This is a genomic window from Arcobacter sp. LA11 (genome assembly GCF_001895145.1).
In the GTDB taxonomy this organism is placed as follows: domain Bacteria; phylum Campylobacterota; class Campylobacteria; order Campylobacterales; family Arcobacteraceae; genus Halarcobacter.
On record NZ_BDIR01000007.1, the window covers coordinates 1 to 115,343 of the forward strand.

Annotated in this window: 119 protein-coding genes, 1 other RNA gene and 2 pseudogenes (1 of these 122 running past the window's edge); 48 read left to right on the forward strand and 74 right to left on the reverse strand. The window is 27.6% G+C overall.

Translation table 11 applies throughout. The features are described from left to right. From BT997_RS09080 to BT997_RS09095, 4 genes and pseudogenes are all read right to left on the reverse strand, one after another. Positions 1-239 (reverse strand): annotated as a pseudogene (locus BT997_RS09080) (F0F1 ATP synthase subunit B'); the annotation flags it as partial. Between the two features lie 104 nt (positions 240-343). Beyond that, a complete protein-coding gene (locus BT997_RS09085; RefSeq protein ID WP_072681424.1) occupies positions 344-1,207 on the reverse strand; it encodes a ParB/RepB/Spo0J family partition protein in 864 nt (287 codons plus the stop codon). 26 nt (positions 1,208-1,233) lie between these two features. Beyond that, complete coding sequence (locus BT997_RS09090) at positions 1,234-2,010, reverse strand: ParA family protein (RefSeq protein ID WP_072681426.1); 777 nt, start codon at positions 2,008-2,010, stop codon at positions 1,234-1,236. After that, positions 2,007-2,642 carry a biotin--[acetyl-CoA-carboxylase] ligase gene (locus BT997_RS09095; protein WP_072681428.1) on the reverse strand — a complete coding sequence of 212 codons (636 nt, stop codon included), beginning with the start codon at positions 2,640-2,642 and terminating at the stop codon, positions 2,007-2,009. Before BT997_RS09095 ends, BT997_RS09090 begins: the two co-directional genes overlap by 4 nt. Before the next feature lie 64 nt (positions 2,643-2,706). On the opposite strand from BT997_RS09095, the gene BT997_RS09100 reads away from it, so the two are divergent. Next, on the forward strand, positions 2,707-3,600 hold the full coding sequence (locus tag BT997_RS09100) for an AEC family transporter (RefSeq protein ID WP_072681430.1): 894 nt from the start codon (positions 2,707-2,709) through the stop codon (positions 3,598-3,600). Here the strand turns inward: BT997_RS09100 and BT997_RS09105 are convergent. From BT997_RS09105 to dnaG, 8 genes are all read right to left on the reverse strand, one after another. Continuing rightward, complete coding sequence (locus BT997_RS09105) at positions 3,585-4,970, reverse strand: GAF domain-containing sensor histidine kinase (protein WP_072681431.1); 1,386 nt, start codon at positions 4,968-4,970, stop codon at positions 3,585-3,587. The two genes, BT997_RS09100 and BT997_RS09105, sit on opposite strands and share 16 nt — an antisense overlap. A gap of 42 nt (positions 4,971-5,012) precedes the next feature. Beyond that, positions 5,013-5,933: a methionyl-tRNA formyltransferase gene (fmt, locus tag BT997_RS09110; RefSeq protein WP_072681433.1), complete on the reverse strand. Its 921-nt coding sequence runs from the start codon at positions 5,931-5,933 to the stop codon at positions 5,013-5,015. Positions 5,934-5,994: 61 nt separating this feature from the next. Continuing rightward, positions 5,995-6,759, reverse strand: a complete 765-nt coding sequence (gene proB / locus BT997_RS09115; protein ID WP_072681435.1) for a glutamate 5-kinase — start codon at positions 6,757-6,759, stop codon at positions 5,995-5,997. Next, a complete protein-coding gene (gene obgE, locus BT997_RS09120) occupies positions 6,756-7,850 on the reverse strand; it encodes a GTPase ObgE (protein WP_072681436.1) in 1,095 nt (364 codons plus the stop codon). The genes proB and obgE overlap by 4 nt, the downstream gene beginning before the upstream one ends. Positions 7,851-8,120: 270 nt before the next feature. After that, positions 8,121-8,375: a 50S ribosomal protein L27 gene (gene rpmA, locus BT997_RS09125; RefSeq protein ID WP_072681438.1), complete on the reverse strand. Its 255-nt coding sequence runs from the start codon at positions 8,373-8,375 to the stop codon at positions 8,121-8,123. Positions 8,376-8,385: 10 nt separating this feature from the next. After that, the gene (rplU, locus tag BT997_RS09130) at positions 8,386-8,703 is read right to left on the reverse strand and encodes a 50S ribosomal protein L21 (RefSeq protein ID WP_072681439.1); all 318 of its coding nucleotides are present in this window, start codon (positions 8,701-8,703) and stop codon (positions 8,386-8,388) included. Positions 8,704-8,813: 110 nt separating this feature from the next. Beyond that, positions 8,814-9,197 carry a RidA family protein gene (locus BT997_RS09135; RefSeq protein WP_072681441.1) on the reverse strand — a complete coding sequence of 128 codons (384 nt, stop codon included), beginning with the start codon at positions 9,195-9,197 and terminating at the stop codon, positions 8,814-8,816. Between the two features lie 58 nt (positions 9,198-9,255). Further along, positions 9,256-10,893 (reverse strand): DNA primase, encoded by a 1,638-nt coding sequence (dnaG, locus tag BT997_RS09140; protein ID WP_072681442.1) that lies wholly within the window; start codon positions 10,891-10,893, stop codon positions 9,256-9,258. Between the two features lie 83 nt (positions 10,894-10,976). Between dnaG and BT997_RS09145 the strand changes: the two genes are divergently transcribed. From BT997_RS09145 to aroC, 4 genes are read left to right on the forward strand one after another with little or no spacing between them, the layout of a single operon-like run. Then, positions 10,977-12,026, forward strand: a complete 1,050-nt coding sequence (locus BT997_RS09145; RefSeq protein ID WP_072681444.1) for a lipopolysaccharide assembly protein LapB — start codon at positions 10,977-10,979, stop codon at positions 12,024-12,026. Continuing rightward, positions 12,001-12,444 (forward strand): ribonuclease HI, encoded by a 444-nt coding sequence (gene rnhA / locus BT997_RS09150; protein ID WP_072681445.1) that lies wholly within the window; start codon positions 12,001-12,003, stop codon positions 12,442-12,444. The genes BT997_RS09145 and rnhA overlap by 26 nt, the downstream gene beginning before the upstream one ends. Further along, a complete protein-coding gene (gene rnc / locus BT997_RS09155) occupies positions 12,444-13,121 on the forward strand; it encodes a ribonuclease III (protein WP_072681446.1) in 678 nt (225 codons plus the stop codon). Before rnhA ends, rnc begins: the two co-directional genes overlap by 1 nt. After that, positions 13,122-14,195, forward strand: a complete 1,074-nt coding sequence (aroC, locus tag BT997_RS09160; protein WP_072681448.1) for a chorismate synthase — start codon at positions 13,122-13,124, stop codon at positions 14,193-14,195. 105 nt (positions 14,196-14,300) lie between these two features. Here the strand turns inward: aroC and BT997_RS09165 are convergent, their stop codons facing one another. Continuing rightward, positions 14,301-14,639 carry a hypothetical protein gene (locus BT997_RS09165; protein WP_072681450.1) on the reverse strand — a complete coding sequence of 113 codons (339 nt, stop codon included), beginning with the start codon at positions 14,637-14,639 and terminating at the stop codon, positions 14,301-14,303. Between the two features lie 365 nt (positions 14,640-15,004). Here BT997_RS09165 and BT997_RS09170 point away from each other — a divergent pair, with 365 nt between their 5' ends. After that, a complete protein-coding gene (locus BT997_RS09170) occupies positions 15,005-15,595 on the forward strand; it encodes a DUF134 domain-containing protein (RefSeq protein ID WP_072681451.1) in 591 nt (196 codons plus the stop codon). 12 nt (positions 15,596-15,607) lie between these two features. Here the strand turns inward: BT997_RS09170 and htpX are convergent, their stop codons facing one another. Continuing rightward, positions 15,608-16,459, reverse strand: coding sequence for a zinc metalloprotease HtpX (gene htpX / locus BT997_RS09175; protein WP_072681452.1), 852 nt, complete (start codon positions 16,457-16,459; stop codon positions 15,608-15,610). 62 nt (positions 16,460-16,521) lie between these two features. Further along, complete coding sequence (locus BT997_RS09180; RefSeq protein WP_072681454.1) at positions 16,522-17,436, reverse strand: 5'-nucleotidase; 915 nt, start codon at positions 17,434-17,436, stop codon at positions 16,522-16,524. Between the two features lie 86 nt (positions 17,437-17,522). Between BT997_RS09180 and BT997_RS09185 the strand changes: the two genes are divergently transcribed. From BT997_RS09185 to BT997_RS09195, 3 genes are all read left to right on the forward strand, one after another. Then, the gene (locus BT997_RS09185; protein WP_072681456.1) at positions 17,523-18,014 is read left to right on the forward strand and encodes a histidine phosphatase family protein; all 492 of its coding nucleotides are present in this window, start codon (positions 17,523-17,525) and stop codon (positions 18,012-18,014) included. Positions 18,015-18,096: 82 nt separating this feature from the next. Beyond that, positions 18,097-18,576 (forward strand): histidine phosphatase family protein, encoded by a 480-nt coding sequence (locus BT997_RS09190; RefSeq protein WP_072681457.1) that lies wholly within the window; start codon positions 18,097-18,099, stop codon positions 18,574-18,576. Positions 18,577-18,675: 99 nt separating this feature from the next. Then, a complete protein-coding gene (locus BT997_RS09195) occupies positions 18,676-19,653 on the forward strand; it encodes a DUF438 domain-containing protein (RefSeq protein ID WP_072681459.1) in 978 nt (325 codons plus the stop codon). A gap of 3 nt (positions 19,654-19,656) precedes the next feature. Here BT997_RS09195 and BT997_RS09200 read toward each other — a convergent pair whose 3' ends face one another. Next, positions 19,657-20,898, reverse strand: a complete 1,242-nt coding sequence (locus tag BT997_RS09200) for an NAD(P)/FAD-dependent oxidoreductase (protein WP_072681676.1) — start codon at positions 20,896-20,898, stop codon at positions 19,657-19,659. Between the two features lie 107 nt (positions 20,899-21,005). On the opposite strand from BT997_RS09200, the gene BT997_RS09205 reads away from it, so the two are divergent. After that, positions 21,006-21,956, forward strand: a complete 951-nt coding sequence (locus BT997_RS09205) for a hypothetical protein (protein WP_072681460.1) — start codon at positions 21,006-21,008, stop codon at positions 21,954-21,956. Positions 21,957-21,982: 26 nt separating this feature from the next. Beyond that, on the forward strand, positions 21,983-23,005 hold the full coding sequence (locus BT997_RS09210; RefSeq protein WP_072681462.1) for a hypothetical protein: 1,023 nt from the start codon (positions 21,983-21,985) through the stop codon (positions 23,003-23,005). Between the two features lie 7 nt (positions 23,006-23,012). Here the strand turns inward: BT997_RS09210 and mnmE are convergent, their stop codons facing one another. The 9 genes from mnmE to BT997_RS09255 form a co-directional block, all read right to left on the reverse strand. After that, positions 23,013-24,353 carry a tRNA uridine-5-carboxymethylaminomethyl(34) synthesis GTPase MnmE gene (gene mnmE / locus BT997_RS09215; RefSeq protein WP_072681463.1) on the reverse strand — a complete coding sequence of 447 codons (1,341 nt, stop codon included), beginning with the start codon at positions 24,351-24,353 and terminating at the stop codon, positions 23,013-23,015. Between the two features lie 3 nt (positions 24,354-24,356). After that, positions 24,357-25,256: a Jag N-terminal domain-containing protein gene (locus tag BT997_RS09220; protein WP_072681465.1), complete on the reverse strand. Its 900-nt coding sequence runs from the start codon at positions 25,254-25,256 to the stop codon at positions 24,357-24,359. Between the two features lie 11 nt (positions 25,257-25,267). Beyond that, a complete protein-coding gene (gene yidC, locus BT997_RS09225; RefSeq protein ID WP_072681466.1) occupies positions 25,268-26,887 on the reverse strand; it encodes a membrane protein insertase YidC in 1,620 nt (539 codons plus the stop codon). Continuing rightward, positions 26,880-27,212 (reverse strand): membrane protein insertion efficiency factor YidD, encoded by a 333-nt coding sequence (gene yidD / locus BT997_RS09230; protein ID WP_072681467.1) that lies wholly within the window; start codon positions 27,210-27,212, stop codon positions 26,880-26,882. The genes yidC and yidD overlap by 8 nt, the downstream gene beginning before the upstream one ends. After that, positions 27,213-27,548, reverse strand: coding sequence for a ribonuclease P protein component (gene rnpA, locus BT997_RS09235; RefSeq protein ID WP_072681468.1), 336 nt, complete (start codon positions 27,546-27,548; stop codon positions 27,213-27,215). It abuts the gene before it with no gap. Further along, positions 27,536-27,670 carry a 50S ribosomal protein L34 gene (gene rpmH / locus BT997_RS09240; protein WP_072681470.1) on the reverse strand — a complete coding sequence of 45 codons (135 nt, stop codon included), beginning with the start codon at positions 27,668-27,670 and terminating at the stop codon, positions 27,536-27,538. Before rpmH ends, rnpA begins: the two co-directional genes overlap by 13 nt. 99 nt (positions 27,671-27,769) lie before the next feature. Beyond that, positions 27,770-30,346, reverse strand: a complete 2,577-nt coding sequence (locus tag BT997_RS09245) for an ATP-dependent Clp protease ATP-binding subunit (RefSeq protein ID WP_072681472.1) — start codon at positions 30,344-30,346, stop codon at positions 27,770-27,772. Positions 30,347-30,411: 65 nt separating this feature from the next. Beyond that, entirely contained in the window at positions 30,412-32,565 is a 2,154-nt protein-coding gene (locus tag BT997_RS09250) for an ATP-binding protein (RefSeq protein ID WP_072681474.1), read from the reverse strand. Further along, positions 32,562-33,674, reverse strand: a complete 1,113-nt coding sequence (locus tag BT997_RS09255; protein ID WP_072681475.1) for an ABC transporter substrate-binding protein — start codon at positions 33,672-33,674, stop codon at positions 32,562-32,564. The genes BT997_RS09250 and BT997_RS09255 overlap by 4 nt, the downstream gene beginning before the upstream one ends. Positions 33,675-33,773: 99 nt before the next feature. On the opposite strand from BT997_RS09255, the gene BT997_RS09260 reads away from it, so the two are divergent. Further along, positions 33,774-34,337 (forward strand): ribonuclease HII, encoded by a 564-nt coding sequence (locus BT997_RS09260; protein WP_072681476.1) that lies wholly within the window; start codon positions 33,774-33,776, stop codon positions 34,335-34,337. Between the two features lie 3 nt (positions 34,338-34,340). On the opposite strand, the gene BT997_RS09265 is transcribed toward BT997_RS09260, so the two are convergent. Together BT997_RS09265 and BT997_RS09270 are read right to left on the reverse strand one after the other, a co-directional pair. Continuing rightward, positions 34,341-34,655, reverse strand: a complete 315-nt coding sequence (locus BT997_RS09265; protein ID WP_072681477.1) for an MTH1187 family thiamine-binding protein — start codon at positions 34,653-34,655, stop codon at positions 34,341-34,343. A 36-nt stretch (positions 34,656-34,691) separates the two neighbouring features. Then, a complete protein-coding gene (locus BT997_RS09270; RefSeq protein WP_072681479.1) occupies positions 34,692-36,482 on the reverse strand; it encodes an ATP-binding protein in 1,791 nt (596 codons plus the stop codon). A gap of 169 nt (positions 36,483-36,651) precedes the next feature. Between BT997_RS09270 and BT997_RS09275 the strand changes: the two genes are divergently transcribed. Continuing rightward, positions 36,652-36,990 (forward strand): hypothetical protein, encoded by a 339-nt coding sequence (locus BT997_RS09275; protein WP_072681480.1) that lies wholly within the window; start codon positions 36,652-36,654, stop codon positions 36,988-36,990. 37 nt (positions 36,991-37,027) lie between these two features. On the opposite strand, the gene BT997_RS09280 is transcribed toward BT997_RS09275, so the two are convergent. The 6 genes from BT997_RS09280 to BT997_RS09305 form a co-directional block, all read right to left on the reverse strand. After that, entirely contained in the window at positions 37,028-37,885 is an 858-nt protein-coding gene (locus tag BT997_RS09280; RefSeq protein WP_083568628.1) for a bifunctional methionine sulfoxide reductase B/A protein, read from the reverse strand. A 103-nt stretch (positions 37,886-37,988) separates the two neighbouring features. Beyond that, positions 37,989-39,143 carry a response regulator gene (locus BT997_RS09285; RefSeq protein WP_072681485.1) on the reverse strand — a complete coding sequence of 385 codons (1,155 nt, stop codon included), beginning with the start codon at positions 39,141-39,143 and terminating at the stop codon, positions 37,989-37,991. Between the two features lie 10 nt (positions 39,144-39,153). Beyond that, positions 39,154-39,552 (reverse strand): PleD family two-component system response regulator, encoded by a 399-nt coding sequence (locus BT997_RS09290; RefSeq protein ID WP_072681487.1) that lies wholly within the window; start codon positions 39,550-39,552, stop codon positions 39,154-39,156. Continuing rightward, positions 39,545-43,060 carry a transporter substrate-binding domain-containing protein gene (locus BT997_RS09295; protein ID WP_072681489.1) on the reverse strand — a complete coding sequence of 1,172 codons (3,516 nt, stop codon included), beginning with the start codon at positions 43,058-43,060 and terminating at the stop codon, positions 39,545-39,547. Before BT997_RS09295 ends, BT997_RS09290 begins: the two co-directional genes overlap by 8 nt. Positions 43,061-43,121: 61 nt before the next feature. Beyond that, a complete protein-coding gene (locus tag BT997_RS09300) occupies positions 43,122-43,736 on the reverse strand; it encodes a fumarylacetoacetate hydrolase family protein (RefSeq protein ID WP_072681491.1) in 615 nt (204 codons plus the stop codon). 85 nt (positions 43,737-43,821) lie between these two features. Next, positions 43,822-44,253 (reverse strand): DoxX family protein, encoded by a 432-nt coding sequence (locus tag BT997_RS09305; RefSeq protein WP_072681493.1) that lies wholly within the window; start codon positions 44,251-44,253, stop codon positions 43,822-43,824. A gap of 132 nt (positions 44,254-44,385) precedes the next feature. Here BT997_RS09305 and BT997_RS09310 point away from each other — a divergent pair, with 132 nt between their 5' ends. Further along, positions 44,386-44,730: a DsrE family protein gene (locus BT997_RS09310; RefSeq protein WP_072681497.1), complete on the forward strand. Its 345-nt coding sequence runs from the start codon at positions 44,386-44,388 to the stop codon at positions 44,728-44,730. A gap of 19 nt (positions 44,731-44,749) precedes the next feature. Here the strand turns inward: BT997_RS09310 and BT997_RS09315 are convergent, their stop codons facing one another. Then, entirely contained in the window at positions 44,750-45,403 is a 654-nt protein-coding gene (locus BT997_RS09315; RefSeq protein WP_072681499.1) for a CoA pyrophosphatase, read from the reverse strand. Between the two features lie 117 nt (positions 45,404-45,520). On the opposite strand from BT997_RS09315, the gene BT997_RS09320 reads away from it, so the two are divergent. Together BT997_RS09320 and BT997_RS09325 are read left to right on the forward strand one after the other, a co-directional pair. Beyond that, entirely contained in the window at positions 45,521-46,105 is a 585-nt protein-coding gene (locus BT997_RS09320) for a TetR/AcrR family transcriptional regulator (RefSeq protein ID WP_072681501.1), read from the forward strand. 76 nt (positions 46,106-46,181) lie between these two features. Beyond that, positions 46,182-46,604, forward strand: a complete 423-nt coding sequence (locus BT997_RS09325; RefSeq protein ID WP_072681503.1) for a cupin domain-containing protein — start codon at positions 46,182-46,184, stop codon at positions 46,602-46,604. 181 nt (positions 46,605-46,785) lie between these two features. Here BT997_RS09325 and BT997_RS09330 read toward each other — a convergent pair whose 3' ends face one another. From BT997_RS09330 to BT997_RS09360, 7 genes are all read right to left on the reverse strand, one after another. Further along, positions 46,786-47,202, reverse strand: coding sequence for a VOC family protein (locus BT997_RS09330; RefSeq protein ID WP_072681505.1), 417 nt, complete (start codon positions 47,200-47,202; stop codon positions 46,786-46,788). A gap of 57 nt (positions 47,203-47,259) precedes the next feature. Further along, positions 47,260-47,463: a hypothetical protein gene (locus BT997_RS09335; RefSeq protein ID WP_072681507.1), complete on the reverse strand. Its 204-nt coding sequence runs from the start codon at positions 47,461-47,463 to the stop codon at positions 47,260-47,262. After that, a complete protein-coding gene (locus BT997_RS09340; RefSeq protein ID WP_072681509.1) occupies positions 47,448-47,807 on the reverse strand; it encodes a hypothetical protein in 360 nt (119 codons plus the stop codon). The genes BT997_RS09335 and BT997_RS09340 overlap by 16 nt, the downstream gene beginning before the upstream one ends. Before the next feature lie 184 nt (positions 47,808-47,991). Beyond that, on the reverse strand, positions 47,992-48,384 hold the full coding sequence (locus BT997_RS09345) for a hypothetical protein (protein WP_072681511.1): 393 nt from the start codon (positions 48,382-48,384) through the stop codon (positions 47,992-47,994). Between the two features lie 240 nt (positions 48,385-48,624). Beyond that, positions 48,625-49,404 carry a hypothetical protein gene (locus tag BT997_RS09350; RefSeq protein ID WP_072681513.1) on the reverse strand — a complete coding sequence of 260 codons (780 nt, stop codon included), beginning with the start codon at positions 49,402-49,404 and terminating at the stop codon, positions 48,625-48,627. A 209-nt stretch (positions 49,405-49,613) separates the two neighbouring features. Next, positions 49,614-51,146 carry a bifunctional phosphoribosylaminoimidazolecarboxamide formyltransferase/IMP cyclohydrolase gene (gene purH / locus BT997_RS09355; protein ID WP_072681515.1) on the reverse strand — a complete coding sequence of 511 codons (1,533 nt, stop codon included), beginning with the start codon at positions 51,144-51,146 and terminating at the stop codon, positions 49,614-49,616. A gap of 146 nt (positions 51,147-51,292) precedes the next feature. Continuing rightward, entirely contained in the window at positions 51,293-51,991 is a 699-nt protein-coding gene (locus BT997_RS09360; RefSeq protein WP_072681517.1) for a nitrous oxide reductase accessory protein NosL, read from the reverse strand. A 131-nt stretch (positions 51,992-52,122) separates the two neighbouring features. Here BT997_RS09360 and BT997_RS09365 point away from each other — a divergent pair, with 131 nt between their 5' ends. The 16 genes from BT997_RS09365 to BT997_RS09440 all read left to right on the forward strand — a co-directional run bounded on the left by BT997_RS09365 (position 52,123) and on the right by BT997_RS09440 (position 66,622). After that, on the forward strand, positions 52,123-53,268 hold the full coding sequence (locus BT997_RS09365; protein WP_083568630.1) for a nitrous oxide reductase accessory protein NosL: 1,146 nt from the start codon (positions 52,123-52,125) through the stop codon (positions 53,266-53,268). Then, on the forward strand, positions 53,261-53,581 hold the full coding sequence (locus tag BT997_RS09370) for a hypothetical protein (protein WP_072681519.1): 321 nt from the start codon (positions 53,261-53,263) through the stop codon (positions 53,579-53,581). The genes BT997_RS09365 and BT997_RS09370 overlap by 8 nt, the downstream gene beginning before the upstream one ends. After that, positions 53,571-54,758, forward strand: a complete 1,188-nt coding sequence (locus BT997_RS09375) for an ABC transporter permease (RefSeq protein ID WP_072681521.1) — start codon at positions 53,571-53,573, stop codon at positions 54,756-54,758. Before BT997_RS09370 ends, BT997_RS09375 begins: the two co-directional genes overlap by 11 nt. After that, on the forward strand, positions 54,758-55,429 hold the full coding sequence (locus tag BT997_RS09380) for an ABC transporter ATP-binding protein (RefSeq protein ID WP_072681523.1): 672 nt from the start codon (positions 54,758-54,760) through the stop codon (positions 55,427-55,429). The genes BT997_RS09375 and BT997_RS09380 overlap by 1 nt, the downstream gene beginning before the upstream one ends. Then, positions 55,426-56,394 carry a hypothetical protein gene (locus BT997_RS09385; RefSeq protein WP_072681525.1) on the forward strand — a complete coding sequence of 323 codons (969 nt, stop codon included), beginning with the start codon at positions 55,426-55,428 and terminating at the stop codon, positions 56,392-56,394. Before BT997_RS09380 ends, BT997_RS09385 begins: the two co-directional genes overlap by 4 nt. A 25-nt stretch (positions 56,395-56,419) precedes the next feature. Further along, complete coding sequence (locus tag BT997_RS09390) at positions 56,420-57,247, forward strand: ABC transporter permease (protein WP_072681527.1); 828 nt, start codon at positions 56,420-56,422, stop codon at positions 57,245-57,247. 32 nt (positions 57,248-57,279) lie between these two features. Further along, positions 57,280-57,780, forward strand: a complete 501-nt coding sequence (locus tag BT997_RS09395) for a nitrous oxide reductase accessory protein NosL (RefSeq protein ID WP_083568632.1) — start codon at positions 57,280-57,282, stop codon at positions 57,778-57,780. A 206-nt stretch (positions 57,781-57,986) separates the two neighbouring features. Beyond that, positions 57,987-60,584: a Sec-dependent nitrous-oxide reductase gene (gene nosZ, locus BT997_RS09400; RefSeq protein ID WP_072681529.1), complete on the forward strand. Its 2,598-nt coding sequence runs from the start codon at positions 57,987-57,989 to the stop codon at positions 60,582-60,584. Between the two features lie 162 nt (positions 60,585-60,746). Beyond that, positions 60,747-61,532: a cytochrome C gene (locus BT997_RS09405; RefSeq protein ID WP_072681531.1), complete on the forward strand. Its 786-nt coding sequence runs from the start codon at positions 60,747-60,749 to the stop codon at positions 61,530-61,532. Positions 61,533-61,541: 9 nt separating this feature from the next. Then, positions 61,542-62,753: a nitrous oxide reductase family maturation protein NosD gene (locus BT997_RS09410; RefSeq protein WP_072681532.1), complete on the forward strand. Its 1,212-nt coding sequence runs from the start codon at positions 61,542-61,544 to the stop codon at positions 62,751-62,753. A gap of 10 nt (positions 62,754-62,763) precedes the next feature. After that, the gene (locus BT997_RS09415) at positions 62,764-63,507 is read left to right on the forward strand and encodes a 4Fe-4S dicluster domain-containing protein (RefSeq protein ID WP_072681535.1); all 744 of its coding nucleotides are present in this window, start codon (positions 62,764-62,766) and stop codon (positions 63,505-63,507) included. Continuing rightward, positions 63,504-64,106, forward strand: a complete 603-nt coding sequence (locus BT997_RS09420; RefSeq protein WP_174247225.1) for a hypothetical protein — start codon at positions 63,504-63,506, stop codon at positions 64,104-64,106. The genes BT997_RS09415 and BT997_RS09420 overlap by 4 nt, the downstream gene beginning before the upstream one ends. After that, positions 64,103-64,594, forward strand: a complete 492-nt coding sequence (locus tag BT997_RS09425; RefSeq protein WP_072681537.1) for a c-type cytochrome — start codon at positions 64,103-64,105, stop codon at positions 64,592-64,594. Before BT997_RS09420 ends, BT997_RS09425 begins: the two co-directional genes overlap by 4 nt. A gap of 24 nt (positions 64,595-64,618) precedes the next feature. Next, positions 64,619-65,524, forward strand: coding sequence for a NapH/MauN family ferredoxin-type protein (locus tag BT997_RS09430; RefSeq protein WP_072681539.1), 906 nt, complete (start codon positions 64,619-64,621; stop codon positions 65,522-65,524). Between the two features lies 1 nt (position 65,525). Continuing rightward, positions 65,526-66,164 (forward strand): ABC transporter ATP-binding protein, encoded by a 639-nt coding sequence (locus tag BT997_RS09435; protein ID WP_072681541.1) that lies wholly within the window; start codon positions 65,526-65,528, stop codon positions 66,162-66,164. A gap of 8 nt (positions 66,165-66,172) precedes the next feature. Then, positions 66,173-66,622 carry a nitrous oxide reductase accessory protein NosL gene (locus BT997_RS09440; protein WP_072681543.1) on the forward strand — a complete coding sequence of 150 codons (450 nt, stop codon included), beginning with the start codon at positions 66,173-66,175 and terminating at the stop codon, positions 66,620-66,622. 34 nt (positions 66,623-66,656) lie between these two features. Here the strand turns inward: BT997_RS09440 and purL are convergent, their stop codons facing one another. From purL to BT997_RS09470, 6 genes are all read right to left on the reverse strand, one after another. After that, on the reverse strand, positions 66,657-68,870 hold the full coding sequence (gene purL / locus BT997_RS09445) for a phosphoribosylformylglycinamidine synthase subunit PurL (protein WP_375537752.1): 2,214 nt from the start codon (positions 68,868-68,870) through the stop codon (positions 66,657-66,659). Positions 68,871-68,959: 89 nt separating this feature from the next. Further along, positions 68,960-69,364 (reverse strand): response regulator, encoded by a 405-nt coding sequence (locus tag BT997_RS09450; RefSeq protein WP_072681547.1) that lies wholly within the window; start codon positions 69,362-69,364, stop codon positions 68,960-68,962. Between the two features lies 1 nt (position 69,365). Next, a complete protein-coding gene (locus tag BT997_RS09455; protein ID WP_072681549.1) occupies positions 69,366-69,878 on the reverse strand; it encodes a chemotaxis protein CheX in 513 nt (170 codons plus the stop codon). Next, the gene (locus tag BT997_RS09460) at positions 69,871-72,714 is read right to left on the reverse strand and encodes an ATP-binding protein (protein ID WP_072681551.1); all 2,844 of its coding nucleotides are present in this window, start codon (positions 72,712-72,714) and stop codon (positions 69,871-69,873) included. Before BT997_RS09460 ends, BT997_RS09455 begins: the two co-directional genes overlap by 8 nt. A gap of 8 nt (positions 72,715-72,722) precedes the next feature. Next, positions 72,723-73,865 (reverse strand): ABC transporter substrate-binding protein, encoded by a 1,143-nt coding sequence (locus BT997_RS09465; protein ID WP_072681553.1) that lies wholly within the window; start codon positions 73,863-73,865, stop codon positions 72,723-72,725. Positions 73,866-73,933: 68 nt separating this feature from the next. Further along, positions 73,934-74,893 (reverse strand): murein L,D-transpeptidase family protein, encoded by a 960-nt coding sequence (locus tag BT997_RS09470; RefSeq protein WP_072681554.1) that lies wholly within the window; start codon positions 74,891-74,893, stop codon positions 73,934-73,936. 80 nt (positions 74,894-74,973) lie between these two features. Between BT997_RS09470 and BT997_RS09475 the strand changes: the two genes are divergently transcribed. The 4 genes from BT997_RS09475 to BT997_RS09490 all read left to right on the forward strand — a co-directional run bounded on the left by BT997_RS09475 (position 74,974) and on the right by BT997_RS09490 (position 80,460). Next, on the forward strand, positions 74,974-76,170 hold the full coding sequence (locus BT997_RS09475) for a peptidoglycan DD-metalloendopeptidase family protein (RefSeq protein WP_072681555.1): 1,197 nt from the start codon (positions 74,974-74,976) through the stop codon (positions 76,168-76,170). Continuing rightward, complete coding sequence (gene mgtE, locus BT997_RS09480; RefSeq protein ID WP_072681556.1) at positions 76,170-77,522, forward strand: magnesium transporter; 1,353 nt, start codon at positions 76,170-76,172, stop codon at positions 77,520-77,522. The genes BT997_RS09475 and mgtE overlap by 1 nt, the downstream gene beginning before the upstream one ends. 89 nt (positions 77,523-77,611) lie before the next feature. Next, on the forward strand, positions 77,612-79,102 hold the full coding sequence (locus BT997_RS09485; protein WP_072681558.1) for a DUF3365 domain-containing protein: 1,491 nt from the start codon (positions 77,612-77,614) through the stop codon (positions 79,100-79,102). Between the two features lie 56 nt (positions 79,103-79,158). After that, positions 79,159-80,460, forward strand: a complete 1,302-nt coding sequence (locus tag BT997_RS09490; RefSeq protein ID WP_072681560.1) for a PAS domain-containing sensor histidine kinase — start codon at positions 79,159-79,161, stop codon at positions 80,458-80,460. A 9-nt stretch (positions 80,461-80,469) separates the two neighbouring features. Here the strand turns inward: BT997_RS09490 and folE are convergent, their stop codons facing one another. From folE to BT997_RS09525, 7 genes are all read right to left on the reverse strand, one after another. Beyond that, positions 80,470-81,042, reverse strand: a complete 573-nt coding sequence (gene folE / locus BT997_RS09495; RefSeq protein ID WP_072681684.1) for a GTP cyclohydrolase I FolE — start codon at positions 81,040-81,042, stop codon at positions 80,470-80,472. Positions 81,043-81,053: 11 nt separating this feature from the next. Beyond that, positions 81,054-82,238 carry a type II secretion system F family protein gene (locus BT997_RS09500; RefSeq protein WP_083568640.1) on the reverse strand — a complete coding sequence of 395 codons (1,185 nt, stop codon included), beginning with the start codon at positions 82,236-82,238 and terminating at the stop codon, positions 81,054-81,056. After that, entirely contained in the window at positions 82,228-83,592 is a 1,365-nt protein-coding gene (locus tag BT997_RS09505; RefSeq protein ID WP_072681563.1) for a GspE/PulE family protein, read from the reverse strand. Before BT997_RS09505 ends, BT997_RS09500 begins: the two co-directional genes overlap by 11 nt. Further along, entirely contained in the window at positions 83,579-84,238 is a 660-nt protein-coding gene (locus BT997_RS09510; protein ID WP_143145179.1) for a hypothetical protein, read from the reverse strand. The genes BT997_RS09505 and BT997_RS09510 overlap by 14 nt, the downstream gene beginning before the upstream one ends. After that, the gene (locus tag BT997_RS09515; protein ID WP_143145180.1) at positions 84,201-84,848 is read right to left on the reverse strand and encodes a hypothetical protein; all 648 of its coding nucleotides are present in this window, start codon (positions 84,846-84,848) and stop codon (positions 84,201-84,203) included. The genes BT997_RS09510 and BT997_RS09515 overlap by 38 nt, the downstream gene beginning before the upstream one ends. Before the next feature lie 254 nt (positions 84,849-85,102). Further along, positions 85,103-85,990, reverse strand: a complete 888-nt coding sequence (gene era / locus BT997_RS09520) for a GTPase Era (protein WP_072681569.1) — start codon at positions 85,988-85,990, stop codon at positions 85,103-85,105. A gap of 87 nt (positions 85,991-86,077) precedes the next feature. Continuing rightward, entirely contained in the window at positions 86,078-86,917 is an 840-nt protein-coding gene (locus BT997_RS09525; RefSeq protein ID WP_072681571.1) for an AraC family transcriptional regulator, read from the reverse strand. A gap of 262 nt (positions 86,918-87,179) precedes the next feature. Between BT997_RS09525 and peaA the strand changes: the two genes are divergently transcribed. From peaA to BT997_RS09565, 8 genes are read left to right on the forward strand one after another with little or no spacing between them, the layout of a single operon-like run. After that, on the forward strand, positions 87,180-88,766 hold the full coding sequence (peaA, locus tag BT997_RS09530) for a quinohemoprotein amine dehydrogenase subunit alpha (RefSeq protein WP_083568642.1): 1,587 nt from the start codon (positions 87,180-87,182) through the stop codon (positions 88,764-88,766). A gap of 11 nt (positions 88,767-88,777) precedes the next feature. Next, positions 88,778-90,175: a quinohemoprotein amine dehydrogenase maturation protein gene (gene peaB, locus BT997_RS09535; protein ID WP_072681573.1), complete on the forward strand. Its 1,398-nt coding sequence runs from the start codon at positions 88,778-88,780 to the stop codon at positions 90,173-90,175. Beyond that, entirely contained in the window at positions 90,162-90,482 is a 321-nt protein-coding gene (gene qhpC, locus BT997_RS09540; protein WP_072681574.1) for a quinohemoprotein amine dehydrogenase subunit gamma, read from the forward strand. Before peaB ends, qhpC begins: the two co-directional genes overlap by 14 nt. A gap of 12 nt (positions 90,483-90,494) precedes the next feature. Continuing rightward, on the forward strand, positions 90,495-91,637 hold the full coding sequence (gene peaD, locus BT997_RS09545) for a quinohemoprotein amine dehydrogenase subunit beta (RefSeq protein WP_083568652.1): 1,143 nt from the start codon (positions 90,495-90,497) through the stop codon (positions 91,635-91,637). 2 nt (positions 91,638-91,639) lie between these two features. After that, positions 91,640-93,277: an ABC transporter ATP-binding protein gene (locus BT997_RS09550; RefSeq protein WP_072681576.1), complete on the forward strand. Its 1,638-nt coding sequence runs from the start codon at positions 91,640-91,642 to the stop codon at positions 93,275-93,277. Between the two features lie 4 nt (positions 93,278-93,281). Beyond that, positions 93,282-93,923 (forward strand): S8 family serine peptidase, encoded by a 642-nt coding sequence (locus tag BT997_RS09555; protein ID WP_072681578.1) that lies wholly within the window; start codon positions 93,282-93,284, stop codon positions 93,921-93,923. Next, entirely contained in the window at positions 93,910-95,232 is a 1,323-nt protein-coding gene (locus tag BT997_RS09560; protein WP_072681579.1) for an NAD(P)/FAD-dependent oxidoreductase, read from the forward strand. Before BT997_RS09555 ends, BT997_RS09560 begins: the two co-directional genes overlap by 14 nt. Before the next feature lie 5 nt (positions 95,233-95,237). After that, positions 95,238-96,086: a sulfurtransferase gene (locus BT997_RS09565; RefSeq protein ID WP_072681581.1), complete on the forward strand. Its 849-nt coding sequence runs from the start codon at positions 95,238-95,240 to the stop codon at positions 96,084-96,086. A 34-nt stretch (positions 96,087-96,120) separates the two neighbouring features. Here BT997_RS09565 and BT997_RS09570 read toward each other — a convergent pair whose 3' ends face one another. The 3 genes and pseudogenes from BT997_RS09570 to BT997_RS15715 form a co-directional block, all read right to left on the reverse strand. After that, positions 96,121-97,620 carry a YifB family Mg chelatase-like AAA ATPase gene (locus BT997_RS09570; protein ID WP_072681583.1) on the reverse strand — a complete coding sequence of 500 codons (1,500 nt, stop codon included), beginning with the start codon at positions 97,618-97,620 and terminating at the stop codon, positions 96,121-96,123. Positions 97,621-97,698: 78 nt separating this feature from the next. Beyond that, a pseudogene (locus BT997_RS15780) lies at positions 97,699-97,914 on the reverse strand (thioredoxin family protein); the annotation flags it as partial. Positions 97,915-97,932: 18 nt separating this feature from the next. Then, a complete protein-coding gene (locus BT997_RS15715) occupies positions 97,933-98,064 on the reverse strand; it encodes a thioredoxin (protein WP_143145181.1) in 132 nt (43 codons plus the stop codon). A 186-nt stretch (positions 98,065-98,250) separates the two neighbouring features. Between BT997_RS15715 and BT997_RS09580 the strand changes: the two genes are divergently transcribed. Continuing rightward, positions 98,251-98,739: a hypothetical protein gene (locus BT997_RS09580; protein ID WP_072681585.1), complete on the forward strand. Its 489-nt coding sequence runs from the start codon at positions 98,251-98,253 to the stop codon at positions 98,737-98,739. Here the strand turns inward: BT997_RS09580 and def are convergent. The 3 genes from def to tig are packed head-to-tail and all read right to left on the reverse strand — an operon-like array spanning position 98,722 to position 101,155. Continuing rightward, a complete protein-coding gene (def, locus tag BT997_RS09585; RefSeq protein ID WP_072681587.1) occupies positions 98,722-99,237 on the reverse strand; it encodes a peptide deformylase in 516 nt (171 codons plus the stop codon). The two genes, BT997_RS09580 and def, sit on opposite strands and share 18 nt — an antisense overlap. 8 nt (positions 99,238-99,245) lie before the next feature. Next, a complete protein-coding gene (gene clpP / locus BT997_RS09590; protein WP_072681589.1) occupies positions 99,246-99,830 on the reverse strand; it encodes an ATP-dependent Clp endopeptidase proteolytic subunit ClpP in 585 nt (194 codons plus the stop codon). A gap of 23 nt (positions 99,831-99,853) precedes the next feature. Continuing rightward, complete coding sequence (gene tig / locus BT997_RS09595) at positions 99,854-101,155, reverse strand: trigger factor (RefSeq protein WP_072681591.1); 1,302 nt, start codon at positions 101,153-101,155, stop codon at positions 99,854-99,856. A gap of 91 nt (positions 101,156-101,246) precedes the next feature. Here tig and BT997_RS15355 point away from each other — a divergent pair, with 91 nt between their 5' ends. Next, entirely contained in the window at positions 101,247-102,992 is a 1,746-nt protein-coding gene (locus tag BT997_RS15355) for a VWA domain-containing protein (protein WP_083568657.1), read from the forward strand. Positions 102,993-103,000: 8 nt separating this feature from the next. Here BT997_RS15355 and ppk2 (BT997_RS09610) read toward each other — a convergent pair whose 3' ends face one another. From ppk2 (BT997_RS09610) to BT997_RS09630, 5 genes are all read right to left on the reverse strand, one after another. Further along, the gene (ppk2, locus tag BT997_RS09610; protein ID WP_072681593.1) at positions 103,001-104,116 is read right to left on the reverse strand and encodes a polyphosphate kinase 2; all 1,116 of its coding nucleotides are present in this window, start codon (positions 104,114-104,116) and stop codon (positions 103,001-103,003) included. Between the two features lie 4 nt (positions 104,117-104,120). Beyond that, positions 104,121-105,071, reverse strand: a complete 951-nt coding sequence (gene ppk2, locus BT997_RS09615; protein ID WP_083568659.1) for a polyphosphate kinase 2 — start codon at positions 105,069-105,071, stop codon at positions 104,121-104,123. An 11-nt stretch (positions 105,072-105,082) separates the two neighbouring features. Then, positions 105,083-106,225, reverse strand: coding sequence for a carboxynorspermidine decarboxylase (nspC, locus tag BT997_RS09620; RefSeq protein WP_072681693.1), 1,143 nt, complete (start codon positions 106,223-106,225; stop codon positions 105,083-105,085). Further along, the gene (rd, locus tag BT997_RS09625) at positions 106,215-106,382 is read right to left on the reverse strand and encodes a rubredoxin (RefSeq protein ID WP_072681595.1); all 168 of its coding nucleotides are present in this window, start codon (positions 106,380-106,382) and stop codon (positions 106,215-106,217) included. The genes nspC and rd overlap by 11 nt, the downstream gene beginning before the upstream one ends. A 188-nt stretch (positions 106,383-106,570) precedes the next feature. Next, positions 106,571-107,773 carry a saccharopine dehydrogenase family protein gene (locus tag BT997_RS09630; protein WP_072681597.1) on the reverse strand — a complete coding sequence of 401 codons (1,203 nt, stop codon included), beginning with the start codon at positions 107,771-107,773 and terminating at the stop codon, positions 106,571-106,573. 263 nt (positions 107,774-108,036) lie between these two features. On the opposite strand from BT997_RS09630, the gene ssrA reads away from it, so the two are divergent. Next, positions 108,037-108,429: a transfer-messenger RNA gene (ssrA, locus tag BT997_RS09635) on the forward strand. A gap of 121 nt (positions 108,430-108,550) precedes the next feature. Here ssrA and BT997_RS09640 read toward each other — a convergent pair. From BT997_RS09640 to BT997_RS09670, 7 genes are all read right to left on the reverse strand, one after another. Continuing rightward, entirely contained in the window at positions 108,551-109,066 is a 516-nt protein-coding gene (locus tag BT997_RS09640; protein WP_072681599.1) for a hypothetical protein, read from the reverse strand. Between the two features lie 126 nt (positions 109,067-109,192). After that, entirely contained in the window at positions 109,193-110,440 is a 1,248-nt protein-coding gene (locus BT997_RS09645; RefSeq protein WP_072681601.1) for an FtsK/SpoIIIE domain-containing protein, read from the reverse strand. Beyond that, positions 110,437-110,703 carry a hypothetical protein gene (locus BT997_RS09650; protein WP_072681603.1) on the reverse strand — a complete coding sequence of 89 codons (267 nt, stop codon included), beginning with the start codon at positions 110,701-110,703 and terminating at the stop codon, positions 110,437-110,439. The genes BT997_RS09645 and BT997_RS09650 overlap by 4 nt, the downstream gene beginning before the upstream one ends. 4 nt (positions 110,704-110,707) lie before the next feature. Beyond that, positions 110,708-111,880: a replication endonuclease gene (locus BT997_RS09655; protein WP_072681605.1), complete on the reverse strand. Its 1,173-nt coding sequence runs from the start codon at positions 111,878-111,880 to the stop codon at positions 110,708-110,710. A gap of 53 nt (positions 111,881-111,933) precedes the next feature. Continuing rightward, positions 111,934-112,200 (reverse strand): hypothetical protein, encoded by a 267-nt coding sequence (locus tag BT997_RS09660; protein WP_072681606.1) that lies wholly within the window; start codon positions 112,198-112,200, stop codon positions 111,934-111,936. Continuing rightward, positions 112,200-112,433 carry a hypothetical protein gene (locus tag BT997_RS09665; protein ID WP_072681607.1) on the reverse strand — a complete coding sequence of 78 codons (234 nt, stop codon included), beginning with the start codon at positions 112,431-112,433 and terminating at the stop codon, positions 112,200-112,202. Before BT997_RS09665 ends, BT997_RS09660 begins: the two co-directional genes overlap by 1 nt. A 7-nt stretch (positions 112,434-112,440) precedes the next feature. Then, the gene (locus BT997_RS09670; protein WP_072681609.1) at positions 112,441-113,370 is read right to left on the reverse strand and encodes a hypothetical protein; all 930 of its coding nucleotides are present in this window, start codon (positions 113,368-113,370) and stop codon (positions 112,441-112,443) included. Positions 113,371-113,478: 108 nt separating this feature from the next. Between BT997_RS09670 and BT997_RS09675 the strand changes: the two genes are divergently transcribed. After that, on the forward strand, positions 113,479-113,715 hold the full coding sequence (locus BT997_RS09675) for a helix-turn-helix domain-containing protein (protein WP_072681611.1): 237 nt from the start codon (positions 113,479-113,481) through the stop codon (positions 113,713-113,715). Here BT997_RS09675 and BT997_RS09680 read toward each other — a convergent pair. After that, positions 113,712-114,722 (reverse strand): BsuBI/PstI family type II restriction endonuclease, encoded by a 1,011-nt coding sequence (locus BT997_RS09680; RefSeq protein ID WP_072681613.1) that lies wholly within the window; start codon positions 114,720-114,722, stop codon positions 113,712-113,714. The genes BT997_RS09675 and BT997_RS09680 overlap by 4 nt on opposite strands. 4 nt (positions 114,723-114,726) lie before the next feature. After that, a protein-coding gene (locus tag BT997_RS09685; RefSeq protein WP_072681615.1) for a DNA cytosine methyltransferase crosses the window boundary here: on the reverse strand, positions 114,727-115,343 show its 3' portion. Its footprint extends 406 nt past the window's final position; 617 of the gene's 1,023 nt are visible here — the last part of the coding sequence; the start codon falls outside the window, past its right edge; its stop codon occupies positions 114,727-114,729.

Sequence of the window (115,343 nt, forward strand, 5' to 3'; positions counted from 1 at the left end):
TGTTCTCTAATAGCAGCTGCTTCTTTTTTAGCTTCAGCAAGTACATGACTAGCTTCTTCTAACATACCATCTACATCAGCACTATTTGATTGAGCATTTTCTAAATCTTTTTTGATAGATTCAGATCTGTCATCCATGTGCTTTAATAGTGGTACGAATAAACGACTATTAAGGATTGCAACAACAAAAAGGAAGATAACCCCTGAGCTAAGCAATAATACAGGACTTATGTCTAACATTCATTCCTCCATATTTTTTACAGTTTAGTTTGACTAAAACTGTATACATTTTATCTAAAAGATATATAAAAATATATTAAAGGAAGAGTTTCTGGAAAAGAATTTTATAAAGTGTTACCAAAGTAATTAGAAATCTTCTCAATATCCTCTTGAGAGTTAATTTCTATCTTGAAATAGTTTTTTTCTGCTTTAACTTTTAAATTACTATTTTTTAATGTTTTTAAAGCATTATCTAAGGGTTTAAAATTGTAATCAACTTTTTTTGATTTAGAAGTTTTTTCTGTTTTTTTAGAAATAGGAGTTTTTAACTCTCTTACAAGAGCTTCTGTCTCTCTTACTGACAGTTTTTGTCCAACAATAGAATCAGCAACCTTCTTCTGATCCTCTTCAGATAGGCCAAGCATAACTTTTCCATGACCTGCAGAAATTTTATCATTTGCAAGCATTTGTTGTACATAAGAACTTAATTGTAATAATCTTAAAGTATTTGTAATAGAAGTTCTACTTTTAAAAACTTTTTTTGATAACTCATCATGAGTTATACTATGTTCATTAATTAATTGTGCATAAGAGTAAGCTAATTCTACAATATTTAAATCATCTCTTTGAATATTTTCAATTAATGCTAATTCTCTTAATTTAAAATCTTCAATTTCTACAATATTAGCTTTTATTGTCTCTAAATTTGCAAGTTTATGAGCTCTTAATCTTCTCTCACCAGCAATTAAAACATACTCATTATTTTCGTTTTCAATTACTGTAATTGGTTGAAGCAAACCATGTTCTACAATTGAATCAGATAACTCTTTTAATTTATCTTCATCAAATATTTTTCTTGGTTGATTTGGATTTGGTTGAATTTGATTAACATCTAGATCTATAGTACCACTACTTCCAGTCGCATTTGAATTGCTGTAAGCTGTTTCCACTTCACCTAAAAGTTCTCCAAGTCCTCTACCTAATGCCATATTAAAATCCTATAAATTTGAGTTTTTTATCCAGCAATTGCACGTGCTAGATTAGTATAAGCTTTTGTTCCAATAGCTGACGCATCATATAACATAATTGGTTTTCCAAAACTTGGACTTTCAGCTAATTTAATATTTCTTGGAATTACAACATATGAGCTATCATCAACTTTAAATAATTTGTTTTCAAAATGTTGTGCTAAATCCGCAAATACTTGTTTTGATAAATTATTTTGTGAACTATACATAGTAGGTAAAAAACCTCTAATTTGTAATTGTCTATTAATTGTTTGTTTTACTAATTTAATTGTATTTAATAGCTGCGCTAGACCTTCAAGAGCGAAAAACTCACACTGGATTGGAATAAGTACAGAGTTTGAAGCACTTAATGTATTTATTGTAATAGGCCCTAAGGCTGGAGGTGAATCAATAATAATATAATCATAATCTTTTTTAACAGGATCAATTTTTCTTTTTAAAACTAATTCTCTTTCTTTTGTATTTTTATAAAATTCTTTTTCTATACCAACTAATCCAATATTTGATGGGGCTACTTTTAAATTTTCAATTTCAGAATCTAAGATAATTTCATTTAATTCTTTTGTTCCTAACATCACATGGTAAATATTATATTCATAAGTATCTCTTTGAAAACCTAATGATGTAGTTGCATTTGCCTGAGGATCAGCATCAATTAATAATACTCTTTTCCCTTCTAGTGCTAAAGCGGCACTTAAATTTACAGCTGTTGTAGTTTTTCCTACTCCACCTTTTTGATTTGCTATTGCAATTACTTCTGTCATCTTAAACTAAAAACCTTTGTATTATCAATTTCTATAGAGCCATCATCATTTAATAGTGCATTTTCTAATGAAACTTTTTTATTATCTAAAGTAGCTTTGAATTTTTTACTTCTATTGAATTCTATCTTAAACTGACTAAAAATTTCCTTCCAAGAAGACTCTTTTTTTAAAGTTTCAAAATATAGTTCTAAAATTGATTTCGAATCAATTTTTATATCTAATTTACCAAAGTCTTCACTAACATCAATTAAATTTAATCCAATGCCACAATAAATCAAATCTTTAGTTGCAGTTGTAATAGTTCCACCAATTTTTTTATCTTTTATATAAAAATCATTTGGCCATTTAAGCCATAAATTCGAGCCTTTATTAGCTAAAACTTCTTTTAATATATAAGAAAAATATATTGATGCACTTTGAAGTTGTAAATCATTCGGAAGAGTTTTTTTTTCAAAAACAAAAGAAAAAAACAGATTCCCATCTTTTCCTTGCCAAGAATTTCCACGACTTCCAATTCCATCTGTCTGTAAAGAAGTCATTATACAAGTTGGATAAGTATACCCTTCCCTTTTTATAAGCTCTCTTAAATATGTGTGAGTTGAATTAACTTTATCTAATATAATAATTTTCATTCGTAATTATACATAATAACTTTACAAGAATATATTAAATATAATCCTATAAAAAAGAGAGAATATGTTAGACCCAGTATTACCTATCGCATTATATTTAGCTTTTGGATATTTATTTAAAATATTTTTTAAAGATAACTCAAAAGAACTTGTCGAATTTGTAATATATTTTTCTCTTCCTGCAATTGTTTTTGCAAAAATTTATCCACTTGAATTAACTTACGAAACATTAGAGCTTATATTTATGTTTAATACAATTATTCTGGGGAATCTTCTTTTATCATATTTTGCAGGTAAACTATTTAAACTAGATAAAAAAACACTTGCTACATTTATGATTATTACAACTTTTGGAAATACTTCATTTATTGGTTTTTCTTATATTGATAGTTTTTATGGACAAGATTATGTTGTATATGCACTTATTTATGATTTATTTGGTTCTTTTTTACTTTTAGTAAGTTTAGGGATGATAATTATAAATTGGGGAAGCGGTCAACATGTAAACTTTAAAGCAATTGGAAGAAGTGTATTGTTTTTCCCACCTATTATTATGTTCTTTATAACTGTATTAGCTAAACCATTTGATATTCCAGTTTTTATGATGAATACAATGGAAACAATTGGAGCAACCTTAGTGCCTATTGCAATGATTGCAATAGGAATGAAATTAGAATTAAAAAATCTATTTTATAAATTAAAATTAGTTACTTCCGCAATTATAATTAAAATGTTAATTATTCCTATTATTGTTCTTATTGGATTTCAGATTTTTTATAACTTAGATGATACATGGAGTAAAACTACTATTTTAGAAGCAGCAATGCCTCCTATGACAATGGCAGTTGTCCTAGCAATTAAGGGTGGATTAGATGAAAGATTAGCTATTAATGCTTTAGTATTAGGAGTATTAGTCTCTTTAGTTACGGTAACTGGATTTTATTATCTTTTAGCTTGAAATTTTAAAATAAATTCAGCACCATTACACTTTATATTTTCATAAGTATAATTTACATTTGAAACAAAAAGAGAACCTTCCATATGTTTTTCAATTATTTCCTTAGTCATATATAAACCAACTCCCGTTCCACCATTTTCTTCTTTTGTTGTAAAGTTTTGAATAAAAATATTATCCATAATATCTTCTGGTATACCAAATGCATTATCTCTTATTTTTAGAGTAACTATATTGTCTTTTATATCTGTATCAATAAATATAAATTTATCATCATCTAAAGTTAAATTTTCTAACAAAGCATCTTTTGCATTTTGAATTATATTTAGGGTAGCTTGTTTTAATTCATTTTCATAGCCATATACTATTATATCTTCTTTAAAATTGGTAATAAGACGAATATGATTTTCAGAAAGCGCTGCTTCAGTAATAGAAATACTACTTAAAACATTTGCTGTAAGGTCAAAATTCTTTTCTGTTTTATCTAATCTATAGAATTCTCTAAAATCATCTATAGTTTGAGATAAATGTTTCGTTGTATCTACAATTTGACGAAGACCTCTTATAGTTTCCTCTTCTTGATAATTTCCAAGTTCAATATTAAAACTAAGTCCGCTAGAAATTGTACTTATTGCACTTAACGGCTGTCTCCATTGATGTGCTATATTTCCAATCATTTCTCCCATAGAGGCTAATTTAGATTGGTGAAAAATAACAGCAGATTTCCTTTCACTTTCATTAATTTCTTCTTCAACTCTAACTTTAAGCTTTTCATTTGCTATTTCAAGTTCATTATTTATTTCTTTTAATTTTGCAATATTATCTTGTGCATTTGCAATTGAAAGAGATATAAACGAACTAACCATTGATAATAATTGTTTATCTTTTGTATTATAAGTAACTATTTCATCATTTTCTTTTTTATTTAAAAGTTGAACAACACCTAAAGTTTTATTACTTATAGGATGAATTAATGGAGCTGATATTATAGACCGTGTTCTATAACAAAATTTTTCATCAAACTCTTTTACACCAAGAAAGTCATATTCTTGAGCTTCATATATGTCATCAATAATTATAATTTTTTTTGTGGTAAAAGATTGGACAGCTAGATATTTTTCTTGCTCACTAAGTGGTAATTTTAAATCTTTTAAAGCATAAAATTGCTTATATATATTTTCATAAGACATAGCATCATTTTGAAAAACATTAAAGGAAAGAGCATCTTCTTCATTTATATAAATACTACCAGCTTCAGAATTTAATATCTCTCTTGATTGCTTAAGTATTTCATGAAGAAGTACATCAAGATCATTTACATTAAATAAACTCATGTCATAAATATGACATAATTCATCATCTTTTTTCATCATAATATACACACTTAATAATAAATTTTGGTATATTATAACAAGTTATTTTAAAATTTCTCCCTTTACAAGTCTCTGTCCTCTAATATAATCAATTGCATTCACTGATTTTTTAGAAGGAGCTTGTAGAAATGAAACTTTTAGACTACCTTTTGAACATCCAATAATTACTCCTTGGTCATCAAAATCAAGTATTTCACCTTCGTTATTTTTTGATATTGTGTCAATTAATGAAATATTTTTTAATTTTAAACCTGAGTTTAAAAATACTCCAGGCCAATATGAATAAGCTTTATATTTTAGATATAAATTTTTTGCTGAAGTAAAATCTACTTTACCATGTTCTTTTTTTATTTTTTTACAAAAAGAAACTTCTGATTCATTTTGTTTTTTAGGTTTAATGTTATCAAAGTTATCCAAAGTAGTGATTGTCAATTTAGCTGCAATATCTGAAAGTTTTGAAAAAGCTTCTGCAACTTCCATTGTAGGAGTAATTTTTAAATATTGTAATCCTAAAATATCTCCAGAGTCAAGTCCTTCTTCCATAAGCATAGAAGTCACACCTGTATATTCATCATCATTCAAAAGTGCTTCTTGAATAGGACTTGCACCTCTATATTTTGGAAGTAAAGAAGCATGAAGATTAATACAAGGAGCAATATCTAAAATTTCTTTGGGTAAAATTTGACCATATGCAGCAACTATAATAAAATCTGGATTTAAATTTTCTATTTGTTTTTTAACTTCTTCATTTCCTCTTAATTTTTCTGGTTGAAAAATGGGAAGATCTAAATTATTATCCATACAAAATTGTTTTATATGAGGGGGAGTAATTACTTGTTTTCTACCAACTGGTTTATCTGGTTGAGTAAAAAGACCTACTATTTCATAGCAACTTTCTAAAATCTCTTCAAATATTTTAGTTGCATAATCAGGAGTTCCCATAAAAAGTATTTTTTTTGACATTTCTATCCTTTTAAAATGTCCCATTTTAAAGGGAACTTTTTATTTATAACTTCTTTTTTAACTATTTTTTAAATAGTGTTCCACTTTTATGATTTTCATCAACTAAAAAATCATAAGCATTTGTCAAATCAAAACCTGAAGAAAGATACATCATTTTTCCTCTTCTTATTAAGAAATCTGCAGCTTTTAACTTTGTAACAATTCCACCTGTTGCAAATTCAGAATTTGGAGTATGTTTCATTTGTAACTCTGATTCATCTATATAATTTACAATTTTTCTCATCTTTGCATCTGAGTTTTCATGAGGATTAGAATCATAAAGTCCATCCACATCAGATAAAATAGCCAACATATCTGCATCAAAGAAATATGCCGCATGGGCTGCTAACTGATCATTATCACCAAAAAGTAATTCATCATTTGCTAATACATCATTTTCATTTAAAATAGGTACAATATTGTTTTTAAGTAAAATTTCCATAACTGATTTTGCATTATCAGATCTTTTTCTAGAATCAAAATCTTCTTCTACTAATAACATTTGAGCACAAGATATTCCATACTCATTGAACCTTTTTTTATAATGCTTCATTAATAAAGGTTGTCCCACAGCAGCTAAAGCTTGTCTATTTAAAATTTGAGTTCTATCTAAATCTAACTTTGTATTTCCAGCAGCAACGGCTCCTGAAGATACTAAAATTACTTCTAAGTTTTTTTCTAATTTTAATTTAGCAATTAAATCAACTAAATTATTAAGTCGTTGGACTGCTAAAAGATTATCTTCTCTTAAAACGGCACTTCCAACTTTTATAACTAATCGTTTCATTTTTTTGTTTGTCCTATTAATTCATATAAAGCAAATCTAATAGAGTTTGTATTTAGATGTGTTACTGATGAAACTGGTAAAACAAAAAATGGTTTACTTTCATCAAATCTTGAATAAGTTAAATCTTGAACATAGTAAGGTAATGATTTATCAAAACCATATTCATTTGAATCACTAAGTTCTAATCCAATCTCTTTAATAAAAGATTTTATATCAGCTTCAACATCTTCACCATAATACGCATCAGTTTTAGTTAATGCAATAGCGTAATTTCTTCCACTTAATTCAGTAGAAAACTTTTTCAATTCTTCTTTCAATACATTATATTGATCAATTGTAGTTCTATAATTAGCAATATCAATCATAAATAATAAAGTTTTTGTTCTTTCAATATGTTTTAAAAACTCTAAACCTAAACCTTTACCATCACTAGCACCATCAATAATTCCAGGAATATCTGCCATTACAAAAGAATTATAATCCCCTACTTCAACTACTCCAAGTTTAGGAGTTAAAGTAGTAAATTCATAATTTGCAATTTCAGGTGCAGCATTTGATGTTGTTGAAATAAGAGTAGATTTTCCTACATTTGGATAACCAACAAGGCCAACATCAGCAATAAGTTTAAGCTCTAATCTTATTTTTCTACTTTGTCCTGGTAATCCTGGTTGAAAATATGTAGGTCTTTGATTTCTTGAGTTTTTAAAATGAACATTACCTAATCCACCTTTTCCACCTTCAAGAAATAACTCTTTTTGACCTTCTTCTAATAAATCTAATAAGATATCTCCTGTCTCATCATCAATAATCTGAGTACCTGGAGGTACAACAATTATTAATGGTTGTGCAGATTTTCCAGTTTTAGTTCTACCTTCACCTTGTCTTCCATTGTCAGCTTTTATAACTGAACGACCTTTAAGAGACGATAGCGTATCAGTATTGTTATCTACTAAAAAGTAAACATCTCCACCTTTTCCACCATCTCCACCATCAGGTCCACCTTTTACAACGAACTTTTCTCTTCTAAATGATGCACAACCTTGTCCACCTTTTCCTGACGATACAGTAAAACTAACACTATCTACAAACACTATTATCTCCCTTTTTAATGTCCCGTTAAAAAGGGACTAATACACCTGTTTCTTCTTTTTTGCCTTCACTTCGTTTGTCACAAGACTACGCTATGAAGATCATTAGAAATAAATTCCACCTAAAAGAAGCCTGAACTTGTTCTCTCTGTGAGAAAGCCTATAGTTATCAATAATCAAATATCTATTTTGAAATTTCATTATTAGTAACTAACAAAAAAAGGGTGTAGGCAAAAGCACTACACCCTTTGAGAAATTTAATTAAATTAAAATTTACGAAGCGTAAACTGATACTTTTTTTCTATTTTTATCTTTTACTTCAAATTTAACTACACCATCAATTAGTGCAAAAATAGTGTGATCTTTTCCAATACCTACATTTTCACCAACGTGAACTTTAGTACCTCTTTGTCTGATAATGATATTACCAGCTCTAACTACTTCACCACCAAATTTTTTAACACCTAATCTTCTACCAGCTGAATCTCTATTATTCTGAGTTGATCCTTGACCTTTCTTATGTGCCATTCCGTGCTCCTTATGCTGCTATTTTAGTAATTCTAATTTTAGTGAAGCTTTTTCTGAAACCTCTTTTTAACTTAGAATCTTTTCTTCTTCTTTTTTTGTAAATGATAACTTTCTTATCTCTATTTACACCAGTTCCATCTAAAACAACCTCAGCTTCTACTTTAACAGCAGAAACAGCATCACCAGTTTTTAGCTCACCATCATTTACAGCTAAAACATCAGTAATTTCAAGAGTTTCTTTAGCAGCTTTTCCAGTATAATCAATATCTAAGATATCACCCTCAGTTACTTTGTACTGTTTACCACCACACTTAATAATTGCGTACATATTTCATTCCTCTAATTTATCAATCTTTTATTAACTTTTTCTTTTAACGGGACGAAATATTATCTAAGTTTAGTTTAAACTTTCTTTAAGCGAAACTAAACATTAATTTTTTAGCAATAATCGTATGGTAATGCAATTGCATCCATTTCCACTAAAACATTTTTAGGTAAAGTTCTAACCGCTACTGTACTACGTACTGGTTTATGGTCTCCAAAGGCTTCTGCATATAATACATTTACTACACCAAAATCATCCATATTTTCTAAAAAAATTGTAACTTTTATAACTTTATCCATAGAACTTTGTGCATCTTCAAGTAGATTTTTTAAATTTTCTAAAACCTGTCTAGTTTGTTTCTTAATATCTCTTTCAACTAATTCTCCAGCTGGAGTTAAAGGTATTTGACCAGAAGTATAAATTAATCCATTTGCTTTTACAGCTTGTGAGTAAGGTCCTATTGCAGCTGGTGCATTACTTGATTCAATGATTTCCATATATTTTCCTCTTTTAATTTTTTAGATTTTACAAAAAATAAAATAGTATTTCAATAAATTATAAATTGTAACTTACTAATTTACCTAATTTTAATTGATAGATATTATCTTTTACTTTTCGTAATAAATTTGCTTTTTCTCTAAACTCTAAATTTTGATTGTATTGAACACTTCTTAACTTATTTGTATAAAATTTCAATAATAATACTAATAGTTCTTGATTTAATCTTTCATCATCATAAACCTCTAATCTATCATTTAAAAGTATTCCATTAAAGCTTTGATGATTTATGTCAGTAAGTAAAAGTTCAAATTCATTTTTATGATGTTCAAACATAGAAGCATCAATAATATCTAGCACAGAATCTAATCTTTGCGGTTTTTCTAAAATTGCTTTTATAATACAAAGTTCAGCAATATCAATTTTGGTAAGATTTACTTGTGTTGGTCTTACAATATCAGTACTTACTTTAACAAGATTTTCTCTAATATTTAATCTTTGTGCTAAATATCTCTTATATTCATCTTGATAAATCATTCCTAAAGATTTTAGATAATCATTAGCTTCTATAAGTGCCTTTTGTTTTTGACTTGGATTATTTATATCATATTTAGCAATTATATAATCTATTGCATAAGAAATAAAAGCTGTAGGATTTGCAAAAGTATTATTAAGTTCTTCTACTTTACCATCATTTACCATATCAGCTGGATCTTTACCTTCACCAAAGATAACAACTCCACCTTCAAATTCACCTTGTGATAACATCACAGAAGCTTTAAATGCCGCATTTAAACCAGCTTTGTCTCCATCATATGCAACTATTACTTTTGGTTCACCTCGTCTTAAAAGAGGTAAATGTTCTTTAGTTAAAGCCGTACCCAATGTTGCAACTGCTGTATTAAAACCTGATTGATGAAGCATAATTACATCTAAATAACCTTCAGTTACTATAATTCTATTTTTTTTATATATATTCTCTTTTGCTAAATTATAACCATAAAGAAGTTTTGATTTATTAAATATTTTTGTTTGTGGCGAATTGACATACTTTGCGTTGTGTCCTGTAATAGTTCTTCCACCAAAGCCGACAATTTTACTACTTAAAGAATAAATAGGAAAAGTAATTCTTTCTATAAATCTAGAATATAAACCATTAGTACCAGTATCAATTATTCCTAGCTCTTTTGCATCTGCTAAATTATAATAATTGTTTTTTAAAAAATTAATTGTATCACCTGAGACTGGCGCATATCCAATTTCAAACTTCTCTATAGAAAATTCTGAAATACCTCTGCTTTTTATATACTCTTTTGCAGTATTATTATTTACAAAAAGCTTTTGATAATATTTATTTACTTCTTCTAATACTTTTACATCTTGTTTTTTTTGATTATTGTTATTATCATATTCTAAAGTTACATTATGCATGGAAGCTAGTTTTTCTAAAGTTTCTGGATAAGAAAGTTTTTCATATTCCATAACAAACTTAATAGAATCTCCACCTACTCCACATCCAAAACAATGATATATTTGTTTGGCAGGGCTTACTACAAAAGAAGGAGTATCTTCTCCATGAAAAGGACAACATGCTTTAAAATTTGCACCACTTTTCTTTAATTCAATAAATTGTGAAACAACATCTACAACATCAAGATGGTTTTTAAGATTTTCTATTGAGTCTTTTGTAATCATTTTGGGATTATATCAAAAAATTTATTATTTTGTATGTCCTTTTATGATATATTATTTTCTTAATTACACATGAAGGTTATTTTTTGGATAGTTTAGTCTTAGAATACAGAGACCCATTGTTTGGTATTATTGTATTTTTCGCTCTTATTTTTTTTATTTCATTTATTACTTACTCTTTTAGTGTCTATAAAGAAAGACGTGCAAGAAGAGATTATAGAAAACTATTAAGAAGATTTGAAATAGGTAAATTAAAAGAAGAAGATTATGTTCATTTGTATAAAACTTACAATCTTCCATTTGATTCTATAATACTTTTAGCTTCGACTTTTGTACATAAAGGAAATTACAATAAAGCAATTTCTGTATATCTTACTTTGCTAGAACATGTAACAGATAGAGTTAAAAAAGAAGAGTTATTAGAGCTTTTAGGAACTACTTATTTTAAAGGTGGTTTCATGCAAAGATCAAGGGAAATATTTTTAAGAATTTTAAAATTTTCTCCTAGAAATACAAAAGCATTAAAGCATCTACTTATTATAAATGAAAAACTAAAAGAGTATAAAAATGCGAGTGATATTATAGATTGTTTAGATGAAATTGGAATTGAAACAAAAAAAGATAAACTTTTCATGAAAACACTTACTATTATAAATGACCCTCTAGAATCTTATGAAAAGAAAAGTCAAAAACTTTATGAGATATTTAAAGAAGACCCACTTATACAAAGATTAATAGCGCAGTTTTATTTACAATTCAACAAAGATTTTTTTTGGGAACATGTAAACGAATTTGATTTCAAAAAACTTGTAGATATTATGTGGTATCTAAATTTTGATGATATAGATTTTGAAAAAGTATCAAAAAATATTTTTTTAAATGAACTATACAATGCAAAAGGATATTTAAAAACATTAGATCATAGTGATGATTTTGCCTTCGATATATTAATGTCTTTAAATAATCATGAGCATAAGATACCTGCAACAATTGATTTTGAATTTATTTGTAGCTCTTGTAAACATATACATCCAATGTTTGACACAAGATGTCCACATTGTCATAATATATTAACATTTGATGTTAAACACCATCTAGTAAAGGACTTAGTTGAAAGAAATCAATCTCTACAGTGATGGTTCATCATTGGGAAATCCAGGACCTGGCGGTTGGGGAACAATTCTAGAATACAAAGGAAAAGAAAAAGAACTATCTGGACCAGAAGAAAATACAACAAATAATAAAATGGAATTAAGAGGTGTTATAGAAGGCCTTAAAGCTTTAAAAGAACCTTGTATTGTTAATATTACTTCTGATTCAACTTATGTGGTTAAAGGTATAAATGAGTGGTTAAACTCATGGATTAAGAATAACTGGAAAACATCAACAAAAAAACCAGTTAAAAATGTCGAACTTTGGCAAGAGTATGTCGAAGTTTCAAAAAAACATAAAATTAACGCTACTTGGGTAAAGGGACATGCGGGACATACACATAATGAAAGATGTGATATACTTGCACGAACTGAAGCTGAGAACTTAAAAGGAGAACAATAATGAATGATTATACAAAACTAGAAAAGTGTTTGGATTATCAGTTTAAAAATAAAGATCTGATAATCGAAGCACTTACGCATAAAAGTTATAAGAAACCTTATAACAACGAAAGATTAGAGTTTCTAGGAGATGCTGTTTTAAACCTAATTGTAGGAGAGTATTTATTTAAAATATTCCCTGATTCAAATGAAGGTGACTTATCAAAAATAAGGGCATCGTTAGTAAATGAAACTGGTTTTACAAAACTTGCAAATGAAATAAAGTTAGGTGATTATATTTTTATTTCAAACGCTGAAGAAAGAAATAAAGGACGAAGTAAAGCTTCTATTCTTTCAGATGCATTTGAAGCAATTATGGGAGCAATATATTTAGAGTCTGGACTTGAAATTTTAAAACCAATTATATTGAATCTTTTAGAAACATCTTACGATAAAATAAATTTAGATGTATTGTTTAGTGATTATAAAACTGCTCTACAAGAGATTACGCAAGCAGAATTTGGAACTATTCCAGAATATAAAATAGAGGGTTCATATGGACCAGATCATAAAAAAGAGTTTGAAGTATCAATTTGGATTGATGGGGAAACATACGGAAAAGCTATTGGAAAAAGTAAAAAGTTAGCACAACAAGCTGTAGCAAAAATAGCGATTGATATATTAAAAGGGAAAAAATAGATGAATAGCTTTGGTCAAAGATTTAAATTTACAACTTTTGGAGAAAGCCATGGGAAAGCTTTAGGTTGTATAGTTGATGGAGTTCCAGCAGGAATAAAAATTGATGAAGATTTTATTCAAGAAGAGATGAATAGAAGAAAACCTGGGCAAAATGCCTATGCAACAGCTAGAAAAGAGGGAGACAAAGTTGAAATTCTTTCAGGAATATTTGAAGGTGTTTCTACAGGAACACCAATTTCAATGGTAATTTTCAATGAAAATCAAAAAAGTAAAGATTATACAAATGTAAAAGATCTGTTTAGACCTGGACATGCTGACTTTACATACTTTAATAAATATGGTGTTAGAGATTATAGAGGTGGAGGAAGAAGCTCTGCTAGAGAAACTGCGGCAAGAGTTGCAGCGGGTGCTATTGCAAAATTAATGCTAAATGAACTTAATATAGAAATTCAAAGTGGTATTTGTGAAATTGATGGAATAAAAGGTTCTAAAACTGATTTTGACTTTGCAAAAACATCTGAAATTTTCACTCTTGATAAAGATAAAGAAGACTTCCAAAAAGAAGCTATTTTAAATGCAAAAAGTGATCATAACTCTGTTGGTGGAGTTGCACTTGTAAATGTAAAAAATTGTCCAATAGGACTAGGTGAACCTCTATATTTTAAACTTGATTCTCAAATAGCAAATGCAATGATGAGTATTAATGCAGTAAAAGCTGTAGAGATTGGAGATGGAGTTGAGTCTGTTCATGAAAAAGGGCTAGATAACAATGATGAGATAAGAAGTTCAGGATTTAAGACAAATCATAGTGGAGGAATTCTTGGTGGAATTTCTAATGGTGATGAAATAAATATAAAAGTTTATTTTAAACCAACACCTTCAATCTTCTTAAAACAAGAAACAATAGATATCAATGATAATGAAGTAGAATGTGAACTAAAAGGAAGACATGATCCTTGTGTAGCAATTAGAGGTAGTGTTGTTGCGGAATCAATGATGGCATTAGTAATAGCTGATATGGCATTGCTTAATATGAGTAGTAAAATTGAAAATGTAAAAAAAGTTTATAATTAGTTATAGAATTTTTATTTTATTTAAAGTAAATTTTTGTAATATTCATTTGTCCTTTACTTTGGTCAAGTTGAAAGGATACAAGCGGAACCTATGTTCCGCTTTTTTTTACTTAACTTTTTTCAGTTTATCCTGAACAAAATCACTAAATGTATTTAAAACTGTCTTATTTGTGTTAGAAGTAAACACAGATACTCCACTTTTTTTTAATTCACCTACAGGTATTTTTTCATTTTCTGATAAAATCAAAACACCAAAATGGTTATCTTTACACTCTCTTATAATTTCTTCTTTAGAGTGTGGATGTGGATTTTTAATTGTTTCGACAGCTGTTATATTTTGACCACGGACATTAAGTATAGTAAGATACTTTGAATCTTCAAATGTACTCTCTACTGGGGAAATATAACTCATTTTTTGATTTGTCGGAAATACTATTCTAACCATAGTTCCTCCTTCAAGTAAGATTGCAAGAAATTTAAAACATCAGCTCAATTAGGATGAGTGAAAAAAAGTAATGACTAGGGAAAAGACAATATATATTTTAGTCCCAATATCAACTGATGTTTAAAAATATATTCCGTTAAAGCTAAAACAATATATATACTTTGTAAAATAATGGAAACCAAAAGGTTACCATGAGAGAAGATCACAAATTTTTTATTTATACAAAATATATGAAGTAGTAAATCAAGACAATAATTTACTGCTTTTGAACATATGACAGAATTGTATCAAATCTATGAACATATGTCAAGTATATTTCATTTAAAGTGTGATAAAATTTTAATATATTATTAATAAGGTTATTAATGGCTAGAGAAAAACTTGAAAGAAAACTTGAACTAAAGCCTGTATCTAAGTATTTTGGACCAAAAGATATAGAAGCTAGACAAGACGTTATTTTGTTGCATGAAGAGTTAGAAGCTATCCATTTAATGGATTCATTTTGTATGTATCAAGAAGATGCTGCAAAAAAAATGAATGTTTCTAGAGCAACTTTCGCAAGAATTATTAAAAGTGCTAGAAAAAAAATCTCTTTAGCATTAATTACTGGAAGTAATATAAAAGTACATGAAATTAAAAATGAATTTCATGTTGCAATATGTTCTAACAGTAATAAAGAGTTAGAATATGCAGATGCAAATGCAAAATATATTTGGATTTACTTTATAAAAGATTATAAACTAAAATCATCAAATTGCATTAATAATCCAATGTATCAAAATGAAGAAGAAGCTGCATGTAATGTTTTGCCAGATGTATTATATGATTTTGCTACAAACTACTTTTTAATTGAAGATATAGATTATGATTTAAAAATTTCATTAATTGCTAAAGGTATCTACCCTATCTTACAAGAAGATATAACAGAAAACTCTCTAGTAGATATATTTCAATAGAAACAAAAGTTTCTATTGGATTTCATCTTTTAACTCTTCAAGTCTTGCTATTCTATCCTCTGTAGTAGGATGAGTTCTAAATAAAGAACCAAAAGAAGACTTTAGCCCTGAAAATGGATTTATAATAAACATATGTGCTGTTTGTTCAGTTGCATTATGAACCTGATGTCCACTTCTTGCATAATTTTCTAATTTTGATAATGCACTTTGTAAACCAGCAGGATTTCCTGTCATTCTAGCGGCACCTTCATCAGCCATAAATTCTCTACTACGACTAACGGTCATTTGAATAATTGAAGCTGCAATTGGTAATAAAATTGCCATAAGTATCATTACTATTGGATTACCACCTTGTCTGTTATTTCCTCCAAACATAGCACCAAATTGCATAATATTTGCAATCATTGCAATTGCTCCTGCAAAAACAGCGGCAATTGTTCCAACTAAAATATCATAATGTTTAATATGAGATAACTCATGTGCTATAACACCTTCTAACTCTTTTTCATTTAACATTTCATATAAACCCATAGTTACTGCAACTGCTGCATTTTCATGGTTTCTTCCGGTTGCAAATGCATTTGGCGTATGATCAGGTATTAAATAAACCTTTGGCATAGGAAGACCAGCTTTTTCAACTAATCTTTGTGTAATAATATAAACAGGATGTCTTCTATCTTCAATTTGTGTTGCACTATATTGTTTTAAAACTTGTTTATCTGAATAATAGTATGCATAAAAGTTCATACCACCTGCTAATAAAAATGCAATAAGCATTCCATTTGTACCACCAAAACTAAATCCAATAAATACAAATAGTACAGTTAAAAGAGTTAATAAAAAAATTGTTTTTACTTGTTCCATATTTATCCTTTAATACTTAAATTTTACCATCAAAATATTAATAAATGTTTAACAAAAAAAAACTAAATTCTATTTAAAATTGATTCTTCATGATATAAAACTTTTGCACTAGGCGTAGTTTTTGACGTATTTTCAAGATGTACATCTTGATCATCAAAGAAAATATCTGCACCAAAGGCTTGAACTACTTCATATTTATCAACCCCACCTAAAAAGAATGATTCATCCAATCTTACACCCCATTGAGAAAGTGTTCTAATTACTCTTTCATGTGCAGGAGAATTTCTTGCCGTTATAAGTGCTGTTCTTATTGGAGTTTGTTCTTCTGGATATTTTGCTTGGATATTTGATATCACACGAATTAGTTGTGCAAAGGGTCCTGATTTCATTGCATTATTTGCATTTTCTTTTTCATATTCTAAAAATGCTTCTAGACCTTGTGTTTTATAGATTATCTCCGATTCTTCTGAAAACAAAACTGCATCACCATCAAAAGCAATTTTTACTTGCGTTGAGTGTTCATCAACATTTTCTTTATATGGTAAGATTCTAGCAGCTGCTATACCTTCATTTATTGCATTTTGTACATCTGTTTCATTTGCTGATAAAAATAGATCAACTTTAAAAGGTTTAAGATATTTTGAAATATCATTTCCTCCACTCCAAGCAGAACGGGCTATATCTAATTCATATTTTTCTATTGATTTTGTTATTCTTAAACTTGTAGCTGCGTTATTTCTTGACATAATAATAACTTCTACTTGTTTATCTTCTGGAAAATCATCATTTATTCTAAGTAAATTTTTTACAAGTCTAAAACCTGTACCTTTCTCAATAAGACTATCTTCATTTTCTATTTGATGTTTATAATATTCATCAACACCTTTATCTTCGAATATTTTATTTTCTTCTTCTAAATCAAATAAAGCTCTTGATGAAATAGCAATAACTAACTTTTTTTCTAAATCGTAACCCAATTTAAATCCTTGATTTTTATACATTTCTAAATTATGATTATTATACAAAAAAAGATATAATAAAGCATATTTAATAAAGAGGAAGTATGAAAAAACTATATTTAATTCGCCATGCCAAATCTGATTGGTCAAACCCTAGTCTTGATGATTTTGATAGACCATTAAACAAAAGAGGAAAGAAAAATGCTCCTTTTATGGGAGAAATACTGCATGAAAAAAATATTCATCCTGATTTGATAATTTCAAGTCCTGCATATAGAGCAAGAGAGACCACAAAAAAAATTGCTAAAAAAATAAATTATCAAAATGAAGTAATGTATAACGAAAATATTTATGAAGCTTCGTTAAAAACTATTTTAGAAATTGTAAACTTTATAGATGATGAATATGATACTGTTTTTATAGTTGGTCATAATCCAGGATTAAATATGCTTGCATTTTATTTAATCGAATTTAATGAAAACTTACCTACTGCTGGAATATTAGAAATAGAGTTTGATTGTGAATCATGGAGAGAAGTTAAGAAAAAAAATGCAAAATTTGTTTCATTTGAGTATCCTAAGAAAGACTATGCTTAAAATTTAAAAAAAATAGTTATTTTTTATTTACTTTCAAGTTAAATATTTTTAAAATTCTTTATAATCTAATTAATGAGTAAAAATGAAAACACTATATATAATGAGACATGCGCAAAAAGATGAATCTAAACCTGAACAATACGACTACGATGTTGAATTAACACAAAAAGGTTTAGAAGATTGTGAAAAAATTGCTCAAAAATTAAAAGATAGAAGAATTACTCCTGATTTAATTGTAGCAAGTCCTGCAATAAGAACAAGGCAAACAGCAGAAATTGTTGCCAAAACTTTAGACTATCTAAAAAACATAATGTACAATGAAGTAATTTACCAAGCATTTGTAAATGAAATTATAGAATCAATTACTTATACTTTTGATACAGTTGATTCATTAATGATAATTGGACATAATCCGGCACTAACGGCACTTGCAATAACTTTTACAGAATTTAGAGAAGAGATAAAAATGGGTTCAATTGTAAAAATAGAATTTGATTGTGACTCATGGACTGCAATTGACAAAACAAATGCTAAATTTATAGAACATTTTAAATTAGACTAATTTAATTAACTTTCACTTCTTATTTTATTATTGATAAAAATCAATGCAAAATACAATCATTTAGTTATATTTACAAAAAATTAAAGGAAATATAATCAAATGTTTGATTTAGCAAATAATATAGAAGGATTCCCCCAAGGTCATCCAGTAAGAGTATATATAGAAGAAAATTTATTAATAAAACAACTTTTTGAAGAACTTTTTAAAACAGAAGTAAAGGAAGATTTTGAAAAGTTTTTTAATATTTTCAATCAATTATGTGAAGTAGAAAAGCACTTTGCAAGAAAAGAAAATCAACTTTTCCCATACTTAGAAAAATATGGTTGGACAAGTCCAAGTCAAAATATGTGGGCATTTCATGATCAAATTAGAGAAGAAATTAAAACTGCAAGAAAATTAGTAGAAGTAAAAGCCCTTGATGATATTTTAAACGCTTGTATTACTATATATAACTCATTATCTCATATCATTCAAGTAGAAGAGCAAAGACTTCTTCCAAACGCTTTAAACATGCTTAGTGAAGATGATTGGAAAGAGATGAGAGAAGGAGATGAAGAAATTGGTTGGATGTTCTCAACTCCTCCAGTAAGATATCCTGAATTGAAAGAAGAAGAATATATTCATCCAAGCCAAGATAAGAAAAAAAGAGAGCTTCCTTTTTCACTTGAAGATAGAACACATTATGATGAAGGATACTTAACTCCTGAGCAAGTTAACTTTATATTTAAATTTTTACCAGTAGATATTACATATGTTGATGAAAATGATAAAGTTGTTTTCTATAATAGAGGAGATGATAGAGTTTTCCCTAGAAGTGCTGGAATTATTGGAAGAGAAGTTAAATTTTGTCATCCACCAAAAAGTGTTGACCAAGTATTAAAAATTCTTGAAGAATTTAAAGCTGGACGTCAAAATACAGCAGAGTTTTGGATTCAATTTAAAGGTCTATTTGTACATATTAGATATTTTGCAGTTAGAGATGATGAAGGTGTTTACAAAGGTGTAATTGAGATGTCTCAAGATGTTACAGATATACGAAAACTTGAAGGTGATAAAAGACTTTTAGACTGGGAATAGAATCTATTTATATAGATGCCCAGCTAAATTTCCACTAGAAAAAGACCACTGGAGGTTATACCCTCCACATGGTCCATCTAAGTCCATAACCTCTCCACAAAAATACAAACCATCTATAATTTTACTTTGCATAGTTTCAGGATTTATCTCTTTTAAACTCACTCCACCTCTTGTAATCATCGCTTTTTTAAAACCTACAGAATCTATTACTGTAAGAGGAGTATTTACAATTATTTTTACTAAATTATTTCTTACTTGTCCATCTTGTTCTTTAAACTTTTTGTTTATATCTGCACCAACTTCAAGACAAAGTGATTTTGAAACAGAAGCAGGTAGTAATGTTGAAACTAACTCAACAATATTATAATCAGGATTTAAAGAAGATTGTTTTTTTAAGTGTTGAAAAACTTCATCTTCATTTTTTCCTTTTACCATATTTATCAAAAGTGGCACTTCATCATATTTTTCAAGCAAAGGAGTAATCTCTCTTGAAAAATCTAAAATAACCGGACCTCTTAAACCCTTAGAAGTAAATATCAAATCCCCAATAGCTTTTAATTTTTTTGCTTTTTTTAAATCAATTCTTACAATAGCTTTTGCAATAGTATCAGCAGTGCAATCTCCCACCCAAGTCTCCTTTGTAATAAGAGGAAGCATAGCAGGATAAAGATCAGTAACTTTATGTCCAAGCTCTTTTGCAAAAGAATATCCATCTCCATTTGCACCAAGCATTGGAAAACCTAAACCACCAGTTGCTACAATTATATTTGAAGAAATAAACTCTCCTTTTGATGTATCTACACCTGTAGTTTTAATACCATCAACAAGTATTTTTTCTACTTTAACATCACAAAGAACATCTACTTCTAATCTATGTAACTCTTTTTCTAAAGCATTTATAATAGTAGATGAATTATGCGTAACAGGGAAAATTCTAAAACCATCTTTAGTATCAGTTTGAACTCCAATACTTGAAAAAAAATCTCTTAAATCATTTTTATCTAACATAGAGATTGCTTTTATCATAAACTTTCCATTTCGCCCAAATGAGTTCATAAAATCATCATTACTGAGGGTATTTGTAAGATTACACTTTCCCCCTCCTGTTGCTTTTAACTTTGAACCAAGTGTTGGAAGTTTTTCTAAAAGTAGTACTTTAAAACCAAGTTTCCTAGAAGTAATTGCAGCTATCATTCCAGCTCCACCAGAGCCTATTACTATAACATCATATTCATCTTTTTTCATTTGAGTATCATAACAAAAAGGAAGTAACAACTAGTTTTATTCTTTAAAAGAAGATTTATGTATTTTATTATACAATTCTTAATTATAGATTAATTAAAGGATTAACTATGACTCTTACTGCATACACTCAAAATTTACAATATCAAAGAACTCAGCTTCAATATGAAGCTAAAATTACGCCAATAGCTAATGCTTCTACTAAATTGGAAGAAGATATACCAGAAAAATCAAATAACAATATAATAAATGCTCCTTTTGTTTATGTAAATGAATCTAATTTATCAAGTACTGAATATTTACAAAAAATGATTATGCAAAAGATATTAGGTGCATTTGATAGTAATAATGAAGCAATGCCCCTATTTCCTAACGAAAATGCAGATATTTCAAAAGAATCATATCAAAAAGGAAATCCATATAATGAAGATGCAAATAATTTACCACAAGGTTTTATGTATAGTTCAAGTTATGAGTATTATGAAAAAACTACAATCGAATTCAATGCAGAAGCTATTATAAAAACTCCAAATGGTGAATATAAAATTGAACTAAATTTTTCTTATACTCAAGAATTTTATGAAAAAAATGAAATTCAAATTGCTATTGCAAATGAAACTTTTAAAAATCCTTTTGAAATAGAGTTAGAAGAAGATGATGATGATAGTTTAAAAGATTTAAAATCTCTTCATTTTATTTTTGATCTTTTCAAAGAAGAGGATAAAGAAGAAGAAAAAGATATCTTTGAACAAATAAAAGAAGCATTAAGACAAAGAAGAGAAATGATGCTAGATTTATTTAGTAAAGATGAAAAAGAAAATAACGTAATTGAAGAACAAACATCAAAACTAGATAATTTCCAAGTATGGCAAGAATCACAGAATTCACAATTTCAACTTGTAGCTGCCCAAAAAGATGGAATTGGAGTATTTCTTGCAAACTCTAGTCAAGAATCTAGTTATATGAATCTTAGTGTAAATTCAAATGGTTATTCATTAAGTAGTGGATATTCACATAGTGAAACATCTATCTTAGGAGTTACAACTGAAATAAAAGCATGATATAGCAACTTTTTAGGGAGTGCAACATGAAAATAGAGTCTTATAATATAAATATGCAATCAGATAATAGTTTTATTAGAAAAAACAGAACAACTGAATCGGTAACTTTTCTTTCTCAATCTATAAAAGAAACCCAAAATAGTTCTATTTTTAATAGTTTTAAACTAACACAGAAAAAAGTTGTATTTAATGAAGAAAGCAGCTTATCCATTGAAGATAGAATAAAAAAATTAATAATAGAACTTTTATTAGAAAAATTTTCAAATAAAAAATCTAATATAAAACTTTATCCCAATGATAATTTAAAAACTAAAGTAATAGAATATAATTCAATACAAAACCCCTACTCAAACAATAGCCAAACTGTATCGCAATGGGGTTTTACGTATGAGAGTAATGAAGAGTACTATCAAAAAAGTTCTATTGAATTTAGTAGTAATGCTACTATTAAAACCAATAAAGGAGAATTCAATATAGATCTTAATCTTTCATATACAGAACAATTTTATGAAGTACACAAATCAAAAATTGAAGTTGGAGCTGTAAAACTTTATGACCCACTTATCATAAACTTTGAAAAAGAAGATTCTTCTTTTGATAATATTAGCAAACACATGAATTTTGAATTTGACATAAATAGTAATACAGAAAAAGAGAATATACCTTATTTAAAAAATGGAGCTGGATTTCTTTCTTTAGACAAAAATTCAAATGGAATTATAGATAATGGAAATGAACTTTTTGGAGCAAATACGGCAGATGGATTTGAAGAACTTAAAATGTATGATGAAGATAACAATAATTGGATAGATGAAAATGATTCAATTTTTAAAGATTTAAGAGTATGGGAAAAAACAGAAAATGGTAAGAATAATTTACTTACATTAAGCCAAGCAGGAGTTGGAGCAATCTATTTATCTAGTATTACAACTGACTTTAATTATTCAAAATCAATAGAAGAAGAGAATGCAAAACTTAAAGAGACTAGTATCTTTTTAAAAGAAAATGGAAAGGCAGGATTAGTAACAAGTGTTGATTTTGTAGTTTAATCTCTTTTTATTTACCTAAACAAAAAGAGCCAAACATTACATCTAACATTTGATCATTTTCATATGGTCTAGTGATATTTGAAATATTTTCTAAAGCTTCTGTAATATGGTGTGCAAAAAACTCTAATTCACCTGTTTGTAAAGGCATTGAAGATTCATTTATATGAAAAAGTGTTTGTTCAACAGAATCTACTTGTCTTGTTGAAATTAAAGTCATATCATCACTATGAGTATTTAAATCCAGTAAAGACTCTACTTTAAATACTAAAGGATTAATAGTCTGTTTAGTGCTTAGTTCAATAAAATCATCTAGTTTTGTTTTATCAAACTTACTTTCTAAATCTGTTTTATTTAAAACTTTTATTATCTCTTTATCATCATTCTCTTTTAGAAGTTTTAAAATTTTTTCATCTTCAGCATCTAACTCTTTACTATTATCAAATAAAGAAATTACAATATCAGCTTCATTTATTGCTTCTATAGATTTTTCTATTCCTATTTGTTCTATTACATCACTAGCTTCACGTATACCTGCTGTATCAACTATTTTGATAATATGAGTACCAATTTTAACTGATTCTTCTATAGTATCTCTAGTTGTACCTGCAATATCAGAAATAATAGCCCTATCAAAATTTAACAATTTATTTAAAAGTGAAGATTTTCCAACATTAGGTTTCCCAACAATTGCAACTTTAAAACCTTCTATTAGACCTTCTCTTCTTTTACTTGCATTAAGAGTATCATTTAGTTTTATTTTTATCTTATCTAGTTTATTTTCTATTTGTTCAAATATATCATCTGGCAAATCATCTTCTGCATAATCAATACTTACTTCTGTGTATGCAAGCATAAATAATAGGTCTTCTCTAATATCATTTACAAAATCAGTTAATTCACCTTTTAATTGACGTGCGAGTAATTTAACAGCATCTTCACTTCTTGCTTCAATAATTTTGGCAATTGCTTCTGCTTTTGTTAAATCTATTTTACCATTGATAAAAGCTCTTTTTGAAAACTCACCTGGTTGAGCCACTCTTGCACCATATTTTATCACTTCACTCATGATAATATTTGATATTGCAATACCACCATGACATTGAAATTCAACTATATCTTCCCCTGTAAAAGAGAAAGGATTTTTAAAGTAAATTAATAAAGCTTCATCTATTACTTCATTTTTTGAATTATATATTGAACTAAGTGTTGCAAGTCGTGGTTGTAAGTCTTTTTTCTTTGAAAGTTTTAGAGCTATTGGTAAAGCATCTTTACCACTAACTCTAATTATTGAAATGGAACCAATTCCATTTGCTGTAGCAATCGCTACTATTGTTTCATCATCAGTCAATTTTTATTGCTCTTTACTTCTATACTCATTTACAAGTACGTATTTATCCCCTCTTACATTTGTTTTAACAGCAACGTATTTTTCAGGGAATTCTTCTCTTAATTTTTTAAGTGCAATATGAACTAATATTCCATCAAGAGGTTTTGTTTTGAAAGAACCTTTTTCTTTAATTGTTTCAATAACAGGTTCTAAATATGTATGAATTGAAGTTTCTTGATTTTTTAAGAATTCAGCAACTTCAAGTCTTAACATTAATCCATATTTTTCATTAATCCAGTTAAATAAAATATATGAAAGAGCTTTATATCTATATCCTTCTTTACCAATAAGTAAAGCTGAATCATCTCCCGTAAACTCTATGTATAAAGTTGTTTCATCAAAAAACTCTACTTTTATATTATCTATTGCATAACATGTATCTTTAAATAAAGATTCTAAACCTTCATTTACTTCGGTTAAGATTTCTTCTTTATCTTTTTTTACAACAATCTTTGCAACTTCTTTTTGTGACTTAGATTCATTATAAAAATTATCAAAAATTTTCTCTTTTGATTCTACTTTTGGAACATCATTTAACTTAGGTTGTTCTCTTCTTCTAGCTTCTTTTTTTCTTTTTTGATGAGCTCTTCTCTCATCTGCTTTATTTGAATCTTCTATCTTTTTAGATACTTCTTCAATTTTTATATCTTTCTTTCTAAACTTTTGCTCTTTAGGTCTTCTATTATCTCTTCTTTTATTTCTCTTTTCACTTGCAGAAATAATTGCATTTTTCTTACCGAATCCTAAAAAACCATTACTTGGTTGTTGAAGGATATCGATATCTAATTGTGTAATTGAACAACCAAATTCATTTGATGCTAATTCATAAACTTCTTCTAAACTTTTTGCTTCAAACTTTTTCATAATAGACTCTCCTATTTTTTTGCAGCTCTTTGTTTCTCAAATAATCGATTAATATAATATTGTTGAGAAATAGTAAATACATTATTCACAAACCAGTATAGTGTTAACCCTGCAGGGAACCATAAGAAGAAGAATGTAAATACAATTGGTAACATTTGGAAAATTTTCTTTTGCATTTCATCCTGCATTGTATTTGGAGTGATTTTTTGTTGTAACCACATTGAAGCACCCATTAATATTGGTAATACAAAATATGGATCCATCTCTGCTAAATCGTGAATCCAGAAAATCCACTCTGCACCTTTTAACTCAATTGAGTTAAGTAGTACTCTATAAATAGCAAAGAATACTGGAATTTGTAAAATTAATGGTAAACAACCACCCATTGGGTTTGCACCATGTTTCTTATAAAGTTCCATCATATGTGCAGATTGTTTCTGTTTATCATCTTTATATTTAGCTTGAATCTCTTTCATTTTTGGAGCAAGATCTTTAAGCTTTTGCATAGATACCATACCTTTGTATGATAATGGATATAAAATAAGTTTAATAATAATTGTTAAAGCAACAATTGTCCAACCCCAGTTTCCAATATATGTTTGTAAAAATGCTAAGAATGTAAACATTGGTTTTGCAATAAAAGTAAACCAACCATATTCGATAACATCTGTTAATTCTTTATTTAATGCTTTTAAATCGTTAAAGTTTTTTGGTCCCATATATCCTGAAAAAGAGATACTATTTGTTGCATGGATAAAACCTTGAGGATTATCATCTGCATCTGGCATAAGAGAAACTTGTAATGATTTTTCAAAATTGTAAATTACTGTTGCATAATATCTATCAAAACTTGATATAAATTTTACACCTTCATATGATTTAACCTTACTTAAATCTTCATCAACTGTTAAGTCCATAGTACCGTCTTGAAGTTTTAAATAAACTCCGTGATCAGCATACATATCAGCTAAGATATTTGGTCTAAATCCATTTGTAATAAAAAATTGTTCTTTTGATGTTGAGTTAACTTCTAAATCATAATGCCCATTAGGATAAACTGTAAAGTTTTTGATTAATGTAACACCAGATAAAGATTGAGTAAGTGTAAATTTTTGAATTTCTTTTGTTGCATCTACATTTGTTGCAGTAGTTGTATAATTTACTTTAAATGCTTGATTATTCACATCAGCATTTGCAAATCTAACTTCTAAAGGTCTTAATTGATTAGCTTCAAAAAGTTTAAAACTATTTCCATCTTCATCTTTATACTTTTCTTCAAGTAATGTAACTTGAGCAACTCTACCTAATTTATCAATTTGAATAATATTTCTATTTGTTTTAATTGTCGTTAAAATATTTGCAGAACCAATTGCTTTTGATGAAAGTGCAGAAATTGAGTTTTTCATTTCTTCACTACTTGCTGGTTGTCCTGAAGGAGAAGCATTTGTTGCAGTAGCTACATCAGGCGCTGCATTTGCTTGTTCTTGCTTAACAATCTCTTGCTGTTTTGCTTTTTCTTCTTGTTGAGGCTTTAATACTAAAAATTCATATGCTATAAAAAATACAAACACTATAAGTGTCATAATAAGCATTCTTTTTTGCATACCTTTATCTTGATTCGGATTATTCATTATTTTTCTTCCACTCCCGGTTTTTTACTATGAGGTATCTATTATCATTTATAGGCACTAGCCAATATTTGATTTTGATTTTTTTGAAATTAATATTATTATGCTTTGCAATTTTTACTATTGGATAGTCAAATCCACCAGGAAAAAGTTGGTTACATTTTAATATGCGTGATATTGTAAAATAAATTGCCTTAAAAAAAGTATTATTTTCTAGTTGCCATAGGGCATAATTGGAACAAGTTGGGTAATATCTACAAGATCCAAATGAGATTACTGAAAGATATCTCTGATAAAACCTTACTAAATATTTAAATAGTGTTTTCATCTATTTAAACAAATCAAGTTTTTTCATAGCATACTTGAAATCTTTTTCCAATTCTTTAGGGCTTTTCTCTAGAATATTTTCTTTTGTAACAAAAATATATTTACCAATTTTGATTTTTTTTTCGAAGATAAGAATTAAAGCTCGAAGTCTTCTTTTTGCTCTAGCTCTTTTTACTGCATTTCCTACTTTTTTTGAAGCAACAAATGCTAACTGCATGTTTTCATCATGCGAAAAAAAAGCGACAAAAGAGTGAGTATGCCACTTCTTGCCGCTTTTATAAAGTTTGTTAAAATCTTTTGAATTGTTAAGACGGTAGTCTTTGCTTAGATAGCTAATCTCTTTCTACCTTTAGCTCTTCTAGCTTTAATAACTTTTCTACCGTTTTTAGTTTTCATTCTGATTCTAAAACCGTGTGTTCTTTTTCTTGGCGTGTTATGTGGTTGATATGTTCTTTTCATATTCTTCTGTTCCTCTATTCACAAATTAAGTCGCGTATTATATTTAAAGAATACTTAAATTTTGTTTAGTTTAAGCATTTTAAGAAATTAATCTACAAATTAACTAATGTTTGCAATCACTTCACCATTTTGAACATCGAATTCTACATTAGAGCCCTCGACAATTTTATCTTCTAAAATTAAATCAGCAAGTCTATCTTCAACTATTTCATAAATTGCCCTTTTAAGTGGTCTTGCTCCATAAACAGGATCAAAACCTGCATCTGCAATATAGGCTTTTGCATTTTGTGTTAAAGAAATTCTAATATCTTTTTGTTCTACTTTTGTTTTTATATTATTAAACATAATATCTACAATATTTGTAATTGCATCTAAACCTAATTGTTCGAAAATTACTATATCATCAAGTCTATTTAAGAATTCAGGTCTAAAATGAACTTTTAAATCATTTAAAACCTCAGAGCGTCTACTCTCTTTATCTTCTATTTCAATAATTTTAGAACTTCCAATATTTGAAGTTAAGATGATAATAGTATTTTTAAAATCAACAGTAACACCTTTATTATCAGTTAATCTTCCATCATCAAGAACTTGAAGTAAAATATTAAAAACATCAGGATGTGCTTTTTCAATCTCATCAAATAATATCACAGAATAAGGTTTTCTTCTAACTGCTTCTGTTAGTTGTCCACCTTCATCATATCCTACATATCCAGGAGCTGCACCAATAAGTCTACTTACAGCGTGTTTTTCCATATACTCACTCATATCAAATCTTATAAGTGACTTCTCATCATCAAATAAAAACTTTGCAAGTGTTTTAGCAGATTCTGTTTTACCAACACCTGTTGGTCCAAGAAACATAAATGAACCTATAGGTCTAGAATCTTCAGAAAGTCCTGCTTTATTTCTTTTTATAGCTCTTGAAATTGCCTTTAAAGCTTCATCTTGTCCTATTACATCTTCTTTAAGTACTGATTCAACTCTTAAAACTTTTTGTTTTTCAGAATCCATCATTTTATTTACGGGAATTCCTGTCCATCTAGAAACAATACTTGCTATTGCTTCTTCATCAACAGAATTTCTAAGAAGTGTACCCTCTTCTTGCATTCTTTGCCATTTCTCTTCATTTTCTTTTATTTTCTCTTCTAATGCTGGAATTTCTCCATACTCAATAGATGCTGCTTCTTCAAATTTTGATTCTCTTTTTGCACGTTCTGCTTTTGTTTTCAGTTCATCAATTTTTGCTTTTAAAGAACTTGTTGCATTAAAAGTCTCTTTCTCATTTTGGAATCTTGCTTCAAGAGTCTGTTTTTCTTCATTTTTATTAGCAAGTTCTTTTTCTATCTCTTCTAATCTCTGCTTATTTTTCTTAGATTTTTCCATCTTAAGAGCTTCTTTTTCTACATTGATAGTTTGAATCTCTCTTTTTATTATTGAAAGAACTGTTGGTTCTGATTCAATCTGCATTTTAAGTTCTGCTGCTGCTTCATCTATAAGGTCAATAGCTTTATCTGGTAAAAATCTATCTGTTATGTATCTACTTGATAACTTTGCCGCACTAACAAGTGCAGAGTCATTTATAGTTACATTATGGTGTGTCTCAAGTTTCTCTTTTATACCTCTTAAAATTTGTAAAGCTTCATTTACACTTGGTTCATCTACATTAACTGGTTGAAATCTTCTTTGCATAGCTGTATCTTTTTCAAAATACTTTCTATACTCTTTTAAAGTTGTAGCTCCAATTGTATGTAGTTCACCTCTTGCTAAGCTTGGTTTTAAGATATTTGCAGCATCCATAGAGCCTTCACTTGCTCCTGCTCCAATTATTGTATGAATCTCATCAATAAATAAAATCACATTTCCAGCTTTTTTAACTTCATCAATGACCGACTTTAATCTATCTTCAAATTCACCTCTATATTTAGCACCTGCAATTAATGCACTCATATCAAGTGTTACTACTTTTTTATTTTGTAAAGATGTTGGAACATCTTTATTTACAATTCTTTGGGCAAGTCCTTCTGCTATTGCAGTTTTACCAGTTCCAGGCTCACCTAATAATATTGGATTATTTTTTGTTTTTCTAATTAATATTTGCATCATTCTATTAATTTGCTCATCTCTTCCAATTACTGGGTCAAGCTCACCATCAATAGCCATCTTATTTAGATCTATACCATATTTTCCTAAAGCTTCTAAGTTCTCGTCTGCACTAGCACTATCAATAGTACTTCCTGCTCTCATAGCTTCAAGTTCTTTAATTGCTTCTCTTAAATCAATATACTTTCCTAATACTTCTTTTAATTCTTTAGAATCAAAATTTGCAATAAGCCAAGAATCGATTGCAATAAACTTATCTCCTTGCTTTGCTGCTAATCCTTCTGCTTTTTCTAAACTTCCTACTAAATTTCTTGATAATTTTATATTCTCTTTTGTAACTGATGATACAGAAGAAAGTTTATTTGCATATGATTTTGCTTCTAATTCAATTGCTGCTTTATCAACATTCATTTTATTTAATAGTTGATTTAATACTGAGTTAGTATTTGTTAATAAAGCCCATAACAAGTGAATTACATCTACTTCTTGATTTTTATTATGTAAAGCTAAAGCAAGTGAAGAATCAATTGTTTCAGCTAATTGATTTGTTAATTTTTCAAATAATTTATTCATTTTTTAGCACTCCTATTGTTTAATTGCTAACAAAATTATAGCAACTTGAGTGTGTATTTGTCAAGTTAAATTGAATAAGTATAATTATTTACTGGATTTTTAGGTAGTTCAATAATAAAACAAGAACCTTTGTATTTTCCTGTTTTAGTCTTAAATTCAATATTTTTCACTTTTAATTTACCATTCATATGGTCAACTATAATTTGATGAGACATATAAAGACCTATCCCAGTTCCTTGGGATTTGTGTTTCGTTGTAAAATAAGGATCAAATATTTTATCAATTATGCCAGTAGGAATTCCTCCTGCATTATCTTTTATTTGTAATATATATTTATCTTTATACTCTAGTTCAGATATTTCAATACATCTTTCTTGACTATTATTAGCTAAAAATGCATCTTTTGAATTATTTATAATATTTATTAAGACTTGAATAAATTCATTTGGGTAACCTTCAAAACTAAACTCATTGTTTGAGAATCTTGTAAATAGTTCTATTTCATTATTTTTTATATTTGAGCTTAAAAGTTTTAAAGCTTTTTTAACAATATCACTTACAACAAATAATTGCAAATTTTTTTCTGATTTAAAAAAATTCCTAAAATCATCAATCGTTCGAGATAAGTATTGAGTATTTTCAACAATCATATCCATAGATTCATTTAATCTATCATCGCTTAATACTGAAAATTCTTTTTCAAATTTAACTCCACTAGCACAAGTACTAATTATACTCAAAGGCTGTCTCCACTGGTGTGCTATATTTCCAATCATCTCTCCCATTGAAGCCATTTTACTTTGTTGAAATAATAATTGGTCTTTATTTTTCAACTCTGTAATATCAATAAGTGCAGATACTCTTACTAATCTATTTTCTAATTTTAAGAACTTCCCTTGAACTAGAGCTTGTATTCTACTACCATCAATTTTTATGAGTTCTATTTCATATGGTTCACTATTAACCAAAAGATTATTTTCCACAATTCTTCTATATTCAGGAGCAACTAAATCTAAAATATTCTTACCTATCAAATCATCTTTTGATGTAGCACCAAATAAATCTAGACATACATTGTTTACATCAAAACAAATTTTATTTTCATGTAAAATTATTGATTCCATTGTGGAGTTAAAAAGAGATTTAAAACTATTTAATGAATTTTCTAAAGTATCTTCTCTTTTATCAATTTCTACTTGCATTTTATTAAAACTATTTAGTAAGTTGTTAAATTCATCATAATATAGATTTTTATTTTCTACAGTATAATTACCATTTGAGATTTTTGAAGTTATTGTTTCCATATTATCAAATGATTTAAAAATTCTATTTGAGATACCTAGAGATAAGTAAATTGATAATATTATAAAAACAATAATTGCAAATATAATCAAAAGAACAACTGAATTCAATGATTTTAAAATATAATCGTGGTTTTCTCTTACAAGAATTGTCCATCCAGTTCTCTTTATAGTTGTATAAGCACCAAATTGTTTTCCATCGTTTTTAATAGAAGAAAAGATAACTTGGGTATATGGTTCTTTCTCTTTCACTAACTTTGTAAAAACTTCAGAGGTAATAGCATTGAATCTTTGAAGAACCAATTGTTTATCATCTGGATTTATAATCATAATACCATTTTTATCAAAGATTCTTATCATATGAGAATTGTCATGATTTTTAAATCTAAGAAGAAAATTTGATAGTTCTGATAAATTAATCATTATTACACCAATTTTATCTGCCATTCTAAAACTATATGAAATTGAAGGTTCTTCATCAACAGTAGATAAAAATACATTTGTCCAATAACTATTATTTGAATTATTTAATTCTTTAAAATAATTTTTATTCGAGTAATCAAAGCCCTTATAAATATTTAGATTTGACATTGCATAAAAATCTTCAATCAAACCTTTTCTATCCAAAATCAAAATAGACGATATATTTTGATTTGTCTCGACAACATTCTTTAAAAGATTTCCAGAAAAAGAGTAGTTATTAGAAATATAGTCTGCAATATTTTCTATGTCCAAATTTAAATTTTGAACTTCTTTTGAAACTTGCTTTAATGCTACATTTTGATTATGTTTAATAATTTCAATTTTTGAATTATAAAGATTGAGTATTGAAATAGCACCAAATATAATAATAACTGAAATAGAAAAGAAAATTAAAAGCTGTAATATTTGCTTTTTTAAGCTCTTTACTTTTTTCATTTTATTCTTACGTATTTCCCATTAATTACTTTAAAACTATAAAACTCTCTAATTACATCTCCGTATTTATCAAAAATTATTGTATCTTGCAGCCCTGTAAACTCTTTTTTGTTTAACACATATTCTTTTATTTTATCTTCAGAAACATTTTCTAAAGATTCAATTATTATAGAAGATAACTCATACGCTTTTGCAGCATACATAGAAGGAAATGTTTTATACTTTTTCTTATAGTTTTTTACAAATTTTAAATAGTTAGGATTTTTTGACTCTTCATCATAATCAATATTAAAAATAACGCCTTCAGAGGATTTTCCACTATTTTCTAGAAATGACGGTGTTCTTGCCCATTCTGCCATTGCAAATTGAGTCTGTAAGCCCTTTAATCTTACATATTGAAGTACTCTTGCAGCATCAACTGAATTAGCACACATTACAATAATATCCGGTTTCTTTTCTTTTATATCTGAAATAAGTTTGTCTAAGTTATCGTTTGTTTTAGCATAAGTAAGAAACTTTTCTCCACCATTTTGAATAAAACTTTTTTCAAAATTTACAAGATAATCTTTAGAATAAGTTGCATTAAAAGGATCATAGATACCGTATACCTTTTTAAACCCATTTTCTAAAACAAAGTTAGTAAAAGAATCAAATCTTTGATTGTTGTTTGCAACATGTACTCTAAAGAACTGATCATCCTTTTTAGAAAACTCATTACTTGCAGAAGCAGCAGATATCATAAACATATCTTTGTGTTTATTTATTATTGACATAGAAACTTTGCTCATTGAACTTGTTACATTTCCAATTACAATTTTGATATCTTCTTTTATGTAGTTATTTATAATTTCTTTATTTAGTCTTTTATCTTGTTTATCATCTTGAAAAACTATTTCTATACTTTTATTTCCAACTTGATAATTCTTTTCTTCAAAAGCTAAAAGAACTCCATTTATCATAGCATTCCCCAAAACTGAATATTTACCAGTTAATGCTCCAACAAAGCCAATTGTAACTTTCTCTTTCTTATTAAATTGTATATATGCAAATATAGATACTAGTATCAAAATAAAAACTAATAAAATAGTAATTACTTTTTTATTCATCATCAAAGTTTTCCCTAAATAGTTGATTAATCTATTATACAATTTTTTATTGTAAAATTATCTTTCTTTAAGAAATACTCTAAATAAGGCTAAAAAAAAATTATGTTATGTGGAATAGATGAAGCAGGAAGAGGACCACTTGCAGGACCACTTGTTGTTGCTGGAGCAATAATCAAGAAATCAATAAAAGGATTAAATGATTCTAAAGTATTAAGCGAAAAAAAACGAGAAGCATTATTTGATGAAATAAAAAATAATTGTGAATACCACATTGTATTTACAGATGCAAAAACATTAGATGAAAAAGGCTTATCTACATGTCTTAAAAATTCAATAAAAGAGATTATGCAAACACTAAATGATAAAGCAGATGAATTTTTAATGGATGGAAACACTTCTTTTGGAATTCAAACTTTACAACATAAAATTAAAGCAGATGCAACTGTTATGGAAGTTAGTGCGGCATCTATTTTAGCAAAGGTTAGTAGAGATAGATATATGTGTAAAATTGCTGAAGATTTTCCAAATTATAATTTTGAAAAACATAAAGGATATGGAACTAAAGCCCATGTTCAAAAAATAAAAGAATTTGGTAGATGTGAAGAACACAGATATAGTTTTAAACTAAAAGCGTTGGATGAAGATAATCAACCAACACTCTTCTAAATTTTATTTAGAAACTTCACCTATTTTATTCTCTATAGATTTTACTTTTCCAGTCAATCTATTTTTATACCCTTTTCTAATATCAAATTTAATAGTAGAATAAACTCTATTACAATCTAAAGAATCTAATACATCATAACACTTTTGAACAATTTCAAGAGCCTCAGAGATTTGTTCAGTCTCAATAATTGTTGCCATAGGTGTTAACTGATATGGATAACCACAATCTCTAATTACTTTTATAACTTGCGCTACATGCTCACTTTTACTTTCACCATGGTCAGTTGGGAACATTGCCATTTCTAATAAAACGCTCATATAATTTACCTTTAATTTTTATTTATTTTAACAAAGTTATTTAGTAGGAATTCTAATTTTAAAAGAAGCCCCTTTACAGATGTCACCTTTAAAATTATATTCAATATTTTGAACTCTTATACTACCTTTTAAATGTTTTGAAACAATCTCTTCACTCATATATAATCCAATTCCTGTACCTTGAGATTGATGTTTAGTTGTAAAATATGGTTCAAAAATTCTATCAATAATTTTCTTAGGAATTCCTCCTGCATTATCATCTACTTTTAATACAATATCATCTCTTTCTAAATAAATAGAAATAAATATATATTTATTTTTTATATCTTTTTTTAGAAGTTCATCTTTAGAATTATTCAATAAATTTATTAATACTTGTAATAATTCATTTTCACAACTTTCTATTTCTAAAGAGCTTATATTCTTGATAATCTGAATATCTTTTGAAATAAACTCATTTTCAATTAAATTCATAACTTTTTCAATCAATGTTTCAGAACTAAATATAGTTATCATTTTATCTTGTGAAAAGAAATATCTAAAATCATCTATTGTATTTGATAAATATTTAGAAGTTGAAACAATGGAATCTAAAGCATCTTTCTCTTCTTCTTCACTAATTTCTACACCTAACTCTTTTTTTAGTTTGATTCCAGAGGCAGCAGTAGAAATAATAGATAAAGGCTGTCTCCATTGATGAGCAATATTTTCTATCATCTCACCCATCGCCGTTAGTTTATTTTGATGAGAGATGATTTTATTTTTTTTATCATTTTTTTCAACTTCTTTGTCAATTGTTTGTTTTAAAGATTCATTTAACTCTTTTAACTCTTTTTGATTTTTATTTAATTGCAAATATAACTTTGTTATCTCTTTTGAATAAATATAATAACTAATCACATACAATATTAAACCAAGTAAGATTATAAATAATCCTAAATATAAATACGCACTATTTTTATATTCACGAATGGAAGATTTATCAATCAATATTAAATCTTTAAAAACTATAAAATTCGCTAATCTTTCTTCTTTGAAATATATAGGATAATTTATGATTAAATATTTATCATCTACAAAATATCTTTTTGTGTTAATGATTTTTTTAACTCCAAGATTACTAAGATAATCAATAACTTTTTTGTTTGCAGAGATATTTGCTATATAATGATTATCTACAAAAAGATTTGTAAAAGGTTTTGTTAATTGTTTTGTATATTTTTCATTTACAATAATAATAGGTTCTACAGTATTTGATACTCTTAAACCTCTTGAAATGGAATTAAAATGAGTAATAGATTCAATGATTCCAATAAATTTGTCATTTTCATAAACAGGTACCATTGCTTTAAAAGTCATATCATAACGTCCAACACTAATAGTACTTTTAATTCTAGGTTGTTTTAACATTTCCCTTATATCTGCTCTAAATTTATAAACATTGTCATTTCTTTTTTCAGACCAACTTCTAAAAAGAGATTTTCCCTTATTATCAAGAACTTGAAACCAAACATTTTTAAAAGCTGTCTCTTTTCTAAGTAATAGTGATAATTTATGAAGCTTTTTATCCTCCACAAGATTACCTTTTAAAATATTTATAACTTCTATATTATTGGCTAAAGTAATTGTAAGGGCAAGTGTCGCATTTTTTTTCTTATCAATTAAAGAACTCAATTTATTTTCTAAATTGGCTGTTATATTATTATATTTTTTTTCTAATAGTTGTTCTTCTTTTTGATATACATAGTTAATAGTCATTGATATAGCTAATATCGATATAATAATATATGTAGTTATAGTTATGAGTCTGTAATTATTTTTTTTCATACAAATCTTTTTTATTTATTAAATTATTATACAAGAATAATATAAAGTAACTCTAAAAAATTATTTTTATTTATTAACTTAAAAAATGTTCTACTTTATAATGAAATTTTAAAGTCAGATTTACATTTATTTTGATATTATTTTGCTTATATCTACAAAAAGGAGCAATATGCAATTAGATATATCACCTGAAGTATTATTATCACAACTTGGCTATGCAAAAAGTGAATCTTCACTTAATCAAGCTAAAAAAGTAATGAATGAAACTAAAGAATTTGATAAATTTTCTAAACATATTATTAGTCTAAATGACCATCTTAAGAAAATGAATGCTTACGTAGCACTTTCTAACTCTACTAAACATTTAAAAATCAAATGTGATGAAAATGATGCAGATGAAATTATTGAAGAATTTCATGAAGAAGTTAACCATTGGGCAAATAAATATAATATAAACTTGCAAAAACTTGATAATAAACCAGTATATTACATACTTGGTACTATATAAAAAATAAAAAGGTATTAAATACCTTTTTATTTACTCTTTAATTAAAAATTTTTCTATATGTATGACAATATGGTGTTTTGCCTGTCTTTTGGTAATAATCTTGATGATAATCCTCTGCTTCATAAAATTTAGATACTTCATGTAAAGAAGTAGCTACTTTATAATTCATATCTTCTAATTTATCAATCAACTCTATAGTAGTCTTTTTTTGATTTTCATCCACATAGAATATTGCAGATAAATATTGACTCCCAATATCTGGACCTTGTCCATTCTCTTGTGTAAAGTCATGAATTTCAAAAAATAGTTTTGCTAATTCTTCAAAAGATATTTGGCATTCATCATAATCTATTTTTACAACTTCTAAATGTCCTGTTGTTCCAGTACATACTGCTTGATAATCTGGATTATCTATATGTCCACCCATATATCCCGAAACTGCTGAATAAACACCTTTTATATTTTGAAAGTGATATTCCACACCCCAAAAACAACCAGCTGCAAAATATGCTACTGCATGTTCTTTACAACATTTATCATCAGTTTCAAATTTTAAAGAAATAGAATTTACACAATGTCTTGTATTTTTAGAAGTAAAGCCTTCTCCTTCAAAAACATGACCTAAATGACCACCACAGTTGTTACAAACTATTTCTACTCTTCTACCATCACGATCAGGAACTCTTTTTACCGCACCTTCAATTTCATCATCAAAACTTGGCCATCCGCAACCTGATGAGAATTTATCAGTAGACTTATATAAAGGAGTATCACATTTTTTACATTTGAAAGTACCTTTTTCATGAAAGTCATTATATTTACCAGAAAAAGGTCTCTCCGTTCCTTTGTTATCAATAACATACGATTCTTCTTCAGTTAATTCATTATAATTCATTTTTACCTCAAATTGTAATATATTTGAAAGAATTGTAACACAAGAAAAAAAGTCAATGATTAAAAATAAATATAATTTATTAGTTTAATTTTTATTAAATGTTTCAATTATAAAATTTAGTACAATAACAAAGACCAAAATCACTTTTCTCAATATATATAGTTGAAAGATTTTTTTCAATTAAAGTCTTAACTAAATGTAAACCTAGATGATGTATATTTGTTCCTTCTAAATCAATATCATTATAATCAAACAAACTGTTTAATAATTCAATATCAAACTCTTGAACATTTGAAGATATATCAAGTTCTACAACATCATTTTTCTTACCAAAAAATATATTGATTTTTTTATCTTTTATATTATTGTTTTTTAAAAGATTTATAGAATTAAAAATTAATTTCATCAAAACATGTTTTAATTCACTTTTTACAAAAGAGACCTCAAGATGGATGTCTCCTTGGACATTAACTTCTATTTTATTTTGAATAAACATATCTTTAAAAAAGAGTAATACTCTATTAACCATTACATTTAGATTCATAAAATCTGCTTCTACATCTTGCTGAAAAAAACTTTTGAAATCTTCAATTGTAATATTTAAATAATTTAACTGATCATTTGTAAGATTGACAGACTCTTCAATATCTTTATTCTCTATATTGTTACTTATGAGTTTTAACTCTAAAGCTTGATTTTGAAGTTTTATAAGACCCAAAGGATAAAGCATCTGTTCTGACATCATATCAATCATCTCACTTAGTGCTAACATCTTTGACTGTTTAAATAAAACTTCATCTTTTTTTCTTATATCTTCTATTTGAGTACGTACAATATCATTTAAATTATCATTCAAAGAAGTTAACTCTTTAATTGAACTTGACAATTTTAAATGTAACTCGACTCTTTTTAAAAGTACTTCAGAATAAAAAGGTTTTACTAAATAATCAACTGCACCTAATTCAAAGCCTTCTACAATATCTTTTTCATCATCCTTTACCGTTAAGAAAATTATTGGAATATCTTTTGTTTTAGTATCTTCTTTTAAAACTTTACAAACTTCATAACCATCCATTGTTGGCATTACTATATCTAGAAGGATTAGATCAAAATCATTTTCTTTTACAAGTTCCAATGCTTTTTCTCCGCTTTGTGCATAAATTACATTATAATCTTTTAAAATATTCATTGCTACTTGTATATTCTTTGGATTATCATCCACAATTAAAATCTTATTTTGATATTTATGTAATTGCATTTTATATCCTTTAATCCATATTCTTAAATTTGTCTTCTAACTCTTTAAATCGTACATACATATTTGCTTTTGTAATTAACTCAATTGAAATAAATGGCTTAATAACATAATCAAGTCCCCCAATTTCATAAGCTAATTCAATATCAGATGTAGAATCTTTCCCTGATAAAAAAACTATAGGGATATTACTTGTTTTAGAATCAGATTTTAGTTTTTTACAAACTTCATAACCATTCATTTCAGGCATCATAACATCAAGTAGTATCAAATCAAAGTCATTTTCTTTAATTAATTCTAAAGCCTTTATCCCAGTTTGTGCATAATACATATGATGTCCTTCGTTTTTTAATATATTCATTGCCATTTGTATATTTTTAGGAACATCATCTACTATTAAAATTTTACTCATTATCTAACTTTCTTCTCATTTTTATAAGCTCTTCAATAATTTTTTCATAACTATTCATCAAATAATCAACTTTTTCAATATCAAAAGCATCTATATTGTTTTTTAATTGACTAATATAATCTGACAATATTTCAATACCTTCAGGTGCAATATCATCTAATTCTTCTACAAAAGAGTCAATAAGTAAAAAATCACCTTTGTCTTTTACTTCATTCCATTTCTCTTTTAATGTAGTAGTTAAAACTCCTAATACCTCATCTAACTTTGACTTATCAATAGTAGAGATATTAGTTTGTTTTTCTACAGTAATATTATTCAAAAAAGTAAATTTTAGATATTTACTAATCTCTTCTATTAAATCATCTAAAATTACAGGTTTTCTTAGATATCCATCAAAACCATATTCTCCAACTTTTTCCAAATCTTTTCCCATAACAGAAGCTGTAAGAGCTATCAAAGGAATATTTTTTAGTTTTTCGTCATTTTTAATTATAGTTGCTGTTTGATAACCATCCATAACAGGCATTCTTAAATCCATAAGAATCAAATCAATCTTGATATTTTTTAACCTATCTAGTGCTAATTCTCCATTTTCTGCCATAATAATTTTAAAATTAAAGTTTTTTAAACTAGCTTGTACAAGTTTCCTATTTTCTTCTATATCATCAACAACTAATATTGTTGCTTTTTCAAATTCAATATTTGAAAAATCTAACTTTTTAGCAGTAATCTGCTCTCCTAGTGAACTTACAGGAATATCATAAAGTCTAAACCTAAATATAGAACCTACTCCTTTTTTACTTTCAACCTCAATCTCACCATTCATCATACTTACTAGTTTTGAACAAATTGCTAAGCCCAAGCCTGTACCACCATACTTTGCATCATCTTGGTCACTTTGTTCAAAAGACTTAAAAACATTTTTTAAATCTTTTTTGTCTATACCAATCCCTGTATCTTCAACAGAAATAATCAAATCAATCTTACTTTTTATTTCATCTTTATAAAGATTTTCTACTTTTAATTTAATAGTTCCTTTTTCTGTAAACTTAATAGCATTTCCAATTAAGTTAAATAAAACTTGCCTAATTCTAATACTATCTATAATAATAAAATCAGGAATATTTTCATCAATCTCAATTGTAAAGGTGATATTTTTACTTATAATCTTAGAATGAAAAATTGACTCTACTTCACCTATTAAGTTTTTTGGATTTATTGATTCTTTTTTTATATCAAGTTTTCCAGCTTCAATTTTTGATAAATCTAAAATATCATTAATAATACCAAGAAGAGCATTTCCTCCTCTTTTAATAGACTGTAAATAATCTTTTTGTACAGGATTATCTATTTCTTTATCTAGAAGTTCTGTAAAACCTATAACAGAATTCATAGGAGTCCTTATCTCATGGGACATATTTGCTAAAAATTCACTTTTATGTTTTGCAGCACTAAGTGCTATATCTTTAGCCTTTACTAAATCTTTATGTAAATTCTCAACTTCTGTAATATCATGAAATACAGCCGTTTTTAAAACTGAACTATTTTTAATTTTTGAAGCAACAACTTTAAAAATATACTCTTCATCATTCATAACAATTTTTGCTTTATGAACTTTTAAAGAATCTGATAGAACCTCATCAATCCATGTTTCATCATTTCTTACAGGGATTAAGAAATTTTTCTCATCACTTGTATCAAACAAATCACAAATACATTTATGATTTTTCTTAAATTCACTAAGATTTTTTATTTTTAAAAAGTTTAAAAAAGATTGATTTACCTGTTTTATCTCTTTACCATCTGTTACAACAATAATATCCATCTGAGAATTCATGATTGCACTTACAAAATCTCTACTATCACTTAGTTTTTTTTGAGCTTCTTCTTTTTCTTCAATTTCAGATTGTAATTTTCTATTCCAATATAAAGTACCAAATAAAATAAAAAATGCAACAAGAACTATCTTCCAAATTAAATCATAATCAATCTTTTGTTCATAATCAACTTTAATCCATTTTCTATAAATCTCATCTTTTTTATCTACAGAGATATTTTTTAAAAGTTTATTTATTATTGATGTTAATTCTTTATGCTCTTTTAAAATACCAAATCCATATTCATATGTATATCCAGTAGGTCCTACTATTTTTAGATTACTTAAACTATATGCCTTACTATAATATTCAAAAGAAGGAATATCTAAAATAAAATAATCTATTTGAGAGTTAGATAACTCTTTTAATCCTTCAAGAGGACTCTCTATTTCAACTAATTTAGGAAAAGAAGGATAATCATTTAAAATTCTTTCAATAACTGAGTACCCTTTAACAGTAGCAATTTTCTTATTCTTTATACTCATTAAAGAGTTTACATATTTATCATTATTTTTATTTGCAATAATAACAATCTCAGCAGCAAAATATTTAGTAGAAAAGTTCATAAACTCTGCTCTACTTTTAGAATAAGAAATCGCATCTATCATGTCTAATTCTTTATTTTTCATTGCAGCTATTGTATCTGCCCAATTTTCTTTATTTTTATACTCAATATCTAAATTTATCTTTTTAGTTATTATAGAGACTAAATCAGGAACCATACCAACATATTTTCCATCTTTGTCAAGGAAAGAGTATGGAGGCCAAAAAGTATCTCCAGAAATTTTTATCTTTCCATGGGAAGATAACCAATCTTTTTCTTGTTTTGTCAAATTAATCTTTAAATCTTGTTTTGGAATTATTGTAGAACTGTCTAATATCCACTTATTAGCAATCTTTTGTCTTTCATTTTTAGTAATATTATCAAGGGCTTTATTTAAAATAGATAATAAAACCTCTTTTTCTTTTACTACACCTATAGATAAATTTGCTTGTTTAAAATCGGCTTTTAGTTTAACCTCTAAATTTGTTAAAAGGTTATTGTTAATTAAATAAGTTATTACAGGTAGATTTCCAATATAAATTTCAGCTTTCCCATATGAGACATATTTTAAAGCCTCTTCATTTGACTTAACAAATATAAATTTCATTTTTGGGAATCTTTTTTTTAGTTTTTCATGTACAAAATTATCTTTTGGTAAAGCTATTTTATACTTTTGTATATCGTTAAAAGATTCTAAGTCTAAATCTTTTTTTCCTACAACCACAATATCAACATCTAAATAAGAAGATGTGAAATTTAAGTACTCTCTTCTAGTATCTGTACTATCTGCACAAGCTAAAATATCTAACTTATTCTTCTTGATTTTATTCATAACTTTATTCCATTTATCAGAATAAATTTCAAAGTTTAAACCAGTGGAGGAGGCTATGAGATTTAAGTACTCAGAAGATATACCTTGATGTTTTTTATAGCTATCTACAAAATCAAAAGGAGGCCAATTTGAATCAACACCTACTTTTACAATAGGATTCTTTGATATCCATTCTTTTTCCTCTTCATTTAGAATAAGTTGAGCATTTAAGCAATTAACAAATAAGAAAATAAGAAATATACGGAATAGAGTCATTTGTCACCATTAAATAATATAATTTAACACTTTATATATTATCTAATAGCAACTTAATTTCCTAGTGTACTATGAACCTTTTTTCAACTATTACTTTTTCATTGCATAATATTTTACCAACAAAAACATCACCAATATCAAACTGCCCAACTCCTTTTGGTGTTCCAGTCATCAAAATGTCTCCATCTTCAAATGAAGAAAAAGTTAAAAGTTCATCTATAATCTCTTGAGGTTTTGTAATCATTAAAGATACTCCACCTTTTTGTTTTAGTTCATCATTTATATATAGTTCCACTTCTAAGTTTGAAGTATCTCCACTAAAGTTTACAAAATCTGAGAATACAGCAGAATTATGAAAACACTTTGCTCTCTCCCAAGGTAGCCCTTTTTTCTTTAGTTTTGATTGTACTTCTCTTAATGTTAAATCCAATCCAAAACCAACTGCACTTATCTTGTTTTCTTCAATTATAAAAGAAATTTCTGCTTCATAATGGCAACTTTCATTTCCTTTAGGAAAAATCATTTCACTACTTATTGCAGAATTTGGTTTGAAAAAAAATACTGCTTCATCGGGAGTTTCATTATTTAATTCAGCTATGTGTTCAGTATAATTTCTTCCTATACACACAACTTTTGATGGGTATATTTCTGTATTATCTAATAATATTTTATTCATTTTTTATCTTTAATATTAACTATGTATTTATTTCAAAATCTAAAATACAAGTGCAGAATTATATCCAAAAAACCTGATTGTAATTTTACTTTTTTGACACAAGATAATCTATAGAAAACTTTCCTGCACCATGAGACATAAATAATCCTAAAAATAAGAAGAAGTATAATGGAATCTCAAAACCATTGTCCCCTGCACTAAATCCATTTGCATAATGAACAGTATAAATTGCAACTAACATGATAACCATAAGTGGTACTGAAATTATTCTTGTAAGAAAACCAAAAGCTAATAAAACTACACCTAAAGTTTCAGTTGTAGCTGCCATATATGCATTTAAAGTAGGGAAAGGTATTCCCATTGAACCAAACCATTGTCCTACTGAATCTATGTTATTCCACTTATTCATTGCTGGTTCATAAAAACCATATGCGATTACTAATCTTGCTAAAAGTAGAAAAAGAGACTGGAAGTTATTTAGAATTTGCGAAATTGCATTATCTATTCTTGAAATCATTAATTATCCTTGTGTTTTTGATTGCGGTATTATAATAATTAAATATTTACTCTTTGTGTATCAAAAGATAACTTTTATAAAAAGTAAATATAATACATCAAATGATATATGCAATTTAAAAGGAATATATAAATGGCAAAAAACAACTTACTAATAGTTTGGTCAAATGCAGATATTGAAGTTGCAAAGAAATTCCCCCTACTTTACTCTTCTGTTATATTAGAAAGAGAATATTGGAAGAAAGCACATCTTATGCTTTGGGGGCCATCAATTCTCCTTGCAAAGAAAAATAAAAAAATTCAACAACAGTTATTGGAAATTCAAGCAACTGGAGTAAAAATGAGTGCTTGTATCGTATGTGTAGAAGATTATAAAGCAGTAAAAAAATTAGAAAAACTAAATATCAAAGTAGTACACACAGGTGAACTTTTAACAAAAGCACTTAAAAGTGATAAATGGGCGGTGATGACTATCTAAATATTGACTATTAAAAAGATTAGTATCTTTTTAATAAATCATTTATAATCACAGCTGTAATTCCCCAAATAACCTCGTCTTCATATTTGTAAACCCAAACTTTGTGACGTTTATGTCCCCAAGGTTTACGATATGTTTCAGGAAGACCTAGTTCTTCTACTGGAAAATGAACTTCTTTTTCTCCCTCTTCATTTATAGAAAATGGATGAACCTCATATTTTAAAGTATATTCTTCAGGCTGATGTTCTTTGAAAAATTTCATAGGAATAAGCAAAGTTTTTTCAACTTCACTTGGATCTATTATCATATTTTTAACAGCTTTTTTCTTTATAAGACCTACAAATGGCTCAATAACTGCACCAATTGGAGCTACATAAGTATCTAATTGTCCTAAAATTTTTATATCTTTTTTTTTGATTCCAAGCTCTTCTTTTGTCTCTCTAAGTGCTGTATGTTTAAAAGATTTATCACAATCTTCATATCCACCACCAGGGAAACAAATATCTCCACCCTGTCTAATATTTGCAGCTCTTTTTTGAAATAATAAATAATACTCCCCATCGATTTTAACTAAAGGAATCAAAACAGCAGAATTGAAAAATCTGTCTCTTCCCATAACGTTTACATCTAAAGGTAAGTTTTTTATAAATGTTTTAAAATGTTTTTTATTCATATTATCTTTTCTATATATTAATAATTTAGTATAACAAAATTTCAATTATAATCTATTTTTACGTGCGAACTAGATACAATATCATGTTAAATTTAAAGTATCAAAACAAGAGAAATAATGCAAAATAAACTATCCACAAAAGACAAACTTTTAGACTCAGCATATATAGAAATATATACATACGGTTTTCAAGGTTGTAATGTAGATAGAATTTTAAAACATGCAAAAGTACCAAAAGGTTCTATGTATCATCATTATAAATCAAAAAAAGAACTTGCACTTGCAGTAATAAAAGAAAGAATTACTCCAAAAATGTTAACTTTTTTTTCTTTTGAAACTGTAGAAAATGAAAATGAAATTGATACTATAAAAAACAAACTAACTCAAATTTCTAAAATAGACTATCTACTAAAATATGGTTGTCCATTAAATAAACTAGTACGTGAAATGTTTAGCCTAGATGATAGTTTCAAAATAGAACTTGAAAAAACATACGCCCAAATTATAAAAAATATTGAAAATTTATTGGAAATAGCACTAAAAAACAATCATATAAAAAAATGTAATATAAAAACACTAAGTCTTTTTATTTATACCTCTACTATAGGAAATATCTCTATTGGAGAAGATAATATCACAAAAGAGAGTTACCTAGGTTCACTTCAACATTTATTCAACTACTTAGATTCAATAAAAAACTAAATTAGACTATTTAGTCTAATTTAAGAAATATTTCTTTATACTTTTATTAGACCAAATAGTCTAGAAAGGATTTAAGATGTCAAGTTTAGAAAATTATAAGTTAATTCATACAAATGAATTTCAAAATATAAAAAACGAAACCTTTGTAATTGAAGGTACTCCACTAAAAAAAGAAGGAAAGCTTTTTTTAAAAGAAGTACTTGATTTAAGTTCAATGGAAATATCTCTAAATATACTAAAACCAGATGAAGAGATACCATTTTTTCATAAACACAAAAAAAATGAAGAAGTGTATGTAATAATCAAAGGCAAAGCACAATTTATAATAGATGAAGAGATTATTGATTTACAAGAAGGCTCTATAATAAAAATCAAACCTGATGGAGCAAGACACTATAAAAATAGTTCTAGTAAAGAAGAACTAGTAATCATGATAATTCAAGCTAAAGAAAATAGTTTAAATAGTAAGACTATCGAAGATGGCTATATTGTAGATTGAATAAAATATCATATTTAATAAAAAATATCATTTGATTGTCATATGCTCACTATATAATAAAAAATCCTATTCAATAAGGACTTTTATGTTTATAATGATTAGTTTTTTTACAGTTTGTTTACTAGTCGTTACAATAATTTAAAGCCGTAATTATCTCTCTCCTCTACGGCTTTAGATTAAGTTAACAATTCTTCATTTCTTCACAATATTCCATAATAGAAATAACTGCACCCTGTGGGTCTTGAATAACTGAAAAATCACCTACATTAGGAATATTTGTTTTAGGAACAATTATATTTCCACCCAAACTTTGAACTTTTTCTATAGTTTCATCAATACTTGTTACAGTGATATAATTACCCCAATGTGATGGAATTTCACTTGTATCAACCATAGCATCTTTTTTATCATAAACACCACCAAAAGGCATTTCTTCACCTTCTACTGTCATCATGTGATATTCCATAGGAGAATCACTCACATACTCTTCAAACTTCCAATTGAAAACTTGTGAATAGAAATCTTTAGCACCTTTTATATCAGAAGTCATTAACTCCATCCAGTTCATCGCACCATGTTTCATATATGGATTTGCCATTTTGTACTCCTTTTAAAAACTTTTTTAATTGTATCTTTTTTTAGTGACAATTTGAAGTTAGAGTAAATCTTTTGACCACTTGGTTTTTACTATTCCTAAGGCTTCATATTCTATTTGCATATTTGTTTTATCTAATAATTCTATAGTAGCTTTGAAAATAATTTTACATAAATAGTTATCATAGATAAAAGGTATATCTATTTTTGATAGTCTAAATTCTATAAAGTTTTTATCAAGTTGATAATTTATGGGAAAACCCATAAATTATCAACAATTGGAACATCTACCGCTCCACCCCAAAAATTCGTAGTACTGCAACCTGAGCCATGTATACCTATCTTCTTTCCTGAGGAAAAAGCCATAAGTGCAGAAGAGATTAAAATATCTTTTCCAGGAAGATCATTAGGAATATAAACTCTAAAGGCTGAAGTACATCCATCTGAATTTAATACAGGACCTGATATATATAATGATACTCCCCCATTTTTATGAGCAAAATATCTTGTTATTTCTACACCTGGACCATTTAATGGTGTAATATACTTTGCATTAACAGAAACAGATATAAATACAGATATTATAAAGTAAAAAAATAGCTTTTTCATATATTCTCCTAAATTTTTTTGTATTATATATAAAGCTATCTTAAATAATAAATAATATAATAAGTTTTATTTAAGTCGTATTGTTAGAATTTCAAAATAGATATCGTTTAGATATAAACAGTCTCTTTTATTTTGTATAGGAAATATCTTTCCCTCAAGAAGTATAAAGTCTCTAAATTTGAAATTAGAGTAAACCTTTTGACCACTTGGTTTTTACTATTCCTAAGGCTTCATGTTTTATTTGCATATTTGTTTTATCTAGTAATTCTATAATAGCTTTGAAAGTAATTTTACAAGAGTAGTTATCATAGATAAAAGGTATATCTTTTTTTGATAATCTAAATTCTATAAAGTTTCTATCTTCTGTATCTTCTAAAGACGGCTTTTGAACTATTTGGATATCAAAATCATGTGAACCTATTTTATCTGATTGGATACTCCAATTTATATTTTTTAGTTGTTCTATTAAAAAAGGTTTTGTATTTTCAAATATGACTATTGGATTGTAGAATAAATCCATTGATTTGTTTTTGTTTTCGTAAGATTGGATTGTTGCTGAGCTTAGGTGGATTTTCATGGCTGAGCCTTTTTATTTAATTATATCCTACTTTTGTATTGACAAAAAGTAGGCAAAAACAACTGCCAGTTATTGAAGGAAAAGCTTCCCTCAAACTTTACTTTTGAAAGCTAGCCTGCAAAACTCCTTTCTAAAGTGACATTTAGTCACTTTTTACAGTCAAACAGTTTCGGCTTTTTTCGCTTAAAAAAATAAAGTCTTCGGCTTCAATAAGAGCAGGAATAAATAAAATATAATTTTTCAATTTTTATAAATATAAAATGTATATATAACACTCATTATTAATGGAATAATAACTTTAATCAATAAAAAAAATCTTTCCATTCTTTTAAATATAGTTAATCTGTTTATAGATTTTTCTGAATAATTTGTAAAAAACCAAACTCGCCCTTTATTAAAGATAAAACCTAATATTTCATTTGAGAAAAACATTACTAAAAAAGCTCCAGGAATTGCTTTTCCTAAAAAATATTCTATTTTATCTAAACTCTCAGGATAAAAATAAATTGATATTAAAGAAAAAGTAATCGTGTAAATGATTGCATATAGTGCAATCAAGTAACGTGCTTCTTTTTTAGATGATTTTATTGCAATTTTTTTTATTGTTTCTTCATATTTACGAGGGTCATTTTGTTCCATTTCTAGTAATTTTTGGTAATTACTATTATCAACTTCAGGTAAAGGAAGTTGAATTATTGCTACTATCCAAGAAAACATTATTGAAATAAGAGCAAAACTTACTACAAATAAATTTATGAAATATGATGAAGAAGGCTTTGTAATTACATCATATATAACATTTATTTGAATTAAAAAAGAAACAATCATAAGGGTAACAAATAAAAGCAATAAAAATAAACCTAACATTAACATTAGTACTATTGCTAAACTATGCCAGTTATTCTCTTTTTTTGATGTAATATATGTCCATCCTTCAAAATACTTATTTATATATTTATAAGTATAAAACTTTCTAATTTCATCATTAGATGATATTTTTTTAATACATTCATTTATCAATGAATTAATGTAATTCTGATATGCAACAAGAACAGCAGAAACGGGGGATATTATTGCTGCAAAAAATAAAATGATTTAAATGATTATATTTCGAAAGAAATAAAGGCGGAGAGAAAAATAAATGTAGGAGCTTACAGAAAGTAAGTGAGTACATTTATTTTTCTTGACAACGCCTATTTATGAAGGAAGATGATTATTTAAATCATCTTTTAGTGTAGGAAGTGTCTTTTTCCTGAGAAGTATAGAGCCATACCAAACTCATTTGCAGCTTCTATAATCTCATCATCTCGAATAGAACCTCCTGGTTCGATTACACATTTTACACCAGCTTCTGCAGCTGCATCAATAGAGTCTCTAAATGGGAAGAATGCTTCAGATGCTAATACTGCACCAGTAACATCAAGACCCATATCATTTGCTTTTGTTAAAGCAGCTTTTGAAGCATCAACTCTTGAAGTCATACCCATACCTACAGCTACCATTGCAGAGTCTTTTACATATACAACACAGTTTGATTTTGTTAAAGAAGCAATTTTATATGCGATTTCCATATCTTTTACTTCTTGCTCAGTTGCAGCTCTTGAAGATTTTAATTCAGAGTTTCTTACTTCATCTTCTTCAACTTTATCAGCATCTTGGAATACAAATCCACCATCAACTCTTTTAAAGTCAATTTTATCTTCTGCAAGTTCTAAAAATTCTGTACCTTGCTCAAATAATTTAATTCTTTTTTTCTTAGCAAATACTTCTTGAGCTTCAGCAGTTATCTTTGCAGCAAATACAACTTCTAAGAAAATTTCATTCATCTTTTCTGCAAGTTCTTTGTCAACTGTACCATTAACTGCAACTACACCACCAAATGCCGAAACAGGGTCACATTTAAGTGCTTCAACATATGAATCAAATAAGTTATCTTTAATAGCAAATCCACAAGGGTTACCATGTTTTACAATACACACAGCTTTATCTTCTCCAAATGCAGCAGCAATTCTTGCAGCACCAGAGATGTCACCCATATTGTTAAATGATGCTTCACCTTTTAAAGTGATAAATTTGTCTGAAAATTGATTATCAAATTCATATAAAGCACCTTTTTGATGAGGGTTTTCACCATATCTAGTATCAAATACTTTTTCACCAACGATGAATTGTTTATCACCCATACCATTGTTAAATCTTTTATTCATGTAATTTGCAATCATAGAATCATATGCAGCTGTATGCTCATATGCTTTAATCATCATATCTCTTCTAAATTCTTGAGTATTTGTATCATTTTTAAGATTGTTTAATACTACATCATAATCAGCAACATCAGTTACAATAACTACAGAATCGTGGTTTTTAGCAGCAGATCTAACCATAGCAGGTCCACCAATATCAATATTTTCAATAATCTCTTCAAAATCATCAGTTTTTTCGATAGTAGCTTTAAATGGATATAAATTAACACATACTAAGTCAATACCTTCAACACCTAATTCTTTAGCTTGTTGTAAATGTGATTCTTTATCACGTCTATGTAAGATACCACCATGAATATATGGGTTTAAAGTTTTAACTCTACCTTCAAAACACTCAGGGAATTTTGTAACTTCATTTGCTTCAATTACTGCAATTCCTGCATCTTTTAACTTATTGTATGTACCACCAGTTGAAATAATTTCATAACCTAAAGATACAAGTTCTTTAGCAAAGTTTTCAACACCACTTTTGTCACTAACACTGATTAATGCTCTCATTAAGATTTACCTTTTTTGATTTGTTTGTTCGTATTTTTATGGCGGGATTATAGTTAAATTTTATTTATAGGTTGCTTTTACAAATTGTATTAGTAACATTAAGAAAAAAGATAACTAAAAAGTTCTCTTTTTATAGAAAAAGATAATTATCTTCTAGATAGGTAAATCCCTACAGCTTGTAATTTCTTACCTTTTAACTCTCCACATAGTTTATTTTTACTTATGTAAGTCTTTGCTTGCGCAGTTGAGTTAAACTTTACATGAACCTCTTTACACATTTTATTATAAACTTTTTCACCCATCATTTGCATTTTCTTTTGTCTTTTTGCAATCATGGCACTCTCTTTTTTAAGCTCACTTGATACCATGGCAAAAACATCATCAAATGTTTTTATTTCTCCACCATTTGCTTTTGCAAACTTTTGAGCATCTTCTTTTTTAGCAAAACCATATTTACTTACCATAGCCATAGTCGCAGGTTTGTTACTACCTACTACATAAAAGGCATCTTTAGCTTTGATAAATTTCAAATCACTGTTATTTACTACTTTTAACTCAGCAAGATCAGCTTTGTTTATAATCTTATCTTCTACTAAACAATGTATAGAACAATATTGTTTCATACCATCTGCAGATTTTGCAGCATGATTTGTTTTATAAAATATTGGTAATGTCATACCACAAACTGGACAGTAAGCTTTTGAATCGCCCTCTTGAACAAGTGTCGCTTGAGATGCAGGTACAGCTGTATATCTCATCTTTTTTTGTTTTTTTGCCATCTCATTTGCAGATGATGCAGAAACTAATAATAAAATAGCCAATGCAGAGAATAATAAATTCCTCATAAGTTTTCCTTTTTTTAAATAATTACAAAATCTTATACTTAAATTGTTAATTAATTGTTAAATTTAAGCTTATTTTTAACTTTAATTTAACAAACCTTTGATAATATTATCAAAAATTTTAAAGGCTATTCTTGTTAAATAAGATTCTATATTTTTTATTTATATTTATAATTTCAACAAATACTTATGCAAATAGTAACTTCTCAAAAAAAGCTATAGTTAAGCCTGTTCTTACACAAAAAGGAGAAGAAAAATATTGGTGTCCTGTATGTGGTATGAATATTAAAAAGTTTTATAAAACTTCACATACTTCAACATTACAAAATGGTACACCTAGACAGTATTGTTCTATACATTGTTTAGCAAAAGATAAAGAAGAATATGGAATAGACTCAAACAATATAAAAGTTGTAAATGCAAAAACAGAAAAATTAATAAATGCAAAAACTGCTTTCTATGTAGTTGGAAGTAAAATAACAGGAACAATGAGCAAAGTTAGTAAGATAGCCTTTGCTAAAAAAGAAGAAGCACAAGAGTTTATAAAAAAATATAAAGGAAGAATAGTTACTTTCGATGAAGCTTTAAAAGAAGCCAAAAACTCTTTAAAAAAAGATGACAAAATATTAAAAACAAAAAAGAAGAAAAAAATATATCCAAAGGGTAAAAAAATCTTTGAAAAAAGATGCCAGCAAGATATCGACCCAACTATGTATTTAGAAATAAACGAGTTAAAAGCAGATATAAAAAACAATAAACTATGTAAAAAATTAAATGAATCACAATTTCAAGCTGTATCTCTTTATCTTTGGGATGTAAAAAGATTTGGAAACTTAAGCCACATTGAGAATCCAATTGAAATAGAAGATACAGACAAATGTCCAGTATGTGGAATGTTTGTAGCAAAATACCCAAGATGGGTTGCACAAATTATTTATGTACATGGAGACCATGAACACAAGTTTTCATTTGATGGAGTAAAAGATTTATTAAAATTTTATTTTGACCCTAAAAGATGGCTAAGTAGTGAAAATAAGCACCCTATTTCAAAAGAAAAAATTAAAAATATTTTAGTAACTGATTATTATTCACAAAAGCCCATTGATGGAAGCTCTGCTTTTTATGTAATAGGTTCAGATGTTTATGGTCCAATGGGACATGAATTAATACCTTTTGAAGAAGAATCAGATGCAAAGACTTTCAAAAAAGACCACGGTGGAACAAAGATTATAAAGTTTGACAAAATAAACGAAGAAGAAGTTTATAAATTAGATGAATAAAAAAAGTAAATATCTATTTTTCACTATAGTAATAGCTCTTTTTACAATTGCAATTGAGCTTACATATCTTAATAGTTTTAAAAGCTTGACTAAAAAAGATATTGAAGAGAAAAATATTTTAGTCTCATCATTAGGACTTCCAGACTTAGCCATATCAACAGAAGCTATGTATATCAGACATAGAAGTTTAAGTGATACTTTTTCTGTCTTCAAAGAAGGACCAGAACTTAAAGAGTATTTTCCTACAACTTTTATCTATTCCCATTCACATATTTTAAATAATACCCCATCAAAGATTATAAATGAAAAATAAAATAAATATCTATTTAATAGAATATGCTATAAATTCCCTACTAAGACAAAAATATAAAAATATATTTATCCTAATAGTTTTTACATTTTTAACTTCACTTTTAACTTCAATATTTTTTATCTCAAACTCTATAAAACATGAGTTGAATTCAACACTTAAATCACTTCCAGAAATAACAGTACAAAAGTTAAAAGCAGGAAGACATCACAGTATAAATACTCAAATAGTTGATGATATTATAAATATTGCAGGAGTTGAAGATGCAATTCCAAGAGTTTGGGGATATTATTATTTTGCAAATGCAGGAGTAAATTTTTCTGTTGTAGGTATTGATGAGTTTGAGAACCAATACAAAGACTCTTTAAATAAAATTATAAAAGAGAATGATTTTTCAAAAGCAGAAGAAAACTCATCTATGATTGTAGGAACTGGGGTAAAGAAGATACTTGATGAAAATTATTATAGTGAATACTTCAACTTTATACGTCCTGATGGAACTATAAAACCAGTAAATATTGGTGGAGTTTTTAAAAGCAATCTACAACTAGAATCAAATGATATCATCCTACTTCCAAAAGAAACTGCCTTAGATATTTTTGCAATGCAAGAAGATATGGCTACTGATATTATAGTAAAAGTATCAAACCCAGAAGAGATATTTACAATTGCTTCAAAAATCAAACTTATGTATCCAGATACTAGAGTTATTACAAATAAAGAATTAGAAATAAGTTATCAAAATATTTTTGATTATAAAGGTGGTATGTTCTTAGCACTATTTATAGTCTCTATCTTTACTTTTTTTATAATCATTTACGATAAAGTAAGTGGTTTAAGCTCTGAAGAGAAAAAAGAGATTGGTATCTTAAAAGCAATTGGTTGGAAAGTTGAAGATGTTTTAAAAGAGAAGTTTTATGAAAGTTTTATTATCTCTTTTATCGCTTATACTTTTGGAATATTGATTTCATTTACTTTTGTATATATTTTCCAAGCTCCACTTTTAAGAAATATTTTTACTGGATATTCACAATTAAAGACTTCTTTTGAACTTCCATTTGTATTTGATTTTAATACTCTGTTTTTAGTGTTTTTCCTAAGTGTTCCTATTTATATTGCAGCAACTATTATTCCATCATGGAAAAGTGCGACTATTGAGACAGATAAGGTGATTAGATAATGATAGAACTAAAAAACCTAACAAAGATTTTTGAAGTAAATAAAAACAATAAAACAACAGCACTAAAAGATTTAAGTCTAAATATAAAAGAAGGTGAGTTAGTTGTTATAAAAGGTGCAAGTGGTAGTGGTAAAAGTACAGTTCTTTCACTTATTGCAAGTTTATCAAAACCAACAAATGGTGAAGTTATAGTTGACGAAAAAAGAGTTTCAAAACTTCCTGATAATTTTGCATCTTTATATAGAAGAGAACATATAGGATTCATTTTTCAAAAATACAATCTAATTCCTACAATAAGCGTAAAAGAAAATATTTTACTTCCACTTATTCCTCAAAACCCTGATGAAAAAGAAGCAACAGAACTTTTAGAAAGAGTTATGAAAAGATTTAAAATTGAACACAAAAAAGATAATATAGTAAAAAATCTTTCAGGTGGAGAGCAACAAAGAGTTGCAATAGCAAGAAGTCAAATAAACAATCCAAAAATCATAATAGCAGATGAACCAACAGCAAATTTAGATAAAGAACTCTCTTTACACTTCATCGAAATTTTAAGAGAATTAAAATCTTCAAATAAAACAATCATTGTAGCAACTCACGACCCACTATTTTTTGAACTAGATTTTGTTGATAGAGTTATTGAACTTTCAAATGGAGAACTTGTAAAATGATTTTATCTCCTGAAGTTTTAACTATAATCATATTAAATATCATATTTTTAGTATTTGGTACTATTGCATTTATTTTAAGTATTAAAATATTTTTTAACTGGAATATAGAATCAACTTCACAAAAACAATACACTTTAGAAAAACAAAGTTTTTTAACAGCAACTATTATCAAATATATTTTATCAATCAAAATACTTCTTTTTATATTTTTTGTTTTTACACTTGATAAAATTTCAAATGTATTAACAGGTGCAATGTGTGCAGCTGGAGTTGTAGATGCAACATCTTATGGGATTTATTTGTTACTATTTAAATTGATAAATATCTATCTTTTTGGATTTTGGTTAGTAATTCACAAATTTGATATGAAAACTGAAAGTCTAAAATTTACAAAACTAAAATTTGGATTCTTTTTATTTATCTATATACTATTTATTTCTGAAATTATTTTAGAGATTACTATGTTTTCTTCTATTGATGTAGATAAACTTGTAAGCTGTTGTGGAACTTTATATTCAAATAGCCAAACTTCATATCTTTCATCTATATTTATGATTAATACTTCTTACCTTCTTATATCATTTTATTCAGTTTTTGCACTTTTGATTATCTTCTATTTTATAAAAAACGACTATCTATATATCATTTTTAATTTAATTTTTCTAATCTTAGCAATTATTACATTGATTGTATTTTTTGGTACATACATTTATGAGCTACCAACTCACCACTGCCCATTTTGCATGCTTCAGAATGAATATTCATATGTAGGATATATCTTATATCTATCACTTTTTCTTGGAACTTTCTATGGATTTAACATAGGAATTAAAAATATCTTGACACAAGACAATGAAAATTCGAGTAATTATTATAAAATGTCACTTGCATTTATAATATTCTATACTTTATTGGTAAGTTATTATCCTATTGCATATTATATAAAAAACGGCGTATTTTTATAAATTATTTTTGTTTAAAAGGAAGGTTATGAAAAACCTGGCGTTAATTGCTTATTTAGATTTAAAAGAATCACTTAGAGCAAAATGGTTTCTTGTTTATTCGTTAGTTTTTGGTGGAATGATTGCACTATTTTTTATTGCAGGAGTTACACAATCACAAGTTATGGGATTTAGTGGATTAAGTAGATTATTACTTATGTATATCCAAGTTACTATTGTTATCCTACCAATATTCATACTTATTACAACTGTTCGTTCAATATCAGGAGATAGGGATACTCATATTTTAGAATATATGTTATCTTTTCCAATATCTTTAAAACAATATTATTGGGGTAAAATTTTAGGAAGATTTATTACTGTATTTTTACCTGTATTTTTTGCAATGGTTATTGCTATTGTTTATGGAGCTTCTATTGGGGCTTCTATTCCTTGGGATATTTTCTTTTTATATACAGGATTACTATTTTCACTTTCATCAGCATTTTTAGGAATTGCATTTTTTATATCATCATTTGTTAAAACAAGTGAAGTTGCACTTGGTATTTCATTTTTTATCTGGATTTTTCTTTTAGCATTTATTGATATTGCACTCATTTCTCTTATGATGCAAAATAGATTTAGTGAAGGCTTTATTATTAGTATCGCGTTATTAAACCCAATGGAAATTTTTAGAGTTGCAGCGATTTCTCTTTTTGATCCATCACTTACAGTTATGGGACCTGTTGCATATTATATTTTAGATACACTAAAACAAACTACATTTGTTTTATTCTCAATTTTATACCCACTTGTTTTAGGTTTAGCTTTTGCATTTTTAGGTTATGCAATATTCTCTAAAAAAGATTTAGTTTAATAAAAAGTTGTTATTACGAAAGGAAAAAAATTATGTTAACAAGTAAAAAATTCTCACTATTTATATTATCTACATGTCTTGCTTCAACATTGACTCTAAGTGCAAGCGAAGCTTATACTATGAATTATGATGAAAATACAAGAGGTTTAGTTAGAAAAATGCAAATACAAAAAGACCCATCATGGGCAGCAAAAATTGTAAATAAAAATTCAAAAGAGTTTTATTTTTCAAGTCCTAAATCAATGTTAGAATTTTATTATAATCCAGAAAAATGGCCATCTGCAAATACAAAAAATGCAAATGAATTAAAACATGTTATAGTTACAGATTATAAAACCTTAAAGCCTATTGATGCAAAATATGCTTTCTATGTATATGGAAGTAATAAAATTTCTCTAGCAGGAGATGACTTACCTGCTTTTGAAAATATAGCAGATGCTAAAAACTTCTCAGAAAATAATAATGGAACTAAAATATTAAGTTTCAAAGAGTTAAGTAATGGCTTAATTCAATTACTAAATGGTGATATTTAATCGCCATTTAGTCACAACTCTGTCACTTTCTACACATCAAATCTTAAATATAATTTAAATTTCAAAATTAATACTAAATTTAACACATAATTAACAAATCCTTGATACATGTCAAGATTTTGCATTTTCTAAAGTGCTAAAATTACACGATATTAGAAGTTTTCATGTATAAAAAAATCTAATAATTTCAAGAAGGAGAAGTTAAGATGAAAAAAACACATAGTAAACTTTCTTCATTAGTTCTAGGAACAGCTTTAACTGCTTCTGTTGCATCTGGTGCAACAGGAGAATTAGCTAAAGTAATGAAAGAAAGAGGCCTATCTGAGATTGATGTAATCAGAGCAGCTAAAACTTATAACCCTACTGGTGTAAAAGACAAATATGTTATATTTTCTTCTGGTGGACAATCTGGACAAGTAATTGTTTATGGTGTTCCGTCAATGAGAATTTTAAAATACATTGGTGTATTTACTCCAGAACCATGGCAAGGTTATGGTTATGATAAAGACTCTTTAGCAATCTTAAGACAAGGTAATGTAAGAGGAAAAGAGATTAACTGGGGTGATACTCACCATCCAGCTATTTCAGAAAAAGATGGTAAATATGATGGTAGATGGTTAGCGATTAATGATAAAGCTAATCCAAGAATTGCAGTAATTGATTTAGAAGATTTTGAAACAAAACAAATTGTTCCAAATCCAGTATTTAAATCAAATCACGGTGGTGCTTTCTTTACTCCAAATTCAGAGTATATTATTGAAGCATCTCAATATGCAGCACCATTTGACAATGGATATCACCCAATCGAAGAGTACAAAGAGACTTATAGAGGTGGGGTTACAATGTGGAAATTCAACCATGAAAAAGGTAGAATTCAACCTAAAGACTCTTATACAATCGAAATGCCTCCATACCACCAGGATTTATCTGATGCTGGTAAAGGTGTAAGTTATGGTTGGGGATTTACAAACTCATTTAATACAGAAATGTATACAGGTGGGATTGAAGTAGGTAATCCACCAAATGAAGCTGGTATGTCAAGAAATGATACTGACTTCTTACATGTATATAACTGGAAAAAACTTGCAGAAGTTGCAAAAGATCCAAAAAATGTAAAAGTTATTAACGGACATAACGTTATTCCAATGGATGTTGCAGTTAAAAACAATGCATTATTCTTAATTCCAGAACCAAAATCACCTCACGGTGTTGATGTTTCTCCTGATGGGAAATATATGATTGTTTGTGGTAAATTAGATACTCACGCATCTGTTTACTCTTTTGAGAAAATCAAAAAACAAATTGATAACAAAGAATTCGTTGGAAAAGATCCATACGGTATTCCAATTTTAGATATGAAAAAATCTTTACATGGACAATTAGAGTTGGGTCTTGGCCCTCTACATACTCAATATTCTCCAGTAGACGGACAAGTTTATACTTCTTTATATGTTGATTCACAAGTTGTTAAGTGGAACTACAAAGACTTAAAAGTTTTAGATAAAGAAAATGTACACTATAACATTGGTCACTTAGCTGGTATGGAAGGTAAAACTTCTGATCCTCAAGGTGAGTATATCATTGCATTAAATAAACTTGCAATTGATAGATTCCAAAATGTTGGTCCTTTACATCCACAAAATCACCAGTTAATTGATATTTCTGGTAAAACTATGGATTTATTAGTTGATATGCCTCTACCTCTAGGTGAACCTCACCAAGCTGTTGGTATTAGAGCATCTAAGTTACACCCACACGTAAGATATAAAATGGGTACAAACTCTAAAACTGGTGAAATTCATGAAGGTAAAACACTTGCAGGTCAAGAAAGAGTTGTAAGAGATGGAAACCATGTAACAGTTTATGCTACATTAGTTAGATCTCACATCAATCCAGAAAGACTTACAGTTAATAAAGGTGACTTAGTTACTTTCCATATGACAAACCTTGAGAGAGCTCAAGATGAGACTCATGGATTTACAATCGGTGGATTTGATCAACATGCATCATTAGAACCAGGTGAAACTACTACTATGGAATTTGTTGCAGATATTGAGGGTGTTTTCCCTTACTATTGTACTGAATTCTGTTCAGCTCTTCACTTAGAGATGATGGGATATATGATGGTTAAAGATCCTGAGAAAAAATATGTAAGTGCACAAAAAATGAAAATGAAAACTATGACGCCAGAGGAATTAAAAGCTGAATATGACAAAGCTGTTGCAGTAAATGCTGCTACAGATGCTGTTATCCAATCAGTTGTTAAATTCTTAAAAGCAAATGGTTTTGATAAACATAAAGTTGTTGCAGATTTAGTTACAGATGCATTTGACCAATATGGACAAATTCCAGCTGAAAAGAAAAAATCTGATGCAGCATTAAAAGCTGGAGACATTGAAAAAGCTGTTCTTCATGAAGGTATGATTTGGCAATTAATGGTTAAAACTGCTGACGTTGGAATTAGAGCAAAAGATACTTTAGTTACAAAAATCGCTACTAAACAAAGTGCATCTGCAGCAAGAGGTGCTACGGCATTTGCTGAAGGTGGTTGTAATGGTTGTCACGTAATCGGAAAAGTTTCATCAGGTCCTGATTTAACTGGTGTATTACAAAGACATGAAAATGGTGTAGATTGGGTAAGTAAATTCATTCTTGAGCCAGAAACTATGTACGATGACCCATACGTTAAAGGTATGATTGATTACTTTAAAATGAAAATGCCTAACCAAGGTATGACAAAAGAAGAAACAAAAGATATCATTGAATATCTTAAATGGATTGACGAAAACGCTAACCTTTTCTAAAATCTAATTATAAGAAGGAAGAATACTTATTCTTCCTTTTTATTGACTCGTATCAACGACTGTGATATATATTTCTGCTATTCTTATATTATAATAAATTTTAAAGTATAAATTATAACTTTAACTTATACTTTAGAACTTAAACTACGAAGGACACACAAAATGCATACAAGTTTTATAAAAGCAAAAATATTTGCTTCACTTGCATTAATTATTATGACTCTTGCTTTTACGCTACCTATGATTACTTTTCATGGGACATTAAACAAGATACATGAAGGTAAAACTGATGAGATTTCTCCTCTTGCAATAAAGACTTGGAATTTTTACAATCAAGGAAGATATAAAAGTACAACTACTCCTAAAGAAGCACACAATGATTTAGAGCAAATGATTGAAACTTCTTCAGAGATTGGTGTTGCATCACTTCCAATTTGGTCTTGTTCATTAGAAGCACCAAATTATCCAAAAAAAGCATTCCCACAAGGTATTCCAGTATTTTTCCATTTTGATGGATTCTCAGGAGAAGTACATGAAATGAATACAATTAATCACTATGTTGGAATGGATCCAATGTGGAGAGGTGGAGTTATAGAAAGAGAAATTGGTATTTATGCCTTATTAGGGCTTTCTTTATTTATGATTTTCTTTATTCTTTACAATAAAAAAATATTAACATATATAATGATAATACCAGCTTCATTACCTCTACTATTTATTGCTGATTATTCTTATTGGCTTTATTGGTTTGGGCATAACCTCCATGATTGGGGTGCATTCAAAATAAAACCATTTATGCCAACAGTATTTGGTAATGGAAAAATTGCACAATTTACTACTCACTCATACCCAACTATTGGTTTTTACCTATTATTAGCAATTGGACTATTAAGTTTATTAGCAATATTAGCTAAAAATAAAGCAATGAAAGAAACGGATACAGAATAAGGTTTTATAATGATTAAATTATTAACAGTTCTTAGTCTTTTATTTTTTAATTTCTTGCATGCAAATTTATTGCAAGATACAATTGATAAAGCACCAGAAGGATCAATTCTTAAACTTCCAAAAGGAGTTTATAAAGGCTCTATTGTAATAAATAAGCCTTTATCAATTATTGGAAAAGAAGATGGTGTTATTATTGATGGAGAAGGCACAGGAACTGTAGTTGAAATAAAAAGTCCATTTGTAACAATTAAAAATCTTACGATTACAGGAAGTGGAGATAGACACGAAAACATTGATGCAGGAATTAAAATTTCTGATTCGAAACAGTCTGAAATTTCTAATTGTATTATAAAAGATTCACTTTTTGGTATTGATGTTGCAATGACTAATAATTCTATAATATCAAATAATTACATTACCTCAAAAGACTTAGACTTAGGACTAAGAGGTGATGGACTAAGACTTTGGTACTCAAATGACAATATTGTAAAAAAGAATAAAGTAATAAAATCAAGAGATATGGTTATATGGTATTCACATGGAAATGAAATTTCAGAAAACTTTGGTGAATACAACAGATACTCTTTACACTTTATGTATGCAGGTAAAAACTTTGTTAGAGATAATACTTACCAATACAATTCTGTAGGTATATTTTTTATGTATAGTAAAGACACTATAGCAACAGGTAATACTGTAAAAAGTTCTTTAGGAGCTACAGGTATGGGTATAGGATTAAAAGATGTATCCAACTTTACACTTAAAAACAATACTGTTATTTATAATGCACAAGGAATATATATAGATAGATCACCATTTGAACCTGATACAAAAAACTGGGTTGAAGATAACCAAGTTTTATATAACTCAGAAGCTATCCATTTTCACTCATTAAGTGAAAACAATGTAATCAAAGGAAATACTATCTTAGGAAATATTGAAGATATTGTAAATGATAGTAGAGGTGCAAAAACTGATGAAAATGAAATAGAAGGTAATTATTGGGACAACTATGAAGGCTTCGATAAGAATGCTGATAATATTGGAGACACTCCACATAAAGTTTATCAATATGCAGACCAACTTTGGATGTACAATAAAGATGTAAAATTCTTTTACGGTTCACCTGTAATTTCTTTACTAAATTTTCTTGCAAAACTAGCTCCATTTAGTGAGCCAGTATTTTTAATGCAAGATGCAAAACCAAAATTAAAGATGTAAGGATTTAATTATGGCAAAAATTAAAAATGAAAGAAGAGACTTTATTAAATTCTCTACACTGGGAATACTTGCTGTAGCTCTTGGTGGCGGAGTCGTAATAAGTCCTTATGCTTTACAAGCAGAAATGAGACTAAGACCTCCTGGTGCAGTTTCTGAAAAGGAATTTTTAGCACTATGTATCAAGTGTGGGCAATGTTTACAAGTATGTCCATATCATTCAATAAAACTTGCAGATATGGCAAAAGGTCATGGTATAGGAACTCCATATATTGATGCAAGAGATAGAGGTTGCTATGCCTGTAATGCTGTTCCATGTGTACTAGCCTGTCCAAGTGGAGCATTAGATCATGATTGTGAAAAACCAGAAGATATTAAAATGGGTATTGCAGTTTTAGAATTTCCAAACAAATGTATTGCTATGACAAACACTCCTGTTCCAAAAGGACATAGTAAAAGAATTCATGACTTTACAAATGCACAAAGAAATGTAACTCAACTTGAAAGAGATGTATTGGAAAAACTTGATGCCTTTGAAGGCAAACAATGTACAATATGTGCTGATATGTGTCCTATTCCAAATCCTTTAAGTGCTATATCTATGATTAGAGATGGAAGTGGTAAAAAACCAGAAGTTTATGAAGGATGTATCGGATGTGGTGTTTGTGAAGAGTTATGTCCAGCAAACGAAGCAGCAATTGTTATAAAACCAAGATTATCGTATGAAGATTATTATGTTAAAGGAATTAAATCGTGATTAAGAAAATATTATTAAGTACAGCAGTTATCCTCTTAATTTCTGGCTGTTCAGATAAAAAAGAAGAGCAAAAAATGATGGAAAAGAAAGAAGTTGCAACTCAAGCTCCTTTAAAAATAGAAGTTGAAAAAAATGAAAATGCAAAAGAGATAAAAGTTGTTCAAAAAGAGACTAAAAAAAATGAAAATGAAACTTACTACTTTAACTATAATGGTGTAAAAACTAAATATGATCCAAATGCTGAACCTGCAAATAAAGATGCAAATATTAGAGTTGCACCAAGAAGTAAAATTGATGCAAATATGCACGTAAGAAGCCCTTATGAAAAAGTAAAGATTTCTATGCTTGTAAAACAATTAAGTAAAGAGTTCATTGTTAAATGTTCTGCTTGTCATAATGATTACGCAAATGGAATTATTGGACCATCTTTATTAAAAAAAGATTCTGATTCTATTTATAAAAGTATTATGAAATTTAAAGGAAATAAAGATGCAAATGTCCTAATGACAGGACTTGTAAATCAAATGTCTGAAGCTGAAATTAAAAAAATTGCAGATGAAATATATGAATTTAATAAACAAATCATGGAGATGAAATGAAAAATATAATAGCTATAATCTCAACAGTAATAGTAGTAGGATTGATGGCTTATACGTTTAGTAACGGAAGAGCTTTTCAAGGTGGCGAAGCAGCTAAATTTTTTGGAGATATTAAAGTAGATAATAATGCTCAAGTGAACTCTCAACCAGCAGAAAATGAAAATCTTGAAGATGATAAAATTAGAGCCTTAAGAGATAAAGCTGGAAATAACAGTTCATTCCAAGTAAGTAATGCTTACAAAAGTAAATGTGCTTCTTGTCACGGTGTAGATGGTTCAGGATTACAAAATGGTAAAAAACTTATGGGACCAGGATTAATTGGACAATCAGAAGAGAAGTTATATACAGATTTAGTTGAATTTAAAGCAGGAAGAAAAGAAAATCTAATTATGAAAGGTTTATTAATAAACTTATCTGATGAAGATTTAAAAGAGTATGCAAAAGAAATTTCACAATTCAAAGCTAGAAGAGATGCTTTAGAAAAATAGCTAGGAAGCTGTTAGGAAAATAAAATGGATAAATGGAATTCACGAGCAACAATAAAAAATACAACATTTTTCTCAACATTTTTTGATAAAACAAAAGAAGGGAAATCATATTTTTCGTATAGAATGAAAAGATGGATTGTTATTATAGCAATTCATTTATTATTCTTTTTATCATTTGCTATTGATATTCAGACATTAGAAGGAACTTTAAATGGTTCAAGATTTTTAGGTTTTCACTTAATTGACCCATTTACAACTATTCAATTGTATCTAGCAACATATCACATGCCAATTAATATTGTTATTGGTACAGCAACAATTGTAATATTTTATCTACTCATTGGAGGTAGAACTTACTGTTCTTGGGTTTGTCCTTATGGATTATTAAGTGAAATTGCAGAAAAAATTCACAATAATCTAGTTGCAAAAAAGATAATAAAAGAGAGAAAATTTGATCACAGAATAAGACATATTTTTTGGATTATGTTTGTTGTAATGGCAATCACAAGTGGCTATTTAGTTTTTGAAACATTTAATGTAGTAGGTATTTTAAGTAGATTTATTGCTTATGGTTGGAGTTTAGCTTTATCTTGGGTTTTAATAGTTTTTTTAATAGAAGTATTTTTTGCAAGACGAGCTTGGTGTACATATCTTTGTCCTATAGGAACTACCTATGGTTATATAGGAAAAGCAAGTGCACTTAGAGTACAATGGAATGATAATTGTGACCACTGTATGGTTTGTCATGATGTATGTTTTGAAAATCAAGTATTAGAACTTACAAAAGCAAAATATGATGAAGAAAGAACAGAAAAAGGTATAAAAACACAATATGTAACAGGTGCTGACTGTACTTTATGTGGAAGATGCATAGATGTGTGTCATGCAGATGCACTAAAATTTGATTTTAGATTAAAAGGTTTAGTATAAAATGATACAAGTTTCAAATTTAACAAAAAAATTTGGCGCTCACGTTTCTTTAGATGATGTAAGTGTTAAGTTTGAAAAAAACAATTATGTAGCTTTGATGGGACCAAATGGAGCAGGTAAAACAACCCTTATTAGGTCTATTATGGGATATTATCATCCAAATGAAGGTGAAGTATTAATTGATGGATTAAATCCGGTTAAAGAGAGAACAAAAGTTTTAGATAACATCTCTTTTGTACCTCAATTACCACCTCCAATTAAACTTAGTCTTAATGAACTAATGCAGTATGTTCAAACTAGTTCAAATGTTGAAAAAGATTTAATTATGCATTATGCAAATGAAATGAAACTTGATATTAAAAATAATCTGAATAAATCATTCTTCAAACTGTCTGGAGGAATGAAACAAAAAATGCTTATTGCCATTTCTTTAGCAAAAAAGAGTGAAATTATAATTTATGATGAACCAACTGCGAACTTAGATCCAAAAGCTAGAGATGATTTTTATAGACTTTTAGAAGAGAACGAAAAAGAGAAAATATCTCTATTTGTAACTCATAGATTGGACGAAGTAAAAGATATAGTAAATAGACAAATATATATGGATTTAGGAAAAATTATATCTGACGATAGAATATAAGGATTTTTATGAGAAGAAAAATATTAAAAGTACTTGCATTAGCCCCTTTTGCACTTTTATTTACTTCATGTGAAAAAAAGATTTCCCATGAACATAGAGAAGTACATTGGGATAGAGATATGTGTGAAAGATGTAAGATGGTTGTAAGTGAAAGAAACCACGCTGCACAAGTGATAAATAAAGAGACCGGAGAAGCTTATATGTTTGATGACATTGGTTGTGTTATTCTTTGGTTTAAAGAAGAAAATATAACATGGAAAGATACAGCTAGTATCTGGATAACTGATGTTAAAACTTCAAAATGGATAGATGCAAGAACTGCACACTATGATACTGTTCATCAGACACCAATGGCATATGGATTTTCTGCTAATGAAAAAAAAGAGTCTATAGTTAAAGATTCTGAAATTTTAAATTTTGAAGAGATGTCTAAAAGAGTTCTTCAAAGAGGAAGATAATAAAAAGAGGATTTACCCTCTTTTTATTTTATTATTATAAATCTTGTTCAATAACTTCTTTGAATTTATTGAAGTATACATCTTTTAAAGAGTCTAACTCTTTATAGATATCATTGATAGAAACTTTTCCACCACCAACTAATCCTAAGTTAGAATAAATTATTCCATTCTTTTCACAAAGTCTTTCAAAAGCTTGATAATTTTCAGGGCTTACTTCAACTACTGCTCTAGATAATGATTCAGAGAAAATATCTCTACTTTCTTCAAGAGAAATATTAGCTTCTACACCTCTATTTCCAACAACAGCCATTTTTGCTAAAGCTATTGCTAAACCACCAACATTTACATCTTTTGCAGCTTTTAATAAACCTTCTTTATTTGCTTCAATTACAGTATTCCAAAGATTTAATTCTTTTGAAAAATCAACTTCTGGGTGAACACCTGCAACAGTATCAAACATTTTTTTCATATATAAAGAAGCACCAAATTCTGATTTAGTATCTCCTAAAAGATAAATCATATTTCCATCTTCTTGGAAACAAGAAGGTAATGATTTATTTGCATCATCATTTACACCAACCATCGCAATTGCAGGAGTTGGGAAAACACCTACACCGTTAGTTTCATTATATAATGATACATTTCCACCAATAACTGGAGTATTTAACTCTTTACAAGCAGACTTAATACCTTCACAAGCTTGTGCAAATTGCCACATTACTTCAGGGTTTTGCGGATTACCAAAGTTAAGACAATCAGTAATTGCTTTTGGAGTTGCACCTGTCATTGCTACATTTCTTCCAGATTCCATAACTGCGGCAGCAGCACCTAGTTCTGGATTAATATAACATTGTCTAGTATTACAATCAGCACTCATAGCAAGTGCTTTTCCTGTCTCTTTGATTCTTACAACTGAACCATCAAGTTTACCAGGTCCTTTTACTGTATTAGTTTGTACCATTGAATCATATTGGTCATAAACCCAAGATTTATCAACTACTTCCATATCTGAGAAAAGTTTATCAAATACAACTTGATTTGAAAACTCTTTACTCATATCAACATCTTCAATACCATCTAAATACTCAGGACGAGCTACTGGTCTATCTAAGACTGGAGCTTGTTCAGATACGGGTTGAACAGGTACCTCAGCACATTTTTCACCTTCCCAGAACAGTTCCATATTTCCTGTATTTGTTACTTCACCAATTACAGCTACATCTAATTCCCACTTTTCAAAGATATCAATAATTTTTTGTTCACAACCTTTTTTAGCACAAATTAACATTCTTTCTTGAGATTCAGAAAGCATGAAATCATAAGGAGTCATTCCTTCTTCACGTGCAGGAACTTTATCTAAATGCATAATCATTCCAGACTCTGATCTTCCTGCCATTTCAAATGAAGAAGAAGTTAATCCAGCAGCACCCATATCTTGAATACCAATAATATAATCATGTTTAAATAGCTCTAAACAAGCTTCTAAAAGTAATTTTTCAGTAAATGGGTCACCAACTTGTACTGTTGGTCTTTTAGACTCAGAATCTTCATCAAATGCAGCAGAACTCATAACTGCTCCACCTAATCCATCTCGTCCTGTTTTAGAACCAACATACATTACTGGATTTCCAATACCTTCTGCAAGACCTAAGAAAATTTCATCAGCTTTTGCAATACCTAAGTTAAATGCATTTACTAGGTTATTTCCAGCATAACACTCTTCAAAACCAACTTGTCCACCAATTGTTGGAACACCCATACAGTTACCATATCCACCAATACCTGCAACAACACCTCTTAAAAGATATCTATGTTTTTGTGCAGTTTCACTATCACCTTCAATTCCAGCAAATTGGATTAAATTCATACTTGCAACAGGTCTAGCACCCATTGTAAATACATCTCTCATAATTCCACCAACACCAGTTGCGGCACCTTGATAAGGTTCAATAAATGAAGGATGATTATGTGATTCCATTTTAAATACAGCTGCGTAACCATCACCAATATCAATTACACCAGCATTTTCACCTGGACCTTGAATTACCCAAGGAGCTTTTGTAGGAAAACCATTTAAATATTTCTTACTAGATTTATATGAACAGTGTTCAGACCACATAGCTGAAAAGATACCTATTTCTACGTAATTAGGGTCTCTTCCTAAAATTTCTTTAATATTTTCAAGTTCTTCAAGTGTTAGAGAGTGAGCTAATGCTAACTCTTCAAGATTCATCTCTTTTTGCATGATTTGCCTTAATTGAGTATATTTTAAGCGCGATTTTATCTAAATATTAATTAATTACTTATAAAAAAGTAGTCTAAAAAAAGATGAAGATTTTACTCTTCATCTAATAATTCATCATCTTCTTCTTTTGCATATTCTGGAAATAATGCTCCAATTGTTTTTTCTAATTTTTCTTTAGTTATTGGTTTTAAAACAAAATTTTTTGCACCAGCTTTTAAAGATTGAGAGACTAATTCCTCTTGTCCATGGGAAGTTACCATTATTATAGAAACATCAGGTAATATTTCTTTTATAAGCTTTGTAGCTTCAATACCATTCATTTCTGGCATTGTTATATCCATAGTAATTAAATTAATATCTTTATTCTCTTTACAAATTTCAACTGCTTGGGCACCACTATTTGCATCTGAAATAACTTTATGTCCTAAGTCAGTTAAAAACCTAGTTATATTTTTTCTTATAACTAAAGCATCATCTACTACAAGTACATTTAACATTTTATAATTCCTTCAAATCTAATTTATCTGAAAATACATCTTTAGGGCCTATTACAGTTAACTGAATATCCCCATCGACAGTACTTATTTGTGTTTCTAATATCATAGAGTTTTTATATTTAGCTAAAGATTTAGCTTCATGGATTAATATTGGAGGTGTAATATTTATTACACTATCATCAATAGGATTTTTGATTGCATTTCCAATTACAGTGTTACTAACTTCACAAGCTACACTGTCTTGTATCTCTATTAACTCATCACCTTCATAAACTTCTCCATAACAAAACTCTTGTACTAGTTTATCTAAAACTGAATCATCAAATCCCATTGTTATGATAAGTTGAACTGAACCACCTGTACCAATCAATACTGTATTTTCTTTTAAGGTAATATGCTCAGAGTTTATCACTTTTGATTCATCATTTACAACAGATATACTCATGTCATCTTGTAAAAAACTTTTCAATCTATCTAATATAGGTATTAAAAGTTGGCTATATGTATCATACATTTCTCATTCCCTCTCTTTTATACGGTAGTTTAAAAATAAAAGTTGTACCTTCATCTATAATACTTTTTATTTCTACATTACCTTTTATTTTTACAAGTTCATTTTTTACTGCTGATAGTCCTATTCCTCGTCCTGAAATATCAGTAATTTTTTCACTCGTACTAAATGATTCATAAAAAATCAATCCAAAAACTCTTTCATCATTCATTTTATCAAACTCTTCTAAAGATAACATACCCGCTTCAATTACTTTTTCTTTAATTTTTTCTTTACTAATACCACCACCATCATCTGATACTAAAATAACTAAAGAATCATCCTCTATTTTAAAACTACAAACAATTGAACCATTTTCATTTTTATTTAACTCTAATCTTCTTTCTACATCTTCAATTCCATGATCTATTAAATTTCTAAAAACATGTATTAATGATTTTATAAATGGTTTAAAATTTGGAGGTAGGATGATTGTTTCATCTCCTAATATTTTAAAAGGATAAATTTGTTTATTCAGTTTATCAGCTAAATCTACACATAATCTAGGATAAACTTGTAATGCTTGATATAAAGTTCTTGATCTTAATTTTTGTGTCTCATTTAATAAATCTTCATAGTTATTAGCATGTTTTTTATCTATTTTACAATAATCACTAATCTTCTCTTCTAACTTAATCACTGATTTTTCATTTATTTTTATATGAGATTCTTCATCAATAAAAGTATCTCCTAAGATTGATGAAATAACTTCTAAATCATTTTCTAACCAAGAATAAAAATTGTTTCTTTCTAATAAGTTTTTTAAATTATCATTTGAAAAGTCTTTATCTTTTATATGTTCTGATATTTCACTTTCAAAAGTATGTAATTTCTTAACAATATTTGACATATAAAGTTGAGCGAACAATCCTTTAAAAGTATGAATATCTCTATATGTTTCACTTAGATTAAATAAAGAACTATTATTTAAATCAAATATTTTTAACTTATTTGCTTCAAAAGTTCTAAACTCATTTAAAACTTCGTAAAATTGTTCAGGGTCGCTAACTATTGTAACAATCATTTTTAATATTTGCTGCTCATTTTTTATTCTTCGTTCTAATTTCTTTTGTGCAGTAATATTTGTAATAATTAACATAATTTTACTATCATTTAATCTTTTATATTCAACAGTAAGTGCTCTTTTATTTAAAATAAACTCTTTTTGTAATAATGAAATATATGAATTTTGAATAACATCATTTTCTTCATTAAAGATGTCTTCCAAGGTTTGATAGAAAAACTCTTTTTTATCATTGTCACTTTTATAAAATAAATCTACAACATTTCTTCCTGCGATCTCTTTTCCTAATAATTTTTCACATTCAACTGAATACTCTGCATCTACTATTAAATTATTATCAAAAGATAAAAAACCTTGTTTTGCATTATTAAATAAATCTGCAATTTTCTGTGTTTTTTTAGATAACTCTTCGGTTCTACGTTCTACTCTTTTTTCTAAATCTTTATTTAGAAGAGAAATCTCTTTATCCCTTCTTTTTAACTTTTTGATATTTATTGAAAGAGAAGAAGCCATTTTATTAAAAGCATCTACAAGTTTTTTATATTCGTCATTAAATCTTACTTCAATATTAGTATGCAAATTATTTTTCTTAGTCGAAATTCCTTCAATAGACTTTGTAATATGAGCTAAAGGTTTATTTACTCTTGATAATAAAAGCCAACCAAAACTAAAAAGAAAAAAGGCAACTAATATAAGTATTATAATAATTAAAGAGATAGTATTTTTTGAAGTTTTTTCAAAAGAACCGATTATTTCAGTATTAATTTTCTTAGCAATATTTGATAAAACTTCTATATTTTCAATCAATTCAGTGTTTTTCTCATTTCTACTTAACATAAGATTATCAAGCTCTTTTCTTTGAATAAAAGAAAACTCTTTTAAAGTAATCAAAGAATCTTCTAATTCACCAATTCTAATAATATGTGAAGTCATTTGTAAAACTATATCTTTTAACTCTTTATCATCTAGTCTATTTATAAGATCAGAAACTTTCTTTTCTAAAAAACTTCTAGCCTGTACTATCTTGTTAGTTTTTATATCATTTAAAGTATCATAGCTAGTAGCAATATTTATCTCTCTTGCAATTACAGTTAAGCTAGTAACAGCCTTTTGAAGTTCATTTATATCCCTAGAAATTTTATCTTTATTCCCGATTAGCGCCTGAACCAAATCAGGAATAATATCTTCTAAATTAGATTGCCCATTTTTTAAAGCTTTAGCAAGTTTACGGTTATCTCTTTTATTTTCTAGTTTAATCTTCCCAGAAATTAATTCAGTTAAATTTGTAATAATTTTTAACTCTTTTTCAATTAAGACTAAACTATTTGACAAACTATGATTATAACTAATTATAGAATATGACAACTCACTCATGTTAGTTTTTATTTCAACATACTCATCTAATAATTTTTGTATATTTGATAAAGATTGATTGTAATCTTTTGTATTTATATTAGAAAGTAAATTGATTTTTTCTAATGAAGTCATCTCCTCAAATGAAATTTCATCTATAACATCAAATTCTTTCAAATCTTTTGCTGAGATAATTTTCATTTCAACTTCACTGATATTTCCCATACTATTTAAAATATATTTTGCTTGTTCTTTTAATTTTACAATATCACTTATTGTACTATTAGACTTTTCAATACTTTTGCTTATGTAAATAAAAAGACTACTTATTGAAAGAACAGAAAGCGCCATAGAAAAAAGCCCTAAATAAATGATTTTTTTTATTGAAAAGCTTGAAAATATTTTATCAATAAGTTTAAACATAACTACACCTATTTAAGTTCATTCCATTTTAATTCTACAAATTTATTATTTTTAATAATTGTAGGCCAAATAATATCACTGAACTGATATTTATTTTTATTAAAATCAGACTTCTTTCCTATTCCAATATCTAGATTTTTCATGTTTAAAATTTTATTTATAATATTTTCTGTCGAAATATTTTCTGAAGATAAATCATTTACTGCCAAAGCAAAAAGTTTTGCAACAATATATCCTTCTAAAGAGACAAAGTTAGGTTTTGCATTTGGTAAATACTCTTTTAAATCAATTAAATACTCTTTTACAATTGGTAAATCTGACTCATAAAAAGGAACTACTTGAGTAACGATTACATTGGAAGTTTCTTCTCCAAGTGCATTTTTTAAAGCTTCACTTCCAACAAAAGATACATTTAAAAAGTACGCATTTGGAAAATCTTCTTTTGCAAGCTTTATAAATTTTGCAGCAGGAGCATAAGCACCCACAATAATTACTGCTTTTATATCTTCTAAACTATCTAGAATTGTACTTAAACCATCTTCTACATTTAAAGTATTTCTAGTATATCTTCCATGTTGGATTTTTTTAATACTATGATTTAAACCTCTACTATTTAATGCCCTAACTACCCCAAAATAGCCTGCATTTCCATATCCATCATTTTGAGTAAAAAGTGCTATCTCTTTTGGTTTTATACCAATAGAAAGTAATCCATTAATCATATTTGCAGTTTCTTGTGCATAAGAAGCACGATAATTGATTATATATCTTTCTGGGGGATTTTTACGTAAAACACCTGCTCCTGTAAATGCTCCAAAAAGTAAAGTCTTTTTTTCATTTGCAATAGGAACAGTAACATTTGCAGTAGGAGTTCCTACATTTCCTAATACTGCTAAAACTTTATCTTCTTCAATAAGTTTTCGCATATTTTTTGCAGCAGCCTTTGGTTCATAACCATCATCATAGGCAATTAATTTGAATTTATGTTTAGTATTTGATTTATTGTTTTTATTAAAGTAAGTGAGAATTCCATCTCTTACATTTGTTCCTAACTTCTCAGCAGGACCAGAAAAAGCAGCACTAATTCCAACTTTTATTTCAGAAGAAAAAATAGTTGAAATGGAAAAAATAATTAAAACTAAGATTCTCATAACAAACCCTCATTTTTATATAATTTATTATATCATATAAAAATAAGATTTAAATATTATTTATTATTTTATCCCTCTGCTAGTATTTTAATCTTATTGTTTTTTAACTCAATATAAAGTTCTTTTTTCCCAACAAAAGTGTAATATTTTGTTTTATAATCCTCGTCCATTACGACTTTATACATCTGTTTCTTTAAAGAGTTTGGATAAGGAGTTATATTTATATTTGAAAATTTAATTTTCTTTTTTTCTTTTTTAGAAAAAATTCGTTTTTTATATGCTTTAAACTGATTTATTGTCATACCATCATGTCTTTTAAATGAATTAGAATAAAATTTCAGATAACTATTTATATCTGAAGCTTTCCATGCTTCTCTCCATTTAAAGATTGAAGATAAAATAATACTAATGTCTTCTCTTGAAGCTTTTCTAAAATTCTCATCTGAAATTAACAATATTGATTTATTAAACTCAATATTTTCATCTAATTCTTTTAATCTTGGATTATCTAATGCAATACAACCTTTTGTAAATTCTTCTCGTTCTTCATTTAAAGGCATTCCATGAATCCAAATTCCATGACCTTTTTTATTTAATGTTTTATCAAAAGTATTTGGATATGAAGTTACTAGAGCTAGAGGTCCATAAAATTGGTCTAATTTTGTCAGTTTTTCTGTTAAGTCATATACACCTTCTGGAGTTTTTAAATCACCTTCAACTTGTTTATCTCCATCTTTTTCACCAACTATAACACTATCTCTTAAAACTAAATTATGATTTTTTTTATCAACTTTGTATAAAGCAATTTCCTTTGCACCTTTTTGTGCTAAAATTAGAAACTTCTTTGATTCATAATATCCAAAGTCTACATTTTTATCTGATAAGTATTTTTCCCAGTAATTCTTTGTTGTTAACTCTTTTTCAAGTTGTTCTTTAACAGCATCTAAACCTTGACTTCTATATATATCTACTAAATCTGCAAGCATAATATTAGAAATTATTGTTAAAAATAGTAAAATTTTTTTCACTTAATTCCCCTAATCTTTTATATTGTCTTTAAGTTGCGCATTGTATAATAAATCCTCTAATTTTTATATAAAGAAGAATCGTGAAAAAAATCATTATACTTTTTATTTTTACAGTTACAACACTTTTTTCAGCTATGGTGCAAGAAACAAAATGGCCTAAAGGGGAAACATTTTTAACTTTTCTTGAAAAATATTCAATTCCTCAAAGTCTATATTTTGAGCTTGAGAAAGAAGATAAAGAACTTTGTTCTGAAATAACAGCAGATAGATACTACTATCTTATGGAAAATGAAGATGGTACTTTAAACCAAGTATTAATACCTGTTTCTGAAGAGATACAATTACATATCTACAAAGGCTCAGATGACAAATATAAGTTCAAAACTATGCCTATTAGTTATCAAGAATATACTGAAACTATTGCAATCCCAATTAAAACATCTGTTTCTGACGAATTACAAAAGGCCACTGGTTCAGCCGCATTAGCTGCGCACTTAAAGGCTATGTTTAAAGCTTCTGCAAACTTTAGAAGAATGCAAAAGAATGATTTTATTGCAGTAAAATATACTCAAAAATCTTTATTAGGTAAACCTTTTGGTCAACCTGATATAAAAGCTGCAATGGTAGAAATCTCAGGAAAGAAGTTTTATAGAATAAAAAATGAAAAAGATGATAAATATTATGATGAAAAAGGTAAAGCATTTACCAAAACTTACTTTTTTAAGATACCATTAACATATAAAAGAATTTCTAGTCCTTTTACAAAAAAAAGATGGCATCCTGTATTAAAAAGATATAGAGCTCATTTAGGAACAGATTTTGCTGCACCAAGAGGAAGAAAAATTTATGCAGCAGGTGACGGAAGAATAGAGTTTATTGGTAGACGAGGAGGATATGGTAAAACAATTATCATAAGACATCCAAACGGATACAAAACACTTTATGCTCATCAAAATAAATTTAGAGGTGGATTAAAAAGAGGTTCTAGAGTTAAAAGAGGTCAACATATTGGTTATGTAGGAAATACAGGACTTAGTTCAGGTCCACATTTACATTTAGGATTATATAAAAATGGTCGAGCTGTAAATCCAATGAAAGTAATTAGAAAACCTGAAACTAAAGGTTTAAAAGGAAAGAATAAAAAAACTTTCTTAGCAAATACAAAAATTATAATAAATAAACTTAACAATGAAGTAGAGAGTGAGAATAGAAAAAGTGCAACAAGACTTGATAGATTAACTTCTACAAGTGAACTAAATTCAAATAAAGATATATAATGCCAAATGAAAATGCTATAAAAGATCCTATTAAACTTCTTGGGAAGATCAATGAACTACATCCTAGTGATATAGCATATTCATTAAAAAAGATTGAACAAAAAAGCGAAGAAGATTTTTTTCATGTAATTAAACAACTTCCTGAAGATATTTTAGGAGAGGTGATTCTTGAGTTACCAGAAAACTTAAGAGAAGATGTATATGAAGAGCTTTCTATTGAAAAACTTACAGATGCTGTTGATGAGCTTGAATCAGATGATGCAACAGATATCATTCAAGAAATTGAAGAATTAGATGAAGAAAAAGCAAAAGAGATTTTTGAAGGTCTTGAAGAAGAAGACCAGCAAGAAATTGATTGGCTAAAAAGATATGAAGAAGACGAAGCTGGTTCATATATGCAAACTGAGCTTTTTTCTGCAAATTTAAATGAAACAATTCAAGAATCAATTACAAGATTAAAAAAAGGAAAAGCTGAAGATGAATTAGAAAACATTCATCAAGTTTTTATTGTAAATGAAGATAATAGATTAATTGCTTCTATTTTATTAGAAGATTTAATTATTTTTGATTTTGAAAAAACGTATGAACAAATAATAAATGCACATGAAGAAAATCGTTTTAAACCTTTTGTCGTTCAAGATAAAGATGATATTGATGATGTAGCAAAACAGTTTGAAAAATATGATCTGAGTGTTGTTGCAGTAATTGGTTATCAAGATATGCTTATGGGAAGAATTACTTCTGATGATATTTTAGATGTAATTGAAGAAAATGCAACAGAACAAATGTATCAATTAGCAGGGGTTGATGACGATTTTGAGCATGAAGATAATCTTTTTACAACTGCTAGAAAAAGGGCTTTATGGTTATTTTTAAACCTTGGAACTGCCATTTTAGCATCCCTAGTAATCGGAATTTTTGATGAAACAATTGAATCTTATGTAGCATTGGCAATTCTTATGCCTATAGTTGCTTCTATGGGTGGAAATGCAGGGACTCAGACACTAGCAGTAATGGTAAGACAGCTTGCTTTAGGAGACATTGACTTTGATAATAGTAAAGATGCTATAAAAAAAGAAGTTTTTATATCCTTATTTAATGGGCTTTTATTTGCAATTCTAATTGGGATAATAGCTTGGGTTTGGTTTAATACTGCAATGCTTGGTCTTGTAATTGCAATGTCAATGGTTATAAATTTATTTAGTGCAGGTTTTTTTGGAGCTTCTATTCCATTGGTATTAAAAAAATTTGATATTGACCCAGCTATTGGAAGTACTGTACTATTAACTACGGTTACAGATATTGTTGGATTTTTTAGTTTCTTAATGCTTGCAAAAGTAATTCTTCTTTAATTTAACAAAAAGTCTAATAATTAGCTTATACCTCTTCCAATAATAACTAAATTAAGATATAATTAAGAATCTTAATTTAAAGAGACTGTGTGCAGAAATATACAAAAATTTTTATAATCTTTGCAATATTAACTATAAATCTTATCGGCTTAAAATTTTACTTAGATATAAAAGATATAAAAGAACTTAAAAATATGGTAGTCAAAGATGAAGCAAAAGCCCTTACTGCTTTATTTCTATCATTTAGAGAAACTTACCAAAATATCTTTATAGAGAAACATATACAAATTGATGAAAAGACAATTAACTTATTACCTGTAAGGACTAATGATGCTATATCAAGTACTTTTTCAAAAATTGTAGGGGATAAAATTACTATCCGTACAGTATCTGACAGACCAAGAAATATCAAAAATAAAGCAAATAATAATGAAATGAATATTATAGATTTCTTCAATAAAAATTCTGATAAAGAATCATATTTTAAAGCAGAAGAAAATGCTACATTTTATTATGCTCAACCTTTATATATTACAGATTCATGTTTAAAATGTCATGGTAAAAAAACTGAAGCATTAGAAACAATTAGAGATAGATATGACAATGCATACAACTATAAGATTGGTGATTTAAGAGGAATTGTTAGTATTAAAGTTACAAAAAAAGATATTGTAGAAAAAATTGATAACAATTTTTATAGAGATTTAAAAACCACTATCATTTTATATATTTTATTTCTTATAGCAATTTATTTAATAATAAGAATTATAATAAAAAATGAACAACAAGATGCAAACATTTTAAAAAATAAAGTAGATGAGCAAGTTAAACAATTAAGAGAACAAGATAATACACTTTTACAACAATCAAAAATGGCAGAAATGGGAGAAATGATTGGAAACATTGCTCACCAGTGGAGACAACCTTTAAGTGCAATATCTACAAGTGCTAGTGGAATAAAATTAAAAAATGAATTTGATACTCTTGATGATGATTATTTAAACGGTTCTCTTGATAGTATAGTTAAAAGTACTCAATATCTTTCTCAAACAATTGACGACTTTAGAAACTTTATAAAAGGAGATAAAGATAAAAGAGTATTTAAACTTAGTGACAATATCCATACAGACTTAGAAATACTAAAAGGAATGCTAAAACATAATGAAATTAAAATTGAGTTAGAAATCGAAGAAAACTTAGAAATAGAAAGTTATCCAAATGAATTAACTCAAATTATTATTAATATAGTTAATAACTCTAAAGATGCATTAACAGAAAATAAAATTAAGAATAAATATATTTTCATTAATGCAAAAAAAATAGAAAACAAATATATTCAAATTTCAATAAGAGATAATGCAAATGGAATACCTCTTGATATAATTGATAAGATTTTCGATCCATATTTCACAACTAAACATCAATCTCAAGGAACAGGACTAGGTCTTTATATGACACATAGAATAGTAAAAGAGAGTTTAAAAGGTGAAATAGCTGCTAAAAATATTACCTTTAATTACGAAGGAGAAAATTATACTGGCGCTGAATTTATAATTAAGTTACCTCACAAGATAAAGTAACTAAAATATACTATTAAAATATATTATGTAGTTATATTTTATAATAAAGGTAACATATGAAGAATTCTTCATCAGCTTTTTTTATTTCATTAATTTATTTTCTAATTAGCTTGATATTGCTTCTTTTCTCTGATGAACTTCTATTTTTAATTACTAAAAACCCAGAAACAATTGCAAATTTACAAGATATGAAAGCTTGGATTTTTATTATAATAAGTTCTATTTTTATATATTTTATGATCAAACTCCTAACTAAAAAACATGAAAAAAGTAAAGATGAACTTGAAAAAATTTTCAATTCTCTAGCTTCTCCAACTATGCTATTTAATGAAGATGGCAAAATACTTATGATAAATAAAATCTTCGAAGAATTAACAGGTTATAAATATAAAGAAATTGACACAATAGAAAAATGGACAAGGAAAGCTTATGGAGAAAAAGCTTTAGAAGTTAAGGAAATTATTAATTCACTATATTCAGTTGATGATATAGTAGATGCAGGTGTTTTCCAAATAATGACAAAAAATGATAAAAAAATTTGCTGGCATTTTAATACTGCTCCTTTTGGAATAAAAAATGGAAAAAGAACTATTATAGCAACCGCATTAGATGTAACTGAATTAAAAGAAAAAGAAAAGATGATGATTCAACAATCTAAAATGGCTGCAATGGGTGAGATTTTAGAAAATATAGCACACCAATGGAGACAACCATTATCTACAATATCTACTGCCTCTACAGGGATTAAGCTACAAAATGAACATGGTATCTTAACAAATGAAATTATTACAGAATCTATGGATATGATAAATAAATCAGCACAACATTTATCTAAAACAATAGATGATTTTAGAGGTTTTTTTAAACCTGATCAAAAAAAAGAATTTTTCAAAGTTAAACATACTTTTGAAAAAATCATTATGATTATTGGAAATAAGTTTGATGGAGAAAAAATCAATTTTATTTCAGAGATAGAAGATTTTCAAATTTTAAATTATAACAATGCTTTAATACAAGTTTTAATCAATATATTTACAAACTCAAAAGATGTATTCAATGAAAAAAAGATAAAGGATAGATTTATATTTGTTGATGTATCAAGTGATGAATACTCTGCAACTATACAAATAAAAGACAATGCAGGAGGAATTTCAAGTAAAATTATTGATAAAGTATTCGAACCCTACTTTACTACAAAACATCAAGCACAAGGGACAGGAATTGGTCTTTATATGAGTGAAGAACTCATTACCAAACACATGAAAGGTAAAATAAAAGTTGAAAATAGTAAATTTTTATATGATGGTAAAAAATATAGTGGAGCATTATTTACAATAACACTACCACTTAAAATTTAATATTGTTTTTTATTTATGTAAAGACTGCGCTACAATAGATAAAAACTCATCTTTTGTTTTTTTCTCTTTTTTAAATAATCCTCTTAAAGCAGAGGTTACTGTTGTAGAGCATATTTTTTCAACACCCCTCATCTCCATACACATATGTCTTGCATCAATCATAACTGCGACACCTTTAGGATTTAGAGTTTCATGTAATGCATCACAAATTTGTTCTGTCATCTGCTCTTGTATTTGTAATCTTCTTGCAAAAACATCAACTATTCTAGGAATTTTTGAAAGTCCAACTACTTTTCCATTTGGAATATATGCAATATGTGCCTTACCTATTATTGGTAACATATGATGTTCACACATAGAATAAAACTCAATATCTTTTATTACTACCATTTCATCATTTGAACTTGTAAAAAGTGCTTGATTAATAATCTCTTTTGGATCTTTATTATATCCACTACACATAAACTCAAATGCTTTTCTAACTCTACTTGGAGTTTTTTCTAAACCTTCTCTATTTATATCTTCACCAATATACTCTAAAATACTTTTAATAGAATCTTCAAATTTTAATTCTTTATCCATAAGTTTTCCTCTTAAACTTTTAACATATCTCCCATACTCCAAATAGGAACAAAAACTGCAAGAATTATCCATACAATTAAGCTCGTAATTATTATAAAAAATATAGGTTCTATCATTTGAGAAAATAGTTTTAACTTTTCATCAAATCTTGTCTTATATATGCTTTTTATCTCTTTAATAGTTATATCCAATGAATTTGTAAGTTCACCGGTTCTTATTAAACTTAATGCCACATCATCAAAGAGATTTACTTGAGTAAATGCCCAATGAATACTTCTACCACTTTTTAATAAGTTTTCTATTTGCGTAATTCTATCTAAAAGGTATTTATTATTCATTAAAACCTTTGCTCTTGAAATAGATTCATTAATCTCATATTTACTACTAAGTAATAAATCAATAACTGTAAAATATAAATATAAATTTTTTAATTTATAAATACTACTAAAAATATACAAGTTTTCAACTAATAATTTATCAATTTTATACCTGATTTTAGAATTGTTTTTATATATAAAAATTGATAAGAAGAAAGTAAAAAGTATCAAACATAAAATTACAAAAAAATAGTTTTCATACAAATCTTTTACAAAAAATAAAGATTTTGTAGCAAAGGACAATTCAAAAGAAATTTGAGAAAACATAAATTCAAATTTTGGAACAACAAATTTAAATATCCCAAATAAAGAGATGAAAAAAGTAAAAAATAGAACCATCGGATATATCATCAATTTTATGAAATCTCTTTTAACTTCATATTCATCAGAGATTAAATTACTTAAAGACTTAATATTTTCAGCAGTATTTCCACTATCTTGGGTAATCTTAAAAAAAGACTTTACTAAAAAATTTATTTTATACTCTTCCAAACTTTTTACAATATCAATAGAGTTTGAAAATGAACTTTTTATAGTTTCCAAAAACTCTTTGGATAAATTATTCTTTTGATTTTTTATAAGTATATTTAAGGCATCATCAAACAATATCTTAGAATTTAACATTAAAGATAATTCATAAAAAATCATCTTTAATTCTTTATCACTTATTCTTCTCTGTTCAAAAAGTTCATTAAAAGATATACTTTGCTTTTTTATCTCTATTATATTTTCTGGAAGAATTTCATTTTCAAGATTATGAGTTTGTATAAGCTTTGATTTAATTTTATCATTCTTTTGATATATAATTTTATATTTCATTATGATTTACTACTTTATAAACTTCATCAATAGTTGTGAAACCTTTTTTTACTTTATCTTTACCATCAGATAACATACTAATAAACTTTGTATTTTCTAAATATTTAGTTATTTCATGTTTTTTCTTTTTTTCAAAAATCATAGATGAAATTGAATCATCTACATTAAGAACTTCACATAATGAACTTCTACCAAAAAAACCTGTGAAATTGCATTTTTCACATCCTTCTTTATTACAATGCTCACAAATGTTAAGAACTAATCTTTGGGAAATTATATATCTTAAAGTTGTTGATAAAAGATAACTATCTGCTTTTAAATCAATTAACCTAGAAAGAGTTTCAATACTGCTATTTGCATGGATTGATGCTAATACTAAATGTCCAGTAAGCGACGCTTGAAGAGCAATATCCAAAGAATACTTATCTCTAATTTCACCTATTAAAATAATATCAGGATCTTGTCTTAGTATATTTTTTAAAACAGTTTTAAACTCTAAACCAATATCATCATTTACAGAAATTTGTTGAACTTGAGATAACTTATATTCAACAGGATCTTCAATAGTAATAATTTTTTTTGTTTCAAAGTCAAACTTTTTAATAAGAGAATAAAGAGTTGTACTTTTACCACTACCTGTTGGTCCAGATACTAAAACTAAACCATCTTTTAAAGTTACAATATCTTTGAACTCTTTATATAAATGATTTGAAAAACCTAAATCCTCAATATTCTTTTGTATATTTATATTATCAAGAACTCGTATCACTATTGATTCCCCATTAATTGTAGGCATAATAGAAACTCTAAAATCATAATCTTTTTCATCCACGTTTTTAGAAAATCTTCCATCTTGAGGTAATCTTATTTGAGTAATATCAAGTCTAGAGATAAGTTTTATATATGAACTTAAAGCTAAAAAGAAATCCTTCTCAAAGACGTAAAATATTTTAAGAATACCATCTACTCTAAGTCTAATTATCATCGAAGGTTCTAAAGATTCTATATGAATATCACTAGCTCTTGAATCTATAGATTTTTTTATTAAGATGTCTAAAAATTCTTCTATGAAAGTATGATTTATATCTTTTGCATTTTTTGATTTTAAAATTAGATTGAATAAATTTACTCTATTATTTATATCACTTAGAAAAAAAAGTATTTCTTCTTTTGAAAGTTTATAACTTTTTACGAGGCTATTCGTATGTATTCTAGAAATATCTGATTCTTTGCAAACAAAACACATAAAATATATACTATCATTTCTTATTGGGATTACTAAAGATTCTCTTAATCTATTAATATCAAAACTATTTAAAAAATTGTAATCTATTATATTGTTAATTATTTTCATTCTTAACTATCTTTAATTCAATTGTTCTAAGTCCATTATTTAAATAAACACTATTTATATCAATCTCTAACAATTTAAAAGTATCTATATTATCACCCTTTTTTAGCCATATATTATTTATTAAGACAGTATCATCAATTATTGCAAAAAGTTTAAGATTTGTATTTATATTATTCTGAACCTCAATTAGATTTGAATCTAAATCAAAACTCTCTTTTACATAAAGCTTATCAAAGATAATTTCAACTTTTAAAATATCAAATTCTTTTTTTATATATTTTATTTTTGAAAAACTATTATAATCCTCCACAAACTTTATAAATAAAAGTTGATTTCGTAGATTTGTATTAATTTCAATTTGCAAAGATTCTTTACTATTTGAAATTTTATTTAATTCTATATCCTTCTCTTTTAGAAAATTTTCAAAATCACTTAAAATATCTACCATTTTACTTTTCATTGTTACACTATCTAAAATATTTACTTCTAAGTTATTATTCCTTGGACTTACCATATTATTGGCATTATTAAGTACAACTACTAAAATAAATATAATCAAGGGGAAAACAATAAGTTCTATTTTTGTTTTTATTGATTGTTTATTAAAATTAGTTTCTAAGGATTTTAAAACTAACATCAGCTTCATACTTTTTTTCTTCTTTATTAAATCTCATATCTTCAATCAAACAATTTTTAATACTTTCTAATAGCTTATATATTCCATCTTTTTTCTTAGACTCTAAAACCATAAAAAATTTAGAGTTTTCAAAAAGTATAGATTTTATTTTTACACTATTACTCTTCCCATTTTCATAGACTTGCAAAATCTCCTTTGATATATAAGTAAAAGTTTTATCTTTTTTTATATCTTCAATATTGGTTTTAAAATTAGTAAAATCATCTTTTTTATCTTTACTCTCAATATTTATATAAAAATAAATAAGAAATAACACTAAAATAGATAAGTAAGCTATATAGTATAAAAAATGGTGATTTTTTATTGCTTTTATCAGTTTAAAATCTATTTTTTTATTCTGATTTAAATTAGTTTTTTTTAATGATGATATTTTTATGTTTTCAATACCTAAATGATTTTTAATAAATAATTTCAAGTCATTTATATCTAAATTATTTTCAATTTTTTTATAATAAAAAGGTCTGTTATCCCTGTACAAAATAAAATAATCATCTGATAAAAACAATTCATCATTTTTAGAATTTATATTAAAAACTTTTGGCAATAGGTTATTACTCATTTCAAAAATAAGAACTTGGTAAGAAGTTAAATACTCTATAAAATTGTAATAAATATATGTTTTTTGATTTAGTCTTATATTCTTTGATTTTATATTTGTAAGTAGAAATTTTTCAATATATTTAGAAGAAATAGGTTCACTTACTTTTATTTCAAAAACTTCAATAATAAATCCTTAATAAAAAATATAATAAGGCATATTATTATTTAAAGCTTTAAAAATAGTTTAATTTAATAAGTTTTTCTATTATTTAACTAAAATGTTACGTCGTAACCTAACTCTTTTAGTCCTTGTTTATTCTTTGTCCAACCTTTTTTGATAGAAACAAATAATTCCAAGTAACATTTTCTACCTGTAAGTTTTTCAATTTTTAGTCTAGCATCTTTACCTATTCTTTTTATTGCACTGGCACCTTTACCAATTATCATACCTTTTTGAGTACTTTTTTGAACAATGATTGTAGCTTTTACAACATCTAAATCATCTTTTTCTTCAACTTTATTTATTAAAACATCGGTTTCATAAGGAATTTCATCTGAAATATTATCAAAAATCGACTCTCTAATAAATTCTTTAAATATATCTCTCATATGCTCAGTAGTCAAAATTTCAGGATCAAATAAATAAGGATGAACAGGAAGATGTTGAACTACAACATCTAGGATATTTGATTGTTTTGTCTGTTTTTTAATAGATACTGGAATAACAGCTTGATATTTATCAGAATACTCTTCGTACTCTTTCATTTTTGCTAGTACTTCATCATTCGATACATTATCTATTTTTGTAAGAAGTAAAATGTGTTTTGTATTTTTCTTATTCTTTTCTAAGAAATTTTCATAATGTGTTAACTTATCTGTAACAGGTGCTAAAAATAAAATTAAATCACAATCACCAATAGCCTTTAAAGCCTCATCTAACATAAATTGGTTAAGTAATTTTTCTGTTTCATGAAGTCCTGGAGTATCTACAAATACTATTTGGTCATCATCATGCATTACAATTATATTTGATCTCTTTCTTGTCGCATTTGCTTTATGTGAAACCATCGCAATCTTTTCACCAACTAACCAATTTAAAAGAGAACTTTTCCCTGCATTAGGACGTCCTACAACTGAAACATAACCACACTTACTACTCATTTTATTCCTTAAATTCTATATAAAAGTGTATTATATCAAAATGAAGCTACTTATCTTCTTCTATAATGCAAGTTGATTGTTTTTAGTTTATAGTGTAATCTCATCTGAAAGAGTACATAATCCTTTAAATTGAGGAAAAATATCCATCTCTTTTATAAACTTCCTAGGCGTTAATCCCGTAAAAGATTTAAACTCTTTTGTAAAGTGAGATTGGTCATAAAAGTTATTCTCATAAGAGAGTTTTGTAAAGTTTATATTATATTGGTTAAATTTTATAGTATCTAAGACTTGATAAAATCTTGCAACTTTTTGTATCTCTTTAGGGCTTAACCCAGTAAGAGACTTTACATTTCTTTCTATTTGTCTTTTAGATAAGTTTTGTTCACTGAAAAATGATTTCAAATTGGCATTTCTATAAAGTTGATTAATATTTAATATCAAATCATCGGCATGAAAATTGTTTTTATTAAATAAATCAAAAAGAAAAACATCTAAAAAGTTCATAATTATTGAATCAGTTTTAAGATTATATATTTGCTCTAATATTGAGTTATCAAACTTTATTGATAATTCATCTAAAGTATAAACTTTATCTTCTAATAAAGAGACAGGTGTTTTAAAAAGCTTATAAAAAATACTTGGGTTAAATTGAATGTCAATTACATGAATATCATTACTAAATTTTAATTTATTATTAATTTTACATGGAGGAATTACATATACTCCTCTTTTGATTTTTCCCTCTTTATAGTAATCATTTAAATTAAAAGTTCCATCTATTACAAGTAATACTGTAGTACAGCCATCAGGCATTAAATTATGATCATAAAAAAATGAACTATCAGTTTTTTCTCCTTTTAAAAACCAATAGACCTTTATCCATTCTTTTAATTTTTCATGAGGGAGATACATTTTTGATTTAATCATAAGTACTCCTTTATATTCTAATTATAATTTAATTTAATAGCTAATTTTTTAAATTAGTGTTTAAAATAAATACAGAAAAGTTGATTTATATGCTTATAAAATTAAAAATGTCGTTTTTTTACAAAAATTAATTATTAGATTTTATTTACATATTTAGGTGTTAAAAAATATACAAAAAAGTCGTTTTTTTACTATTTATTTTTTTTATTAATTTTTATAATTTCAGCAATCAATCTTGATTAAATAAGAAAAAGGAGAGAGTTTGAAAACTACTTATTTAAATTCGGCATTGAAATTTAGTATAGGTATATTAATTAGTTCAACTAGTTTGTTCGCTACAAACTATACAGAAGCAAAGAATATTATTAATACTAAATGTACAGCATGTCACGCGGGAAGTGCTACATCTGGTTTAAGCAGGGTTTCTGAACAAAGAAAAACACCTGAAGCATGGATGATGACACTAAAAAGGATGAAAGAAGACCACGGTCTAAAACTCACAAAAAGTGAAAATGAAAAGGTTGTAAAATATCTATCTGATACTCAAGGTCTAAACTATGATGAGACTACAGACTATAGATATATATTAGAAAAAACACCAAACTATCAAGAGTCAACAAACTTAGATGCTCAATTTACTGAAGTATGTGCAAGATGTCATAGTGCTGCAAGGGGAACACTTCAAAGAAGAACAAATGATGAGTGGAGCAAGATAGTTGATCTACACTTAGGAAAATTTCCTACAACTGAGTACCAATCACTTGCAAGAGATAGAGACTGGTATGGTATTGCAAAAAATGAAATTGTACCTTATTTAAACAAACATTTTAACAATGATAAAAAGTTTAAGTTAGAAAAAAATGATTTTGAAGGTTCTTGGTCTTTTTATGGACATAGATTAGGTGAAGGCGACTTTTCTTTAACTATGAAAGTTGCAAAAGAATCAAATGATAAATATAAAATCTCTATTGATGGTAGTTATATAGATGGAAGAAAAATCCAAGGAGAAGGATATTCTGACATATATAGTGGCTATGAGTGGAGAGCTATTTTAAAAATTAATGATATTAAATACAAACAAGTCTTTGCATTTGATTCAAAAACAGGGAAACTATCTGGAAGTATGTTTGAAACTCTACACCCAGAAGAACACTCAACTTTAACAGGTGTTAAACAAGGAACTAACAAGGCTATATTAGGTGTATATCCAAAATCAATTAAAGCTGGAAGTTCTGAAACTATAACAATTACTGGTGCAAACCTAAATGGAAATGTAAAACTTTCAAGTGGACTTTCTATAAATAAAATTCTTGAAAAAACTTCATCAAAAATTGTTTTAGATGTGACTGCATCTTCAAAATATGATTCAAAACTAATTGATTTAATGGTTGGTTCAACAAAATTTGATGAAGATTTGGTTGTTTACAAAAAAATTGATACTTTAAAAGTTTATCCTACATATGCAATTGCAAGAGTTGGTGATGGTGGCGGAAAAATGGCAAAACAACACGCAATTTTTGAAGCTCATGGATACTTAAGTGGAAAAGATGGAAAGTTAGGAACTTCTGATGATATCTCTTTAGGAAAAGTAGATGCAAAATGGAATGTTCTACCATTTGATGATAGAGCAAAAGTTGATGAAGATGTTAAATTTACTGGTGATATGGATTCATATAGTGGAAGATTTACTCCATCATTTGCAGGACCAAATCCAAAAAGAAGATTTGGAACAAACAACGCTGGAAATTTAAAAATAATTGCAACATATAAAGATGGTGCTAACACTTTAGAAGCTGATTCTCATTTAATTGTAACTGTTCAAAAGTGGGTAAATCCTCCAATTGATTAGGAGATATTAATATGAGTAATAATGAACTAAAAATAAATAATCACAATTTTAGAGTTATTAAAAATAGTGATTCAAATTTATTATTCCATGTTCCATCTTCTTCACTTTTTGAACTAGATGAAACAAATGAAAGTTTAATAAATAGACTTGATAATAAAAAAATTGAGAGTTTCTCAAAAGAAGAAATAGTTGAATTAGAAAAATTAAATATTGTTGGAAATGAAGAGCCTTTTAAATATACAGAGGTTAAAAATTTCCCTGCAACTACTTTGATTTTAAATATTGCTTCTGGATGTAATTTAAGTTGTACATACTGTTATAAAGCTGATTTAGAGACTTTAAGCAATAGTGGAAATATGACTTTTGAAACAGCGACACAAGCAATTGAGCATTTATATGAAGGTGCACCAGGTCAGAAACTTTACAATGTAACTTTTTTTGGTGGAGAGCCTTTAAGTAATTTTGAGTTGATTAAAGATGTAACTATTTATGCAACTAAGTTTTTCAAAGAAAAAGATGCACAAGTTGATTTTACAATCACTACAAATGCAACACTTTTAACAAAAGAGATTATCTCATTTCTAAAAAGCTATCAGTTTGGAATTACTATTAGTATGGATGGGCCAAAGGCTATTCATAATAAAACAAGATTAACAAATAGTGGTAGTGGAAGCTATGATATGGTTAGAAAGAAAGTTGAACTTCTTCTTAGCATGTATGATAAAAACAGACCTATTGGAGCAAGAGTTACTTTAACAAGAGGAATAACTCAAGTTGAAGAAATCTGGGATCACTTATTTAATGACTTAAATTTCTCAGAAGTTGGATTTGCACCTGCGACTGCAAGTGATAATGCAATTTTTAACTTAAGTGAAAAAGAGCTTGTAGATGTATTTGAAGGCTTTAAAAAGATGGGAGAAGCTTATATTGATTCAGCTTGTAAAGGCGAATTTAATGGATTCTCAAATCTTCATAGAATAGTAGGTGATATTCACGCGGGAAGAAAGAAAAAACTTCCATGTGGTGCTGGTGTTGGTCTTTTATCAGTTAGTTATGAAGGTGATTTTGATCTTTGTCATAGGTTTACAGGGAGTGATTTTCCAAATTTTGGAAATGTAAAAACTGGACTTGATAAACCTAAATTATCTAACTTTATAGAAAAAAGATTAAACACAAATGATGGAGATTGTTCAACATGTCATATTAGAAATTTATGTGCAGGTGGATGTTACCACGAGAGTTACATAAAATATAATGACCCATCAAAAGCAGTATTACATTACTGCGATATTATGAGAGATTGGATTGATTTTGGGCTTTATACTTATTCAAAAATCAGAAATGACAATCCAGAGTTTTTTGACAAATATTTTAATGAAGAAAAAGGAGATACAAATGGGCTTATTTAAACCTTTAAATCCAAAAGCAGATTTATTAAATAAATCTATTAAAGAAGGAACACAAAAAGAAGTAATGGCAATGCAAAGTATTGTTGGATGTACATCTACATTTGACCCAGGTTGGGAAGTGGATGCATTTGGTGGGGTAGCTGGACTATGTCAACCAATGGAAGCAGACCTTTATGGTTGTTCTGACCCTTGTTGGTGGCCAACACAGATTCCAGATATTATGAGTAACTCTAAATGGAGTCAGAACTCTCCATCTGCAATGAAAGATTGGAAACAATTAACATCAACATACCCTATAGAGGAATAAGAAAGGTCAAATATGAATAAAATACTGATTTTAACAATAACTTTATTTGGTATAGTTTTTTCAGGTTGTTCAACTAAGCAACCTATGCCAAATACAACAAAAATGGAAGACTTATCTTTGAAAAAAGATAGGGACTATATTGCGGTAGTAAGTAAGAAAAATGAGCTACATATTGTAGATTCTAAGACACAAAAACTATATAAAACTTGTAAATTAGCAGGTCATTATAGTACAGCTGGACTAATCATGTCACCAGATGGAAATACAGCATATGTACTTCAAGATGCATGGGGAGCTGTTTATGGTTATGATATGAACACTTGTGAAAATACATTTAGCGCAAAGTTTTCTAGTAAAGAGAAAAAAATAAAAGCTAGATCTGTAATGAGCTTCAATATAAACAATGATGGTAAAGAGTTATATACAGTTTCAAACCCTGTGAAATTACACTCTGATAGCTATGAAGTAATGGATCCAATTTTTAGTATTTATAAAACAGATGCAGGAGTTAATGCTTCACCTATAAAAAGTTTTAAAGCACCAAGACAAATTACTATGCTTTCAACTGCAAAAGATGGAACTATCTTTGCTATAGGAGCAAATCTTTATAAAATAGACCCACATGCTGGAAAAATTGAAATTGCCGCTGATTTAAGACACTGGAAAAGAGAAAACTACTCTGTACCAGATATGTTAGCTCTATGGCCTGTTGGAAAGAATTCAAATGAATTTTTAATTATGTATATTGCTGCAAAATTTAAAGATGCATCTCAAAACCCTGATACAGCAGATTATGTATGGGGAGCAGTTAGAACTGACTTAGAAACTAACAATATAGAGATTAGTGATTTTGCACCTTTAGAGACTGTTATGTTTACAGGAATGACTCATCCAAATGATTCAAACCTTTTATATGGAGTTTTAACAGACCTTACAAAGTTCGATAGAAAAGAGCAAAAAGTAATTAAAAGAGTTGATTTAGACCACTCATACTATTGTATCAACTTTTCAACAGATGGTTCTAAGCTATATCTAGGAGCTGCTTTAAATAAGATTGCTATTTATGATCCTGAAACATTAGAGAAGTTAAATACTATTGTTTTACCTGAAGGTGATGTTGGTATTGGAACAATGCAGGTATTTAGATCTAAATAATTATGAAAAACAGAGTTTTAAATAGTTTAATATCTTATATATTAAAAGAAAAAAGAGCTGTTGTTTTACTGCTTGGTATCTCTATGATATCAAGTGGTATTGCAGTTATTCAGCCATTGTTAATGCAAAAGCTAATTGATGACGCTTTAATTGTAAAAAATATTGATAACTTTTTTTACCTTGTATTTGTCATAGCCTTTATCTCTATTTTTTCAATAGCTCTCTCTGTTTTTTTACAATACAACTATACAAAACTTTCAATCAAAATTTTATATAGTCTTAGAATCGATATTTTTGAAAAGATATTTTTAAATAAAAAACTCTTTTTTCAAAGAAATCGAGTTGGTGATTTACTTTCACGTTTAGAAGGTGATATAAGTGAACTTCAAAGATTTGGAGTGGACTCCATTTTTGCACTTTTCTCTGCTGTTTTTGGATTAATTGGGGCACTTTTTATAATGTTCTATTTTGATGTGACATTAGCTATTTTTGCCCTTTTATTGTTTCCTATAGAGTTTTTTCTTTTAAAACCAATGTATGTAAAAATGCATGACATAACAAAAGAAGTTAGACAAAGTAGTGCCTTTTTAGGAAGCTTTATTATTGAGTCATTTAGGTATGCAAGTTTTTTAAAGAAATTTAATAATATAGATGATAGAAAAGAAAACTTAAATACACTTCAAGATGCTCATAAAAATAGAATACTAAAACAACAAGTTGTACAAATAAAATTTGCTCAGATACCTATAATCATATCACTTATTGCAAGATTAGCTTTAATAGTCTTTGGTGGTTTAAAAGTTATAAATGCAGATATTACAATAGGTCAATTAATTGCATTTTTAAGTTATTTCTCAATGGTTCTATCTCCCGTGCATGCAGTTTTGGGAATACTTAACAATATACCAAAATTGAAAGTAAGTATAAATAGACTCGATGAAATTCTTCCAAAAAATATAAAAGAAAAAAAGATAAATAATTTACCAAAAAATTTTGATATAGAATTTAAAAATCTTAGCTTTTCATATCCAAATGCTATGAATCTATTTGAAAATCTAGACTTAAAAATAAAAGCAAAAGAAAAGATAGTTTTATTGGGAAATAATGGCATAGGAAAAAGTACACTTATAGATTTAGTTTTAAACAATTTAGAACCAAATAGCGGTCAAATTTTACTTGACAATAAAAATATAGATGAGATAGAAAATAAAACTTTACAATCATCAATAGGTTTAGTTGAGCAAAACCCTGTAATAATATCAACTACCCTAAAAGAGAATCTTTTAATAGCCAACAAATCTTGTGATGATTCAATTTTATTACATGCACTTGAAAAAGTTGGTCTTTTATCTTGGTATAAAACTTTAGAAAATGGATTAGAAACACAACTTAGTGAGGATGGGAAAAACCTTTCTGGAGGACAAAAACAAAGACTTTCAATAGCAAGATTAATTTTACAAAATCCTTCAGTGGTAGTTATGGATGAGCCAACTTCATCTTTAGATAAAGGCTTTGTTGAGATTATTGATTCTTTAATAGATGAAAACTTTAATGAGTCAACAAAAATCATAATCTCACATCATGATTGTTATAAAAATGCAAGAGTTCTAAAAGTCGAAAATAAAAATATAAAAGAGTAAATCAATGTCTAAAAACATAAATGTCGCCATATTAGATAGTGGAAGTAAAATAAGCACTTTTGAAAAAATTGCAATAGATATAAATAAAAACCTAGAAGCAAATATAACTAAACAAAAAGAATTAAAATTTAATCATGGAGAGGTGATAACCTCAATAATAAAAGACTCAAATATAAACATCTATGATATTCAAATATTTGATGAAGAACTTAGAACAACACCTCTTCATATCTATTATGCTTTGGAGTATCTTTTAGACAAAGATATTGATGTAATAAACCTAAGTTTAGGTGTTTCACAAAACTATCAAGAGATAGAGAGAATCTGTAAAGCTTTAATAAAAAAAGGTGTAACCATAGTGTCTTCATATCCTAGACGCTCCCAACTAGAGGTGTTTCCTGCTTCATATGAGGGAGTTATTAAAGTAACTTCTGAAGGAATGTGCAAAGATGAAAAAGTAGTTTCACTAGATAATAACAAAGAATACTTTGGCGCAAACCCTTTTTCAAATAAAAAAGAAGTAGCAGGATCAAGTGTAGCAGTCGCAAAGTTTACAAAAGAGTTTTGTGAACTTTTACAAAAAGGCTTAAAAAAAGAGGAGATTCTAGAAGAGTTTTCAAAAAGGAAAGTAAATGAACCCTACTAAAAAAATAGCTGTAATAGGAGCAGGAATTGCAGGAATAACAACTGCCATTGGGCTTAAAAAACTTGGATTTGATGTAACTATAATCTATAAAGAAAGAGCTTTTACAGCTTACGAGGGATTTAGTGAAAAAACAAAAGATGGTTTAAAACTTATTGGTTGTGCAAAAAGTTCTGAACTTTTAAAGGAACAATCTTCAAGAAACTCAAACTGGGCAAATACAAAAAGCAACGCAAACTATGAGTATGTAGTAAACAGAGACGATTTTGACAAATGTATGTTAGAAGATGCAAGAACTTATGATATAAAGATTATAAAAGCAAAAGTTTTAGAGACCTTTAACCTAAAAGAGAAAGTAAAAGTCATATATAAAAAAGAGTCTATGGTTCAAGACTTGGAAGTTGAATTTCTAGTTGATACAAGAGGAAGATTTACTCCTTTTAAAAATGAATATATCTACGGGCCAAAAAGTTTTTCTTTATTACAAGAGTTAGAATTAAATGATGTCATTGAAAATAAAACTTCAATAGACTCAGTAAAAAATGGTTGGATATGGCAAGCTTACGTGGGTGAAAATAAAGGATATATACAATTTACTTGTGATGAAGCCTTAGCTCATAAAATAAAAACTTTCGAAGATTTAAAACCATATTTAGAAGAGTGTAATATAGACTTATGGAGTTTAGAAAAGGCAAAAGTAGATAAAAAAATTGTAAAAAGAGATTCATATAGTAAAATCCACAAAAATATAATAAATGAAAAGATGATATTAATAGGTGATGCAGCATCAAGTATTGATCCACTTTCAGGTAATGGTGCCTTTCAAGCTATGAGTATGTCAAGTATTGCTCCGTATGTTATAAATACAATTTTAAATAAAAAGGAGAATAAAGAAGTAGCAATAAGATTTTATAAAAAAAGAGTCGAATATATTTTTGAGAAATTTTCAAATGTAGGAAAAGATTTTTACAGTTTAGAAAAAAGATATGATACAGATTTTTGGAAACAACGACAAAACTGGCCTAAAGAAAATGACAAAGAGTTAAAAACTGTAAGTATAGAAAACTATGGCATAGTAAAAGATGGTTTTATAGAACCAAAAGAAGTTGTAGTAACAAAAGATAATCCCCTTGGAATCTATTTTTTTCAGAATGTTGAAATATTAGGATTAGTAAAATATTGTCTTAAAAATAGTTATGAAGATTCAAAAACATTTTTCAAAAACTTTATAGAAAAGAACAATATAGATATAAACTTATCAAAAGTCTTAGAAAGATGGTTATATGAACAAAGAATTTTAATAAAGGAATAAAATATATGATAAAAAATGAAAAGAAATCACCAATTTTTAAAGCAGAAGAATTAAATAAATTATTAGATAAAGAAGAAGTGAAAGTTTTTGATGTTAGAGGTATTTGGGGCTCAAACCCAAGTTCTTTGTATGAAGAGTATGAAAAAGAGCATATCAAAGGTGCAGCGTTTTTAGATTGGAGAAAAGAGTTTTTAGAACAAAATAAAGACCCAAATATAGCTCAAATATGTTCAAAAGATGAAGCAAAAGAGTCTTTTAAAAACCTTGGAATAAATAAAGAAGATACAGTTATATTATATGATGATTATTTTAATATGTTTGCAGGACGAGTCTGGTGGGCCATGAAATACTGGGGGTTTGAAAATGTATATGTTCTTGATGGGGGATTAAAATATTGGAAAGAACAAAATCTTCCTATCTCAAAAGAGATTCCTGCAACTTCTATAGGCTCTTTTGAACCTTCATGTAAAGAAGAATTACGTATATCTTTAGAAAATGTTATAAAAGAAAAAGATAGCTCTTGTCTTTTTGATGCAAGAGGAGTTGCTAACTATAATGGTAAAGAAGAAGATTCAAGATCAGGACATATTCCAGGAGCTATTAACACAGCTTTTAATACTGTTTTAGATAAAGAAACAGGACTTTTTCTAGAAAAAGAGGAATTAAATTCACTATTTGAAACTATAACACCTAAAGAGTATAAAAACAAAATAATAGTATCTTGTGGTTCAGGATATGCAAGCACTGTTGTAATGCTTGCATTAGAGTCTCTTGATATAAAATCAACTCTGTTTGATGAATCTTTTGCAATATGGAAAGAAGACATCAATAGAGAAGTAGAACAATCTTATTAAATTTTTATAAGAAAAGATGATTAAGTTAAATTAATCACCTTTTCCTATAACTTAAAGCTTCCAATAAATGACTCTTTTGAATATTTACCACACCTTCTAAATCAGCAATAGTTCTAGATACTTTAAGTACTTTATTTATACTTCTAAATGATAGATTGAAATTTTCAATTGCTTTATTTAATATTTTCTCACACTCTTCATCTAAAATACAATATTTTCTTATTTCCTCATCAGATAACTTTCCATTAAGTTCTTTTTGTCCTCTCAAAACTTGCATTTTAAAAGCATCTATTACTTGTAAATGCATACTTTTAGATGAAAAAGTTGATATTTCATTTAAATTTGTCTCATTCATTACTATATATAAATCAATCCTATCTAAGAAAGGCTCTGATAATCTATTTTTATATCTTTTAACTTCTAATTCATTACATCTACAATTACTTTTAACTGATAGTAAATTTCCACAAGGACAAGGGTTCATCGCACTTACAAATAAAAATTTAGTATCATACAAAACTTTCTTATTTACTCTACTTACTAATAATTTATAATCTTCTAATGGCTCTCTTAAGGCTTCAAGTATAGATTGACTAAAGTGTGGTAACTCATCAAAAAATAAAATTCCATTATTTGCTAATGCGATTTCTCCTAAAGCCGTTCCTCCAATGATTGATGCTTTTGTACTTGTATTATGAGGACTCCTAAAAACTCTTAAAGGTTTAAAATCAGGCTCTTTTAAATCAAGTGCTTGAAGCTTAGCAATATCCAATATTTCATCCAAACTCATAGGACTCATAATATATGGTAATCTTTTTGATATCATAGTTTTACCACAACCAGGACTACCTTCAAATAAAATATTATGATTCCCTGCAGCTGAAATTAAAGCTGCTTTTTTAGCATTTTCTTGGCCTTTTATATCTTTAAAATCTAAAATATATTCATTTGAAAAATAAAACTCTTTTCCATTGATATTTATTTTTTCATATTTCAATTCATCTTTTTTATATAAAAATCTACTCTTATCTTCATTTTTAAAAAACTCAATTGCTTCTATCAAATTTCTTACACAATATATATTTATATTAGGGATCTTTGATATCTTTTTTGCACTATTCTCACATACTAAAATATTTTTTAATAAGCCCTGCTTTGCCAAAGATAAAATAATTGGAAAAATATAACTACTATCTTTAATTTCGCCATTTAAAGATAGTTCACCAAAGATATGAAAGTCTTTAAAATTAATATTTTTTTCTTCATATAAAGAAATTAACAAAGCAACTGGCAAATCAAAGTGCGTACCACTTTTTTTTATTTCACTTGGACTTAAGTTAACAGTTATCTTTTTAGGAGGAAATTTAAACTCATTTGTAAGTAAGGCAGATTTTACTCTATCCTTTGATTCAGTTATAGCAGAACTTACAAGCCCTACAATAGTAAAACTTGGAAGTCCTTTTGTAAATGTTGATTCAACATTTACTTCTTTTGCATCTATATCATTTATAGTTGCTGATTTTATAATTTTCATTGATTCTACTTTTAATAATTTTTAGAATTATATATAATTTAAAATTAAACTATTATAATAAAAAATATTATTTAGAATCTATTTAAAATATTTTTTTACATTTTCATCTATTTGGTCAACTGTTCTTACACCATTTTCTTGTGCAATTAGTTTTCCATCTTTCATATAGGCTAAAACAGGAACACCTCGTATTTTGAATCTCTCAACTAGAGGTTTTTCGGCATCAACATCTACTTTGTAAATTGTTACGTTATCTGGTTTTTTGCTTGTTTCATATTTTGTTAAACTTTCACCTAAAGTCTTACAAGCATATCACCATGTTGCGTAGAAATCTACAATAACATTTTTATTTTTTACTTTTTCGTCAAAGTTATCTACTGTCAAATTTTCAAAAGCAAATAATGAACTTAAACTAAAAAGCAAAGCAATGAACAGTTTCTTCATGTTTTCATCCTTTTTAAAAAATTTACATATAGTATATAATTAGTGTGTAGTAAATGTTTAATATTTCAATAAAAATATTAATTAAAGTTACAATAATTATTAAACAAGTGATTAAAGTCTTGTTTTTCTTGTCAAGAAATAAAAAATCATATATTATAAAAATAATCTAAATGTAAAAGAGTTAAAATGGAAGAAAATATTCAAAACAATAGAGAAAAGAAAGTATCAAAAATAGATTTTTTTAAAAACTATATAAATGAAGAGATAAATGATTTTAAAAAAGATGAAGAAAATAGTTTAGAAAAATATGCCAAAGTATCTTTAAAAAACTTTCATATTATTTCTATTGCCATTGCCTCTTCTCTGATTCTTTTATATATACCACTTAACTTTAAATTTATTTCTCAGATTATAGGCTTGTTTACCTTGATTTTTGCAGTTTCTGTAATTTTAATAACAAAATATTATTTAAAAAATAAAGATAATGAGAAAATTAAATTATATATTTATGATTGTTGGCAAAAAGGTATTTTATCTATGATTTTAGTAAATTTTGGATTGTATGCTTTTTCAACAAATCCTCATATGGAGATGTTAACTATTTTGAGTTTTGCTACCATTGCAACAATATATATACAAAGAGGAGTTAAAAAAAGTTTATCGCTTCTCTTTTAACTTTCTTTTCCACTCTTTTTCAAACTTTTTTCTCTTTATAATAGATAAGTTTTCGATAAAAAGATGTCCTGCTAAATGTTCCATTTCATGTTGCCAAGCAACTGCTAGAAAATCTTCAGCTTCCATTGTTTTCTTTTCACCATTTCTATCTAGGTATTCTACTACGATATGTTGAGCTCTTTTTATCTCTTCATTAAATCCAGGTACACTTAGGCAACCTTCAACAAAAACTTGAGTTCCATCTTTTTGCGTAATTACAGGATTAATAGCTTCAATTAGATTTTCTTTATCTTGAATATCTTCTTCATTAGGAAGATTAATAATTAAGATATTAAGAGGAATAGCAACTTGAATTGCAGCAAGTCCAACACCATTTTCTGCAATCATAGTTTCATACATATCATCTAATAACGTGTGAAGTTCATCATCGAACTTCATCACGTCTTTAGATTTTTCTCTAAGTAGTTTATTTGGATATGTTATTACTTCTCTAATCATTTTTATCTTTACTTATGATTTTTGATAACTTCATCAATTAAACCATATTCACAAGCTTCATTAGCACTCATGAAATTGTCTCTATCTGTATCTTTTTCAACTGTTTTAATATCTTGTCCTGTTTGCTCAGCAATCAGTCCATTTAATTCATCTTTCATTCTTTGAATCTCTTTAGCCTGAATCTGAATATCAGTTGCTTGCCCTTGAGCTCCACCTAAAGGTTGATGAATCATAATTCTAGAGTTTGGTAAAGAGTATCTCTTACCTTTAACTCCAGAAGATAATAAAAATGCTCCCATAGAAGCTGCTTGACCAATACAAATAGTACAAACATCTGGTTTAATATAGTTCATAGTGTCATAAATAGACATACCACTTGTAATTACTCCACCTGGAGAGTTGATATATAAATAGATATCTTTATCTGGATCTTCAGCTTCTAAAAAAAGTAACTGAGCAACAATAGATGACGCAACTTGGTCATTTACTTCACCACTTAACATAATAATTCTATCTTTTAGAAGTCTTGAATAAATATCATAACTTCTTTCACCTCTTCCACTTTTTTCAACTACGTATGGAATGTAACTCATAATTTATAATCCTATTATTTTATTTATTGACCTAATTTTTCGTCTAATAATTTAGTAATTACTTTATCTTCAATCATAGACATTTTAATTGCAGGTAAGTATCCAGCATCTTGATATTGTTTTAAAACATCTTGTGGATTTTGACCCATTTGCATTGCTTCATAGTAAATTACTTGTGTAACTTCTTGATCATTCACTTCAACACCTTCAGCTTTTGCTAAAGCATCAACAATAAATGTAGCTTTTACAGATTTCTCTGCATCTTCTTTTAATTCATCTCTCATAGATTCAATTTTAGCAGCATCTTCTTGTAAAGCTTTGATTTCATCTTCAGCCATTGCTCTTACTTTATTGTTTAGTGCAAAGTTAACTTCTTGCTCTACAACAGAACCTGGTAATGCAAAGTTTAATGTTTCAACTAATGAATCTAAATATGCAGGTTTTAATTCTTCTCTATAGTAAGTACCTTTTGCTTCAGCTTTCATTTGTTCTTCAATTTTTGCTTTTAAAGTTTCAACTGTTGCACCTTCTTCACCAGGTAACATTTTTGCAGCAAACTCATCATTGATTTCTGCTTCACCTTTTTCTTGAATTTCATGTAAAGTTACTTTAAATACAGCTTCTTTACCAGCTAAATCTTTTGATTGGTACTCAGCAGGGAAAGTTACAGTAATATCTTTTTGCTCATCATACTTCATACCAATAACTTGCTCTTCAAATCCAGGGATAAAAGAACCAGAACCAATATGTAAAGGATACTTCTCAGCTTTTCCACCTTCAAATGCTACACCATCAACAAAACCTTCAAAATCAATTAGTGCATGATCTTGATCTCTAACCATTCTTTTTCTTGCAATCTTTTTTAAAGGTGCTTGTGAACTAGCCATTTCTTGAATTCTTGCATCAACTGCTTCTGAATCTACTGCTTTATCTTCTACAGCAGGAATAAGTGCTTTATAATCACCTAAATCAACATTTGGTTTACAAGCTAATTTAACTTCGATTTCAATATCACCATTATCTTGCTTCTCATATTTAGAAACAGCAGGCTCACCAACAATATCTTCATTAGCAATTTTTAATTCAGCTAATCCTAAAGAAAGAACATTTCTTAATGCTTCACCTTCTGCATCTTCTCTTAACTTTTCAGCATATCTTTGTTTTACAACTGCTACAGGTACTTTACCTTTTCTAAAACCTTGGATATCCATAGTTTTTGCAGCTTGTTTTGCTACTTTGTCTAAGTTTGCTTCAATAACATCTTTTGAAATTGTTGAAGTAATAACTGCATTAGCGTCATCAACTCTGTTTGCATTAAATTCCATTAAATCTACTCCGATTATTTTAATTTTAGACGTGATTTTAGCTAAAAGTTACTAAGTATTCTATAAAATATACTTTTAGGAGAAAATCACATTGCAATTTCTATACCATAACGTATTACTTTTAATGTTAATACCAATATTTTTACTAATGTTTTTAGTCGTAACAAACAAAGATAGTTTTGAAAAGTATTTCGAAAAAGAAACTTTGAGTAAGTTATCAGTTTCAAATAAATACATGACAAAAACAACTAGAAACATTTTATTTTTCATTAGTATAATTCTAATGACTATTGCTCTAGCACGTCCAGTTGCACAGGAAAAAGAACATAGTTTTAAACAAGAAGTATCATCTATTGTAGTGGCTATTGATGTTTCAAAATCAATGCTTGCAAACGATGTTTATCCAAATAGATTATCTCTAGCAAAACAGAAACTACTAGATATTATAAAATTATCTAAAAAGAATGCTTTAGCAGTTGTGCTATTTGCAAAATCTTCTTTTATTTTATCTCCTGTTACACAAGATTTTAATTCACTAAAAATTTTAGTTGATAACCTTGATACTGGAACAAATTTTGACAATGGTTCAAATATATTCTCAACTTTAGAAACAACAAATAAACTTTTAAAAGATTACGAAAATAAAAATCTTTTACTTTTAACAGATGGTGGAAATAATTCAGAGTATGAAAAAGAAATTGAATTTGCAAATAAAAATAAAATCAATATCTACACAATTGCACTTGCAACTAAAAAAGCTAGTCCCATAAAACTTGAAAATGGAGAATTTTTAACAAATAAAGACGGTTCAATAGTAACCGTAGCACTAAATGAAAAAATAAAAAAACTAAGTTTAGATACAAATGGAGGATTTATAAATTACTCAATTACAAATAATGATATAAAAGAAATTTTATCGGATATTGATAATAAATCTTCAAAAAAAGAGTTAGAATCTAAAAAATTCAAAACTTATACAGAATTATTTTACTATCCTCTAGGTTTGGCACTTTTTATTTTACTAATTGCATTTTCTTCACTTCCTAAATTTAAATCAAAAAAAATCGCGATTATAGTTACTACAATATTCATATCTACTTTCTCAACAAATTTAGAAGCAGTTGTTTTTGACTTTCAAACAATTGAAAAAGCAAATAATAATTACAAACAAAAAAATTACAAAGAAGCAACAAAGAACTACCAAAAAGTATCAAATACCCAAGAAGCAAAATATAATCTAGGAAACTCTTTATATAAAGAAGAAAAATATAAAGAAGCTCTAAATACATATAAAAATATCACAACAACAAATCAAACTCTAGAGTATAAAAAGCTTCATAATATGGGGAACTCTTATGTTAAATTAAACGATTTAGAAAATGCAAAAAAAATGTATGAAAATGCTTTAAAAATAAAAGATGACAAACAAACAAAAGAAAATCTTGATGCTGTAAATAAAGCATTAGAGAATAAACAACAAAATAAAGATCACAATAAAAATAAAAAACAAGACAAAAAAGATAAAGATCAAAAAAAGAAGCAAAAAGAAGAACAAAAGAAAAAAAATAAACAGAATAAAGAACAAAAAAACAAAAATCAAGAAAATAAGAAAGATGAACAAAATAAAGGTAATCAAGAGTCAAAAAAGAATAAAAAACAAGATGAACAAAAAAACAAAGATAAAAATAAGAAATTAGAAAAACAGAAAAGTAAACCTCAAGAAATTTCAGATTTAGAAGAGAAAAAGTGGTTAGGGAAATTAAAAGATAAAAAACAACAAGTATTACTTAAAAGAGTTGATACCAAGAACGAAGATACATCTTCAAATCCTTGGTAGTATAAATATTAGTAGTTAGCTGATTTTCTCATTTGCATTAGCTCTTTTTGAACAGAGATATTTACCTCTTCATTTGCTTCAAAATTTAATGCATAATTACGACTATCATAATCTACTGAGTTAAGTATAATTTTCATAGCTTCTAAACGTGCTTGATGTTTGTCATTACTTCTTACAACATGCCATGGTGCACTTCTTGACGAAGTTCGTCTAAGCATCTCATATTTCTTTTCAGAAAATTCTGACCATAAATCTTGAGCTTGCATATCAACTTCAGAAAACTTCCAATGTCTAAGTGGATCATTGATTCTTCTATCAAATCTTCTTTTTTGCTCATCTTTAGAAACAGAGAAATAAAGTTTAATTAAAATCATTCCTTGTCTAACTAAATCTTGCTCAAAATTTACAACATCTTCCATAAAAATTTCATGTTCTTCTTTTGTACAAAAACCAAAGATTGGTTCAACCATCGCTCGGTTATACCAAGATCTATCAAAAAGAACAACTTCCCCACCTGTTGGGAAATGCTGAATATATCTTTGAAAAAACCATTGATTTCTTTGTGTTTCAGTTGGTTTACCAAGAGCAACTACCCTATAGTGTTTATTATTCATATATCTTGTGATTCTACGAATAGCACCACCTTTTCCTGAAGCATCTCTACCTTCAAAAAGAATTATCATTCTTTTATTTTCATTTTCTAAATAATTTTGAAGCTTAATTAATTCAATTTGATATTTTTTCAATTCTTCTAAGTCATATACTTTTTGAATCCCATCATGTAAAACTTCTGGGTCAACATTTTTAAAATCACCTAGTATTGCTTTTAAAGCCTTGTTTTCTTCTAATAGTTTTTCAAATCTATCATCACTATATTTTTCGCTTTTTTCTGCTTTTGGCAATTTTTTTTCTTCTCTTACAACAATAGAATCTTTAAATTTTTGCATTAAATTTAATGCAGCTTTTTTCGTAAGATTATCTTTTTTAGTGTATCCCAATACTTTTACATATCTTTTTTTATCATATTGAAATCTTGCAATGTATTTTTTCCCAAAAGAAGGATGCGTAGCCTTTGAAATATATAATCCACTATAATTTGTTTTTTCAAAATCACTTAAGTTCATCTAACTATGCCTTTGCAAATTTGTTTTCATGTTCCATTGCTTCTAACTCTTGAGCTCCGGAAATTAAAATTTTATTATTTGTTTTTAATTCTTTTTTATTAATTTTATTTGGATAACTAACATGTGATAAAATATGTTTTATACAATTAATTCTTGCTTGCTTTTTATCATCACTTTTAACAACTGTCCATGGTGACACATCTGTATTTGAAGCCATAAGCATTGAAAATTTTGCAATAGTGTATTTATCCCAAAGTTTTTGAGACTCTTTATCCACAGGAGAAAGTTTATATTGCTTCAATGGATCTGTTTCTCTTTTTTTGAATCTTCTTGCTTGTTCTTTTTTTGATACTGAAACATAAAATTTCATTAATATGATTCCTGATTTTACAAGCATATTTTCAAATTCTGGAACTTCTCTTAAAAACTCATGGTGTTCTTCAGATGAACAAAACCCCATAACAGGTTCAACACCTGCTCTGTTATACCAAGACCTATCAAATAAAACTATTTCTCCTGCACTTGGCAGATGTTTAGTATATCTTTGAAAATACCATTGTGTTTTTTCAATATCACTTGGTTTTTCTAGAGCAACAACTCTTGCACCCCTTGGGTTTAAGTGTTCAGTGATTCTCTTTATAGCACCACCTTTCCCAGCTGCATCCCTACCTTCAAATATCATAAGAACTTTTAAGCCTTTTTCTTTTACATGGTTTTGAAATTTAAGTAATTCAATTTGAAGTTTAGTTAACTCTTGCTCATATTCTAAAGTCTCTTTTTTAACCCAAATCTGAACTTTTTTCTTTTTTGAATTAATTTTTGAACTTTTACATGTTTTTATACAATCTTCATCTTGTACTTCAATCTCTTTATCTTCTTCAATATTAGAAATTGGATCTTTTACTTCTTCATTGTCTTTTAATTCGTCACTTATTATATCTCTATCTCTTCCCATCTCATTTTCCCTTATGAAAGTCTTGATTTGTATGCATTATATCCAAATTTGTTTACAATTTGGTAACACCCTTGACTATTTTGTATAACAATAGATGGTAACTTGATTCCATTAAATGTTGTTGTTTTTACCATCGTATAATGAATCATATCCTCAAGAATGATTTTATCTCCAATTTTCAAAGGCTCATCAAAAGAATAATCCCCTATTATATCCCCTGCTAAGCATGTATTTCCAGCTAAACGATAAGTATATTTTTTTATATTTGCCAAACCTGAGTTTCTTATATCAGCACGATAAGGCATTGCTAAAGTATCTGGCATATGTGCTTCAGCTGAAGTATCTAAAATGGCTATTGACATTTGATTCTCAACAATATCTAAAACAGTCGCCACTAAGTAACCTGTTTGCCAACCAACAGCTTCTCCTGGTTCTAAATAAACTTCTAAATGAGGATATCTATTTTTAAAATCTTTAAGAAGATTAATTAATCCTTCAACATCATAATCATTTCTTGTAATATGATGCCCTCCACCAAAATTTACCCATTTCATTTGAGGTAAAAACTCACCAAATTTTTCTTCAAAGTTTGATAGAGCTCCCTCTAAAGCATCAACATTTTGTTCACAAAGAGCATGAAAATGTAAACCTTCTACATCTTCCAAATTATCTTCTTGAAAATTTCCACGAGTAATACCAAGTCTAGAGTATGCACCACAAGGATTATATAAATCTACCTCAACAGAGGAATATTCAGGATTAATTCTAAGACCTATTGATGTTTTAGACTTTGCTTTTTTTCTAAATTGATTTAGTTGATTAAAAGAATTAAAAACTAGATGATTTGAAATATCAATAATCTCATCAATCTCATCATCTTTAAATGCTGGAGAATAAGTATGAACTTCTTTTCCAAACTCTTCTTTTGCTAAAACTGCCTCATGTAAACCACTTGCACAACAACCATGCAAATACTGTTTACATAAATCAAATGTAGACCAAAGAGCAAAACCTTTTAAAGCTAAAAGAATTTTTACTTTAGATTCATCTTGAACCTTTTTTAAAAGTTCTAAATTCTTTTTTAATAATTCTTCTTCACAAACAAATGCTGGACTAGGTAAGTCTTTGATACTATTTACTATCTCATTCTTCATTATAAGGTTCAAAATCCTCTTTTGTTACACCACAATCAGGACACTCCCAATCTTCAGGAATATCTTCAAAAGCTGTTCCAGAGGATATACCACTATCTTCATCACCAATTTTGGGATCATAGATATAATCACATACAGTACATATATATTTTTGCATAATAGTTTCCTTTTACATGTCCCATTTAAAAAGGACCTTTTCATTTTAACTTCTTTTAACAAGATGACAAAGCCACCTTTAAAGAAGCCTTGTGCTTGCACTCTCTTCGAGAAATCCTAAAGAGAACAACTAGTTGTTCTTAAATCTTTATCATTATATAATTTGAAAATTAATATTTTGTAAAGTAATTAATCTACATCCATCTCAAGAATTTTCCATGGTAAACCTTGAGTCATTAACTCATCCATAAATGGTTTTGCATCAAACTCTTCTATGTTAAATACACCTTTTCCATCCCAAATACCTTTATAAAGCATTTTAGTTCCAATCATTGCTGGAACTCCTGTTGTATAAGACACTGCTTGTGCACCAGTCTCTTTATAGCACTCTTGATGATCACAAATATTATAAATATATATCTTTTTCTTTTTGCCATCTTTCCAACCTTCTATAATACAACCAATATTTGTTTTACCTACAGTTCTTGGTCCAAGACTTGCTGGATCTGGCAATAAAGTAGCTAAGAACTCAATAGGAATAATCTTTTGTCCTTTATGTTCTACTTCTTCAATACCTAACATCCCTACATTTTGTAAGCAATTCATATGTTGAATATATGAATCACCAAATGTCATAAAAAATCTAATTCTTTTTAGACCTTTTATATTTTTACATAAAGACTCTAACTCTTCATGATATAATAAATATGAAGGTTTAACTCCTACTTCTGGATAATTGTGGTCAACTCTAATCTCTAAAGGTTTAGTTTCAATCCATTTACCCTCTTCCCAATATCTACCATTTGCAGACACTTCTCTAAGGTTAATTTCTGGATTAAAATTTGTAGCAAAAGGATAACCATGATCACCTGCATTACAATCCATAATATCAATGTAATTAATTTCATCAAATAAATTTTGTTGAGCATAAGCACAAAATACACCAGTAACTCCAGGATCAAATCCTGAACCTAGAAGAGCTTTAATACCTGCTTTTTCAAACTGTTCTTGTTTTGCCCATTGTTCTTTGTATTCAAATTTTGCTTCATCTGGATGTTCATAGTTTGCAGTATCAACATAATCAACTCCTGATTGCGTACACGCATCCATTATTGTTAAATCTTGATATGGTAGTGCAACATTTAAAACAACTTTTGGATTAACTTTTTTAATCAAGTCTACAAGTTCGGGTACATTATCCGCATCAACTTTTGCTATATTTATTTGAACATTTTGATTCTCTTTAATCTCTTTTGCAATAGTTTCACATTTTGATAATGTTCTAGAAGCTAAAGTAATTTTCTCGAATGTATCAATATTCATAGCACATTTCACAGTAGCAACACGACTAACACCACCTGCACCTATTATTAAAATACCTTTTTTTTTCATTAAAAATCTCCAATTAAAATATGCAATATTATATAAAAATAATAGTTAAAAAGTGGCAATATTTTAGTATTATTTTTTTTCATAAAATCTAACTTTTTATATACAATTAACTCAAAAAAATATTACTAAAAATAAAAATATAATAAAAAATGGAACACCATAAAAAAATATCAGATGTTTTACTAAATATTATTTAAAAATACTTACAAATTTTTATTTGTAAAAGTTAAAAAGTTCTGCTATAATTCGCTTCCATTTTTTATGGGGATGACTTGGTATCGATTAGAGCAGTGAGGATTAGTTGCATGTCGGCCTGAACATGCCGTTACGCGGTTCATTTTTTTTAGACGCAAACAATACAAATTACGCTCCAGCTTACGCAAAAGTAGCATAAGTTAACAAACAGACTCGCCTAACGGCTTGAGACTAGGAGGTTTCCACTACAGATTCTATCTATGTAGAGTTATGGAGATTCACCCAAGATAGATTATCTTATTAGAATTGATTTAACTAATTTGAGACATTTTAAATCTTAGCTTTACAATTGCCTTGCAGGTTGAGCTGTTGCAAAGTGAAATTTTTCAACCTTTACTAAGCATGTAGACGCTGGTAGTAGCTGTTTTAAGACTGGAGTTCGATTCTCCACATCTCCACCAGGACAAAAGTCCCAATATAAAAGACCTTATTTTGGGCTTTCTACCATTTTTATCGTTTAATTCTTCTAATGTATCACACCAAAGTATCACAGTATTTTTTTAATTATAACGAATGAAAACTTTATCTAAAAACTTTCTTATACAAATAAAAAGCAATTAATATATAATCAAGCAAAAGATAATTTAAAGACTGTGAAACAAAATACTTTATCATTACAAATAAAGCAATTCCTTCTATATAGAATTTTTTTATAGTTATATCCATAGTAGATAAATTAGTGAAAAAATTTAGCATGTAATTATCATAAAAATGATATAAATATTTAATTACTATATCATATGTAAACTCCATACTATTAAAAAAATAAAAATTCTCATATGTTAATTTAAATCCAAAGTCTATTATTATTGGAATTATCAAAATAACTAAAACAAATGTGTCAAAATCAAATACTGGGTCTGAAAAGAATTCACGAAATTTCATAATTGACAATAAAAATAAGCAAGCTCCAAAGAAAAAAGCTCCAACTATTCCGCTACCAAACATAGGAGTTATAACCATGGCTCCAATTGGAAAGAGTAAAATTAAAAATAATACTTTATAAAAATATAATGATAAGCCTCTTAAAAAACTCATACTACTCCTTTTCATTTTTAAGCATTATAATAATTTAACCTTGTTTTGCTTTGAGACTGATACTTTTTATAAAATAAGACAAGGGAACAGAGAAAAGCAACAAAGTTGCTTATTCTCCTGTTCAAACTATTTTAAATAATCAAATGCTTTGACTAATGCCAAATGTTGATTTTGAGAAATAAAAGGTACTTGAATAAGTTCTTTATTAGATGTTTCGCCATCTCTAAAAATTAATCTACCCTGATTAAAATCAGCTACCTCTTTTGATGTTACCTCTTCTATAACCTCTTTATTTCCTATAGTTGCATTTCTATTAAATTCTGAATCAGTTTTCATAAGTACTCTACTTTGAATATTTGTAAGCACTTGTGAACTTAAGTTTAATGAATCACACTTTTGGCTAAATATTAATGTACAAATCCTAGCTGCTCTTTGCTTCTGTGATAATTCTATTAATGTATTAAAAATCGAATCTCTAAGCTTTTTATTATGATGTGTGCCAATAGTTCCAATTTCATCAATAACTATAAAAATAGGTTTTCCTTGAAATTTTTTATGCCCTTTTTCTTGCATAATTTTATACCTATTATTCATAACCTCTTTTACTTCTTTTAGTACTATATCAACTTTCTCAACCGTATCAATAAATTGTGTATGTTTATAATTATATTGTGCTAACTCTACACCTTTTAAATCTATAAAAATTAAAGAATCAAGCTTTCTAAAGTTGTATAGTAGTGAATATATTATTAATGACATAAAATTAGATTTTCCAGAGCCACTCTCTCCAACTGTAATCATTGAAGTTTGTTCATCTAATTTCTTATAATAATTTCCATCCTTTGAAACACCATAGTAAATAGAACCTTTCTTTAACTTCCCTAAATCAAAATCAAAACTATAAGGTAACTTATATATTTTAATCTTCACATACTTTCTTTCATGTTCCTGTATATCTAATTCAACAGATTTATCATGTAATCCTAGGAAGTGTAGTATTTCTTTCTGTTTGTCCTGATAAAGCTTTTTATCTATTGCATTTCTGTTCTTATAATATAAGGTATTAGTTACTTTATCATACTTTATAAATCTATCAAGAAATACCGATACTTCTTTATTTTCTGCTTTTGGTTGTGAAATTAATTTAAGAGAATAAGGCATAACTATATACCTCCAATATACCATATAGTAACCTGTGATAAGTAATGTGATAAATGTTAAAAAGATTAATGTAGTAAGCCAATTATCTTGAAGTAAATCTATTGCTATCGCAACTGCTCCATTCTTAATTACAAGAATTAAAAATAGACCCCCTGAAACTATTAGCCAAGCTTTTATTATGCTAAGGGCTAGTAATTTTAGCCCCTGTTTCATTTTTGTTCTCTTAGAATTTTAGCTTCTGCAACTTGTGAATAGTAAATTACACTATTTACAACTGCAATGCTTACGGGAATAGAAACATTTTGATTTTGTTGAAGTTTTGCATAATCTGTTTCAACTGTACATTTTACTTTAATAACCTCAAAGCCTTTTTTCTCTGACTGCATTAAAAACTGTATATAAACAGTCTTCTCACTATTATATTCTTTTTCTAAGATAGCCATTATTTGACCATTAATTGTTAAATTAGTATTCATAATATTATTCTCCTATGACATATAAATCCTTTATGATTTTTAATTTATTGTGTTGGTATATCTCAATACCCCTATACTGAATGATTAACTTTTTAATTTTGTAAGTTAATCTACCTTTCAAATCGCGACTTCTTTCAACATCTAATTTAATGTGAAATAAAGAGTTAACTTTTCCAAGCTTGGTTGTTTTGGTTTTCGAGCACTTGCTGTCAGCTTCAAAAATTCTTTGCTCTAAAAAAGAATTCTGCTGAAAGAAATAGTAAAGTGGGATACCCTCTGTTGCAACTTGTTTATCCATCTCTTTTTTACCTATCTCTAGTTTATAATCTTTTTTGGAAAAAATCTTATTTTTTTTAATATTTGTGAAAGAATGATAGATTTTTTTATAAATTTGCTGATTCAATGGCAATTGAGAATGAGAAAGTAACCTAATTTTGTTAGCTCTTTTCCATCCATCAAGTATTCTTGCATCATAATAATCACTTCCACTGCTTAGAGTTTTAGTTATATACTTTAGAATATATCTACTTGCATAATTAATATCACCTTTGATTGATACTGTTTCCAAATCTGTTCTTTCTAACTCATAATGTTCAATTATTCTTTTATATACTCCTCTGACAGCATCCACATGATTTAGAGGAACAAATATTAAGCAGTGAAGGTGGGCTATAAGTGTGGAGTGGCTCTCAATACTTTTCACATACATTATTTCTTTTTTTGTGAAGTGTTTAATTCTTTTATACATAACTTTAAAAAGGGAGTTAAGAAATAAATAACTTTCTCTTATTGCTTCATTAACAGTATCAAATTTAAAATCAGGGTTGGGTCTTGTATATAGTCTCTTCCCATTTCTATAAGATATAGATTTAAAAGGATGATAAGAGCTAGGAACTGTAATAGTTAGAAATAAAGGAACATATCCTTTTTCTTTTGACATTGCTTCAATAGTAGAGATTTTTTGAGTTGTAAGGTGTGAATACTCTTTATATTTTTTCTCCCACTCATAGGACATATTAATTTCATCATTTGAGTTAAAAACCTTTAATCTTCTTAGATAAGATTTTTGCTTTTGTTCTTTCTCAATTGATAACTGATAGTAAAACTTTTTACTCTCTTCTATCTCTCTATAAAGTTTATTTTTTTGTAGTGTTCTTGTTGCATATAGTCTTTCCATACTTCCTCCTTTTGGAAGAAATATGAAATTTTAAAGCTAATCGGACTTTTTAACTAGTTATTGTCATTTAGTCCTAGGATATTTTTAATGATTGGATAGATAATTATAAATGAAGCTAGTGAAACTGCAAAGATAACTATAAGATACATCTCTTTTCCAGTAACTCTATTTAAAAAGGTATCATTTGTGAGTAGTAGTGCAAAGGCTGAGAAATAAGCATAATAAAATCTTGATGCAATTGTAGTATCAAGTCTAAGGATTAGAAAGAGTATTCTAAAAAAGGCATACATAACAAAAACCATTGTAAGAAAAAAGCTCATTAATTCTCCTCGAACTTTACTTCTAAATCTTCTTTATCATAGACTTGTACTGTTGTATCTATTTCTTGTGGTTTATCTTCTAGTGATTGACCTAGTTTATAGAGTCCTAAACCTATTCCAAATGCCACGGGGTGTTGTATATTTGATACACCACCGCCATACTTTTTAATCTTGGTCCCTGCTGCACAACCTGAAAGAATAAAAGCCAGTAAGCTTATATATAAATATTTCATGTAAGCTCTATTTATTAACTATAGACTTAATATAAGCCTTTAATTTAGATATATCTTTCTTATTAAAAGTCTCTCTACTGCTTGTAGAAATTAAATGCTTAATATTTGAGCCATAAAGAACCTTTGAACCTCCACGGTAAGAATAAACAGCAACAGCTAAAGGAATACCTAATTTTTCTCCTTGAACATTAGTATACATTACTGCATAAGTTTTACTATTTTTTAACCTATAAAAATGATTACCAATAAACTCATCTTTATCATTCCATCGTATAAACTGAGATTTTAAACCTTTAAAAAATGTGCCATCATACTTTGAATTCCAATTACTGAATTCTGTTTCTAAGTTTGTTTTTACTTCATCAACAGGAAGCTTTGATATAACCTTTCCCGATACCTTAACCATATCTTTATAGAAATACATATCATCTAACCTTTGAAATGTAACTTGACTGTCGTCATTGTATTCTTGAAGAACCTTGTTTATTTTCATAGAGAATAATCCACCCTTTTTTCGGAATTCAAAATTATCTCTATATGTAAGCACTACTGAGTTATCTTCTTTATTAACTTTATAGTCATAGTAGAATGTCATAAACCCATCACCACCTGAAAGAGTTATCTTATAGCTAGTTGGTGTCTTAATTACACTATCAACATAATGGTCCTGAATTTTCACTTTTAAAAGCCAGTCTATGTCACTACTAAAATCATATGTTTCTATATTGTATTCGTTAGAAGCCTTACCCTCAAAGTTGGTAGTTGGAAGCTTTAAAACAACAGGCTTGTAATATTGAGGATTTGTTTTATAGTTATCTACTTGTATTCTCTCAAAAACTTTTGATTGTTTTATCTGAGCATTATTCGCACAACCAGTTAATAGTAAAGCTGATGTTAGCAGTCCTATTGATGTTTTTACTAATATCTTTTTTTTCATTCTGTTCCCTTTTACTCTACTATAGAAAAGTGTATTATAGTAGATTGATAAAAGATTTTACTAGAGATAGACTTACATTAAAATTATGTCTTATAGTAGAGTGAATAAATGCAAAAAATTACAACAGAAGATTTTTATAAAATGATAGGTGCAAATGTTGCTAAATATAGAAAAGAAAAAGGGTTAAGTCAATTAGATTTATCACTTAAAATGGGATATAAGTCTGTTTCTGTAGTATCAAGTTCTGAGATATTTTATAACGGTAAACATTTTAATTTAGAACATCTACTAAAAATATCTCAAATATTAGAAATTGATATATGTGAATTGTTTAAAAATAATTAATCTTTATGTGGTCCAATAAACTTATCCCCATTAAAGTGTATCATGTGGTCAGGAGCATCAGCAATCCATGATTCTGTTTCCCAAGCAAGTTGTGCAGAATATTGACGGAATTTAGCCTTTGTATTAAAAGCTGTAATAAATATTAAATCTGCCTTACAGTTAGAATCTTTCAATGATGTTTCTAAAATATGTTTTCGTGCATCATCAATTGGTCCTGAGGAATGAACTGCTTCAATTAAATATAACCAGTTTCTATCTTCACAATAAGCAACAATATCAGGAAGTTCTTGATGTGATAATTCAAAGAAATTTAATTTCTTCAAACTATCTTCATCTAAATATGCATATTTATCTTCTGTATCACCTACATAAAGTAATTTAGCACCATAACCAAATCTAGGTAAGAACTCTTCTATAATATCTTTTTGAAGCTCATTATGTTCACCCGGAGAAAACTTAATTTCTTTTTCTTCATCAATCTTTATTGAAATTCTATTTAATTCTCGTTCTCTTTCTAGCTTCTCTTTTAAAGAAACTTTTATTTTTTTCATTTTTTCTACTTCAAGGTTCCAGTTTCTAGTATTGAAAGACTGTAAACATTCTTTATACTCATTAGGTAAACAATAACCCCTTGTAGAATCATTTGTTGAAGTCAAAGGTTTACTTCTAGCAACTATCCCATCTAAAACAACCATTTTTAAATCTTTTCTTCTTATATCATCATAAGAGCCAGAGCTTATATTTTCTCCATAGTTTTCATTTATAAATTTTATAATATCTCTACTTTTTAAATCTATATTATCTTCTTTTGATTTTACATTTGACCAATTAGAAGAGGGTTTAATTTGACAAACTGCTAAAAAAGATAAAGCTGTTCTTTCAATTCTTCTTCCTGTCTTTCCTAAAGGTATATTAAATTCTTCTAAAACTTTAACTGCCTCTAAAATTTTTAATTGTTGTTCATCAGTTTTTTTATTAAACTCTTTTGATTTTTTTAATAACTCCATACTATTATCCTGTATACTTAACATCAAATAAAGATTGTTCTTCAAATAAAATTTTATTTTTAACTTTTACTAAATCTCTATCAAGCAAATATTTATGTATTTGTTCTGCAAACTTATAACCTAGTAAAGGTGGTACAGCATTACCAATTTGTTCTAATTGTTTATTCTGAGACCCATGAAACTCATAAGAATCTGGAAAACTTTGCAATCTTGCTGCTTCTCTAACAGATAACATTCTTCTTCTACCATCTGGCATTTTTACTCTCAGCATATCAGCTGTTGCTCCATATAGATTTCGACAAGTCAAAGTTCTAGCTGGCTTATCAAAATGTAAATCTCTTGGTGTTTTACATTTAGACTTTTCCTCATACCTTGCAATATATTCATCCATTTTAGGAGTAAGCCACTTTACATTTTCTGTAATATTATAAGCAATATCACCTATTGCTTCCGCAACAGTAATTTTTTCTTTAGTTTCTTCTGGAAATTTAAAGCCACCTTTATGTCCAATAACAAAAACTCTTTCTCTATTTTGAGGAACACCATAATTAGATGCTCTAACAAGCTTATACTCAACAATGTACCCTAAAGACTTCAAATCACTAAGTATTTTTTCAAAAT

Excerpts from the sequence above, each read along its gene's own strand:
- clpP (WP_072681589.1), bottom strand. The coding sequence starts at position 99,830 with ATGAGTTACATTCCATACGTAGTTGAAAAAAGTGGAAGAGGTGAAAGA.
- BT997_RS09555 (WP_072681578.1), top strand. The coding sequence starts at position 93,282 with ATGTCTAAAAACATAAATGTCGCCATATTAGATAGTGGAAGTAAAATA.
- BT997_RS09450 (WP_072681547.1), bottom strand. The coding sequence starts at position 69,364 with ATGTTAAATGTACTTGTAGTAGATGATGCTTTAGTTATAAGAAAAAAT.
- fmt (WP_072681433.1), bottom strand. The coding sequence starts at position 5,933 with ATGTCAAAAAAAATACTTTTTATGGGAACTCCTGATTATGCAACTAAA.
- BT997_RS09270 (WP_072681479.1), bottom strand. The coding sequence starts at position 36,482 with ATGAAAAAAAATAATTACAGACTCATAACTATAACTACATATATTATT.
- BT997_RS09265 (WP_072681477.1), bottom strand. The coding sequence starts at position 34,655 with ATGAGCGTTTTATTAGAAATGGCAATGTTCCCAACTGACCATGGTGAA.
- BT997_RS09335 (WP_072681507.1), bottom strand. The coding sequence starts at position 47,463 with ATGGGTTTTCCCATAAATTATCAACTTGATAAAAACTTTATAGAATTT.
- BT997_RS09410 (WP_072681532.1), top strand. The coding sequence starts at position 61,542 with ATGATTAAATTATTAACAGTTCTTAGTCTTTTATTTTTTAATTTCTTG.
- BT997_RS09630 (WP_072681597.1), bottom strand. The coding sequence starts at position 107,773 with ATGAAAAAAAAAGGTATTTTAATAATAGGTGCAGGTGGTGTTAGTCGT.
- BT997_RS09660 (WP_072681606.1), bottom strand. The coding sequence starts at position 112,200 with ATGAGCTTTTTTCTTACAATGGTTTTTGTTATGTATGCCTTTTTTAGA.
- BT997_RS09345 (WP_072681511.1), bottom strand. The coding sequence starts at position 48,384 with ATGAAAATCCACCTAAGCTCAGCAACAATCCAATCTTACGAAAACAAA.
- mgtE (WP_072681556.1), top strand. The coding sequence starts at position 76,170 with ATGCCAAATGAAAATGCTATAAAAGATCCTATTAAACTTCTTGGGAAG.
- folE (WP_072681684.1), bottom strand. The coding sequence starts at position 81,042 with ATGGATAAAGAATTAAAATTTGAAGATTCTATTAAAAGTATTTTAGAG.
- BT997_RS09380 (WP_072681523.1), top strand. The coding sequence starts at position 54,758 with ATGATAGAACTAAAAAACCTAACAAAGATTTTTGAAGTAAATAAAAAC.
- def (WP_072681587.1), bottom strand. The coding sequence starts at position 99,237 with ATGATTAGAGAAGTAATAACATATCCAAATAAACTACTTAGAGAAAAA.
- nspC (WP_072681693.1), bottom strand. The coding sequence starts at position 106,225 with ATGAAGAATGAGATAGTAAATAGTATCAAAGACTTACCTAGTCCAGCA.
- BT997_RS09315 (WP_072681499.1), bottom strand. The coding sequence starts at position 45,403 with ATGAATAAAAAACATTTTAAAACATTTATAAAAAACTTACCTTTAGAT.
- ppk2 (WP_083568659.1), bottom strand. The coding sequence starts at position 105,071 with ATGGGAAGAGATAGAGATATAATAAGTGACGAATTAAAAGACAATGAA.
- purH (WP_072681515.1), bottom strand. The coding sequence starts at position 51,146 with ATGAGAGCATTAATCAGTGTTAGTGACAAAAGTGGTGTTGAAAACTTT.
- BT997_RS09570 (WP_072681583.1), bottom strand. The coding sequence starts at position 97,620 with ATGAAAATTATAAAATCAGCAACTATAAATGATATAGATGCAAAAGAA.
- BT997_RS09425 (WP_072681537.1), top strand. The coding sequence starts at position 64,103 with ATGAAAAATATAATAGCTATAATCTCAACAGTAATAGTAGTAGGATTG.
- BT997_RS09580 (WP_072681585.1), top strand. The coding sequence starts at position 98,251 with ATGGAAGAAAATATTCAAAACAATAGAGAAAAGAAAGTATCAAAAATA.
- BT997_RS09655 (WP_072681605.1), bottom strand. The coding sequence starts at position 111,880 with ATGGAAAGACTATATGCAACAAGAACACTACAAAAAAATAAACTTTAT.
- BT997_RS09210 (WP_072681462.1), top strand. The coding sequence starts at position 21,983 with ATGAAAATAGAGTCTTATAATATAAATATGCAATCAGATAATAGTTTT.
- rd (WP_072681595.1), bottom strand. The coding sequence starts at position 106,382 with ATGCAAAAATATATATGTACTGTATGTGATTATATCTATGATCCCAAA.
- yidC (WP_072681466.1), bottom strand. The coding sequence starts at position 26,887 with ATGAATAATCCGAATCAAGATAAAGGTATGCAAAAAAGAATGCTTATT.
- rpmA (WP_072681438.1), bottom strand. The coding sequence starts at position 8,375 with ATGGCACATAAGAAAGGTCAAGGATCAACTCAGAATAATAGAGATTCA.
- BT997_RS09680 (WP_072681613.1), bottom strand. The coding sequence starts at position 114,722 with ATGGAGTTATTAAAAAAATCAAAAGAGTTTAATAAAAAAACTGATGAA.
- BT997_RS09370 (WP_072681519.1), top strand. The coding sequence starts at position 53,261 with ATGAATAAAAAAAGTAAATATCTATTTTTCACTATAGTAATAGCTCTT.
- BT997_RS09640 (WP_072681599.1), bottom strand. The coding sequence starts at position 109,066 with ATGAGTTTTTTAAGAGGCTTATCATTATATTTTTATAAAGTATTATTT.
- BT997_RS09170 (WP_072681451.1), top strand. The coding sequence starts at position 15,005 with ATGGCTAGAGAAAAACTTGAAAGAAAACTTGAACTAAAGCCTGTATCT.
- BT997_RS09650 (WP_072681603.1), bottom strand. The coding sequence starts at position 110,703 with ATGAATACTAATTTAACAATTAATGGTCAAATAATGGCTATCTTAGAA.
- BT997_RS09330 (WP_072681505.1), bottom strand. The coding sequence starts at position 47,202 with ATGGCAAATCCATATATGAAACATGGTGCGATGAACTGGATGGAGTTA.
- BT997_RS09245 (WP_072681472.1), bottom strand. The coding sequence starts at position 30,346 with ATGAATAAATTATTTGAAAAATTAACAAATCAATTAGCTGAAACAATT.
- BT997_RS09305 (WP_072681493.1), bottom strand. The coding sequence starts at position 44,253 with ATGATTTCAAGAATAGATAATGCAATTTCGCAAATTCTAAATAACTTC.
- BT997_RS09430 (WP_072681539.1), top strand. The coding sequence starts at position 64,619 with ATGGATAAATGGAATTCACGAGCAACAATAAAAAATACAACATTTTTC.
- BT997_RS09135 (WP_072681441.1), bottom strand. The coding sequence starts at position 9,197 with ATGGAAATCATTGAATCAAGTAATGCACCAGCTGCAATAGGACCTTAC.
- BT997_RS09185 (WP_072681456.1), top strand. The coding sequence starts at position 17,523 with ATGAAAAAACTATATTTAATTCGCCATGCCAAATCTGATTGGTCAAAC.
- BT997_RS09340 (WP_072681509.1), bottom strand. The coding sequence starts at position 47,807 with ATGAAAAAGCTATTTTTTTACTTTATAATATCTGTATTTATATCTGTT.
- peaD (WP_083568652.1), top strand. The coding sequence starts at position 90,495 with ATGAATAAAATACTGATTTTAACAATAACTTTATTTGGTATAGTTTTT.
- BT997_RS09375 (WP_072681521.1), top strand. The coding sequence starts at position 53,571 with ATGAAAAATAAAATAAATATCTATTTAATAGAATATGCTATAAATTCC.
- BT997_RS09325 (WP_072681503.1), top strand. The coding sequence starts at position 46,182 with ATGTCAAGTTTAGAAAATTATAAGTTAATTCATACAAATGAATTTCAA.
- nosZ (WP_072681529.1), top strand. The coding sequence starts at position 57,987 with ATGAAAAAAACACATAGTAAACTTTCTTCATTAGTTCTAGGAACAGCT.
- BT997_RS09200 (WP_072681676.1), bottom strand. The coding sequence starts at position 20,898 with ATGAAAAAAGATGAATATGATGTTATAGTAATAGGCTCTGGTGGAGCT.
- yidD (WP_072681467.1), bottom strand. The coding sequence starts at position 27,212 with ATGAAAACACTATTTAAATATTTAGTAAGGTTTTATCAGAGATATCTT.
- BT997_RS09670 (WP_072681609.1), bottom strand. The coding sequence starts at position 113,370 with ATGAAAAAAAAGATATTAGTAAAAACATCAATAGGACTGCTAACATCA.
- BT997_RS09490 (WP_072681560.1), top strand. The coding sequence starts at position 79,159 with ATGAAGAATTCTTCATCAGCTTTTTTTATTTCATTAATTTATTTTCTA.
- BT997_RS09505 (WP_072681563.1), bottom strand. The coding sequence starts at position 83,592 with ATGAAAATAATTAACAATATAATAGATTACAATTTTTTAAATAGTTTT.
- BT997_RS09190 (WP_072681457.1), top strand. The coding sequence starts at position 18,097 with ATGAAAACACTATATATAATGAGACATGCGCAAAAAGATGAATCTAAA.
- BT997_RS09280 (WP_083568628.1), bottom strand. The coding sequence starts at position 37,885 with ATGAATTATAATGAATTAACTGAAGAAGAATCGTATGTTATTGATAAC.
- BT997_RS09295 (WP_072681489.1), bottom strand. The coding sequence starts at position 43,060 with ATGACTCTATTCCGTATATTTCTTATTTTCTTATTTGTTAATTGCTTA.
- BT997_RS09285 (WP_072681485.1), bottom strand. The coding sequence starts at position 39,143 with ATGCAATTACATAAATATCAAAATAAGATTTTAATTGTGGATGATAAT.
- BT997_RS09405 (WP_072681531.1), top strand. The coding sequence starts at position 60,747 with ATGCATACAAGTTTTATAAAAGCAAAAATATTTGCTTCACTTGCATTA.
- BT997_RS09645 (WP_072681601.1), bottom strand. The coding sequence starts at position 110,440 with ATGAAACAGGGGCTAAAATTACTAGCCCTTAGCATAATAAAAGCTTGG.
- BT997_RS09525 (WP_072681571.1), bottom strand. The coding sequence starts at position 86,917 with ATGATTAAATCAAAAATGTATCTCCCTCATGAAAAATTAAAAGAATGG.
- BT997_RS09290 (WP_072681487.1), bottom strand. The coding sequence starts at position 39,552 with ATGAGTAAAATTTTAATAGTAGATGATGTTCCTAAAAATATACAAATG.
- BT997_RS09220 (WP_072681465.1), bottom strand. The coding sequence starts at position 25,256 with ATGAAAAAGTTTGAAGCAAAAAGTTTAGAAGAAGTTTATGAATTAGCA.
- BT997_RS09310 (WP_072681497.1), top strand. The coding sequence starts at position 44,386 with ATGGCAAAAAACAACTTACTAATAGTTTGGTCAAATGCAGATATTGAA.
- tig (WP_072681591.1), bottom strand. The coding sequence starts at position 101,155 with ATGGAATTTAATGCAAACAGAGTTGATGACGCTAATGCAGTTATTACT.
- qhpC (WP_072681574.1), top strand. The coding sequence starts at position 90,162 with ATGGGCTTATTTAAACCTTTAAATCCAAAAGCAGATTTATTAAATAAA.
- BT997_RS09250 (WP_072681474.1), bottom strand. The coding sequence starts at position 32,565 with ATGAAAAAAGTAAAGAGCTTAAAAAAGCAAATATTACAGCTTTTAATT.
- BT997_RS09165 (WP_072681450.1), bottom strand. The coding sequence starts at position 14,639 with ATGGTTAGAATAGTATTTCCGACAAATCAAAAAATGAGTTATATTTCC.
- BT997_RS09435 (WP_072681541.1), top strand. The coding sequence starts at position 65,526 with ATGATACAAGTTTCAAATTTAACAAAAAAATTTGGCGCTCACGTTTCT.
- BT997_RS09675 (WP_072681611.1), top strand. The coding sequence starts at position 113,479 with ATGCAAAAAATTACAACAGAAGATTTTTATAAAATGATAGGTGCAAAT.
- BT997_RS15715 (WP_143145181.1), bottom strand. The coding sequence starts at position 98,064 with ATGAAGAAACTGTTCATTGCTTTGCTTTTTAGTTTAAGTTCATTATTT.
- BT997_RS09300 (WP_072681491.1), bottom strand. The coding sequence starts at position 43,736 with ATGAATAAAATATTATTAGATAATACAGAAATATACCCATCAAAAGTT.
- BT997_RS09415 (WP_072681535.1), top strand. The coding sequence starts at position 62,764 with ATGGCAAAAATTAAAAATGAAAGAAGAGACTTTATTAAATTCTCTACA.
- BT997_RS09385 (WP_072681525.1), top strand. The coding sequence starts at position 55,426 with ATGATTTTATCTCCTGAAGTTTTAACTATAATCATATTAAATATCATA.
- BT997_RS09395 (WP_083568632.1), top strand. The coding sequence starts at position 57,280 with ATGTTAACAAGTAAAAAATTCTCACTATTTATATTATCTACATGTCTT.
- BT997_RS09255 (WP_072681475.1), bottom strand. The coding sequence starts at position 33,674 with ATGATGAATAAAAAAGTAATTACTATTTTATTAGTTTTTATTTTGATA.
- BT997_RS09565 (WP_072681581.1), top strand. The coding sequence starts at position 95,238 with ATGATAAAAAATGAAAAGAAATCACCAATTTTTAAAGCAGAAGAATTA.
- BT997_RS09460 (WP_072681551.1), bottom strand. The coding sequence starts at position 72,714 with ATGTTTAAACTTATTGATAAAATATTTTCAAGCTTTTCAATAAAAAAA.
- BT997_RS09090 (WP_072681426.1), bottom strand. The coding sequence starts at position 2,010 with ATGACAGAAGTAATTGCAATAGCAAATCAAAAAGGTGGAGTAGGAAAA.
- BT997_RS09500 (WP_083568640.1), bottom strand. The coding sequence starts at position 82,238 with ATGAAATATAAAATTATATATCAAAAGAATGATAAAATTAAATCAAAG.
- BT997_RS09465 (WP_072681553.1), bottom strand. The coding sequence starts at position 73,865 with ATGAGAATCTTAGTTTTAATTATTTTTTCCATTTCAACTATTTTTTCT.
- BT997_RS09105 (WP_072681431.1), bottom strand. The coding sequence starts at position 4,970 with ATGATGAAAAAAGATGATGAATTATGTCATATTTATGACATGAGTTTA.
- BT997_RS09550 (WP_072681576.1), top strand. The coding sequence starts at position 91,640 with ATGAAAAACAGAGTTTTAAATAGTTTAATATCTTATATATTAAAAGAA.
- aroC (WP_072681448.1), top strand. The coding sequence starts at position 13,122 with ATGAATAGCTTTGGTCAAAGATTTAAATTTACAACTTTTGGAGAAAGC.
- ppk2 (WP_072681593.1), bottom strand. The coding sequence starts at position 104,116 with ATGAACTTAAGTGATTTTGAAAAAACAAATTATAGTGGATTATATATT.
- proB (WP_072681435.1), bottom strand. The coding sequence starts at position 6,759 with ATGAAACGATTAGTTATAAAAGTTGGAAGTGCCGTTTTAAGAGAAGAT.
- BT997_RS09195 (WP_072681459.1), top strand. The coding sequence starts at position 18,676 with ATGTTTGATTTAGCAAATAATATAGAAGGATTCCCCCAAGGTCATCCA.
- BT997_RS09260 (WP_072681476.1), top strand. The coding sequence starts at position 33,774 with ATGTTATGTGGAATAGATGAAGCAGGAAGAGGACCACTTGCAGGACCA.
- BT997_RS09440 (WP_072681543.1), top strand. The coding sequence starts at position 66,173 with ATGAGAAGAAAAATATTAAAAGTACTTGCATTAGCCCCTTTTGCACTT.
- BT997_RS09275 (WP_072681480.1), top strand. The coding sequence starts at position 36,652 with ATGCAATTAGATATATCACCTGAAGTATTATTATCACAACTTGGCTAT.
- BT997_RS09560 (WP_072681579.1), top strand. The coding sequence starts at position 93,910 with ATGAACCCTACTAAAAAAATAGCTGTAATAGGAGCAGGAATTGCAGGA.
- rplU (WP_072681439.1), bottom strand. The coding sequence starts at position 8,703 with ATGTACGCAATTATTAAGTGTGGTGGTAAACAGTACAAAGTAACTGAG.
- BT997_RS09455 (WP_072681549.1), bottom strand. The coding sequence starts at position 69,878 with ATGTATGATACATATAGCCAACTTTTAATACCTATATTAGATAGATTG.
- BT997_RS09100 (WP_072681430.1), top strand. The coding sequence starts at position 2,707 with ATGTTAGACCCAGTATTACCTATCGCATTATATTTAGCTTTTGGATAT.
- peaB (WP_072681573.1), top strand. The coding sequence starts at position 88,778 with ATGAGTAATAATGAACTAAAAATAAATAATCACAATTTTAGAGTTATT.
- BT997_RS09095 (WP_072681428.1), bottom strand. The coding sequence starts at position 2,642 with ATGAAAATTATTATATTAGATAAAGTTAATTCAACTCACACATATTTA.
- BT997_RS09085 (WP_072681424.1), bottom strand. The coding sequence starts at position 1,207 with ATGGCATTAGGTAGAGGACTTGGAGAACTTTTAGGTGAAGTGGAAACA.
- BT997_RS09320 (WP_072681501.1), top strand. The coding sequence starts at position 45,521 with ATGCAAAATAAACTATCCACAAAAGACAAACTTTTAGACTCAGCATAT.
- htpX (WP_072681452.1), bottom strand. The coding sequence starts at position 16,459 with ATGGAACAAGTAAAAACAATTTTTTTATTAACTCTTTTAACTGTACTA.
- BT997_RS09205 (WP_072681460.1), top strand. The coding sequence starts at position 21,006 with ATGACTCTTACTGCATACACTCAAAATTTACAATATCAAAGAACTCAG.
- BT997_RS09665 (WP_072681607.1), bottom strand. The coding sequence starts at position 112,433 with ATGAAATATTTATATATAAGCTTACTGGCTTTTATTCTTTCAGGTTGT.
- BT997_RS09515 (WP_143145180.1), bottom strand. The coding sequence starts at position 84,848 with ATGAGTAATAACCTATTGCCAAAAGTTTTTAATATAAATTCTAAAAAT.
- BT997_RS09390 (WP_072681527.1), top strand. The coding sequence starts at position 56,420 with ATGAAAAACCTGGCGTTAATTGCTTATTTAGATTTAAAAGAATCACTT.
- rpmH (WP_072681470.1), bottom strand. The coding sequence starts at position 27,670 with ATGAAAAGAACATATCAACCACATAACACGCCAAGAAAAAGAACACAC.
- BT997_RS09510 (WP_143145179.1), bottom strand. The coding sequence starts at position 84,238 with ATGAAGCTGATGTTAGTTTTAAAATCCTTAGAAACTAATTTTAATAAA.
- BT997_RS09360 (WP_072681517.1), bottom strand. The coding sequence starts at position 51,991 with ATGAGGAATTTATTATTCTCTGCATTGGCTATTTTATTATTAGTTTCT.
- era (WP_072681569.1), bottom strand. The coding sequence starts at position 85,990 with ATGAGTAGTAAGTGTGGTTATGTTTCAGTTGTAGGACGTCCTAATGCA.
- dnaG (WP_072681442.1), bottom strand. The coding sequence starts at position 10,893 with ATGATTACAAAAGACTCAATAGAAAATCTTAAAAACCATCTTGATGTT.
- rnc (WP_072681446.1), top strand. The coding sequence starts at position 12,444 with ATGAATGATTATACAAAACTAGAAAAGTGTTTGGATTATCAGTTTAAA.